This is a genomic window from Sphingobium sp. CFD-1 (genome assembly GCF_024611115.1).
In the GTDB taxonomy this organism is placed as follows: domain Bacteria; phylum Pseudomonadota; class Alphaproteobacteria; order Sphingomonadales; family Sphingomonadaceae; genus Sphingobium; species Sphingobium baderi_A.
The window spans coordinates 54,307-160,984 of record NZ_CP084399.1; the positions used below are offsets into that span (position 1 = coordinate 54,307).

107 protein-coding genes and 9 pseudogenes (1 of these 116 cut by a window edge) are annotated in these 106,678 nt (G+C 63.9%); 51 read left to right on the top strand and 65 right to left on the bottom strand.

Annotation, left to right across the window (positions count from 1 at the left end):
• The 4 genes in view from LDB26_RS19595 to LDB26_RS19610 are tightly spaced (at most 19 nt apart) and all read right to left on the bottom strand, a layout consistent with a single transcriptional unit that may run on beyond the window.
• Nucleotides 1-15: the 5' portion of a bifunctional protein tyrosine phosphatase family protein/NAD(P)/FAD-dependent oxidoreductase gene (locus tag LDB26_RS19595; protein ID WP_257542404.1), read on the bottom strand. Its footprint begins 1,566 nt before the window's first position; the window shows 15 of its 1,581 coding nt (coding positions 1-15); it begins with the start codon at nucleotides 13-15; its stop codon lies beyond the left edge, outside the window.
• A gap of 19 nt (nucleotides 16-34) precedes the next feature.
• Nucleotides 35-448, bottom strand: coding sequence for a DUF6691 family protein (locus tag LDB26_RS19600; protein WP_257542406.1), 414 nt, complete (start codon nucleotides 446-448; stop codon nucleotides 35-37).
• 1 nt (nucleotide 449) lies between these two features.
• The gene (locus LDB26_RS19605) at nucleotides 450-884 is read right to left on the bottom strand and encodes a YeeE/YedE family protein (protein WP_257542408.1); all 435 of its coding nucleotides are present in this window, start codon (nucleotides 882-884) and stop codon (nucleotides 450-452) included.
• Nucleotides 881-1,795, bottom strand: coding sequence for an MBL fold metallo-hydrolase (locus LDB26_RS19610; RefSeq protein ID WP_257542410.1), 915 nt, complete (start codon nucleotides 1,793-1,795; stop codon nucleotides 881-883). The genes LDB26_RS19605 and LDB26_RS19610 overlap by 4 nt, the downstream gene beginning before the upstream one ends.
• An 88-nt stretch (nucleotides 1,796-1,883) precedes the next feature.
• Between LDB26_RS19610 and LDB26_RS19615 the strand changes: the two genes are divergently transcribed.
• Together LDB26_RS19615 and LDB26_RS19620 are read left to right on the top strand one after the other, a co-directional pair.
• A complete protein-coding gene (locus LDB26_RS19615) occupies nucleotides 1,884-2,498 on the top strand; it encodes a peroxiredoxin (protein ID WP_257542412.1) in 615 nt (204 codons plus the stop codon).
• Entirely contained in the window at nucleotides 2,495-2,884 is a 390-nt protein-coding gene (locus LDB26_RS19620; protein WP_257542414.1) for a helix-turn-helix transcriptional regulator, read from the top strand. Before LDB26_RS19615 ends, LDB26_RS19620 begins: the two co-directional genes overlap by 4 nt.
• 37 nt (nucleotides 2,885-2,921) lie before the next feature.
• On the opposite strand, the gene lnt is transcribed toward LDB26_RS19620, so the two are convergent.
• Entirely contained in the window at nucleotides 2,922-4,508 is a 1,587-nt protein-coding gene (gene lnt, locus LDB26_RS19625) for an apolipoprotein N-acyltransferase (RefSeq protein WP_257542417.1), read from the bottom strand.
• A gap of 179 nt (nucleotides 4,509-4,687) precedes the next feature.
• On the opposite strand from lnt, the gene LDB26_RS19630 reads away from it, so the two are divergent.
• On the top strand, nucleotides 4,688-5,323 hold the full coding sequence (locus LDB26_RS19630; protein WP_257542419.1) for a DsbA family protein: 636 nt from the start codon (nucleotides 4,688-4,690) through the stop codon (nucleotides 5,321-5,323).
• Between the two features lie 89 nt (nucleotides 5,324-5,412).
• Nucleotides 5,413-6,447 carry a site-specific integrase gene (locus tag LDB26_RS19635; protein ID WP_257542421.1) on the top strand — a complete coding sequence of 345 codons (1,035 nt, stop codon included), beginning with the start codon at nucleotides 5,413-5,415 and terminating at the stop codon, nucleotides 6,445-6,447.
• A 52-nt stretch (nucleotides 6,448-6,499) separates the two neighbouring features.
• Here the strand turns inward: LDB26_RS19635 and LDB26_RS19640 are convergent, their stop codons facing one another.
• The 5 genes and pseudogenes from LDB26_RS19640 to LDB26_RS19660 all read right to left on the bottom strand — a co-directional run.
• Nucleotides 6,500-6,853 carry a hypothetical protein gene (locus LDB26_RS19640; RefSeq protein WP_257542423.1) on the bottom strand — a complete coding sequence of 118 codons (354 nt, stop codon included), beginning with the start codon at nucleotides 6,851-6,853 and terminating at the stop codon, nucleotides 6,500-6,502.
• A 27-nt stretch (nucleotides 6,854-6,880) separates the two neighbouring features.
• Nucleotides 6,881-8,287: an LPD7 domain-containing protein gene (locus LDB26_RS19645; RefSeq protein WP_257542425.1), complete on the bottom strand. Its 1,407-nt coding sequence runs from the start codon at nucleotides 8,285-8,287 to the stop codon at nucleotides 6,881-6,883.
• A 13-nt stretch (nucleotides 8,288-8,300) separates the two neighbouring features.
• Nucleotides 8,301-9,710, bottom strand: a complete 1,410-nt coding sequence (locus LDB26_RS19650; protein WP_257542427.1) for a type IV secretory system conjugative DNA transfer family protein — start codon at nucleotides 9,708-9,710, stop codon at nucleotides 8,301-8,303.
• Nucleotides 9,711-9,716: 6 nt separating this feature from the next.
• Nucleotides 9,717-10,583 (bottom strand): recombinase family protein, encoded by an 867-nt coding sequence (locus tag LDB26_RS19655; RefSeq protein WP_006961816.1) that lies wholly within the window; start codon nucleotides 10,581-10,583, stop codon nucleotides 9,717-9,719.
• A gap of 142 nt (nucleotides 10,584-10,725) precedes the next feature.
• A pseudogene (locus LDB26_RS19660) lies at nucleotides 10,726-11,235 on the bottom strand (Tn3 family transposase); the annotation flags it as partial.
• 51 nt (nucleotides 11,236-11,286) lie between these two features.
• Between LDB26_RS19660 and LDB26_RS19665 the strand changes: the two are divergent.
• From LDB26_RS19665 to LDB26_RS19680, 4 genes and pseudogenes are all read left to right on the top strand, one after another.
• Nucleotides 11,287-12,051 carry an IS6-like element IS6100 family transposase gene (locus LDB26_RS19665; RefSeq protein ID WP_001389365.1) on the top strand — a complete coding sequence of 255 codons (765 nt, stop codon included), beginning with the start codon at nucleotides 11,287-11,289 and terminating at the stop codon, nucleotides 12,049-12,051.
• A 47-nt stretch (nucleotides 12,052-12,098) separates the two neighbouring features.
• Nucleotides 12,099-13,229, top strand: a pseudogene (locus LDB26_RS19670) (MFS transporter); the annotation flags it as partial.
• 10 nt (nucleotides 13,230-13,239) lie between these two features.
• Entirely contained in the window at nucleotides 13,240-13,806 is a 567-nt protein-coding gene (locus LDB26_RS19675; protein WP_008786762.1) for a TetR/AcrR family transcriptional regulator, read from the top strand.
• A gap of 142 nt (nucleotides 13,807-13,948) precedes the next feature.
• Complete coding sequence (locus LDB26_RS19680; RefSeq protein WP_257542281.1) at nucleotides 13,949-16,402, top strand: Tn3 family transposase; 2,454 nt, start codon at nucleotides 13,949-13,951, stop codon at nucleotides 16,400-16,402.
• 18 nt (nucleotides 16,403-16,420) lie between these two features.
• Here LDB26_RS19680 and LDB26_RS19685 read toward each other — a convergent pair whose 3' ends face one another.
• Nucleotides 16,421-17,185: an IS6-like element IS6100 family transposase gene (locus LDB26_RS19685; protein ID WP_001389365.1), complete on the bottom strand. Its 765-nt coding sequence runs from the start codon at nucleotides 17,183-17,185 to the stop codon at nucleotides 16,421-16,423.
• Between the two features lie 126 nt (nucleotides 17,186-17,311).
• Here LDB26_RS19685 and LDB26_RS19690 point away from each other — a divergent pair, with 126 nt between their 5' ends.
• The 4 genes and pseudogenes from LDB26_RS19690 to LDB26_RS19705 form a co-directional block, all read left to right on the top strand.
• Entirely contained in the window at nucleotides 17,312-17,749 is a 438-nt protein-coding gene (locus LDB26_RS19690; protein ID WP_007683347.1) for a DUF411 domain-containing protein, read from the top strand.
• A gap of 384 nt (nucleotides 17,750-18,133) precedes the next feature.
• Nucleotides 18,134-18,397 (top strand): type II toxin-antitoxin system RelB/DinJ family antitoxin, encoded by a 264-nt coding sequence (locus tag LDB26_RS19695; RefSeq protein WP_004212689.1) that lies wholly within the window; start codon nucleotides 18,134-18,136, stop codon nucleotides 18,395-18,397.
• Entirely contained in the window at nucleotides 18,384-18,665 is a 282-nt protein-coding gene (locus tag LDB26_RS19700) for a type II toxin-antitoxin system YafQ family toxin (RefSeq protein ID WP_004212690.1), read from the top strand. The genes LDB26_RS19695 and LDB26_RS19700 overlap by 14 nt, the downstream gene beginning before the upstream one ends.
• A 401-nt stretch (nucleotides 18,666-19,066) precedes the next feature.
• Nucleotides 19,067-19,381 (top strand): annotated as a pseudogene (locus LDB26_RS19705) (CorA family divalent cation transporter); the annotation flags it as partial.
• 62 nt (nucleotides 19,382-19,443) lie between these two features.
• Here LDB26_RS19705 and LDB26_RS19710 read toward each other — a convergent pair.
• The 9 genes from LDB26_RS19710 to LDB26_RS19750 all read right to left on the bottom strand — a co-directional run bounded on the left by LDB26_RS19710 (nucleotide 19,444) and on the right by LDB26_RS19750 (nucleotide 27,119).
• Nucleotides 19,444-19,851: a response regulator gene (locus tag LDB26_RS19710; protein WP_007683354.1), complete on the bottom strand. Its 408-nt coding sequence runs from the start codon at nucleotides 19,849-19,851 to the stop codon at nucleotides 19,444-19,446.
• 81 nt (nucleotides 19,852-19,932) lie between these two features.
• A complete protein-coding gene (locus LDB26_RS19715) occupies nucleotides 19,933-20,556 on the bottom strand; it encodes a response regulator transcription factor (protein WP_007683357.1) in 624 nt (207 codons plus the stop codon).
• The gene (locus LDB26_RS19720; protein WP_007683359.1) at nucleotides 20,546-22,081 is read right to left on the bottom strand and encodes a nitrogen regulation protein NR(II); all 1,536 of its coding nucleotides are present in this window, start codon (nucleotides 22,079-22,081) and stop codon (nucleotides 20,546-20,548) included. The genes LDB26_RS19715 and LDB26_RS19720 overlap by 11 nt, the downstream gene beginning before the upstream one ends.
• A 58-nt stretch (nucleotides 22,082-22,139) precedes the next feature.
• Nucleotides 22,140-22,613 carry a DUF305 domain-containing protein gene (locus LDB26_RS19725; RefSeq protein WP_007683361.1) on the bottom strand — a complete coding sequence of 158 codons (474 nt, stop codon included), beginning with the start codon at nucleotides 22,611-22,613 and terminating at the stop codon, nucleotides 22,140-22,142.
• Nucleotides 22,614-22,703: 90 nt separating this feature from the next.
• On the bottom strand, nucleotides 22,704-23,852 hold the full coding sequence (locus LDB26_RS19730) for a copper resistance protein B (RefSeq protein ID WP_007683363.1): 1,149 nt from the start codon (nucleotides 23,850-23,852) through the stop codon (nucleotides 22,704-22,706).
• Complete coding sequence (locus LDB26_RS19735; RefSeq protein ID WP_007683365.1) at nucleotides 23,852-25,777, bottom strand: copper resistance system multicopper oxidase; 1,926 nt, start codon at nucleotides 25,775-25,777, stop codon at nucleotides 23,852-23,854. The genes LDB26_RS19730 and LDB26_RS19735 overlap by 1 nt, the downstream gene beginning before the upstream one ends.
• 66 nt (nucleotides 25,778-25,843) lie before the next feature.
• Nucleotides 25,844-26,410 carry an RNA polymerase sigma factor gene (locus LDB26_RS19740; protein WP_007683367.1) on the bottom strand — a complete coding sequence of 189 codons (567 nt, stop codon included), beginning with the start codon at nucleotides 26,408-26,410 and terminating at the stop codon, nucleotides 25,844-25,846.
• A complete protein-coding gene (locus tag LDB26_RS19745) occupies nucleotides 26,407-26,847 on the bottom strand; it encodes a periplasmic heavy metal sensor (protein WP_007683368.1) in 441 nt (146 codons plus the stop codon). The genes LDB26_RS19740 and LDB26_RS19745 overlap by 4 nt, the downstream gene beginning before the upstream one ends.
• A complete protein-coding gene (locus LDB26_RS19750) occupies nucleotides 26,847-27,119 on the bottom strand; it encodes a hypothetical protein (RefSeq protein ID WP_007683370.1) in 273 nt (90 codons plus the stop codon). The genes LDB26_RS19745 and LDB26_RS19750 overlap by 1 nt, the downstream gene beginning before the upstream one ends.
• 133 nt (nucleotides 27,120-27,252) lie before the next feature.
• Here LDB26_RS19750 and copC point away from each other — a divergent pair, with 133 nt between their 5' ends.
• From copC to cueR, 4 genes are all read left to right on the top strand, one after another.
• Complete coding sequence (gene copC / locus LDB26_RS19755; RefSeq protein ID WP_007683372.1) at nucleotides 27,253-27,630, top strand: copper homeostasis periplasmic binding protein CopC; 378 nt, start codon at nucleotides 27,253-27,255, stop codon at nucleotides 27,628-27,630.
• 4 nt (nucleotides 27,631-27,634) lie between these two features.
• On the top strand, nucleotides 27,635-28,579 hold the full coding sequence (copD, locus tag LDB26_RS19760) for a copper homeostasis membrane protein CopD (RefSeq protein ID WP_007683373.1): 945 nt from the start codon (nucleotides 27,635-27,637) through the stop codon (nucleotides 28,577-28,579).
• A 394-nt stretch (nucleotides 28,580-28,973) separates the two neighbouring features.
• Nucleotides 28,974-31,331 carry a heavy metal translocating P-type ATPase gene (locus tag LDB26_RS19765; protein ID WP_007683374.1) on the top strand — a complete coding sequence of 786 codons (2,358 nt, stop codon included), beginning with the start codon at nucleotides 28,974-28,976 and terminating at the stop codon, nucleotides 31,329-31,331.
• The gene (cueR, locus tag LDB26_RS19770; protein ID WP_004212744.1) at nucleotides 31,328-31,726 is read left to right on the top strand and encodes a Cu(I)-responsive transcriptional regulator; all 399 of its coding nucleotides are present in this window, start codon (nucleotides 31,328-31,330) and stop codon (nucleotides 31,724-31,726) included. The genes LDB26_RS19765 and cueR overlap by 4 nt, the downstream gene beginning before the upstream one ends.
• Before the next feature lie 26 nt (nucleotides 31,727-31,752).
• Here cueR and LDB26_RS19775 read toward each other — a convergent pair whose 3' ends face one another.
• From LDB26_RS19775 to LDB26_RS19795, 4 genes are all read right to left on the bottom strand, one after another.
• Nucleotides 31,753-32,388, bottom strand: coding sequence for a response regulator transcription factor (locus LDB26_RS19775; RefSeq protein WP_007683376.1), 636 nt, complete (start codon nucleotides 32,386-32,388; stop codon nucleotides 31,753-31,755).
• A gap of 562 nt (nucleotides 32,389-32,950) precedes the next feature.
• Nucleotides 32,951-33,859 (bottom strand): ribose-phosphate pyrophosphokinase, encoded by a 909-nt coding sequence (locus tag LDB26_RS19785; protein ID WP_009823969.1) that lies wholly within the window; start codon nucleotides 33,857-33,859, stop codon nucleotides 32,951-32,953.
• A complete protein-coding gene (locus LDB26_RS19790) occupies nucleotides 33,856-35,394 on the bottom strand; it encodes a thymidine phosphorylase family protein (protein WP_007683378.1) in 1,539 nt (512 codons plus the stop codon). The genes LDB26_RS19785 and LDB26_RS19790 overlap by 4 nt, the downstream gene beginning before the upstream one ends.
• Complete coding sequence (locus tag LDB26_RS19795; protein WP_013849921.1) at nucleotides 35,391-36,839, bottom strand: MBL fold/beta-CASP domain-containing RNA metallo-hydrolase; 1,449 nt, start codon at nucleotides 36,837-36,839, stop codon at nucleotides 35,391-35,393. The genes LDB26_RS19790 and LDB26_RS19795 overlap by 4 nt, the downstream gene beginning before the upstream one ends.
• A gap of 252 nt (nucleotides 36,840-37,091) precedes the next feature.
• On the opposite strand from LDB26_RS19795, the gene LDB26_RS19800 reads away from it, so the two are divergent.
• Together LDB26_RS19800 and LDB26_RS19805 are read left to right on the top strand one after the other, a co-directional pair.
• Entirely contained in the window at nucleotides 37,092-37,355 is a 264-nt protein-coding gene (locus LDB26_RS19800; RefSeq protein ID WP_007683380.1) for a DUF2933 domain-containing protein, read from the top strand.
• Nucleotides 37,352-38,023 (top strand): annotated as a pseudogene (locus tag LDB26_RS19805) (isoprenylcysteine carboxylmethyltransferase family protein); the annotation flags it as partial. The gene LDB26_RS19800 and the pseudogene LDB26_RS19805, both read left to right, overlap by 4 nt.
• 117 nt (nucleotides 38,024-38,140) lie before the next feature.
• Here LDB26_RS19805 and LDB26_RS19810 read toward each other — a convergent pair.
• A complete protein-coding gene (locus LDB26_RS19810) occupies nucleotides 38,141-38,710 on the bottom strand; it encodes a hypothetical protein (RefSeq protein WP_013039076.1) in 570 nt (189 codons plus the stop codon).
• Between the two features lie 221 nt (nucleotides 38,711-38,931).
• Between LDB26_RS19810 and LDB26_RS19815 the strand changes: the two genes are divergently transcribed.
• From LDB26_RS19815 to LDB26_RS19830, 4 genes and pseudogenes are all read left to right on the top strand, one after another.
• Nucleotides 38,932-39,693 carry a LuxR family transcriptional regulator gene (locus LDB26_RS19815; protein ID WP_007683383.1) on the top strand — a complete coding sequence of 254 codons (762 nt, stop codon included), beginning with the start codon at nucleotides 38,932-38,934 and terminating at the stop codon, nucleotides 39,691-39,693.
• 115 nt (nucleotides 39,694-39,808) lie between these two features.
• Nucleotides 39,809-39,982 (top strand): annotated as a pseudogene (locus LDB26_RS19820) (autoinducer binding domain-containing protein); the annotation flags it as partial.
• A gap of 61 nt (nucleotides 39,983-40,043) precedes the next feature.
• A pseudogene (locus LDB26_RS19825) lies at nucleotides 40,044-40,583 on the top strand (ATP-dependent helicase); the annotation flags it as partial.
• A gap of 124 nt (nucleotides 40,584-40,707) precedes the next feature.
• Nucleotides 40,708-40,866 carry a hypothetical protein gene (locus LDB26_RS19830; protein ID WP_007683426.1) on the top strand — a complete coding sequence of 53 codons (159 nt, stop codon included), beginning with the start codon at nucleotides 40,708-40,710 and terminating at the stop codon, nucleotides 40,864-40,866.
• A gap of 48 nt (nucleotides 40,867-40,914) precedes the next feature.
• Here LDB26_RS19830 and LDB26_RS19835 read toward each other — a convergent pair whose 3' ends face one another.
• The 10 genes from LDB26_RS19835 to LDB26_RS19880 all read right to left on the bottom strand — a co-directional run bounded on the left by LDB26_RS19835 (nucleotide 40,915) and on the right by LDB26_RS19880 (nucleotide 47,565).
• A complete protein-coding gene (locus LDB26_RS19835) occupies nucleotides 40,915-41,118 on the bottom strand; it encodes a hypothetical protein (protein ID WP_007683427.1) in 204 nt (67 codons plus the stop codon).
• A 263-nt stretch (nucleotides 41,119-41,381) separates the two neighbouring features.
• Complete coding sequence (locus tag LDB26_RS19840) at nucleotides 41,382-41,780, bottom strand: nucleotidyl transferase AbiEii/AbiGii toxin family protein (RefSeq protein ID WP_009823951.1); 399 nt, start codon at nucleotides 41,778-41,780, stop codon at nucleotides 41,382-41,384.
• Nucleotides 41,777-42,430 carry a nucleotidyl transferase AbiEii/AbiGii toxin family protein gene (locus LDB26_RS19845; RefSeq protein ID WP_009823950.1) on the bottom strand — a complete coding sequence of 218 codons (654 nt, stop codon included), beginning with the start codon at nucleotides 42,428-42,430 and terminating at the stop codon, nucleotides 41,777-41,779. Before LDB26_RS19845 ends, LDB26_RS19840 begins: the two co-directional genes overlap by 4 nt.
• On the bottom strand, nucleotides 42,423-43,031 hold the full coding sequence (locus LDB26_RS19850; protein ID WP_007688042.1) for a DUF6088 family protein: 609 nt from the start codon (nucleotides 43,029-43,031) through the stop codon (nucleotides 42,423-42,425). The genes LDB26_RS19845 and LDB26_RS19850 overlap by 8 nt, the downstream gene beginning before the upstream one ends.
• A 168-nt stretch (nucleotides 43,032-43,199) precedes the next feature.
• The gene (locus tag LDB26_RS19855) at nucleotides 43,200-44,321 is read right to left on the bottom strand and encodes a relaxase/mobilization nuclease domain-containing protein (RefSeq protein WP_007688043.1); all 1,122 of its coding nucleotides are present in this window, start codon (nucleotides 44,319-44,321) and stop codon (nucleotides 43,200-43,202) included.
• On the bottom strand, nucleotides 44,314-44,850 hold the full coding sequence (gene mobC, locus LDB26_RS19860; protein ID WP_031295761.1) for a plasmid mobilization relaxosome protein MobC: 537 nt from the start codon (nucleotides 44,848-44,850) through the stop codon (nucleotides 44,314-44,316). The genes LDB26_RS19855 and mobC overlap by 8 nt, the downstream gene beginning before the upstream one ends.
• A 230-nt stretch (nucleotides 44,851-45,080) precedes the next feature.
• Nucleotides 45,081-46,028, bottom strand: a complete 948-nt coding sequence (locus tag LDB26_RS19865; protein ID WP_007688045.1) for a ParB/RepB/Spo0J family partition protein — start codon at nucleotides 46,026-46,028, stop codon at nucleotides 45,081-45,083.
• Nucleotides 46,028-46,792, bottom strand: a complete 765-nt coding sequence (locus LDB26_RS19870) for a ParA family protein (RefSeq protein ID WP_007688046.1) — start codon at nucleotides 46,790-46,792, stop codon at nucleotides 46,028-46,030. The genes LDB26_RS19865 and LDB26_RS19870 overlap by 1 nt, the downstream gene beginning before the upstream one ends.
• Nucleotides 46,793-46,804: 12 nt before the next feature.
• Nucleotides 46,805-46,981: a hypothetical protein gene (locus LDB26_RS19875; protein ID WP_013039042.1), complete on the bottom strand. Its 177-nt coding sequence runs from the start codon at nucleotides 46,979-46,981 to the stop codon at nucleotides 46,805-46,807.
• Between the two features lie 191 nt (nucleotides 46,982-47,172).
• The gene (locus tag LDB26_RS19880; protein WP_007688057.1) at nucleotides 47,173-47,565 is read right to left on the bottom strand and encodes a DUF3768 domain-containing protein; all 393 of its coding nucleotides are present in this window, start codon (nucleotides 47,563-47,565) and stop codon (nucleotides 47,173-47,175) included.
• Nucleotides 47,566-47,824: 259 nt separating this feature from the next.
• Here LDB26_RS19880 and LDB26_RS19885 point away from each other — a divergent pair, with 259 nt between their 5' ends.
• Nucleotides 47,825-48,175: a hypothetical protein gene (locus LDB26_RS19885; RefSeq protein ID WP_066564291.1), complete on the top strand. Its 351-nt coding sequence runs from the start codon at nucleotides 47,825-47,827 to the stop codon at nucleotides 48,173-48,175.
• Between the two features lie 138 nt (nucleotides 48,176-48,313).
• On the opposite strand, the gene LDB26_RS19890 is transcribed toward LDB26_RS19885, so the two are convergent.
• Both LDB26_RS19890 and LDB26_RS19895 read right to left on the bottom strand, forming a co-directional pair.
• Nucleotides 48,314-48,835: a hypothetical protein gene (locus LDB26_RS19890; protein WP_031295760.1), complete on the bottom strand. Its 522-nt coding sequence runs from the start codon at nucleotides 48,833-48,835 to the stop codon at nucleotides 48,314-48,316.
• A 107-nt stretch (nucleotides 48,836-48,942) separates the two neighbouring features.
• Nucleotides 48,943-49,107, bottom strand: coding sequence for a hypothetical protein (locus tag LDB26_RS19895; RefSeq protein ID WP_007688065.1), 165 nt, complete (start codon nucleotides 49,105-49,107; stop codon nucleotides 48,943-48,945).
• 305 nt (nucleotides 49,108-49,412) lie between these two features.
• Between LDB26_RS19895 and LDB26_RS19900 the strand changes: the two genes are divergently transcribed.
• Entirely contained in the window at nucleotides 49,413-49,847 is a 435-nt protein-coding gene (locus LDB26_RS19900; protein WP_007688066.1) for a thermonuclease family protein, read from the top strand.
• Between the two features lie 75 nt (nucleotides 49,848-49,922).
• Here LDB26_RS19900 and LDB26_RS19905 read toward each other — a convergent pair whose 3' ends face one another.
• From LDB26_RS19905 to LDB26_RS19985, 17 genes and pseudogenes are all read right to left on the bottom strand, one after another.
• On the bottom strand, nucleotides 49,923-50,330 hold the full coding sequence (locus tag LDB26_RS19905) for a single-stranded DNA-binding protein (protein ID WP_007688067.1): 408 nt from the start codon (nucleotides 50,328-50,330) through the stop codon (nucleotides 49,923-49,925).
• Nucleotides 50,331-50,737: 407 nt separating this feature from the next.
• Nucleotides 50,738-51,406, bottom strand: a complete 669-nt coding sequence (locus LDB26_RS19910) for a hypothetical protein (protein ID WP_007688068.1) — start codon at nucleotides 51,404-51,406, stop codon at nucleotides 50,738-50,740.
• Between the two features lie 112 nt (nucleotides 51,407-51,518).
• Nucleotides 51,519-52,460, bottom strand: coding sequence for a DUF2493 domain-containing protein (locus LDB26_RS19915; RefSeq protein ID WP_007688069.1), 942 nt, complete (start codon nucleotides 52,458-52,460; stop codon nucleotides 51,519-51,521).
• 347 nt (nucleotides 52,461-52,807) lie between these two features.
• On the bottom strand, nucleotides 52,808-53,548 hold the full coding sequence (arsH, locus tag LDB26_RS19920) for an arsenical resistance protein ArsH (RefSeq protein ID WP_007688070.1): 741 nt from the start codon (nucleotides 53,546-53,548) through the stop codon (nucleotides 52,808-52,810).
• A complete protein-coding gene (arsN2, locus tag LDB26_RS19925) occupies nucleotides 53,548-53,979 on the bottom strand; it encodes an arsenic resistance N-acetyltransferase ArsN2 (RefSeq protein WP_007688071.1) in 432 nt (143 codons plus the stop codon). Before arsN2 ends, arsH begins: the two co-directional genes overlap by 1 nt.
• Complete coding sequence (gene arsB, locus LDB26_RS19930; RefSeq protein ID WP_007688072.1) at nucleotides 53,976-55,043, bottom strand: ACR3 family arsenite efflux transporter; 1,068 nt, start codon at nucleotides 55,041-55,043, stop codon at nucleotides 53,976-53,978. Before arsB ends, arsN2 begins: the two co-directional genes overlap by 4 nt.
• Nucleotides 55,040-55,480: an arsenate reductase (glutaredoxin) gene (gene arsC, locus LDB26_RS19935; protein WP_007688073.1), complete on the bottom strand. Its 441-nt coding sequence runs from the start codon at nucleotides 55,478-55,480 to the stop codon at nucleotides 55,040-55,042. The genes arsB and arsC overlap by 4 nt, the downstream gene beginning before the upstream one ends.
• Entirely contained in the window at nucleotides 55,477-56,013 is a 537-nt protein-coding gene (locus LDB26_RS19940) for an arsenate reductase ArsC (RefSeq protein WP_007688074.1), read from the bottom strand. The genes arsC and LDB26_RS19940 overlap by 4 nt, the downstream gene beginning before the upstream one ends.
• A 12-nt stretch (nucleotides 56,014-56,025) precedes the next feature.
• Nucleotides 56,026-56,364, bottom strand: a complete 339-nt coding sequence (locus tag LDB26_RS19945) for a helix-turn-helix transcriptional regulator (protein ID WP_013849891.1) — start codon at nucleotides 56,362-56,364, stop codon at nucleotides 56,026-56,028.
• 52 nt (nucleotides 56,365-56,416) lie between these two features.
• A pseudogene (locus LDB26_RS19950) lies at nucleotides 56,417-56,590 on the bottom strand (zincin-like metallopeptidase domain-containing protein); the annotation flags it as partial.
• A gap of 157 nt (nucleotides 56,591-56,747) precedes the next feature.
• On the bottom strand, nucleotides 56,748-58,724 hold the full coding sequence (locus tag LDB26_RS19955) for a strawberry notch C-terminal domain-containing protein (RefSeq protein WP_009823943.1): 1,977 nt from the start codon (nucleotides 58,722-58,724) through the stop codon (nucleotides 56,748-56,750).
• Nucleotides 58,725-58,907: 183 nt separating this feature from the next.
• Nucleotides 58,908-59,912, bottom strand: coding sequence for a site-specific integrase (locus tag LDB26_RS19960; protein ID WP_009823939.1), 1,005 nt, complete (start codon nucleotides 59,910-59,912; stop codon nucleotides 58,908-58,910).
• Nucleotides 59,909-61,264: a tyrosine-type recombinase/integrase gene (locus LDB26_RS19965; protein ID WP_009823940.1), complete on the bottom strand. Its 1,356-nt coding sequence runs from the start codon at nucleotides 61,262-61,264 to the stop codon at nucleotides 59,909-59,911. Before LDB26_RS19965 ends, LDB26_RS19960 begins: the two co-directional genes overlap by 4 nt.
• Entirely contained in the window at nucleotides 61,261-62,493 is a 1,233-nt protein-coding gene (locus tag LDB26_RS19970; RefSeq protein WP_007015824.1) for a site-specific integrase, read from the bottom strand. Before LDB26_RS19970 ends, LDB26_RS19965 begins: the two co-directional genes overlap by 4 nt.
• A gap of 90 nt (nucleotides 62,494-62,583) precedes the next feature.
• Nucleotides 62,584-64,779: a strawberry notch-like NTP hydrolase domain-containing protein gene (locus tag LDB26_RS19975; protein WP_257542273.1), complete on the bottom strand. Its 2,196-nt coding sequence runs from the start codon at nucleotides 64,777-64,779 to the stop codon at nucleotides 62,584-62,586.
• A gap of 66 nt (nucleotides 64,780-64,845) precedes the next feature.
• Nucleotides 64,846-65,712, bottom strand: a complete 867-nt coding sequence (locus LDB26_RS19980) for a toprim domain-containing protein (protein ID WP_007688081.1) — start codon at nucleotides 65,710-65,712, stop codon at nucleotides 64,846-64,848.
• Nucleotides 65,713-65,773: 61 nt separating this feature from the next.
• Nucleotides 65,774-66,100 (bottom strand): single-stranded DNA-binding protein, encoded by a 327-nt coding sequence (locus tag LDB26_RS19985; RefSeq protein WP_007688082.1) that lies wholly within the window; start codon nucleotides 66,098-66,100, stop codon nucleotides 65,774-65,776.
• 79 nt (nucleotides 66,101-66,179) lie between these two features.
• Here LDB26_RS19985 and LDB26_RS19990 point away from each other — a divergent pair, with 79 nt between their 5' ends.
• The 5 genes from LDB26_RS19990 (at nucleotide 66,180) to LDB26_RS20010 (ending at nucleotide 70,729) form a co-directional block, all read left to right on the top strand.
• The gene (locus tag LDB26_RS19990; protein WP_013041755.1) at nucleotides 66,180-66,380 is read left to right on the top strand and encodes a hypothetical protein; all 201 of its coding nucleotides are present in this window, start codon (nucleotides 66,180-66,182) and stop codon (nucleotides 66,378-66,380) included.
• 386 nt (nucleotides 66,381-66,766) lie between these two features.
• Nucleotides 66,767-67,855, top strand: a complete 1,089-nt coding sequence (locus tag LDB26_RS19995) for a replication initiation protein (RefSeq protein WP_007688083.1) — start codon at nucleotides 66,767-66,769, stop codon at nucleotides 67,853-67,855.
• A gap of 195 nt (nucleotides 67,856-68,050) precedes the next feature.
• Nucleotides 68,051-69,253, top strand: coding sequence for an AAA family ATPase (locus LDB26_RS20000; RefSeq protein WP_007688084.1), 1,203 nt, complete (start codon nucleotides 68,051-68,053; stop codon nucleotides 69,251-69,253).
• Nucleotides 69,254-69,300: 47 nt separating this feature from the next.
• Entirely contained in the window at nucleotides 69,301-70,314 is a 1,014-nt protein-coding gene (locus tag LDB26_RS20005; protein ID WP_013849890.1) for a ParB/RepB/Spo0J family partition protein, read from the top strand.
• A 64-nt stretch (nucleotides 70,315-70,378) separates the two neighbouring features.
• Entirely contained in the window at nucleotides 70,379-70,729 is a 351-nt protein-coding gene (locus LDB26_RS20010; protein ID WP_007688086.1) for a hypothetical protein, read from the top strand.
• Nucleotides 70,730-70,773: 44 nt separating this feature from the next.
• Here LDB26_RS20010 and LDB26_RS20015 read toward each other — a convergent pair whose 3' ends face one another.
• The 3 genes from LDB26_RS20015 to LDB26_RS20025 form a co-directional block, all read right to left on the bottom strand.
• Nucleotides 70,774-71,457 carry an RES family NAD+ phosphorylase gene (locus tag LDB26_RS20015; protein ID WP_013041559.1) on the bottom strand — a complete coding sequence of 228 codons (684 nt, stop codon included), beginning with the start codon at nucleotides 71,455-71,457 and terminating at the stop codon, nucleotides 70,774-70,776.
• Nucleotides 71,457-71,855, bottom strand: a complete 399-nt coding sequence (locus LDB26_RS20020) for an antitoxin Xre-like helix-turn-helix domain-containing protein (RefSeq protein ID WP_007686501.1) — start codon at nucleotides 71,853-71,855, stop codon at nucleotides 71,457-71,459. The genes LDB26_RS20015 and LDB26_RS20020 overlap by 1 nt, the downstream gene beginning before the upstream one ends.
• Before the next feature lie 96 nt (nucleotides 71,856-71,951).
• Nucleotides 71,952-73,118: a hypothetical protein gene (locus tag LDB26_RS20025; RefSeq protein WP_007686500.1), complete on the bottom strand. Its 1,167-nt coding sequence runs from the start codon at nucleotides 73,116-73,118 to the stop codon at nucleotides 71,952-71,954.
• 146 nt (nucleotides 73,119-73,264) lie between these two features.
• Here LDB26_RS20025 and LDB26_RS20030 point away from each other — a divergent pair, with 146 nt between their 5' ends.
• Nucleotides 73,265-74,503 (top strand): site-specific integrase, encoded by a 1,239-nt coding sequence (locus tag LDB26_RS20030; protein ID WP_013039113.1) that lies wholly within the window; start codon nucleotides 73,265-73,267, stop codon nucleotides 74,501-74,503.
• Between the two features lie 314 nt (nucleotides 74,504-74,817).
• Here LDB26_RS20030 and LDB26_RS20035 read toward each other — a convergent pair whose 3' ends face one another.
• Together LDB26_RS20035 and LDB26_RS20040 are read right to left on the bottom strand one after the other, a co-directional pair.
• The gene (locus LDB26_RS20035) at nucleotides 74,818-75,696 is read right to left on the bottom strand and encodes an AAA family ATPase (protein ID WP_009824028.1); all 879 of its coding nucleotides are present in this window, start codon (nucleotides 75,694-75,696) and stop codon (nucleotides 74,818-74,820) included.
• Complete coding sequence (locus tag LDB26_RS20040) at nucleotides 75,623-77,023, bottom strand: Mu transposase C-terminal domain-containing protein (RefSeq protein WP_257542275.1); 1,401 nt, start codon at nucleotides 77,021-77,023, stop codon at nucleotides 75,623-75,625. The genes LDB26_RS20035 and LDB26_RS20040 overlap by 74 nt, the downstream gene beginning before the upstream one ends.
• Before the next feature lie 191 nt (nucleotides 77,024-77,214).
• On the opposite strand from LDB26_RS20040, the gene LDB26_RS20045 reads away from it, so the two are divergent.
• A complete protein-coding gene (locus LDB26_RS20045; RefSeq protein ID WP_009824027.1) occupies nucleotides 77,215-77,787 on the top strand; it encodes a recombinase family protein in 573 nt (190 codons plus the stop codon).
• 289 nt (nucleotides 77,788-78,076) lie between these two features.
• Nucleotides 78,077-79,279 carry an aspartyl protease family protein gene (locus LDB26_RS20050; protein WP_013039112.1) on the top strand — a complete coding sequence of 401 codons (1,203 nt, stop codon included), beginning with the start codon at nucleotides 78,077-78,079 and terminating at the stop codon, nucleotides 79,277-79,279.
• On the opposite strand, the gene LDB26_RS20055 is transcribed toward LDB26_RS20050, so the two are convergent.
• The gene (locus tag LDB26_RS20055; protein WP_007406847.1) at nucleotides 79,273-79,692 is read right to left on the bottom strand and encodes a helix-turn-helix domain-containing protein; all 420 of its coding nucleotides are present in this window, start codon (nucleotides 79,690-79,692) and stop codon (nucleotides 79,273-79,275) included. The two genes, LDB26_RS20050 and LDB26_RS20055, sit on opposite strands and share 7 nt — an antisense overlap.
• Before the next feature lie 75 nt (nucleotides 79,693-79,767).
• Here LDB26_RS20055 and LDB26_RS20060 point away from each other — a divergent pair, with 75 nt between their 5' ends.
• The 13 genes from LDB26_RS20060 to LDB26_RS20120 all read left to right on the top strand — a co-directional run bounded on the left by LDB26_RS20060 (nucleotide 79,768) and on the right by LDB26_RS20120 (nucleotide 94,412).
• Nucleotides 79,768-80,394, top strand: a complete 627-nt coding sequence (locus LDB26_RS20060; protein WP_257542277.1) for a cation transporter — start codon at nucleotides 79,768-79,770, stop codon at nucleotides 80,392-80,394.
• Entirely contained in the window at nucleotides 80,394-82,361 is a 1,968-nt protein-coding gene (locus LDB26_RS20065; protein WP_004212871.1) for a cytochrome c/FTR1 family iron permease, read from the top strand. Before LDB26_RS20060 ends, LDB26_RS20065 begins: the two co-directional genes overlap by 1 nt.
• A gap of 73 nt (nucleotides 82,362-82,434) precedes the next feature.
• On the top strand, nucleotides 82,435-82,731 hold the full coding sequence (locus tag LDB26_RS20070; RefSeq protein WP_007406840.1) for a hypothetical protein: 297 nt from the start codon (nucleotides 82,435-82,437) through the stop codon (nucleotides 82,729-82,731).
• Nucleotides 82,732-82,791: 60 nt separating this feature from the next.
• Nucleotides 82,792-84,069, top strand: a complete 1,278-nt coding sequence (locus tag LDB26_RS20075; RefSeq protein WP_013039111.1) for a TolC family protein — start codon at nucleotides 82,792-82,794, stop codon at nucleotides 84,067-84,069.
• On the top strand, nucleotides 84,069-85,247 hold the full coding sequence (locus tag LDB26_RS20080; protein WP_004212877.1) for an efflux RND transporter periplasmic adaptor subunit: 1,179 nt from the start codon (nucleotides 84,069-84,071) through the stop codon (nucleotides 85,245-85,247). Before LDB26_RS20075 ends, LDB26_RS20080 begins: the two co-directional genes overlap by 1 nt.
• Nucleotides 85,248-85,250: 3 nt before the next feature.
• Nucleotides 85,251-88,496 (top strand): efflux RND transporter permease subunit, encoded by a 3,246-nt coding sequence (locus LDB26_RS20085; protein ID WP_004212878.1) that lies wholly within the window; start codon nucleotides 85,251-85,253, stop codon nucleotides 88,494-88,496.
• A gap of 53 nt (nucleotides 88,497-88,549) precedes the next feature.
• Nucleotides 88,550-89,038, top strand: a complete 489-nt coding sequence (locus LDB26_RS20090; RefSeq protein ID WP_257542279.1) for an SRPBCC domain-containing protein — start codon at nucleotides 88,550-88,552, stop codon at nucleotides 89,036-89,038.
• Nucleotides 89,035-89,412, top strand: coding sequence for a hypothetical protein (locus LDB26_RS20095; RefSeq protein ID WP_009824022.1), 378 nt, complete (start codon nucleotides 89,035-89,037; stop codon nucleotides 89,410-89,412). The genes LDB26_RS20090 and LDB26_RS20095 overlap by 4 nt, the downstream gene beginning before the upstream one ends.
• A 47-nt stretch (nucleotides 89,413-89,459) precedes the next feature.
• A complete protein-coding gene (locus tag LDB26_RS20100) occupies nucleotides 89,460-89,873 on the top strand; it encodes a hypothetical protein (RefSeq protein WP_004212881.1) in 414 nt (137 codons plus the stop codon).
• A gap of 3 nt (nucleotides 89,874-89,876) precedes the next feature.
• On the top strand, nucleotides 89,877-90,563 hold the full coding sequence (locus LDB26_RS20105; RefSeq protein ID WP_004212882.1) for a ZIP family metal transporter: 687 nt from the start codon (nucleotides 89,877-89,879) through the stop codon (nucleotides 90,561-90,563).
• Nucleotides 90,560-91,168, top strand: a complete 609-nt coding sequence (locus LDB26_RS20110; RefSeq protein WP_004212885.1) for a cation transporter — start codon at nucleotides 90,560-90,562, stop codon at nucleotides 91,166-91,168. The genes LDB26_RS20105 and LDB26_RS20110 overlap by 4 nt, the downstream gene beginning before the upstream one ends.
• Nucleotides 91,165-93,666 (top strand): heavy metal translocating P-type ATPase, encoded by a 2,502-nt coding sequence (locus tag LDB26_RS20115; RefSeq protein ID WP_004212886.1) that lies wholly within the window; start codon nucleotides 91,165-91,167, stop codon nucleotides 93,664-93,666. The genes LDB26_RS20110 and LDB26_RS20115 overlap by 4 nt, the downstream gene beginning before the upstream one ends.
• The gene (locus tag LDB26_RS20120) at nucleotides 93,663-94,412 is read left to right on the top strand and encodes an HAD-IIB family hydrolase (protein WP_004212890.1); all 750 of its coding nucleotides are present in this window, start codon (nucleotides 93,663-93,665) and stop codon (nucleotides 94,410-94,412) included. Before LDB26_RS20115 ends, LDB26_RS20120 begins: the two co-directional genes overlap by 4 nt.
• 196 nt (nucleotides 94,413-94,608) lie before the next feature.
• On the opposite strand, the gene LDB26_RS20125 is transcribed toward LDB26_RS20120, so the two are convergent.
• On the bottom strand, nucleotides 94,609-97,500 hold the full coding sequence (locus LDB26_RS20125) for a Tn3 family transposase (protein WP_013849879.1): 2,892 nt from the start codon (nucleotides 97,498-97,500) through the stop codon (nucleotides 94,609-94,611).
• 125 nt (nucleotides 97,501-97,625) lie between these two features.
• Here LDB26_RS20125 and LDB26_RS20130 point away from each other — a divergent pair, with 125 nt between their 5' ends.
• Nucleotides 97,626-98,246 (top strand): recombinase family protein, encoded by a 621-nt coding sequence (locus tag LDB26_RS20130; RefSeq protein WP_008832583.1) that lies wholly within the window; start codon nucleotides 97,626-97,628, stop codon nucleotides 98,244-98,246.
• On the top strand, nucleotides 98,243-98,773 hold the full coding sequence (locus tag LDB26_RS20135; RefSeq protein WP_007686150.1) for a GNAT family N-acetyltransferase: 531 nt from the start codon (nucleotides 98,243-98,245) through the stop codon (nucleotides 98,771-98,773). Before LDB26_RS20130 ends, LDB26_RS20135 begins: the two co-directional genes overlap by 4 nt.
• Before the next feature lie 66 nt (nucleotides 98,774-98,839).
• Here LDB26_RS20135 and LDB26_RS20140 read toward each other — a convergent pair whose 3' ends face one another.
• The 3 genes and pseudogenes from LDB26_RS20140 to LDB26_RS20150 all read right to left on the bottom strand — a co-directional run.
• Nucleotides 98,840-98,995 (bottom strand): hypothetical protein, encoded by a 156-nt coding sequence (locus tag LDB26_RS20140; protein WP_257542436.1) that lies wholly within the window; start codon nucleotides 98,993-98,995, stop codon nucleotides 98,840-98,842.
• 29 nt (nucleotides 98,996-99,024) lie between these two features.
• Nucleotides 99,025-99,891 carry a recombinase family protein gene (locus tag LDB26_RS20145; RefSeq protein ID WP_006961816.1) on the bottom strand — a complete coding sequence of 289 codons (867 nt, stop codon included), beginning with the start codon at nucleotides 99,889-99,891 and terminating at the stop codon, nucleotides 99,025-99,027.
• 142 nt (nucleotides 99,892-100,033) lie between these two features.
• Nucleotides 100,034-100,543 (bottom strand): annotated as a pseudogene (locus LDB26_RS20150) (Tn3 family transposase); the annotation flags it as partial.
• A 51-nt stretch (nucleotides 100,544-100,594) separates the two neighbouring features.
• Between LDB26_RS20150 and LDB26_RS20155 the strand changes: the two are divergent.
• From LDB26_RS20155 to LDB26_RS20170, 4 genes and pseudogenes are all read left to right on the top strand, one after another.
• Nucleotides 100,595-101,359, top strand: coding sequence for an IS6-like element IS6100 family transposase (locus LDB26_RS20155; protein ID WP_001389365.1), 765 nt, complete (start codon nucleotides 100,595-100,597; stop codon nucleotides 101,357-101,359).
• 47 nt (nucleotides 101,360-101,406) lie between these two features.
• A pseudogene (locus LDB26_RS20160) lies at nucleotides 101,407-102,537 on the top strand (MFS transporter); the annotation flags it as partial.
• A 10-nt stretch (nucleotides 102,538-102,547) separates the two neighbouring features.
• Nucleotides 102,548-103,114 carry a TetR/AcrR family transcriptional regulator gene (locus LDB26_RS20165; RefSeq protein ID WP_008786762.1) on the top strand — a complete coding sequence of 189 codons (567 nt, stop codon included), beginning with the start codon at nucleotides 102,548-102,550 and terminating at the stop codon, nucleotides 103,112-103,114.
• Between the two features lie 142 nt (nucleotides 103,115-103,256).
• A complete protein-coding gene (locus LDB26_RS20170) occupies nucleotides 103,257-105,710 on the top strand; it encodes a Tn3 family transposase (RefSeq protein WP_257542281.1) in 2,454 nt (817 codons plus the stop codon).
• 18 nt (nucleotides 105,711-105,728) lie between these two features.
• Here LDB26_RS20170 and LDB26_RS20175 read toward each other — a convergent pair whose 3' ends face one another.
• Nucleotides 105,729-106,493, bottom strand: coding sequence for an IS6-like element IS6100 family transposase (locus LDB26_RS20175; RefSeq protein ID WP_001389365.1), 765 nt, complete (start codon nucleotides 106,491-106,493; stop codon nucleotides 105,729-105,731).
• Nucleotides 106,494-106,678 lie beyond the last annotated feature (185 nt).

Here is a 106,678-nt window from a genome sequence, read left to right on the forward strand (position 1 = left end):
GGTGATCGTTTCCATGAGGATTCCTCCGCTTGTGTCAGCGCTGCGCGGCCCAAAGACGATGAAGCAGCATTCCGGCGAACATCGCGGCCAGGAAGGGCAGAACCGCGAGGGGGGCGAGCGCGAGGTTGGCGATCGCCGGGCCGGGGCAAAGGCCCGCAATTCCCCACCCGACGCCGAACAGCAGCGCACCGACGGCCAGGGGCACATCGATGCGCCGCGTCGAAGGCAGGGCAAAATGGTCGCCGGAGGCGGCGCGGGGAAGGCGAGGTTGCAGGCGCCATGCAATCGCCATCGGCAGCAAGGCTCCTGCCATCACGAACGCCAGCGTCGCATCCCACGTCCCGAACAGGTCGAGGAAGCCGCGCACGCGCGCGGGATCGACCATCCCCGACAGGGCGAGGCCCGCGCCGAAGATCGTTCCGGCCAACAGGGCTATGAACGCGCGCATGTCAAACCCACCCGAAAGCGCGCATCGCCGCCACGGTGGCGAAACCGGCCGCCATGAACAGGCCGGTCGCGACCATGGAGCGCGGCGACAGGCGTGACAGGCCGCAGACGCCATGTCCGCTGGTGCAGCCGCTACCGAGCCGCGTGCCGAACCCGACAAGCAATCCGCCGATTATGAGGACCGGGAGCGAAGAGGGGAAGGTGACGGCGATCGGCCGCGCCGCCGCGATCAAGGCCGCCCCGACCGGCAGGCCGATGATGAAGGCCAATGCAACGGCCCGCGAATCCGAGCCGGTGATGCCGATCGCTTGCGCCGCGAGGCCGCTGACGCCAGCAATCCGGCCGATGCCCAGCAGCATCACGACCCCGGCGAGTCCGATCAGCAGCCCGCCGAGGAAGCCCATGCCGGGCGCCGCATTTGCGAACAGCGCGCTCATAGGGCGTCGAGCGGGATCTTGAGATAGCGTGTCCCGTTATCCTCCGGCTCCGGCATATGGCCGCCGCGCATGTTCACCTGAATCGACGGGAGGATCAGCTTGGGCATGTCGAGCGTCGCATCGCGCGCTTCGCGCATCGCCACGAAGCTATCTTCGTCGACGCCATCATGGACGTGCACGTTTTCGGCCCGTTCCTCTGCCACGGTGGTTTCCCAGCGATAGTTGTCACGGCCCGGCGCCTTGTAGTCGTGGCACAGGAACAGTCGGGTTTCGGCGGGAAGAGTCAGGAGACGGCGGATCGAGCGATAGAGCATCCGCGCGTCGCCTCCGGGAAAATCGGCGCGCGCCGTGCCATAGTCCGGCATGAACAGCGTATCGCCGACGAAAGCCGCATCCTCGATCACATAGGCAAGATCGGCGGGCGTATGACCCGGCACATGCAGCACGGTCGCGCTGAGGTTGCCGATCGAGAACTGGTCCCCGTCCTCGAACAGATGGTCGAACTGCGACCCGTCTCGCGCGAACTCGGTGCCTTCGTTGAACAGCTTCCCGAAAGTCGCTTGCACCGTCAGGATCGCCTTGCCGATGGCAAGTTTCCCGCCCAGCTTCTCTTGCAGATAGGGAGCCGCCGACAAATGATCGGCGTGGGCGTGCGTTTCCAGCAGCCATTCAACCTTCAAATTCTGTTCGCGGACATAGGCGATGATCGCGTCCGCCGATGCAAAAGCGGTGCGGCCAGCAGCAGCATCGTAGTCCAGCACGCTATCGATGATCGCCGCGTGCCGGGTTTCCGGATCGTGGACGACATAGCTGGCGGTGTTGGTGGCTTCGTCGAAGAAGGCCCGGATTTGCGGGACGCCCTTACAGGCTTCGCCGATCTGATGGGCCGCGCGTCGAATCGCTTCGTCCATGGCTCGTTCCTTGGTTTTCATAATTACAGAACTATGTAAGTATGTAATCGCATTGCGTCAAGGCGCATGAGATGCCAAGGATGACACCATGACGACGACGCCCGACGAACCTCTTTCCTCCCTGCGGCTTGGCGATTCTGCGCCCGATTTCGAGGCGAGGACGACCAAGGGGCCGCTGCGCCTGTCCTCGCTGCGCGGGAAATGGGTCGTGTTCTTCTCGCACCCCGCCGATTTCACGCCGGTCTGCACCACCGAATTTGTCGGCCTCGCCAAAGCGCAGGATCGTTTCGAGGAAATGGGCGGTATGCTGCTTGGCCTGTCCGTGGACAGCCTTTATGCTCATCTGGCCTGGCTCAAGGCGATCCGCGATCTATTCGAGGTCGAAATCCGCTTTCCGGTGATCGAAGATCCGTCGATGGCGATCGGGCGTGCTTATGGGATGATCGGGGAGGCGGCGCAGGACAGTTCCGGCGTCCGGGCGACCTATTTCATCGATCCCGATGGCGTGATCCGCGCGATCACCCACTATCCCATGAATGTCGGGCGTTCGGTCGATGAAATGCTGCGGATGCTCGCCGCGCTCCAGGCCGCGCACGCCGGCGACCGGCTCGCGCCCGAAGGGTGGCGCGCCGGTGAACCGCTGTTGCTGCCGCCTTCGGAGGAAACCGATAGCGGTGATTGGTTCTGCCGGAGTGCGCCGTGACCGCTCTCCATGCCGCGCGCGAGCTGGCGGACGCCGCTGCGGAAAAGCTGAAGGCTTACGCGCAACCCCAGCGCCTTATGATCCTCTCGCTTCTGCTGGAGCGTGGCGAGCAGTCCGTTTCGGCGATCGATGAAGCCACCGGCATCGGCCAGCCCGCCCTCAGCCAACAACTTGCCGAACTGCGCCGATCGGGCCTTGTGAGCACGCGCAAGCACGCGCGGCAGGTTTACTACAGCCTTGCCGACAGCGGGACGGAGCTTTGCGTGCGCGGGATCGAGGCCGTATTCGGTGCGGGCGATCTATCCGGTTTGCCGGGCTTGGCCACCGATGAGCGATCCGACCTTGTGCCCGGCGTGGCCCATTTCGCACGCGTTGTCGGCCGCTGAAGCTACCCGCTCAAAGTCCTCGCCGTTGTCGTTACCTTTACGCCCGATGGTTCCTGCGCAACCGCCGTAGCCCTGCTATCGCGATCACGATGATCCCTGCGCCCAAGGGAATAGCGTTTCCCCACAGCGAATATTGTGTCGGATCGGCGGGCGATGGCAAGAATGCATCTAGGCGGCCTGCTTGGTGAGCAGGCAAACGCGCGGCGATGCTCCCGTCTGATCGGATTACAGCCGTCTCGCCCGTCGGCGTCGCTCGGATGATCGGCAGACCTTCTTCGATCGCCCGGAGGCGCGCTTGCGCGAGATGTTGCTGTGGTCCGCCAAATCCGAACCAGGCATCATTGGACGGATTGAACAGAAAGGCCGGGCGATTTTCTGGATCGATCACCGCAGCCGGGAATATGATCTCATAGCAGATCGACACGCCGGCCCTGAGTTTCCGGATGTTCAAGGTCCGCGGGCCAGGCCCGGCAATGAAGTCGGTGTTGCCCGGCACCAGCCGCGACATGCCGAGACGTCCGAGAATGTTTGAAAATGGCAGATATTCGCCGAACGGCACGAGATGGGCCTTGTCATAGCGAACAAGGATGGCGCCGTCCGCATCGAGCACGAAGACACTGTTCGTCAGCCCCTTGTTTTCGGTCGTTCCTATTGCGCCTGTGAAAAGCAGATCTTGGGCACTCAAAGCCGATGTTGCTTGCCGCCTTAGGGCGAGGTCAATGTCCAACGGCTCTGTGATGGCCGCTTCGGGCCAGAAGATCAGTCGAGGTGCGTTGGAAAGCGGAGCCTTGGTCAAGGCCATGTATTTCATAAGCTGAGCGTCGGCTTCGCCGGGCCGCCATTTATCGGACTGGCTGATATTTCCCTGCACGACACTGATCGGGATGGAAGTGTCCGCGACCGTGCCTTTCTGGGGAAAAGCTAACCATGCCGTAATGATGCCGATCGTGGCGATGAGCGGACGCAGGCTGTCGCCGCGCGTGACGGCGGCAATCAGACCGCACAGCAGAATCGTGACGCCTGAGAGACCCAGGCCACCGATCACGGCCGCGCCTTGCGCTACGTGAGGTGCATCAAGCCAGATCGACGCTAGCGGGTTCCAGGGGAATCCGGTCAGCACGATTCCGCGCAGCCATTCTGCAATCATGAAGCCCGCCGACGCATGCACCGCGAAGCTGATCCCCGATGCTTTGCGCGTCACCGCATGGGCAAGGCCAAGCGCAAGCGCCCAATAAAGTGCGGTATAGGCGGAAAGGAGAGCGACCGCGATCCATCCTAGCCAGGGCGGCATCGCATCCTGAAAGGAAAAGGCGTGCGCCAGCCAAAACAGGCTCGCGATGCCGACGCCGACGCCGAACCACCAGCTCGCCGCGAGTGCAAGGCGCATCGTGCAGAAGGCGCTGGTCGTCCGTAGAAGCAGCACAAGGGACGCGACCGTGGCGGGCCAGAAACCAAATGGCGCAAAGCCCGTCGCTGCGACCGCACCGAGAGATATGAGGCCGACGCGCCGGGAAATTAATGCATCAACCCGTCCTATGATGCTCCGAATAAAAGCGGTCCTGGTCGATTGAGCGGATGCTGGCGCCGTTTCTGCCGAAGTCTCGGATTGCAAGCGTCCGCCCATGGACGAATTTGCAACCGGCAAGCTTAAGGCCGCCTTAGGCGCGTGTCTCCTAACGCCAGGATGCTGTATAGGACGACGCGGCAAGGCTTAAGATTGACGTAAGATTATAGGTTGAGGGGCATCGTTGCACGGGCGAGCCAAGAGACAGCGCAGGCGGGCTAGTGAAGCATCGAGTAAAATTGACCCGCCGAGAATTGATCCAGCTATCCGGTGTCGTAACGTTGGGCTTCGGAGTGAGCTTCATCCTCAGAAAGATGGCGCCTCTCGGTCGCGACGTATCGGGCAGCGATGTAGCGCAATCGCTTCTCCGCGATCAGGGCGCGCCGCGTGAAGGGCCACCCGAGGCGGACGTCACCGTCGCGGTCTTTACGGACTATCAGTGTCCTGCGTGCAAGATGGCCGAACCTCAATTTCGAATGGCGTTTGAAGAAGATCGCAATGTGGCGGTTATCTATAAAGACTGGCCGATTTTCGGACCTGTGTCGCAGCGCGCGGCACGAATTGCGCTCGCTGCTGATCGGCAGTCGATCTATCCGCAGGTTCATCATGCCTTGATGAGCGAACGCCGGGTGCTGGAGCCGGCGGTCCTGCGCGAAGTGGTCGAACGCGCGGGTGGCCAATGGGATCGGATCGAGCAGGATTTGAAGGACCATGCTCGCGAGATAGATGCGATGATGGCACAAACTGCGAAGGAGGCATTTGCGCTTGGCATTGCGGGAACGCCTGCATTCCTGATCGGCCCATCGCTGATTGAGGGAGCCTTGGACCGACAGGAATTTCTTCGTGCGTTTCGTGCCGCCCGAAAGTCCGCTTGATACCACTTTGTCGATGGCCATTGTGTCCGATAATTATGATTCTCGGACACAAGCTTGACGGTCGAGGAAGGGCGTTTTACCCTCCCTAAATGGCCTCTGAAGCGCCCGACCCCGACAGCACGCTGCCCGCGACGATCGCGCAACCGGCGCTCCCCGACATCCTGCGCGCCGAGGTCGAGCGCGCGGCCACCTATGCGAAGGCGTCGCGGTCGGCGGCAACGCAGCGCGCCTATGCTGCGGATTGGAAGATCTTCACCGCCTGGTGCGACGTTCGTGGATTAGAAAGCCTGCCCGCGACGCCCGCCGCAGTCGCGACCTTTCTCGCCTCCGAAGCCGATCGCGGTATCAAGGCCAACACGATCGGCCGTCGGCTCGCTGCAATCGGCTACCATCATCGGCAGGCCGGTATCGATCCACCGCAGGAGCGATCGGGTGCCGGCGCCATGTTCGAAGTGCTCGCCGGCATCCGTAATAGTCTGGGCACCCGCAAGGAGCGCAAGGCACCTGCCGATGCTGACGCGCTGAGCATGATGCTGGCGACGATCGAAGGCGACGACCTGCGCGCGCTGCGCGATCGCGCAGTGCTGGCGATCGGCATGGCGGCGGCGCTGCGCCGCTCCGAGCTGGTGGCGCTCTGGATCGACGATGTTGCATTACCGGCCGAGGGCCTGCGCGTGCTGATCGGACGGTCCAAAACGGATCAAACGGGCGAAGGCGCGGTAATTGCCATTCCCGAAGGTCGGCGCATCCGCCCCAAGGCGCTGCTGCTGGCGTGGATCAACGCCGCCATCGAGGCGGCGCGCGAATTGAACAATCCGCTCATCACCTTCGACGAGGGGCCGCTGTTTCGCCGGTTGACGCGCGGGGGTGCTTTGACCGCCGATCCTATGTCAGATCGGGCGGTCGCCCGTCTGGTCCAGCGCTGCGCGGCGGACGCCGGATTCGATCCTGTCGACTATGCCGGGCATTCGCTGCGTTCAGGCTTTCTCACCGAGGCGGCGCGGCAGGGCGCGAGCATCTTCAAGATGCGCGACGTCAGCCGTCATAAGTCCGTGCAGGTTCTTTCCGACTATGTGCGCGACTTCGAGATGTTCCGCGACCATGCCGGTGAGAAATTCTTGTAATGCCAATCGTGGATACCAAGAGCTTCAATGTCGGCATAACTGCTAGGTTGGGCTACCGGCTTTGGTCGATGCGGCGATATTCCGCGGGTGGCGACGGCCGTTTGTCATCGACAACCTTGCTTAGCACCTTCTGGACGAAATAGGCGTCGCTACCGGGAGCACTTTCCTTGCCGGCGCCCCGCTGCATCGCGGCCTCCGATCCAGTCCGCAGCCGAACAGGTTCAAAGGACTTCCCTTCGGCCAGCGCTCCGGCGATGCGCTCGCGGGCATTACGGATTATCTGATCCCTCAGTTCGGGTTTGTCGTGGAGCGCGTTGTTCAACACGGCCTCCATGAAGCGGAAATTGCTGTCGGCGGCTCGTTTGTTGGCTTCGCCACCCGGTTCCGGCTGCTTTTTCCGCGCCATGGCTACTTCTCCTGCCAGCGTCACCACCTAGCGATTGCGTTGCCGTTCTGGCGGTCGATGTTCGCGTTGCGGCGCCGGCGTCGGAGATCGTTGACGAGACGCCGCCGTGCGCCGCGCAGCCGGTTGTTCGGCTTCGCGTTCCGGGCCGCCCCGGACACGGGCGGGTTTGATATCCCGCCCCTGTCCGAGCTGATCGGCAATCTGTTCGCGCGCGATCCGCATGACCCGATCAGCGGTTTCCGGTGAAGTTTCGAGAGCGCGTCGGACTACAATGTCCATTGCGCGAAGCTGGCTCTGGGCGGCGCGCTCATTGCGGCGGGTCCGGTCGGCAACCCCGTTGGCCCTCTCCCGCTCCTCGCTGTTCCAGGGCGGCGTTCCCGGCTTGCGATCCGAATCTGGCGCATGGAGGCGTTTCTGATCGCTCAGATCACGCACCAGACCCGGATCGCGATCGCCGCGCTCGACATACCAGCGACCGACAAGCGCCATGTCATAATAATGATTGTCGGCGATCGCCGAGGCAATTTCCGCATGAGCACGGGATTTACCCGCAAAGCTGTCCATCGCGGTCATCGCTCGATCGACGCTTTGGGCGCCGCGCGTCCGGCTGTTGCTGTCATCCGCATACGTCCATGCCCAATCGGCCGAGGCGTAGGCTCTGTTCGCGGCCCGTGCTTCGGTAGGGTCTAATCCTGCCCGAAGCATGGTCACGCTAATCGCCCGATCGAGCGCTTCGGCCGTTGGCCGCCTATAGCCGTCAACCGGCGTCGGGAGGGATCGTGTCGGCGAGGAAGGGGGTATGTCCTGGGGCCGCGCCCTGTCGCGGGGCTGTGCTTCCCGGCTTGGTGCGGTATCTGTGTCCTGCGTCGGTTCAACGGGTGCTTCCCGCGCTTGTTGCCGCTCAGAAACCGGCGCGATGCTATTACGCGCCTTGTCATTCCTTATGCGGTCCAGCTCCTGTAAATCCCGGTCTGTCGGTTTATACCCCCGCACAGCTATCCCGCGCTCTGCCGCTTCGAACCACACCGCGCGGCGAAAAGTCTCGCTGCCCGCAACCTGAACCCGGTCCCAGCCTCGATGTTCGGCGACGGTGACGAGATCCTTGGCGACCTCACGGCTGTCATTATCGGTGACGAGCCGGTTGCCCCGGTCCTGAAAGGCGGGCTTGTCGGCTGTCGGCGTGCTGAAATAGGCGGGATCGCCCGTCCAGCGCGAAGGCTGGGTATAGTAGCGGCGCTGCACCGCTTCCGGCATATCACCGGCATTGAAGGAAGGATCGCGCGTTCGTTCGGCCCCGCTGCGCAGTTCGAGATTCGTGGCCGCGCGATCCCCTTTTTCCTCCTGCTGGGGTCGCTGACTATCTGGATCGCGGCGAAATACGCGGGTCAAGTCGGCCCAGATGCTATTTCGGCCGCCGTGTTGCTGTTCGCTCATCTTGCCGTCTCCTTCAGGCCGGCTCGCGCTGATCGGTTGCGCGTGCTATCATCTGTTCAACAAAGGCCCTGGCCTCGCCCTCGCTGGCACCTCTCTTCGGCACTTCGATATCGTCAAGCACCAGCGCGTTAGCGGGAATGACGACGTTCCCGCTAATCTCCGCGTCGGTCATCTCTCTATCTGGTATTTGGCCGGTATCCGCCTCGCCCGGCACATCGTTCGGAATTGGCGCAACGACCTTTTCTTTCTCATCCGCCGCGTTCGCCAGCGGCGGACCCGACGGAGCGGGGCGAGGAGCAGCCGGGCGAGCGTGAGCGGGCAACGGGTGCGCCTCGATTTCGGGCGGGCGCATTAGTCGGCGCTTAAGAACGGGCATCCGATAGTAGAACAGCTTTTTTGCCCGGATTGGCGGGATGCCAGCGCGCAGCACCAGCATGTCCTTGCGCGACATCTGCATCAATTCCTGCGGCATCAGTAGGGCGCGGCGCTGATCGCTTTCCGTGGTGCTGCGATTGGCGAGCAGGCCGTGTATCGTCAGGCTCTTTGATTTCGCCTTGAAGCTGTAGAAGCCCAATCGTTCCGATAGCTCCTTTGCCACGTCCAGCTCCTTGGGGGTGAAGGCGACTTCCACCCCGCAATTCGTTACGATCGACCGGGCGACCTGATCGCCATAGAGCGCGCGCAATTGGGACTGGCCCTGGATCACCGGCAGCAGACGGAACCCATAGCCCGCTATGAAGGAGAAACTGTTGGCGATCGTCATCGCGCGCCCGAGCTGCACAAACTCATCCAGCAAAGCGAGAACCTGCACTTTGAGCGTGCTGTCATCTTCGGGCAGCGTGCGGGTGTTGAGGTCGACAAGCTGTTGCAGCAGCAGATTATAAACCGGCGCCACACGCTCCATATTGTCGGGCGACACGCCGAGATAAAGCGACATTCGGCGACGACGCAGATCGCGCATATCGAAATCGCTCATTGAGGTCGCAGCGTCGACATAGGGGTTAAGCCATAGGCTGAGCTTCGAGGTTATGGTCTGCCGGACGCTGGAGAATGTGTTGTCCGACCCCGCCGTGAAATCAGCGATGGCATTGATGCAGGGCGTGGAGAGCCGGACCCCGGCCGTGGCCGCTTCCTCCACCAGCTTCGGCAGCGTCGTTTTCGGATCGCCCTGTGTCATCAGGCGGTAGATTTCGCCGATCGTGAATGGCCGATGCGGCATGGCGGCAATGTAGGCCCCTGTGCCAATGAAGCCGGTGCGGGCCGATTCCGCCCAGAACGGATCGCCTCTTTCCGGGCTGGGGAACAGCATCAGGGCAATCTTCTGCAATTCGTCGATAACTGCGACCTGATCGTCCCGATCTATATAGGCCCAGTCGGCCCGAAGCTGCGATTTTGGCCATGTTGAAGAACAAAGATTGAACATGGCGATCTACCAGGCTCGCTCTTGTCCTCCAATCTCGTAAACATCGGTCTCGATCGAGCACCTGTAGCTCTCTGCGATGTTGAACATCTCTGTCTGGAGAGATGCGATCTCATCATCGAGGCTGACGCCATCGGCACCCTGATCATAGGCGACGGTCAGCGTGTAATCGCAGTTCCCGGTCTTTTGCATCTGGTAATCCCGCTCCAGCATCGCCTCAATGCGCTCGCGAGCGGGCTTTCTGCCACGACCATGCTTGTTGAAGTTCTCGATGGTCAGATGCAGGGCGATGGTGACAGAAGGCGGCTTTTCCGGCAGCCCGATCCTTGAAGGAATGACGTCAAGCGCCCGATAGACGGTCATTCTTGAGATCTTGAGGTCGCGCGCGACGCTGGCCTTGCTCGCGCCGGCGGTGATCCGGCGTCGGATTTCATCGTCATCGATGTTTTTCTTCCGGCCTTTGTAGACGCCTTCGGCGCGCGCCGCCTCGATCCCGGCGCGCTGCCGGTCCTTGATGAACGTCAGTTCCATGTCCGCGACCATGCCCAGAATGGTGATCACCATCCGCCCCATGCTTCCGGCCGTCGTCACCTCCGGCTCAAGCACCCGCAATGAGGCTCCCTTCTGGTCGAGTTCATGAACCAGATTGAGAACATCGCGTGTGGAGCGACCGAGCCGATCGAGACGCAGGACGACGAGTTCGTCATCGGCGCGCAGGAACTGCATGATCGTCTCAAGCTCCGTGCGTCCAGTGCGCGATGCGCCCGAGCCTGTTTCGGAGCGGAGGATTTCACAGCCCGCTGCCTTCAACCGGGCAACCTGGATGTCGAGATCCTGGTCGATGGTGCTGACGCGGGCGTAGCCGACGCGGGTCATGGGCAAATCCGTCACATTAGGGTGGCTTTGCCCTCGTACAGTAACATTGGTGACGGAACCACCCTTTTGTGACATGTCGTATATGTCACTTCCGATCGTCACGTTCGGGTGCACCCAAATGGTGCGAGCGGAAAGGCCCCGGTCAGGCAGCAAGCCGCCCAAAATCGATCCGGCTATTCAGATCGAGGTCGAAGCGGCCATAAGGATTGACGTGGCTGTAAATCAGCGGTGTGAGGCCGCGATAATCATCCGGCGTCATCCGGCCCGTCCATTTCGGTTCCACCAGCACGCTCTGAAGCATTCGGGTGTTCACATAGACAAGCGACGCTTGCAGCAAATGTAGCGCCAGGACCGAGAGCTGCTGCTCATCGATGCGGTTAGTGGCGATCTCGCCGCCCTTGCCGAAGAAAACGAACCCATTGGCACTGTTCCAGTTTTCAACGACATTCAGGCCTTCATGAATTTCGCGGCGGAAGGACTCCTCGCGCAGATACCGGCACAGGAAGATCGTCTTGACCGCGCGGCCCAGCTCACTCAACGCCTTGTAGGTCGGGTGCATCACCTCGGAGCGGCTAAACCGGCGCAGGATCGCCTCCGGGTCGGCGGTTTTTGTCTGCATCGCGGCTGCATATTTGACCATCTGGCTCTGTTGCAAAAATCGTGAAGCTTGAGCATGCTTGGCGGAGATTGGACGGACGGAACGATGACGGATTTCAAGTGGCGCCATTTCCAGGGTGATGTGATCCTGTGGGCGGTGCGCTGGTATTGTCGCTATCCGATCAGCTATCGCGACCTTGAGGAAATGCTGGCGGAACGCGGCATTTCGGTCGACCATACGACGATCTATCGCTGGGTCCAGTGCTACGCCCCGGAGATGGAGAAGCGGCTGCGCTGGTTCTGGCGGCGTGGCTTTGATCCGAGCTGGCGCCTGGATGAAACCTACGTCAAGGTGCGGGGCAAGTGGACCTACCTGTACCGGGCAGTCGACAAGCGGGGCGACACGATCGATTTCTACCTGTCGCCGACCCGCAGCGCCAAGGCAGCGAAGCGGTTCCTGGGCAAGGCCCTGCGAGGCCTGAAGCACTGGGAAAAGCCTGCCACGCTCAATACCGACAAAGCGCCGAGCTATGGTGCAGCGATCACCGAATTGAAGCGCGAAGGAAAGCTGGACCGGGAGACGGCCCACCGGCAGGTGAAGTATCTCAATAACGTGATCGAGGCCGATCACGGAAAGCTCAAGATACTGATCAAGCCGGTGCGCGGTTTCAAATCGATCCCCACGGCCTATGCCACGATCAAGGGATTCGAAGTCATGCGAGCCCTGCGCAAAGGACAGGCTCGCCCCTGGTGCCTGCAGCCCGGCATCAGGGGCGAGGTGCGCCTTGTGGAGAGAGCTTTTGGCATTGGGCCCTCGGCGCTGACGGAGGCCATGGGCATGCTCAACCACCATTTCGCAGCAGCCGCCTGATCGGCGCAGAGCGACAGCCTACCTCTGACTGCCGCCAATCTTTGCAACAGAGCCACCGGGAACGCAACATCGCCATTGCGATCTGGGGGTCGTTGTCGGTCGTCGGCGCTGCGCTCGGACCGATCATCGGCGGTTTTCTGCTCGGCCATTTCTGGTGGGGGTCGGTGTTCCTCATCAATGTGCCGGTAGTGGTCGCTGCCTTCATTTCGGCGCTGATCGTTGCGCCGAAGGTGGCCGGCGATGCGACCAAGCCTTGGGACGTGGTGTCGTCGTTTCAGGCATTGGTGGCGCTGTCGGCTTTTGTGATCGCGATCAAGGAATCTGCCCATGCCGGGCAGTCGTGGGCCGTCCCCGCTATTTCGCTGCTGGTTGCCATCCTCGCCGGAGCGCTGTTCGTCCGCCGGCAACTGCGCCTGCCGTTCCCGCTGCTCGACTTCTCGATCTTCCGCAATGCCGCGTTCACATCGGGCGTTCTAGCGGCCGCGTTCTCCCTGTTCGCCATCGGCGGTGTTCAGCTTGCTACGACGCAACGCTTCCAGCTCGTTGCGGGCTTCACGCCGCTGGAAGCCGGGATGCTGGTTTCGGCGGCGGCGCTCGGATCATTGCCGACTGCGCTGCTCGGTGGTGCATTCCTGCATCGTATTGGCCTACGTATCCTTATAGCTGGCGGGCTTGCGGCGGGATCGCTGGCGGTCCTGCTTGCGACATGGGGCATCACTCATGGCCTTGGCTGGCTGATCGCCGGTCTGGCGCTGACCGGTGCCGGCGTAGGTGCAACAATGTCGGTGGCATCAACGGCTATTGTGGGCAATGTGCCTGTGCATCGCGCCGGCATGGCGTCGTCGGTCGAGGAAGTGTCCTACGAGTTTGGCAGTCTGTTCGCTGTCACAATTCTCGGAAGTCTTTTGGCCTACCTCTATACGGTCAACGTCGTGTTCCCCGCCGGAACCTCGGAAGCGGCCCGCGACAGCATGGCGTCGGCGCTGGTCTTTGCCAACGAGGCGGGGGCCGATGGTGTTGTCGTGCGTCAAGCGGCAGGAATCGCATTCGACCACGCCTATACGGTCGTCATGTACGTGGCGGCGGGTGTTCTGGCCGTGGGTGCCCTGATCACCGGCATCCTGTTGCGGCGCTACGGTCCCGGCTCGCAATCGTCAGCCTATCCCACACAACACTAAGGAAGCCGACATGGCGAGAGCCAGCAAGCGCCTCGAAGTGCTTGAAGCCATTGTGAGCATCATCGAGCGTGACGGCCTCACCGCCGTCACCCTCGACGCCGTAGCGCTCGAAACCGGCATGACACGCGCCGGCCTTCTGTATCATTTCCCGTCGCGCGAAGCCCTGATCCTCGCCACCCATGAGCATCTGACTCGCTCATGGGAACAGGAGCTGGAAGCGAGCGCCGGCAACACCTCGGACAGGGCGACAGACGCCGAACGACACGCCGCCTACATCAACACCTGCGCAAGAGCTGCCCGGCGGGTCGAACTGCTGCTCATGCTGGAAAGCTCCGACAATCGGCAGCTTGGCGATCTGTGGCAACAGGTCATCGACCGCTGGGCACCTCCTGCGCCGATTGGAAACGACGCTGCCGAGTTGGACAGGTTCATTTCGCGCCTTGCCGCCGATGGGCTGTGGATTCACGAGGCGCTGTCGTCGCGCCCGCTCCCCGAGCAACTGCGCAAGCGTATCGCGGCGCGCCTCGTCGCGATGGCCGCCGGACCTGTTGAGGCGGAAGAAAACCTCCCGAAATAACTGGTGTCCCCCCACAACCCGGCCCAGTCGGCCCGAAGCTGCGATTTTGGTCATCTTGGAGAACACGTCGGGAACGGGCTGGTTGTTGTTGACGATCGCCCATGCGAGGAACGACGTTCCGCTCCGATAAGGGAGCGGCGTTATGAGCCTTGGCGTTTCGAGTGGGGATCTGATCGGCTCCTGGAGCCTGAGTTTTTCGGACATCGCGTTCGTGACCGGCAAAGCGGAGACGGCACGACTGGGATTGGCGGTTCAGCTTAGATTTTTCGCCGGGCATGGCTTCTTTGTGCCGGATCATGCGTCGATACCCTCCGACGGTGTCTTGTATCTGGCGGAGCAACTTGGTCTCGATGCCAAATCCGTGAACCACTATGATTTTTCCGGGCGCACCGCCCGCCGGCATTGCGCGGAGATTTTGCGGCATCTCGGGTTCCGCCGTATGACGCAGACGGATCGCAGGGCGTTGTCGAGGTGGATTTCCGACGATCTTTGTGCGGGCGGGCAGCCGATCAATGCCATGCTCGAGCATGTTTTCCTGTGGTGCCGCGACCGCCGTATCTATGGGCCGTCGCGCAAGGAGCTGGAACGCCTCGTCCGTTCGCAACGACACCTCTATCTGGAGGCCCTGTTGGCCCGAGTCCGCGATCGGCTTGCGCCGGATGCGGTCGCCTTGCTGGAAGCCTCGCTCGCCGATCCCGATGGCCCGACCGGCTTCAACACGATGAAGGGGGATGCAGGTCAGGCGACGCTCGAAAACATTCTTGGCGTGACCGCCAAACTCGCCTTTATCCAACGGCTTGCTCTTCCCCGAGATTTCCTATCGGTCACGGGCAAGGCATGGGTCGATCAGATCGTTCGCCGGGTTGCCGGCGAGAAAGCCTCGGAGATGCGCCGGCATGTACCGGCGCGCCAGCTCGGGCTCTATGCCGTTTATCTGATGGCGCGGGAAGCTCAGCTTACGGATGCGATGGTCGACCTGCTGATCGAGACGGTCCATAAGATCGGATCGCGCTCGAAACGCAAGGTGGTGGGCGATATCGCGAAAGACATCGAGCGGGTCTATGGCAAGGAGCGACTCCTGGTCGAGATTGCCAGCGCTTCGATCGACGATCCATCCGGGCGCATCTGCGATGTCATTTTCCCAATCGCCGGCAAGGACAAACTGGCGGCGATCATCAAGGAAAGCCAGGCAAAGGGCGCCTTGGATCGGCGGATCTACAAGGTGATGCGGAGGTCATGGGCCAATCATTATCGCCGTATGCTGCCAAGCCTGCTTTCGGCACTGGAGTTCCGGTCGAACAACGCCGTGTGGCGTCCGGTGCTGGCGGCCCTGGACTGGATCAGAAGCAAAGTGGATGATGGATGCCGCTACGTGCCGCCGCACGCAGTGCCGGTCGACGAGGTCATTCCGGCGAGATGGCGCAGTTCCGTCATTGATGAAGAGGGGCGCGTAAACCGGATCAGTTATGAGCTTTGTGTCCTCGCGCAACTGCGCGATCGCATCCGTTCTAAGGAAATCTGGGTTGTCGGGGCGGACCGATACCGCAATCCCGATGACGATCTTCCCAAGGACTTCGATGCGCGGCGAGAAGCATATTACACAGGATTGAACCTGACGGCGGATGCGCGTGCATTTTCAAGCGCCATCCGGGAAGAGCTTGCTCAGGAACTGTTGCTCCTCAATGCCAATATTCCCCGGAACGACAAGGTTCGGCTGCTGTGGCGCGGCGAGAACCGTATATCTCTCACCCCGTTCAAACCCTTGCCCGAACCCAGGGGTCTCGCCTCGATCAAGACCGAGATCGGCCAACGCTGGCCGATGACCGGGCTGCTCGACGTACTGAAGGAGGCTGCCCTTGATACGGGACTTCTCGAAGCGTTCGAAACATCGGCCTCGCGTGTTGCACTGCCGAAAACCGCGCTGGATCAACGTCTCCTGCTATGCCTCTACGGCCTGGGAACGAATGCCGGGCTCAAGCGGATCGCCGGCGCCACCCCCGATGTCAGCTATGAAGAGCTGCTGCATGTCCATCGCCGCTTCGTTCATGCCGCGGCGCTCAAGGAGGCGTGTGCCAGGGTTGCGAATGCGACCCTGGCAATCCGCAATGCTGCAGTCTGGGGGGACGCCGGCACGGCCTGTGCGTCAGATTCCACAAAGTTCGGAGCCTGGGATCGCAACCTGATGACGGAATGGCATGCGCGTTATGGTGGACGGGGCGTCATGATCTACTGGCATGTCGAACGACGCGCGACATGCGTCTATTCCCAGCTCAAGCGCTGCTCTTCCTCCGAGGTCGCCTCCATGATCGAGGGCGTGCTGCGCCATTGCACCGACATGGAAATCCAGCGACAATATGTTGATAGTCATGGCCAAAGCGCGGTTGGCTTTGCATTTTGCCGGCTTCTCGGATTTGAGCTTGCACCCCGCCTGAAAGCGATCGCTCGCCAGAAGCTGGCTCTTCCCGATGTCGGCATGCGAACGCGGCTTCCCCACTTGCAGCCGATCCTCTCCAGTCCGATCAACTGGGATGAGATCGAGCAGCAATATGACGAGATGGTCGGCTCTGTTGCAAAGATTGGCGGCAGTCAGAGGTAGGCTGTCGCTCTGCGCCGATCAGGCGGCTGCTGCGAAATGGTGGTTGAGCATGCCCATGGCCTCCGTCAGCGCCGAGGGCCCAATGCCAAAAGCTCTCTCCACAAGGCGCACCTCGCCCCTGATGCCGGGCTGCAGGCACCAGGGGCGAGCCTGTCCTTTGCGCAGGGCTCGCATGACTTCGAATCCCTTGATCGTGGCATAGGCCGTGGGGATCGATTTGAAACCGCGCACCGGCTTGATCAGTATCTTGAGCTTTCCGTGATCGGCCTCGATCACGTTATTGAGATACTTCACCTGCCGGTGGGCCGTCTCCCGGTCCAGCTTTCCTTCGCGCTTCAATTCGGTGATCGCTGCACCATAGCTCGGCGCTTTGTCGGTATTGAGCGTGGCAGGCTTTTCCCAGTGCTTCAGGCCTCGCAGGGCCTTGCCCAGGAACCGCTTCGCTGCCTTGGCGCTGCGGGTCGGCGACAGGTAGAAATCGATCGTGTCGCCCCGCTTGTCGACTGCCCGGTACAGGTAGGTCCACTTGCCCCGCACCTTGACGTAGGTTTCATCCAGGCGCCAGCTCGGATCAAAGCCACGCCGCCAGAACCAGCGCAGCCGCTTCTCCATCTCCGGGGCGTAGCACTGGACCCAGCGATAGATCGTCGTATGGTCGACCGAAATGCCGCGTTCCGCCAGCATTTCCTCAAGGTCGCGATAGCTGATCGGATAGCGACAATACCAGCGCACCGCCCACAGGATCACATCACCCTGGAAATGGCGCCACTTGAAATCCGTCATCGTTCCGTCCGTCCAATCTCCGCCAAGCATGCTCAAGCTTCACGATTTTTGCAACAGAGCCCATTGATGCGTATAGAAAAGAAGGGGCCTCTGCCCCATGCTTATCGTTCTTCCGGGAGTCATTTCATGAAGACCCGCCTATTCGTCGCCTTGCTGTTCCTCGCCATGCCCGGCGTAGCGCTTGCGGCCAGTGATATCGTCGTCCACCGGGATCCGGGATGTGGATGTTGCGAGAAGTGGGCGCAGGCCGTGCGCGCGAAGCTGGGACGCAAGGTCGTCATGCGTGACGATGCGTCGCGCAGCGAGCTTCAGCGCAAGGCCGGCATGCCCCGGACGCTGGCATCTTGCCACAGCGCGATCGTCGATGGCTATATGATCGAGGGCCATGTCCCGATATCCGACGTCAAGCGCTTGCTGGCGACCCGTCCTGCGGGCGTCAAAGGCATTGCGGTTGCGGGGATGCCGATCGGTTCGGAGGGCATGGAAGTGGCAGGCGCTGCCCGCCAACCCTATACGGTGGTGGCCTTCGGCAGCGCCGGTCAGCGAATTTTCGCCCGCCATTGATATCGCGCGGTTTGCAGCATCCTGCAGAATTGCCCGGTGGTAGAGGACCCCGCTGTCGAGTGTAGAACCTTGTGTCAAGCGAGCTGATGGCGTCCCTACCCCTACCTACACTGAAAAAGCAACGATTTGTCTTGTAAGTTGTTCGCGGTCGTCTCCCTGATTTGCCTGAATTTGGCCCAAAATGTGGGAACGATTGTGGGACCGTTTGCCCACCGAAAGTGTGAGAACGGCCCCAACATTCCCGATCAGGGCCCCGAACCGATGGCACTCACAGCATTGAAGGTGAAAAACGCGAAGCCCGGTCGCCATGTCGATAGCCGGGGCTTTGCCTGATTGCACTTTGCGTTCGCTTGCATTACATCGTCATGCAGAAAGGAAATCGACATGGCCGCAAACGCTCTTGTGCAGACCCGGATCGACGGAGCGGTGAAGGAGGAAGCCGCGACCGTGCTGGCTGCTATGGGGCTGACCGTCTCCGATGCCGTGCGCCTGATGCTGACCCGCGTTGCCCGCGACAAGGCCTTGCCGTTTGAACCGCTGGTGCCCAATGCCGAGACGATCGAGGCCATGAAGGAAGCGCGCGAGGGAAAGGGCAAGCGGTTCGCCACGGTGGTCGACCTGATGGCCGACCTCAATGCGGACGATTGAACGCTTCGGGCGGTTCAAGCGCGACTACAAGCGGGAGAAGAAGGGGCAGCACGCCAAGACGCTGGACGCTGACCTGATCCCGATCATCGAGGCGCTGGCATCCGACGAGCCGCTTGAACCGCGCCACCGCGACCATGCGCTGACCGGCGACTGGCGCGACCATCGCGATTGCCACATAAAGCCCGACCTCGTGCTGATTTACCGCAAGCCCGATGACGACACCTTGCAGCTTGTGCGCTTGGGATCGCACGCGGAATTGGGTTGGTGACGCCCGCGCATGGCGAGCTTATACGTTTGTCGGGTATGTCAGCCAGAGGCACGATTACGGGTTAGGTGTGATCAGCGAGCATCCGATGCCAACAAGCTTTTGCAGAAGACATCAATCGCAGAGATGCATTCGGCAGGCGCTGCTTGAAACAAAAATGAGGGCCATAAATCACTTTCACCCTCAAATTCTGACAAATTTGCCGTTAGTTCACGACTGGTGAGCGAGAAATGAGCCGATCGCGTTGGGCTTGAAGAGCCGACCGCTCGCTCCACCGTCGTGACCCCTACGTTGATGACCGGCGGATGCTGGCCCGGTAGACGATGCTGCCGAGAGCGACGACGACGCCCATGATGGCAAAAGATTCCATGCTCGAATGGCTCAAAAGCCAGATCGTGAGAAGGAAACCCTATTTCCGTGATTTGCTCGATCACATGCTCAGGGTTGAGAGCGCCATCACCGGCATCCGCGACATCCTGATCTCGGTGTTCGAGGCGAGTCACCTGCTCGAACAGCAGCGCCAGGGTGCGATCACGCGTCAGCTTGCCGCCTGGGCCGCGATCCTCGCGGTGCCTACCGCGATTGCCGGAATCTACGGCATGAATTTCGAGAATATGCCCGAACTGAAGACGCAATGGGGATATTTCGTCATCCTCGGCGTCATCGCTGCGGTCTGCATTGGGCTCTACATCCGGTTCAAACGTAGCCACTGGCTTTGACGGCGCAGATCGGCTTTCCACATCGCGCCGGGCTGAGGCTGCCGGGGGCCGGCCGCCATAACTCAATGCTTTCGCAGAACCTCGGCGCGGTGCCGGTCCAACGCATCGAGCAAAGCCCTGCCGATCAAAGGCTTTGCGAGAACGTGATCGAAGCCCGCCTCGGCGGCCCGCCAGGCCAGCAGCGTGTCGTGAAAGCCTGAGATCATGATGGCGCGTCCCGACCATCCGATCTCGCGAAGGTGACGCAGCATCGCGAATCCGTCGATGTCGGGCATGCGATAGTCGAGGATGACGCAGTCTGCCTCCTTCGCGCGGGGGTCGGCCAACAGCGCGTGGCCGGTCGTATATCCCCACACGGCATAGCCGCGCGATCTCAGCAGCAGCTGGAGGCCACGCCGCACGCCGGGATCGTCGTCGGAGACGAGGATGGTGTATCTGCCATCATGCTGAGTGGAACGGACCGATGGCATTGCGAGAAGCGGACACCCGTGTGACGATTGCACCATCGATCGCATATCGCGCCTCGTCCCGTCGCTACGTAGAGGTCGCAGTCACTTCGGCTTGCGGCCCATGCCCGCGGCAAAGGCGATCCGCAGGGCTTCGGACAAATTGCGGACCTCGAGCTTGGCCATCAGGCTCGCGCGATGGACCTCGACCGTTCGCGATGAACAGCCCAGGTCATAGGCGATCGTCTTATTGGGCAGGCCGTTCGCCAGCCCTTCCAGCACTTCACGCTCCCGGGGCGTCAGTGCAGCGACCCGCACGCCGGCTTCAGAGGTTTCCAGAGTGCGAAAGTCGACATCGTCGAGACGCGCGAACGCGCGGCTGACGGCGCCGAGCAGGGCCGCTTTCTCGAAGGGCTTCTCGAGAAAGTCGACCGCGCCGCCTTTCATGGCCTGCACCGCAACCGACACGTCGCCATGGCCGGTCAGGACGATGACCGGCATGTTGACCCCGCGTGCTGCCATGGCGGCCTGAACCTCGAGACCGTCCATCTCGGGCATGCGCACGTCAAGGATGACGCAGCCGACGGCCGCCGACTTCGCCTCCTTGAGAAACTCCACGCCCGAGGCATAGGTCACGACGTCGTAGCCCGCGGTCTTGAGCGCAAAGCTCGCCGCCTTGCGGATGCTCTCCTCGTCGTCGACCAGATGGATGACGCGTCTATCCCCCATGTTCCTCCTCCGCCCGCGCATGGATCAAGGTAAAATGAAAGCGGGTGCCGCCGCGGTCGGGGCGCTCCATCCAGATACGGCCGCCATGCGCTTCGATGATGGTCCGGCAGATCGAGAGGCCGAGGCCCATGCCGTCGGCCTTTGTCGAGTTGAACGCCGTGAAGAGCTGCTCGCGGATTCCGTCCGCGATGCCGGGACCGGTATCCTCCACGGTCACCTCGATCAGCCCGTCAGGGCGCAACCTGGTCGCCACCTTGAGGTCGCGAACCGGACACTCCGCCATCGCCTCGATGGCATTGCGCATCAGGTTGACCAGCACCTGCTGGATCTGCACCCTGTCGACGAGGACCAGCGTCGCGGCGGGATCGACCGCAAAGAAGCTGCGGATGCCGCGCTCGCGTGCACCGACCAGCGCGAGCTGGCTCGCCTCGGCGATGACCTGCGGCAGCTCGTGGAGGCTCTTGTCGACCTCGCCGCGGGCGACGAAATCGCGCAGGCGCCGGACGATATGGCCGGCCCGCAGCGTTTCCTGTGCCGCATCATCCATCACCGACCGTAGCGACACGAAGGGTTCGTCGTCCCGCTCGTCGAGCATGTCGCGGATCGTCTCGAGATAGAGCGCGACCGCGGCAAGCGGCTGGTTGAGCTCATGCGCGAGCGTCGAGGCCATCGTGCCCATCGCGCTCAGCCGAGAGACATGGACCAGCTCTGCCTGCAGTTCCTTGAGCCTGAGCTCATCCTGCTCCTTGGCGGTGAGATCCCGGATAAAGCCGGTGAACAACCGCTGCCCGTCTTCACCGGCCTCGCCGACCGACAGCTGCATCGGGAAGGTTGAGCCGTCGCGGCGCTGGCCGACCACGACGCGACCGAGGCCGATGATCCGGCGCTCGCCGGTCTGCAGATAATGCGCGAGATATTCGTCGTGACGGTCGCGATCGGGCTGGGGCATAAGGCAGGAGACGTTGCGGCCGACGAGCTCGGCTTCGCTGTAGCCGAACAGGCGTTGTGCCGCTGCGCTGAACGACGTGATGGCGCCGGTCTCGTCGATGATGATCATCGCATCCGGCACCGTCGCCAGAATCGATTGCAGATGCTGCTCGCGGGTCTCGATCGATGCGCGGACCGCCGCCTCGTCGGTGACATCGCGGCTGATGCAGGCGAAGCCGCGATGTGTGTCGCCTTCGAACAGTGCGGTGATCGTCAGGCGCGCCAGATATTCCGCGCCGTTCTCGCAGACCCGCCACGCTTCGCGCTCCAGCGTGCCCTCGTGAAGGGCGGCCGCCAGGTCTGCGCCTGGACGCCCCGCCGCAATCTCGTCGGGCGGGTAGAACAGGTCGTGGGGCTGTCCCAGGACGCGATCGAGCGGCCAGCATTCGGCACGCTCGCCTTCTTCATTATAGCTCAGCACCATCCCGGAAGGATCGAGCAGCGTCAGGACGTGGCCGCCAGCCTGTCGCAGGAACAGCGGCGCAAGCCGCGCCACCTCCCTGGCAATCTCGTCGGGCCCGCGCCTCGTGTAGACCATCGGCCGGCTCACACGCCCGGCCGGGCGCACGTATCCGGGCGTAGCCGGACCGTGCCACTCAGCGCCGCGCGAGTATGGCCTTCATCTCGTCGATTTCCTGCCGCTGCGAGCGCTTGATCGATTCGCAAAGCCGGATGACTTCGGGATCGCTCAGCTTTGCTTCCTGGCACATCAGGATCGCGCCGGAGTGGTGTGGGATCATCGAGCGCAGAAAGGCCGTGTCGCCGATCGTGGTCTGCGTGCGGATGAACGCGAAGCTGCCCAAGAAGGCGACCAGCGACGCGGCGATCAGCGCGATGTTGGCGGCCTTCGACGGGAACATGTGCCGCATGGCGAGGATCATGAGCACCACCATCGGTGAGACCATCATCAGCGTCATGTAGAGCATGTTGAGGTTGTTGTAGAAGCTGTCGAGCCCGTCGATCATGACGAACATCACCAGATACATGATGACGCCGCTGATGACGGTCTGGAAGGCCAGGCTCCAATAGGCGCCCATCTTCCGTGTGCTCATGTGGGACGAATGATCCATGGCGTATCTCCTTCGTTCGGCGCAGGCCGACCTGGGTCTCAGTGTAACGCCCCGCTCTCCTGTTCGCCCCCGCCATCAGCCGTCCCGATGCTAGAACCAGAAGCGGATGCCGGCGACGAAGCTGGTGGCATGGACGTCCTCGCCGGCAAGCCTCGACAGCCGCGCCGTGTCGCCGGCTTTGCGCAGATAAGAGACGCCGATATAGGGTGCGAACTGGCGGCTGAACTCATAGCGCAGGCGCGCGCCAAGCTCTATGTTGACCAGCCCCGAACCGATGTCGTTCTCCGGAATATCCTGCGCGGCGAAATTGACCTCGGCGCGCGGCTGCAAGATCAGGCGCTGGGTAATGCGCTGGTCGTAATAGCCCTCGACCCGGCCCAGAACATCGCCCTTGGTCGAGAGGAACAGCGCGCCTTCGACTTCGAACATGCCGGGAGCCAGGCCCTCGACGCCGACCGTCGCGTAAGTGCGGTCGGGCCCGCGGCCGAAGTCCTGGCGGATACCGCCCTGAAGATTGAAATAGGGGTCGATGGCCCGGCTATAGAGCACCTGCACCTCCGCGCTGTCGATGCCGCGGCCGAACTCGCCTTCGCCCTCGCTCTTGAGCCAGAGCCGGTTGATATCGCCGCCGTAAAAGCCTTCGCCATCCCAGCGATAGCCATCGCGACCGCTATGCGCTTGATACTCGAACAGGTTGAGCAGCACCTGCCCGAAATTGTTGCCGCCGCTGTCCTTCATCATGATGTCGCGTGAGCGCGCCATCTCGGCGCCGGGAAAATCACGATCGGCGAAGTGGTCGCTGGGGGGAGGCGGCGGGGGCGCATTGCCGGCCGGAAGCGCCGTGCCGGTCATTTGCATGCCGGGCATGGCGGTCTGGCCATGCTGCGAATGGTCCATCCCGGGCATGTCCGGCATCGCGCCGTCCTGATGCTGGGAGTGGTCCATGCCCGGCATGTCCGGCATCGCGGGAGACGCGGGTTGCGGCTGACCGGCCGCATCTCCCTGCGGCGCAGGACTGGCCTGGTGCTGCGAATGGTCCATCGCCGAGGTGGCGTCTGGCGCTGGTGTCTGAGCGCGCGGCCTGGCGGCGGCCTTGTCCTTCTTCTTCTCCTGCGCCGGCGGCACCTCGCCCGGCGGCGCCATGCCGGGCATGCCGTGCATTGAATGATCCTGGGCAAAGGCGGGCGCGGCAGCGAAAAGGGCGATCGCGCTCACCAGCGGCGTGAGGATGCGGGTCATTACGCGTCTCCCTTCGGACGGACGCTCACGACCCGCATCATCCCGGCATGCATGTGGTAGAGGAGATGACAGTGGAAGGCCCAGTCGCCGACCGCGTCGGCGGTGAAGTCCCAGGTCACCTTGCCGCCGGGCTGGACGATTACCGTATGCTTGCGTGGCGCATGATCGCCATGCCCCGTCACCAGCTCGAAAAAATGCCCGTGAATATGGATCGGATGCCCCATCATCGTGTCGTTGATGAGATTGACGCGCACCCGCTCGCCTTCGATGAAGGGGATCGGCTCGTGATGGTCCGACATTTTTTCGCCGTCGAACGACCACATGAACCGCTCCATGTTGCCGGTGAGGTGAATGTCGATGCTGCGGCTCGGCGCGCGCACGTCCGGATTGCGATCGAGCGCCATCAGGTCCCTGTAGACAAGCACCTTGTGGCCGACGTCGGCGAGGCCCTGGCCGGGCTCGCCGGTGCGGTCGACGGGCATCGGCGAGATGGTCTGGACGCTCGGGTCGCGCTTCACCTGCGGCGCGTTCGAGAAGTCTCGCATCTTCATCGACCCCATCGCGTGCCCGCCATGGTCCATGCCCGCCATCTGGCCATCGGCGCCCATCGCGCCGTGGTCCATCCCGCTCATCGCGGAATGATCCATCCCCGAATGATCCATGCCTGCCATGGCGCTATTGTCCATGGTCGCCATCGCTGCCGCCGCGCCGGTCGCGAGGCGCGCGGACGCGTTCTTCTCGGCCGTCGGATCGACGCCCCGCATAGCGCCGCCCGACATGTCCATGCCTTCCATGCCCGGCATCGAGGACATGTCCATGCCCATGTCCTTCATGTCGGCGAGCGGCCGTTTGCGTAAGGGGGGAACCTCGCCGGCCATGCCGGCGCGCGGCGCGAGCGTGGCACGCGCCATGCCCGAGCGGTCGATCGCCTCGCCGACAAGGGTGTAGGCCTTGTCATCGCCTGGGCTGACAACGACGTCGTAGGTCTCGGCAACACCAACCTGGAACTCGTCGACGGTGACCGGCACCACATTCTGCCCGTCGGCCTGGACGATGGTCAGCGGCAGGCCGGGGATGCGGACGTTGAAGGTGGTCATCGCCGACGCATTGATGACCCGCAGCCGCACCCGTTCGCCCGGGGTGAAGAGCGCGGTCCAGTTGTCCATCGGACCATGGCCGTTGACGAGATAGGTGTAGGTGGATCCGGTCACATCGGAGATGTCGGCCGGGTCCATCCGCATCTGGCCCCAGTCGAGCCGGTCCTTGAGCGGCTGATCCTTGCCCGACAGGAGCCCGGCCAGGGTCTGGCGCTGGAAATTGAAATGGCCGGGGTTGACCTTGAGGCGCCGGAAGATCGCCTGCGGCGAGAGCGCGCTGTGATCGGCGAGCACGATGACATGCTCGCGGTCATAGGCGACCGGATCGGCACCGGCGGGATCGATGATGATCGGGCCGTAATGGCCTTCCTGTTCCTGCAGGCCTGAATGGCTGTGGTACCAGTAGGTGCCGCTTTGCACGACGGAGAACTGGTAGAGGTAGTTCGAGCCCGGCTTGATGCCCGGAAAAGACACGCCCGGCACACCGTCCATATTGGCCGGCAGGATCAGCCCGTGCCAGTGGATCGAGCTGTCCTCCTCCAGCTGATTGATGACGTTGAGCCGCACGCGCTGGCCCTCGCGCAGCCGGATCAGCGGGGCGGGGACCGTGCCGTTGAGGCCGATTGCCCGGAACTTGCGCCCGTCGATGGTCATCGACTGCCGGGCGATGGTGAGCGTAATGTCTTCGCCCGACACGGTCGGCAGCGTCGGTCGCATCCCCGGCGAGATCGTCTGCGCCCAGGCCGGCAGCCAGGCTGACAATGCTGCGCCGCCGCCGGCGAGGGCCGCGCCGCGGAGGAACTGGCGGCGGTCGAGAGCAGAAATCATTCGGTTGTCTCAGCTTTAAGAAAGAGGGCGTACCTATTGGGAATACGCAGCATGGCCTCATCCCCCTCAAACTTTCTTTAATATTTCCGAAAGGCGTGCCCTAGCTCGATAGAGGCGCGTTTCGACCGCCTTCTGGCTGATCCCGAGAATTTCGGCGGTTTCAGCTTCCGATTTCTCGTCGATCGTACGCAAAATAAGCGTGTCCTTGAGGGAAGACGGCAGGGCAGCAATCGCTTTCATTGCTTGCGCGAGCTGCTGTTCGGCCCCGATCGCCTGATCGGGCAGCGGTGCGTCGTCGGCGACGCCGTCCGCCTCGCCGAGCGGTAGGGCTAGGGCAAAGAAATTTCGAACCGCTCGCCGACGCCGCCAGTCATGGCATTTGTTGATGACAATCCGGGACATCCAGACCTGGAAGGGTCGGGTTACGTCATAGCGGTTGAGTGCGGCAAAGGCCGCGACGAAGCTCGCCTGGGTGACATCCAATGCCTCATCCATAGATCCGACATGGCTGCGCACGAGCCGGTGAACCCAACCTTGATGCCGGCGGACCAGCTCGCCATAGGCCGCTTGCCGGCCTCCAAGCGCCAGAGCCGCGAGCTCCCCGTCCGAGCAGTCGGGGAGGCACGCGGTCATTCGGATTTGGCCGTCAGCGCTTTCACCACGGCGTCGTCGAATTTGTCCGTCTGATCCGGGCGCAGCACGGCCCGCATCGCGAAGATATGCTCAAGTGTTTCTTTCTGCAGCGCGCCCATGGCCTGGTGCGAGCGATCCACCGCAGTTGCGACTTGCGGGCCATAGCCATGCTCCGCTTCGATCGCTTCCGCGAGACGCGCATTGTCGGCGCGCAATTCGGCCTCCAGCGCTTGACGCCGGATCGCGTAGTTCTTCTCGATTGTCTCGAGTCGGCTGTGTTGCGCTGAATTCAGCTTCAGATCGCGATGGAGCAGCTCGTGCAGCTCATTTTCGACCGGGCGCACTGGAACCACATAGACGCGGCCAATGACAACGCCAGCGATCGCCGCGGCGAAGGTCACCAGGACGAGGAGCAGGAGCCGGCGGCGGTCGCGCATCACTGCGAGCTCAGCAGCGTCGAGGGCGCAAGCGCGAGCCGAGCATCGAAGGGCGATAGCGGTTTGGCATCAGCAGACCGTGTCGAAACTGCCGAGCCGGCAATTCCGATGAACAGCGCGGTTGCGGCCGCGATGCCGAACGTCATAGCGCCAAGGCTTGGTATGGCCCGGATGCGCGCTATTTCCGCCATGACCCGGCTTTCCAGGCCGCCGAGCCTGGGATCGAGAGGCGCATCGCGCAACCGCGAGAGCAGGTGGTCAAGTTCATCCATGGTGCTTCTCCGTCTTCATCCATCAATACGCACGATGGTCCAGGAACCCTTGCTGTAGATTGAAAAGAATAATTGCGAGGGGTGGGGGCTCGGGCTGCGTATTGTCTCATGGGATCTACAGGAGAATGTTCCAATGCGTTTCTTTTCGCCTCTCGCAGTTATCGCCGCCGTCGGCCTGAGTGTTTCTGCTCCGGCCTACGCGCATCCCAAGCTTGTGTCCTCGACGCCCGCCGCGAACGCCAGCGTCTCGGCGCCGTCGCGTATAACGCTCACCTTCAGTGAAGGTCTGATGCCGAAGCTGTCGGGCGCCGAGATCGTGATGACCGGCATGCCCGGCATGCCCAACCACCGCATGGCGGTAACCGGCTTCAAGACGTCCGTCGAAGGCGACAAGACGCTCGTGCTGACGCTCGCCAAGCCGCTCATGGCGGGCAGCTATCAGGTCGCCTGGCACGTCGTCTCGACCGACACGCACCGCATCCAGGGCAATCTCGCCTTTACCGTCAAGTGACGCCATGAACGACGTGGCACTCGTCGCCGTCCGCTGGGCGCTCTACGTCGATCTCGGCCTGTTGTTCGGCCTGCCGCTGTTCGCGCTCTATGCGCCCGGCGGCGGCCGGATGGTACAGCGGCATCTGCCGATGGTAGCAATGGTGGCCGGTCTCGCCTGTCTCGCCCTCCTGCTGTCGGCGCTGGGGTTCGCGTTGCAGGCAGCGGCCATGACCGGGCTGCCGCTCACCCAGCCTGATCTTTCCATGGTCGCAGAGCTGTTCAACGGCACGTCCATGGGAACGGCGCTGAAGGCGCGCCTCGTCGCGCTCCTCGTTCTTCTGCTCTCCATCCCCTTCTATCGCCGGCAATCCCGTCCTGCCTTCATCGCCTCCACTCTGGCAGGCGCGGTCGCACTCGCGACCCTCGCCTGGAGCGGGCATGGCGCGGCCGGCGAAGGCGAGGCGGGCTGGCTGCAACTGGGGGCCGATCTCATCCATCTGCTCGCCGCGGGCGCCTGGGTCGGCGCGCTTGCCGCATTCCTTGCGCTGGTTCTTACCAGGCTCGCAACCGATGATCTCGCCACTGAAGACATGGACCGGGTCATGCTCGCCGAGGAAGCGCTGCGGGGCTTCTCCTTCGTCGGCACGATCATCGTCGCCCTGCTGATCCTGACCGGGACGGTGAACGGCTGGTTCCTGGTCGGCCCGGGCAACATCGCGTCTCTCGGGCAGTCGACCTACGGCCTGCTGCTCATCGCCAAGCTGCTGCTCTTCGCCGGCATGCTGGGCCTGGCCGCGCTCAACCGTTATCGCCTGACCCCGGCACTTGCGCAGGCGATCGAGGAAGAGGACGCGCCACGGGCGCAGGCGCTGCTGCGCGCGAGCCTCGTCGTCGAAGGCGGTCTTGCGATCGTCATTCTCGGGCTGGTCGCCTGGCTGGGGACACTGTCGCCACCCATGTCGATGTAGTTTATCGTTTCGAACGCCTCGCGTTGGGAGAAGCCAATGCAATCGTACACCCCGCCGCGCGGGACTGGATCGACGAAAGACTATGATCGCGCGATCCGCCTGTGGGCGCGGGAGAAGCGGTGGCGTGCCGCCATGCTTGCCATGCTGCGCCCGGATTGGCGCCTGGTAATCGCCGATTATGGCCGCCAGCACGGGTCTCATGCGGCTCGCCTTCCGCCTGACCGTGCAGCGGCTCGATGGCATCGACGATACCCAGCCCAATGCCGACGGCGTGCTCCCCGGCCTGATGGCGGCCAAGCGAACGGGCCCGCCGATTTGGCCACTTAGGCGATTACGTATTGACCCTGACACGGTGTCAGACCCTAGATCGTCAGGCGTCGAAAGGAGCGAGGCGATGAACGAGACACATGGAGCGGCGCATGGCGGCGGTTGCTGCGGCGGCCACGGCACCGCTAAAGCGGCGACCGGCGTCAAGGACCCGGTCTGCGGCATGACCGTCGACCCGGCGACCACGGCGCATCACGCCGAGCATAGCGGTGAAAGCTATCATTTCTGCAGCGCGGGCTGCCGGACCAAATTCATCGCCGATCCCGAGCGCTATCTCGGCCCGCCGACGCCGCCGGTCGCGGCGCCCGAAGGCACGATCTGGACCTGCCCGATGCATCCCGAGATCCGCCAGGACCATCCCGGGTCCTGTCCGATCTGCGGCATGGCGCTCGAACCCGCGACCGTGACCGCCGACAGCGGCCCCAGCCACGAGCTAGTCGATTTCACGCGGCGCTTCTGGGTCGGCCTCGTGCTGGCTCTCCCGGTGCTGATCCTCGAGATGGGCGCGCATGTCTTTCCCGCGATCCATCGCCTCGTGCCGATGTCTATCTCGGTATGGATCCAGTTCGTGCTGGCGACACCCGTCGTGCTGTGGGCGGGCTGGCCGTTCTTCGAGCGTGGCTGGGCCTCGCTCAAGACCCGCAACTTCAACATGTTCACCCTGATCGCGATGGGGACCGGGGTCGCCTGGATCTACAGCGTCATCGCGACGCTCGCGCCTCAGCTGTTCCCGCCGGCCTTCCGCGGCGAGGACGGCATGGTTGCCGTCTATTTCGAGGCGGCCGCGGTGATCACCGTCCTCGTGCTGCTCGGCCAGATGCTCGAACTGCGCGCGCGGGAACGCACCTCGGGCGCGATCAAGGCGCTGCTCAACCTTGCACCAAAGACCGCGCGCCGGATCGGTTCTGATGGGAACGAAGAGGAAATCAGCCTTGATCTGGTTGCGGTGGGCGACCGCCTGCGGGTGCGGCCGGGCGAGAAGGTGCCGGTCGACGGCGTAGTCGAGGACGGCCGCTCCTCGCTCGACGAGTCGATGGTCACCGGCGAATCCATGCCCGTCACCAAGGCAAAGGCCGACACAGTGATCGGCGGCACGCTCAACCAGACCGGTGCGCTGGTGATCGTCGCCGACAAGGTCGGCCGCGATACCATGCTCGCACGCATCGTCCAGATGGTCGCTGAGGCGCAGCGCTCGCGCGCGCCGATCCAGCGCATGGCCGATCAGGTGTCGGGCTGGTTTGTGCCCGTGGTCATCGCGGTCGCGGCCGTCGCGTTCATCGCCTGGGGCATCTGGGGTCCCGAGCCGCGCTTCGCCTATGGGCTGGTGGCGGCGGTCGCCGTGCTGATCATCGCCTGTCCCTGCGCACTGGGGCTGGCAACGCCGATGTCGATCATGGTCGGGGTCGGCCGCGGCGCCGGGCTCGGTGTCCTCATCAAAAATGCCGAAGCACTCGAGCATATGGAGAAGGTCGACACTCTCGTCGTCGACAAGACAGGCACGCTGACCGAAGGCCGGCCTGCCGTCACCCAGGTCGTGCCGGCGCCCGGCTTCGACGAAGCCGAGCTGCTGCGTCTTGCCGCCTCGGTCGAGCGGGCGTCCGAGCATCCGCTCGCGTTGGCAATCGTCGAGGCCGCGAAGGATCGCGGCATCGTCACGAGCGACGTCATCGACTTCGACTCGCCGACCGGGCGCGGCGCGCTCGGCACGGTCGAAGGGCGGCGCATCGTCCTCGGCAATGCGCAGTTCCTTGCCGACGAAGGGGTTGCGACCGATGCGCTCGCCAGCCAGGCCGACGCGCTGCGCCGGGATGGCGCCACCGCGATCTTCATCGGGGTCGACGGCACAGTCGGCGGCGCCTTCGCGATCGCCGATCCGGTGAAGGCCACGACACCAGAAGCGCTCGCCGCGCTCAAGGCGGAGGGCATTCGCGTGGTCATGCTGACCGGCGACAACCGCACGACCGCGGAAGCGGTCGCCCGACGCCTGGGCATCGACGAGGTCGAAGCCGAGGTGCTGCCCGATCAGAAGAGCGCCGTGGTCGCCAGGTTCAAGCGCGAGGGGCGGGTCGTCGCCATGGCCGGCGACGGTGTCAACGACGCCCCCGCGTTGGCCGCCGCCGACGTCGGCATCGCCATGGGTTCCGGCACCGACGTCGCGATCGAGAGCGCTGGCGTCACGCTGCTCAAGGGCGACCTGACTGGCATCGTCCGGGCGCGGCGGCTCAGCCAAGCGACCATGTCGAACATCCGCCAGAATCTCGTCTTCGCCTTCATCTACAATGTCGCGGGCGTGCCCGTAGCGGCGGGTGCGCTCTATCCGCTGTTCGGTATTCTGCTCTCGCCCATTATCGCGGCGGCGGCGATGGCGCTCTCTTCGGTGAGCGTGGTCACCAACGCGCTGCGCCTCAACCGGAAAGCACTGTGAACATCGGCGAGACGTCACGGCAGAGCGGCGTCTCTGAGCGGATGATCCGCCATTATGAAAAGATCGGCCTCATCCCGGCGCCGGCGCGTCGGGGTGCTGGCTATCGTGACTATGGCGAGCGCGACCTCCATCGCCTCCGGTTTATCGCCAATGCCCGCGATCTCGGCTTCCCGATCGAGGAGATCCGCACGTTGCTCAGCCTTTGGGCCAATACCGGCCGTGCCAGCGCGGAGGTGAAGCGGCTTGCCCTTGCCCGCGCCGATGAGTTTCAGCGCAAAGCCGAGGCGTTGACGGCGCTGCGCGACACGCTAATCGACCTGGCCGAGCGCTGCCAAGGCGACGAGCGGCCGGATTGTCCGATCATCGCCGAACTGGCCGCGGCCCGATCCGCATAGCATCCGGCATCGCACGGCCGAGAATTTTAGGGGTGCCCGTTTTCGGTCGATTCGTGCAGGTCGACGGCGAAAGCGATCCGCAACAGGTCGGGCAGGCTTTGCGCGTTGAGTTTGATCATCAGACTGGCCCGATGCAGCTCGACCGTGCGCGACGTGACGCCGAGTTCATCTGCGATAAGGCTATTTGGATAGCCTCGCGAAATTCCTCTCAGAACGGCCCGTTCGCGCTGCGTCAGTCTCGCGGCTTTCGAAAGAGCGTCGGCCTGTTCGGAGGCACGACGGGCTATACTCTCAAGCCAGCTGAAGCCGCGGTCGATCGCGCCGAGCAATGCGGCCTTCTCGACCGGTTTGGCGAGAAAGTCGGCAGCGCCCGCCTTCATCGCCTGTACGGCGAGCGTAGGATCGCCATTGCCCGTCAGCACCACGACGGGCATGTCGATACCGCGTCGCGTCAGCTCCGCCTGAACCTGCAGGCCGTCCATGTCGGGCATGTGCATGTCGAGAACCACGCAGCCTTTCTCGGCGTCCTCTGCGCTCAACAGAAACTCCGGCCCCGAAGCGTAGGCTTCTACGGCAAACCCTGCGGTCCGCAACGTGAAACTTAGTGCTTTTCGTATTGTCTCTTCGTCATCGACGATATGCACGACGCGCTTGTTCCCCATAGCCCCCGAGATCGATCAATACGCAGTGCCGCGAGGGCAGCGCTTCAAGGGATACTTCTCTGCACGTTGGACTATGGTCCCAGGTCAAGAGTAAAAATTTGGCGAGGCAAAACGGCGAAGGACAGCGAAACTGTGAGGGTTCGGCTACTCCGCTCACACCAATGCCGCGGTCGCTGCGGCTCATTGCCGGGTCTCTGCTCCGGACGATGCATGCGAGTTGCCCGCGCCGCCCTCGGCGCGATCGAGCCATCGCTACGCTTCCATCACATCGTCGACCGGCAGCGGGTTACTGGCGCCCGGCGGGCGAGGGGGGCGGGTTGGCCCTTGACGGCTGCGCGATCGGACGCCCAGGATAGCAGGGTGGCGCGCTTTACTTCGGGCTCAAGCTTCAGGTGCCCAGCAACGTCGAGGGGATCGATGAACGAGCGTGTGTGCGACACGACATATCCTCCTTCCCTGCCGCGATTTTCTCCGAAAGGGAGATCTCAGGAGATTGGTTCGGACTCGTTTAGGGTCAATGGATGAGGACGCGCACAGCGTTTGCCGGGCGTTCATTTCCGTCTTAGAACTGACGCGCAGCACGCCATTCAATCCGGTGGCGAACGGCCTCCGCGATCGCTGGCATGACGTCTATATCATTCGACGCATGTGCAACCGCGTTCGTGCTGACGATCCTTTCGACAAGCCCACCCAGAACCTGCGCTGCATCGCCGGCAAAAAGCGGATGCACGACCACGCAATCCGGTCGCGCGAACCCCATGCCGACCAGTTGGCGCGCCGCCTCGGTGAGGGTCCGACCGGATGAGGCGATATCGTCGACCAGCACCGGCTGGCGATCGAGAAACGCTGGGGCATTCGGAATCGAGATGGTGACGTGACGGTCGCCGGATCGGATTTTCTCGCACACGAGAAACGGAGCATCGGCATCGGCCGCCACCTGCGAGACCCACTGTTCGCTTTCCAGGTCCGGACCGATGATCAGCGGGCGAGCGACATTGCGCTTGATCCACGAGGCCAAAAACGGCGCGGCATGAACAACCTGGGTTGGGATGCGGTAGATTTCCGACAATTCATGGTAGCGATGGAGATGCGGATCGACCGTCACCAGCCAGTCGAGATGGCGAGACAGGATCGCAGCAAAGGTTCGCGACGTCACCGCCTCGCCGGCATGGAAGCGTATGTCCTGGCGCATGTAAGCGAGGTAAGGGGCGACGAGCCCGATCCTGCGAGCGCCAAGATCGCGCGCGGTGTCGGCTGCGAACAGCAGCGGCAACAGCTTGGCGTCCGGATGATCGAGACTGGACAGCAGGATGACCTCGCGGTCGCTGACGTCGTTTCCGACCCTGAGATAGGTTTCCCCGTCAGGAAACTGACGATGCTCGATCGTGCCGACCTCTGCATCGAGCGCGGCGGATAGCGGCTGTGCCAGGGCCTCGCTGCCAGACAGCGCGAACAGCACGGGACGGTTCATAGCGCTTCAATCCCGAAGATCGGCCCGTCGCTCACCGCATAGGCCGCCGCATAGTCGAGCTCGCCCGGGCTCTCGGCATGAATGCTACACAAGGGAGCCCCGGCATCCACCATCTGGTTCAGCCGACACTGCAGCGCGACGCCGGCGGCCTTGGCCATCGGCGCGCCGGCAAGCTTCGCGACCGTCGCGAGCTTGCGATTGTCGATACTCACCAGGCGGCCGCTATAGGGAGCGATCATATCCTGTTGGAACCGGGCGACCGGTGGAGCCCGCATGCCGCCCTGCGCTTCGCAGATACGTTGGAACTTGGCCCAGGCCCGGCCGCTTTCGAGGCACGCCCGCGCACGCGCATAACCTTCGCGGGCCGGGGCTGCGTCCGCGAGCTCAAGCAGTCCTCCCGCCAGCTCGCAGGCCCGGTGGGCGAGATCCTCGGCGCCCGGCTGCCCCTGGAGCACGGCAAGGATATCCTGCGCCTCGAGCGCCGGACCGATGCCCCGTCCGATCGGCTCGGCGCCGGGGCCGCGCATCACGCGCGTGCGAAGCCCGAAGGCTTGGGCGACAGAGCTCAGCGCCCGCTCGAGCGTGTCGGCGGCATCGGCGCCGCGTACCTTGGCGGTCGGCCCGACCGGGATGTCGATGACCAGATGGGTCGCACCGGCCGCGATTTTCTTGGACAGCACCGAGGCGACCATCTGCCCGACGGCATCGATATCGAGCACCCGTTCCACGCCGATGATCACATCGTCGGCAGGGCTGAGGTTGACGGCGCCGCCCCAGGCGATGCAGCCGCCTTCGCGCTCGACCACCTTGCGGATTGCGGAAACGTCGAGGTCGACAGGTGCCAGCACCTCCATCGTGTCCGCCGTGCCGGCCGGTGAGGTGATCGCCCGCGACGATGTCTTGGGCATGATCAGGCCCTCCGCGGCCATGATCGAGACGATGATCGGCGTGGTGCGATTGCCCGGCAAGCCACCGACGCTATGCTTGTCGACGATGACCGTTCCGGGCCACTGCAATCGCTCGCCGACATCGACCATCGCCCTGGTCAGGCTGATCGTTTCGTCCGTATCGAGCGGGACCGCTGAGCAGGCCGTGACGAACGCCGAGAGATGGACATCGCTATAGCGTCGCTCGGCGATGTCGGTGATGATCGCTGAAAAAGCCCCGTCACTGAGACGATTGCCATAGATGCGCCGACGCACTTCGGCGAGCGAGGCGAGAGGCTGGGCGTGCGCGATCTCGACCGGATCGCCATCGCTGACGCCGAGCCGCTGCCATGCGGATTCGGAGAGGCCGATCTCGCCGGGCGCTGGAGTCTCCGCGGAGCTGTGCAGCAGCGAGACGACGATTTCCCGCCCGCCGGCGCGCAGCGCGACCTGCGCGCGGGACGCAAGACCTTCCGAGCGGCAGACGGGACAGTCGTGGCGCATGACCGCGATCAGATCGCTTCCGGCAGCCGACAGGCCGATGCGGCGTGCCCGCAGCGTCGTCGCGACAGGCTCTGCTTCGGCGTCCTCGATGATCCCGGGCTTCACGCGAGCATGCCCCAGCTACCCAGCGCCGGTACGCTGCATGCCCAACCCAGTTCCTCCGAGACACGCTTCGCCAGGACCTGGGCGCCGGTCGGCTCGCCATGGGTGACATAGACGTGGCGCGGGGCCTCGTGCAGCGACCCGAGCCAGCGCATGAGTTCGTCGCTGTCGGCATGCGCCGAGAGCATCGTCAGGTTGGCGACCTCGGCTTCGACCGGGATATACTCGCCGTGGATCTTGATCGTCCGGGCGCCGCCGATCATGGCGGCGCCGCGGGTGCCCGCCGCCTGGAAGCCCGAGAAGAGGATGAGGTTCTTCCCATCCGGCGCGAAGCGCTTGAGATGGTGGAGCACGCGGCCGCCCGTTGCCATTCCACTGGCCGAGATGATGACCTTGGGGGTGGGGTTGGCGGTGAGTTCCTTGGATTCCTCCACTTCGCGCACATAGTGCGCGACGCTGCACGCCGCTTCGCACTCGGCGCGAGCCAGGCGATGCTCGTCCATGAAATCGCACATCAGCCCGCTCGCGTTGATCGCCATCGGGCTGTCGAGGAAGATCGGGATGTCGCGGAGGCGTCCCTGCGCGCGCAGACGCGAGAAATGATAGAGAAGCGACTGAACCCGTCCCACGGCGAAGGCCGGGATCACCACCGTCCCGCCTCTCTCGACGCATCGCTCGACATGATCTCCAAGCGTCTTTGTCGGATCGACCTGCTCGTGGCGCCGATCGCCATAGGTCGATTCCACCAGGACATAGTCGGCGCGCGCGGGCGGCTCGGGATCCTTCATCACCGCATCGCCGTAACGGCCGATATCGCCTGAGAAGAGGATTGTCCGCCCCTTCCAGTCGATCTCGATCGACGCCGCGCCGAGGATGTGGCCGGCGCGATGGTAGCGCACCCTGATGCCGTCCGTGACTGCATGCCACGCTCCGAACTCGATCGGGCGGAAGAGCTGCAATGCCAGACGCGCGTCGGCCTGGGTGTAGAGGGGCAGCGCCGGCTGGTGCCTGGAGAAGCCGTGCTGGTTGGCGAACTCCGCATCCTTTTCCTGCAGATGGCCGCTGTCGGGAAGAAGGAGCTCGCACAGGGCCGCGGTCGCCCGCGTGGCAAGGACGGTCCCGTCCCAGCCCAGGCGCGCCATGCGCGGTAGTGCGCCCGAGTGATCGAGATGGGCGTGGGTCAGCAGCACCTGGCCGACATCCGCGACTTCGGGTGGGATCGATGCCCAATTAAGGCGGCGCAGATCCCTGGGTCCCTGAAACAGGCCGGAATCGACCACGATCTGAGTTTCACCATCGTCCACCAGATAACGCGACCCTGTGACCGTTCCCGATGCGCCGAGAAAGGCAACGCCGAGACCATCGGCCGGGCGCTTGGCCAGATCGATCCTTGCTTCACGCTCGAAGATGGTCACGCGGGAATGGTGCCGTTTCTTTCTCTTTTGCATGGACGCGGGCCTGCCTCTCACGATTATGTTCGTGAGCGCAGCATTGGTTCGCGGACGCCGCACGCCTATACGCAAAATCCGCAGCACGACTGCTGCTCCCCGACAGCTGCGTCGCCCGAACGCCGATGGCCGATCCCATCGATCGCCTTACCCATGCCTGCGCGATGCCCGGGGGACTTCGGTCTCTACTTATACCTTGCTCCTTGGACTCGAGCCTATGCTGCCCGGACGTTGACCAGAAGAGGACGGCATATGGGCGAACATGACCATCGCATGCGCAAGCGCGGCAAGATCGTTCTGATCGGCTTCCTGCTCGTCGCTAGCTTCTTCCTCCTCACCGAGCATACCGCGCACTTCCTGGGTGTGCTGCCCTATCTCATCCTGCTCGCCTGCCCGCTCATGCACCTGTTCATGCACCGCGGCCATGGTGGGCATCAGCATGGCCATGAGCCCGGTCAGGCACCCGCCGGCTTACCGGCCAATCCCAACGGCCGCATCGAAGGAGAGTCGCGATGACGCACGCCGACTATGGCTATGGTCTGTGGGGGCTCGCGCTGGTTAACGCCGCCGTTTTCATCCTCTTTGCGTTCAGCTTCTTCAAGCCGGCAACTAAACGAGACTGGCGCAGTTTGGGGGCGTTCAGCGCTTTCATCATAGCGCTCTTCGCGGAAATGTATGGCTTCCCGCTCACGATCTTCGTGCTTTCGGGGTGGCTCCAGTCGTATTTCCCCGCTGTCGACTGGTGGAGCCACGATGCTGGACATCTCCTGGAGATGATGTTCGGCTGGCGAGTTAATCCCCATTACGGTCCATTCCACATCGCCAGCTTTGTGCTGATCGGCGTGGGTTACTGGCTGATCTCGGTTGCATGGACGGCCCTTCACTTGAGTCAGCGCAAACACCAATTGGCCCTTACTGGGATTTATGCCCGGATCCGGCACCCGCAATATGTCGGCTTCATTCTCGTCATGCTCGGCTTTTTGCTACAATGGCCGACCCTTTTGACCCTTGCTATGTTTCCGGTGCTCGTCGTGATGTATATTCGGCTGGCTCGGCATGAGGAAAAGGAGGCGCTAGCCAACTTCGGCGAGGTTTACCGCGATTATATGGCTCGCGTGCCCGGCTTCATTCCGAATCTGACAATCCATTCGCGTCGAAGAAGGCCATGGCGATCCTTGACGGGAATGGCTGATGTAATTGCCGGCAAGGTCAATGCTGACGTTCTGACTGGCCTTATTATTCGGACATCGTTACCCGACCTCACAGCACACTACTGCAGCAATCCCGGTTCGACTGCGCAATCATCTTGGGAGGGCAAGTTCGCCTTGCACGGGCAGATTCGGTGTGGAGCTGATGCCCGGCACTAGACGCAGAGCATCGCCGATCAAGGTATAGACGGCGTGGCGCTGGCCGCCACGGTTCCGATGGTCGACGCGATAGCCCTGATAATGTCGGCGGAGCAGGCCTGCATTCACCAGTTCGGAAACGGCGCGACTGAGATTACTCTTGCCGGCTGTGCGAATGCGTGCCCGCATTTCCTCCGCGATCACGCCGCGCCTTTTCTCCGGATCGCCGGGGAGCAGTCCGTTTCTAGCGAGGTCGCTCTCGACCCGCTCGGCCAGCGTAATGCTGCGCGGACCACGCTGGGCCATCGGGGTCAATGCGTCGCATAGCCAATCGCGCAGGGAAACGAGCCCATCGTTCCGCCTGACCCAGGGACCGGCGCTTCCATCTGGCCCCGCCACCTGGGCGATCAGGTTGAGCAGCATGAAGGCATAACGGGGCCGGCTCGATACGGTCGCCAGCGTCTCGAGCACGGCCGCGACATCACAGCCAATGGAGGGTTCAAGAGGCTTGCCTGCATGAAACATAACATGATGGAATCAAGCACAAAGCAGGATCAATGTGAATCCCAAATCGGCGGCCACAGACGGGTTGTCAGCTATGACACTTTGCCGGCGGATAAAGTGTCATAGGCGATCCATTCTAATCGTAGATTGTTGCGAATCGTTCTCAACTCATCCTGATAATCATGGCGCTCGCCGCTTAGGTGTGGACGAGCCGTCTCCTCGCGAACGAGCTTCCGTCGCCTATGGCGAACAGGATAAAAGACTGCGGCCGCCTTGATGATCTCACGCGCTTTGCGACGGACTGTCAGCGTGCTGAAACCCTTGGCGATCTGCATGGCACGATCGATGCCGCCGTGCGCGATCTTGGCTTCCGCTGGTTCACGCTGCTTCACAATATCGACCTTCGGCGCGGCGACGAGCAAAGCCTGTTCCTCACAACCTATCCGTCGGCCTGGCTCGAGGAAGTGCTCGAAGAGCGCCATTATCTCGAAGATCCCATCCATGCGGCCTGCGCACGTACGCCCTCTGGACTGGCCTGGGACCGTGTCGGCGACGTGCTGGAGCTCACGCCGCGCCAGCGAGGCATCCTTGACCGCGCCCGGGATCATGACCTTGCATCGGGCTACAGTTTGCCGATCCGGACCCCGGGCGAGCCCGAGGCGATCTTCACTGCGGCCCGATCACGCGACGAGCCGCTGAGTGCAGAAGAGGTTCTGACCGCCCGTCTGCTCGGCTCGGTCGCTTATGATCGGGCGCGCGAGCTGCTTGGCGAAAGGGCAGGGCCATTGGCCTGCGTCCCTCTCAGTCCTCGCCAGGTCGAATGCATCGCGCTCGTCGCGCAAGGCAAAAGCGACTGGGAGATCGGCCAGATCCTCGGCCTCAGCCGCGATACCGTGCACGAATATGTTGAATCGGCCCGCAGGCGTTATGGCGTGCGACGACGCACGCAGCTGGTGCTGCGCGCGGTTCGCGATGGTCATCTCAACATGGAAGCGCTGCTCTGATCTCGCCGGCCATATGATGATCGGGCTTGGGCAAGTTCAGGATTTCTGCGCTGTCGCTGGCGCGATCAAGGACGCTACGGCCTTGTCTGACCTGATGGCCGAAATCACGAAGGCCATGGGCTTTCGGCACTATGCCCTGGTCCATCATGTCGACCTGAAGCCTGCGGTTCGCTCGGTCCACATCGTCGACTATCCGCAAGACTGGGTGGAGCGCTTCCAGGCGAGACGCCTCTATGCGAGCGACCCGATCCACCGCGCCAGCCATCGCACCAATGTGGGCTTTGCCTGGTCGGCGGTTCAGTCGATCATCTCTCTGACGGCCGCCGATCGCTCGATCCTGGCAGAAGCCTATCCAATTGCGAGCGACCGGCACGATCGGCGCCGTCATCGACCTCATCAAAGGCCAGGCTCACATGCATCTGCCCGAGGCGGTGCTGGACCGCGAGCAACGCTTGGCCGACGCCGGACCCGAACCGGTCGAAGGCGAGTCTCGGAGGATCGCCCAGCTGCGAAGGCTACGGGACGTCGCCTACACCGAGCTGATGGCGGTGGATGCGTTCATCGATGGTCACACGCCCTTCGCCACCAAGCACGGCGTGAAGGGTGCGGAGTTCGAGAACGTGCTCGTCATCGTCGGCCGTGGCTGGAACAAGTATAATTTCGCGCAGATGCTGGAACGGCTCGACCCAGGCCCCCCGGCAGACAAGGTCGAATCCTTCGAGAGCAATCGCAACCTGTTCTACGTCGCGTGCTCCAGACCGAAGCGCCGATTGGCGCTGTTGTTCACCCAGATTCTAAGCGAGCTCGCGATGGCGAAGGTGACAGCTTTGTTCGGCGAGGCCAATGTGATCCCGCTTCCAGCAGATCCCGCGGGCGGGGCCGCGCCATGACCAAGGGAGAGGCACCACCGATGGTGACGATCGCTGCCTAAACGGACCACGATCTTAGCCAGATTTTCTCTTGGCTCGAAGCGGAGCCGCCGCGGGAGACAGCACCTCTCATCCCAACAACAGCATGATCGCGAAGAGACACAATGCCGGCGAGCTCATCGTCCTGAAGGCCGGCAACGACATCGCGGCTTTCGCGCTCGGCGCTTTCGATCTCATCGATATCTTTAAGACCAAGCCGCCGTTCAGACGGATCGGCATCGGCCGGACGCTGGCGCACTATTGAATCAGTCGAACTGCGGATACCGATAAGTAACCCCTTCCTATCCACTCATCACACGGGTGGGGTGATGTCGGCCCAGTAGATGACTTCTTCCAGGATATGCATGCTTTCGGGATTTTCCCAGCCCTCACGGTCGCTATCCCATCGCCCGATCACAGGGAGGTCAACCTCCCAGAGCAGCAAGCGACGGCCGTCTTTCCGGTCTTCCGGCAAAGTGCCGATCGGCTCCCAAGGGATGTGCTTGGCGGTGATCATGCAAGTTCCCTCGCTCGATTCCATTGGTCCCGCATTTAGCCCATCTTTGTGCAGGCACGAAACCCAGCTGGTTGCCAACCTGTCGGGTTTCGGCAGCCCGAGCAGCTTTTCGGTGCGCCTTCGGCTTTTGACGCCAGACTTCGGTGCGTGAGCCGCCACTCGCTTGTGCGATGCTGGCACTGATTTAACATAAGAAATATTATCAGTCTTTTATCGTTCTATTTCAAATACTTAGATTACTTGCTCATTCGCGGTCTCCGGCATCAACGCCCGTTGATCGTCCCCTCGATCGCCGCCAGACCCTTCATCAACGCCTCGAATTTCGGCGGCGCGGCCATGAACATCTCCGACATCGCGCCATAGTCCCGCTCAAGCTTCTCCCAAGTCGCGCCATCGGGCGACAGGCGCAGCGTTCCAACCACGGCGGTGTCATAGGAGGCCGACCTGTCCGCGAACATCAGGCTCTTGTTGTGCACGACCTGCTCGAGCAGATCGATCCGCCCCATCGCCTCGTTCGTGATGCCCGCCTGGTCGAGCATCAGCACGTCATAATAATGGCGCGACATGCCCTCGCGCAGCTTGCCGTTATGATGGAGCGCATGAAGGATCGTGACCTTTTCCCAGAAGGTCCGCGCAACGGCCAGCGTCGGCACCTCGGTCACCGGATCCGGCAGTTCCTCGGGAAAGTCTTCGGCCAGATAGGCAAGATCGGTCGAAGCGCGAACGGTTCCGTGTCGCCGCGGGCGCCAAATTCCAGCTTGATGCGCGGCTTGATGTAACCGCTTTCATCCGCGCCGCCGTAATTCTCGCCATAGGCGAGCCCGTAACCCGAGGTGCGCGGATAGACGAAGAGCAGCGTCTGCTGGTCCTTGTCGTCGGGATCGAGCGCCAGGCTCCAGCCCTCGGCCGTGCCGAGAGCGACTTCGATTTCGCGCGCCAGGATCGGCATGGCGACCGTGGCGACATAAGCCTGTGCCGCCGCCTTGAGCGCCTTGGTCCGGCGCTCGCGCTCCTTGCCGGTAATGTCGCTGTCCATCGGCGAGGCGACTTCGCTGAGCAGCGGCGCCGCGCGGCTGATGGTGAGGTCGATATCTTCGGAGAAGCGCGCGATGATCCCATAGGCTTTCGACAGCGAGGTCCCGCCCTTGAAGGTCATGTGACCGGCGAGGTCGGGACACATGACGAGGCGGCGTAGCGTCCAGCAGACCCAGAAATCCTTCTCGATGATGATCGGCGTCAGATCCCGCCGCGCCGCCGCTTCATCGATAAAGGCGCGCCGATCCTCGGCTGGTCTGCGTGCGAACTCATCCATTGCGGGCGGCGCCGATCTTTAAGACGACGTCGCCCATCCATCCGGGCATCTCGGCCCTGGCCTGGGCGAGCATCCGCATGTCGCGATCATCGAGGCGGGCGGCGAAGTGCCGGATCTTGTCGCTATCGATATTGTCCTTCCCCAGATGCGCGAGCGCCTGCACGACCGCGTTGACCGAGTCCGGCGCATTGTCGAGCACCGGTGCGCGGCTGTGCTTGAGCGTCAGGCTGCGCCCGCCCGCTTGCCTGACCCGGGTGCGGCCGGTCGTGGCATAGCTGGCCCGGGCGGGAACCTGGGTCGATAGCCCGAGCCTGTTCGCCGCCGCCGCGCCCGACGGTGCGAGCTTGTCCCCGCTCTGCGTCGAGAGGGCCTTGGCGACATTGGCGGGATCGGGACTGAGCGCACCGAGCTTGTCATGCTGGCGCGGATAGTCATAAAGACCCCGGCCGATGCGCCGGATGTCGCCGGCGGTCACGAGGCGCGACAGCGCCATGTCGACCGACCCACGCGTCCCGAAGTCGACGAAGCTCTTGGGCGTGAACACCCAGCCGCGGCCCTTGCCGCGCACGCGCTTCATGATCCGATCGGCTACCGCAGACACTGGCTGTGCTCCTATCTGTTAGATAATAACACGCTTTTTTCTAACAAGCTAGAAGCGCGTATCAGCGCCTAAATTCGCTATTTTCCAAGATATTTTGGCATCGCATCCAGATAGGATGCCAAGGCCACACAGGCAAGGTAGGCAAGCCGCCCGCGGGAGCGCCGGCCATCATCGTTCCCGATCCCGGTGAGGCGGTGGCCGCCCCTCGTCCGCACCTGTGGGCGGCGAAACGCCCTCCGGCTCGTTTCGGCGCTCCTGCGGCGGCCGTTCGGATTGCAGTATCTCCCGTGCGCGCGCGAGCCGCCGCGACACCGCCGGCGGCATCGCCGCCAGAAAGCCGGCGATTTCCTGCCCCAAGGCCCGATCTTCCGGTTTTCCGGTGGCGGCGAGCGCGACGGCGGCCTCGGCATAGGCGCCGCGGATCTGCTTCTGGCGCGCCAGCGCCATGACATCTTCCGGCCGGCGCTCCTGGTCGGCCGCACGCACGAAGCTTTGCGCCCGCAGTTCGTTGAGCTGCGCGAGATTGAGCCTGCGCCCCTCGGCCCCAAGCCGGGCATCGAGATGGAGCGCGGCTGACCGCACGCGCTTCTGGACATGACCGCGCGCCCGCCGGGGTGTCGCTTCCGCCGCGACACCGCGCGCGCGCAGCTCATGCGCGAAGGTCTCACGCATATGATGGAGATCCGCCTTGCGCGGATTGAAGCGGGTTCCGTCCGCCCCTTCGGTCGCCACCGTCAGATGGACGTGGGGATGATCGGTGTCGGTATGGAGCGCCAGCATATAGGCATGGTTCCCCTCGAACAGGATTCGCGCGAATGCCTGCGCCGCATCATGGAGCGTCTCGGCGTCGGTCGATCCCCCGGGCATCGACAGCACCAGCGACATCGACGTCGGCCGTTCCCGGCCATGTTCGTTCATGGCCTCGTCGAGCATCGCCCAGTCCTGAGCGATCGCCTTGAGCCGATCCGGCTCGGTGATAATCTCGCCCTCGCTCGATCGGACGGCGAGCTTCCCGTGGCGCGCCACATAGCCGAAATGCTCGGCGACATGATGAGCGCCATATTGCTTGCCGGAGACCTTCACCATCACCTCGGGCGCCTTGCGCACGATCCGCTCGAGCTTGGCGCGCGCCTCGGCCTGGCCCATCGACATCGGCCGGGCGGCCCCGCCCCCGCTTCCGCCCGGTTTGATCCGAACATAGGCGCCGCGCAGGGTCCGCTTGCCGCCTGCCGGCGGCCGCCAGGCCTCCATCAGGCTGGGAAGCGGGAGAACCCCCTCCTCCTCACGCATCGGCCATGTCCCAGTAGCGAAGATCGCCCTTGAGCGCGGCCCCGAGACCGGCGAGCGCATCGACGATCTCGGACCTAAAGCTTGCGACCCTGGCCGCTTCCCGCGCGACGTCGAGGCCGGATTCGACCATCACCGAGGCGTTGAGCGCGCGGGTCGCCTGGTTGAGGTTGATCCCGATCCGATTGAGCTCGCGCCACGCCTGCGCGACGGCCGCCCGCTCCTCGCGCGGCAAGGGCGCGTTTGCGCGCAAGCGCCGCGCCAGCAACGTGGTGATCCAGTCGGTACGCTTCATCCCCAGCACATCCGCCGCGCGGTCGAGCGCGGCGATCTCTTCCGGGATCAGCCGAACCTCGACCCGGCAGGTTGCGCGCTGGCGGGCGCGCGGCGCCTGATGCCCCTCCCCCGCCTCCATGGCCAAGGCGTCACCGATCAAGCGGCGCAGCAGCGCCGAGCGGCCGCCCGATACCGCCGCGAGCGCGGCGAAACGCTGGGCGACATCATCGTCGAGCCGAAAGGTGAGGACGGGCATGTCCCCAACGCTATTGTCATACATCCCCGGCGCCAAGCCTATCCGGCCCTTACCTTTACTCAACTCATCTTATAGTCTGCTTGGGCAGACTATTGTTCTTCGGCCAGCGAACCCCTCTCGAACACCGATCGTCCGCAGCAAGGGGCGGCGCCTTCGGCGCTGCCCCCGCCCATCGACACGAAAAGGGCCGCACCCCGAAGGGTACGGCCCAAACCATCGTGCAAGATAAACTACGAACGCGGAGGAGGCGGGTCAGTTGTTGGCAAGGCCTCGCTTCTCTCGCCGGTCGGACCGATCGACGAGGCAGCGACTTCACGCTCGCGGCCATCCTCGAAAATCACCGTGACCAAAGGCGCCAGCGGGAGCCACGCAGGGAAGCCGTCGACCAAGACCGGTAGTCTAGGAGATCGGATCGGCGCGGAGGGTTTGTCCGTGAGGCCCGATCGAACCGGATCGCGGTCGGTGGGGGCCAATGGCTGTGCCACAGGCGCCCGCGGAGGGACCGGCGCCGGGTGCGTCTGCTTGAGTTCGGCGATGAAGCGCGATCCTGCGGCGAGCGTTGCGCCGGCGTCGCCCCAGCTGGCGACATAGGCCTCGACCTCGGCAGGGTAGTCCCTCGCCGTCCGGTGCAGATCATAGAGAAGGCGAATAGGCGCAAACGGCAGGGCCGCCTTGAGATAGGCCGGCATGTCGCCATAGGCGGCATAGAGCGAGACGAACTGCTTGGATCGGCCGAGTGCCGCCGCGATCTCGACCTGGTTCATCCCGCCCTTCAGCATCCGGGCGATCGCATGGGCGAGCTCGACCGACGACAGATTGGCGCGCTGGTCGTTCTCGACGATCTGGTCGGCCAGCAGTTGCACTCCCTCGCCGACCGGCACGACGATCGCGGGGATCGTGGCAAGGCCCGCCAGCTGCGATGCGCGGAAGCGGCGCTCGCCCAGACGTATCCGGTGCATGCCGTTCGCGTCGGGCGGCGTAACCGTGATCGGCTGCAGCACGCCGCGCGACGCGATCGAGGCGGCCAGCTCGGCGAGCGCGTCATCGTCGAAGCTGCGCCGGGGATTGCCGGGGTCGGGCAGGATGCGCGCAAGTTCGATATCCTCGACCCGGCGCGCCCGTTCATGGTCGCCGACAAGAAGTCCGAACTCCTCGATGCGCTCGTCGAACTTGCCCATCAGGCGGCCGCGACCTCCTGGCTTGTCATGCGCCCCTCGATCTCGGCGAGCACCGCGCGGATCTCCTCGGCCGCCGCCTTGGCGCCGCTGCCGGTCTCCTGCCATACCGGACGATGATTTTCCGCGGCATGCTTGTAGGTCGGCCGCGCCTTGATGAAGGCCGGGAACATGAGCTTCTCGCCGACCGCATGCGCCAGCTTCACCGCATTCTCCATCTCGCGCCGGTCGAACGGATTGACCATCGAGGGGAGGAGCCCGAGGAAAGCGATCTTGCGGCCGGCGCGCGCGGCCTCGGCCTTGCGCAGCGCGGTCAGCAGCATCTTGGCGCATTCGACCGAATCCTCGGCAACCTGCACCGGCGCGATCACGGCATCGGCGACCGCCATCGCGCTCAAGGTGAGCTCGTCCCACTTGGGACCGGTATCGATAACGCAATAGTCGAAATGCGGGCGGAGCGCCGGGAAGCGGCCGATGAAGTCGCGCACATCCTGCGCCGCCTTGACCATCTGGAGACGGGGATCGGCACCGAGCACGGTTAGCCCGGCCTGCCCGTCGGCGCACAGGGCAGCGGCAGGATCGAACAGGTCGGCGGAAAATCCGCCTTGCCGCTCGGCGCCCAGGCGCCGCGTCGAGCTGCCCTGCGGGTCGAGATCGACGAAGGCGACGCGGCGCTCAGGCGGTTCAGCAAGATACCAGGCGAGATGACTGGCGAGGAAGGTCTTGCCGACCCCGCCCTTGAGCAGGCTGACGACGATCGTCTTCATGACCGCGGCACCTCAGCAATAGTCGTCAGGACCATCGCGCAGGTTGCGCTCATAATGATCGCGCGAGGACCAGTCGCCGCCACCCCCAATGCCGGGACCGACATAGCGGAACAGATAGACGGTGAGGGCGAAGCAGCCGAACGCGAAGAGAAACGCGTGATCGGGATGCGCGGCGAAATATGCGGCCATGATAAGTCTCCTTGGAGCCAGTGAACGGGCAAGCGAACGGCGCCACTGGCGCCGGCCACGCGCAATCGCGCGACATCTCGGACCCGCGCCCCCCCCTCCCGCATTTGCGGATGCGGCGTCCGTTGCCCGCATAGTCTGCTCAAGCAGACTATGCGGGCCATCCCCCCGGTCGGGGGGATGGCTGCGCCGGATCAATATTCGTCGGCCAGCAGGATAGTGAGCACGCGCGTCGTGACCTCGGGGTTCGCGGCATCCGGCGAGCCATAGGCGAGCTCGAGATCGTAATAGTCGATCTTCCAGTAGAGGATCGCATCCTCGAACTCGAAGCGGCCGAAATCATGCTCGTCGATCGGATCGTTGTCGGGCGTGAAGCTGTCATAGTCGCGCACGATCCGGAGGATCTCCGCGCGGCGGCGAAAGCCGCGGAACAGGGCGACGTCGCCGATCAGCGCCGCAACGCCCGCAGTCATCACGATCTGGTTGCGGCCCGGGCTATGGATGGACCGGCGAAGCGCGTCATTGAGTTCGGCGACGCGGGCGATCCGCTCGGCCTGGCTCATCGCATTCGGGGAGGATTGGGACATGAGAACGCTCCTGATCTGTCCGGCCCCGCCCGCCGGGGCCTTCCGACAGGCGTGCCAAGGGCCGGCGGCAGAGCGCGGCCGCGCACCGGCAGGGTCGCAACGGCAGTGGAGAAGCCCGCAAAGCGGGCTTGCGCGGGCGCGCGCGCCGGCCAGGCAAGCCGACAGGAGGAAGGTCTTGGCGGGCGGGATCGCGAAGAGATGATCGCGGTGTCCTGATTCTCTGGCTCCGCGGAGAGCCCGGCGCTATCCTCCGCCCATCATGACGAGCAGCGCCACTCTCTTCCGCCTTGCCCCGGCCTGGACCGCGTCACTCCAGGCGATGCGGCTGCGCCAGATCCTCGTCCGATCGCAATGCCGCCGCTGCGGTGCGTTGATGCGCGAGGATGTCGATGCCCTGATCGGGCTCCATGGAGCAGGCGCCAGCCTCATCGACCGGCAGGCCCGATGCCGCATGGTCGGCTGCGACGGCGCGGCCTATTATCTCGCGGCGCGGGGCCATGACCGTCCCTGGCACATATTGCTGCACGATGAGCACCTGCGTGCGGGCCTGGCCAACTGCCCTCCAGCGCGCGGCGCGACCGGCCGGGCCATAGTTTGCGCGCAGGGTTGAGAAGTGCGAGCAGTCACGGCAGGGATCGTCACCCGAATGGGCTGAGACTTGGCACAAGGCTCAGGGCGAAGCCTAGAGCCCGGTCCGGCCGCGCCGGAGCCGCCATTCTCAGCGCATAGATGCAGAGAAATCCGACTTTCAGACGGCAACCGCCCGTCGCAGATTGCCAAGTGCAGAACACAATTTCTGCGATACCTTACGGAGCTGCTGAAGCCTCTCCGCCGCCTCGTTCTCTTCGATCACGAGCGTCGAACGATCAGCCTGCCGTGCCCGGATCGCGATCACACGAAAGATGGCGGCCCATCGACTGGTCCGTTCGACTGTCAGCTTCGCCTGGCCATGGGCGAGCATCGTGCGCAGCCCTTCCTGGTGCCGAAATTCCGCCAGCAGGCTCGCGACACCCTTTCCCTCCACGGAAAAGGGGCCGCCCTCATTGACGAGTGCAGCAAGGTCATCGAGCCGTTGCCCGACCAAATGCCGTAGCTTCACCGACTGTCCTCGTCCCGGCTGAGCGCTCAGATGCAGCAAAGTCTCGGTAACGGCCACCTCCACCGCGGCGAAGCATTGCAGACAGGCACCGCGCCAGGCGTTCACCTCCTGGGTGACGCGCGCCCACAGGGCATCATCGCCGGCATTCGCTATCGCAGCCTCAATCGTCATTATCGCAGCATAGTCGCGGCATCTGAACAATCGGTTCTCGTCTTCGGCGCAAGCCGCGAGCGAAGCGCGGGGAATAACCGGGAGCCGAGCGGCTCCCGGTCGAGCCGTCAGGCAAAGGGATCGAATTCGGTGACGATGGCGACGCTGCCGTCGGCGTCTTCGGCGGTGATAACCCCGTAATGCTGCCCGATCGCGATGACGAAGGTGACCATCATGAGGCTGCGCGAGAGGCTGAAGGCGTGGCGGCGAGCGATTGCGATGTCGGTGAACATGTCGAGGCTCCTTTGCGCGCCGGCGGGTTCGTCCCGCTCGACAGGCGCCCGATGTGTCCGGCCGGTGGCCGCGATCACTTTTTTGGCTGGAGGCCCAAAAAGCCGTAGCGAAGCGACCGGACCCCTTGCGGGTTGATCGCAAAAGGTCACCGGGTGGACCAAGGATCGCGCCGATTGAGAGCGGGCGAACCCGCCGGCCAGGAGGCCAGGTCCCCGCCGATGTCGCGCCCCACCCCTTGCCCTGCCTGCCGCTCCATCCAACGGGTCCGGATGACAGGCCGCCGCTTGTCGGTTAGCCCCGCCGGATGCTGTTCCCGCTCCTGCTTGCCGCCGCCGTGGTCCCCAATGATCAGACCTTCGCCTGCACACCGACGCGCGTCTGGGATGGCGATGGCCCGATCTGGTGCCGCGAGGGCGCCCATGTGCGGCTCGCCGGCATTGCCGCGCGCGAGATCGACAACAGCTGCCGCCCCGGCCAGCCCTGTCCGAGAGCAAGTGGCCCGGCCGCCCGCGATGCGTTGGTGCGCCTGCTTGGCGGACCGCGCGGCCAGACATCCACCGGGCATATTCGCGTGGCTGGCCCCACCATGCGCTGCGTCTCGACCGGCGAAGCCAAGGGCAACCGGACCGGCGCCTGGTGCAACGCGCCCGGCATCGGCGATCTCAGCTGCGCGATGATTGCGACCGGCACCGTGCTGCGCTGGGAGCGCTATGCCAAGGGGCGATGCCGATCCCGCTGATCCGCTTGGGACCATGCCGCGCCTGAACAGGATAAGAGGCCCGGCGGCGATGCCGCCGGGCCGCCCTGTCCGAGCTCAGAAGGGGATTTCATCGTCTTCGGGCTCGTTGCCGCCGCCGCTATTCTCGTTGGACTTGGCGCGGGTGAGGAAGGTCACCTCGTCGGCGATGATCTCGACGCCGTAGCGTTCGATATTCTCGCTGTCGGTCCAGCGGGTGTAGTGGATACGGCCCCGGACCATGACCTTCATACCCTTGTCGACATATTGCTCGACCGTCTTGCCGACGCCGTTGAAGCAGGTGATCCGGTGCCATTCGGTGTCCTCGAGGCGGCGATTGTTGTCGTCGCGCAGGATCTTGCCGTTGCTGTCGCGCTTCGGGCGCGAGGTGGCGAGGCTGAAATGGGTAATGCGGGTGCCGCCCTGGGTGGTGCGGGTTTCCGGCGTGCCACCGACATTGCCGGCGAGGATGACGAGGTTCTGCATGGCCTGAGTTCCTTCGATGTGGGTCCAAGGGACCGTCCCTTCGACTGATCCCCGGCCAAGGCGGACAGGACGGCCCATCCACCGGCAGCGCAGCGCCGGGGAACCCCGAGACAAGGGGTGGTGCGGGCAGCCGTGGCACACGGCAACTCGGCCCGATGGCTTGCGGGTTGGATGGGCCGGACGGCCGGCTTAGGGGTCAGATGAGGAGAAGGACGGTGCGTCGCTTGGGCCATGACCGGAGCCCACCCAGCGAAACCGCCGATATTGCCGGCTTTGCCGAGCACGCCGGTCCGGCATCTCGCGGACCTTACGCCCGTGCCTTATCTGCCCGTCCCTTGAGCCGCAGGACGGGATTGTAGATCCTTCGCATGGCCACTCGCGGGCTCGACACGACGTCCGTTGCACGATCACGCGGAGGGGGAAGAGGAGGTACGCAAGGTGGCGGCGCCTGGCGTGGCTGGCCTCAGGCAGGCCGCCACGGCATCGAGGAGCTGCCCGGTCTCGCAAAGCACGGCGCCGATGTCGCAGGCATAGCCACCTGCCACCAGCGCGTCGATCCGATGCACGGCATAGGCCGGGCCGAGGCTCTTGATGAAATCGGCCAGCGGACGACCGGGCGCCGGCAGGCCTAGCTGCCGCGCCTCGTCGAGGGCGCGGACAAGGTCATGACGGATATCGCGGGCCAGCGCATCGTCCGTCCAGCCATGACCCAAAAGATGCGCCTTCAAACCCAGTTCGCAGGAGATCGCGAGCAAGTGCAGTGCCGGCGCAAGCGCAATAGGCGCGCCAATCTGCGCGCCGCGATGAAATTCGCGCGCTCGATCGAGAAACACGGCTGCAAGCACCGGATCGCCGGGCGCCGCCAATCTTTCGATCGCGCGCCAGCGGCGCGGCGTCAGCTGGCGGAGCCAGGAGGGACCGGCCTGGTTGCGAAGATGCCGTAAGTAAGCGCCATCGGCTTCGTCCACATCGCGGCCTGTCGACCATAAGGACAGCAGCTTCGCCTTCCAGTGGCGGCCATGCGCGGCGCGGAAGGCAAGGAGCGCGCACGCACTGGCGCGATCGGGCATGAACATGATGCGGAACCTCCGAAGGGAACAAGGGACGCATCCGCCCCGCCCCCTCCCCTCCGGCACCGGAATCCGCGAGATTGAGAAAAGCCGGCCGCCGAAGCGGCCGGCACGGCGGTCAGCCGCGAGATAAAGCCGCCGGCGGCGTTCCGAGCGGTCCGCGGCGATCGACGACATGGATGCCGCGCGCCTTGGCCTCGACCACCAGCCTTTCGGTGACGCCGTTGCCCTGGAAGGCAATGACGTAGCGCGGCTTGACCGAGAGCATCTGCTCGTTGCGCCGGAAGCCGGCACGATCGCCAAGCTTGCGATCAAGGCCGAACCGCAGCTGCTGGATGCCGTTCTGCTCGGCCCAGGATGCTGCAAGACGCTCGATGCCCTTCATGTCGCCGCCATGGACGAGATACATGTCGCCCACACGTTCGCGCACGGCCTTGAGGGTCCGCAGCAGATTGTCGGCAAACTGCTTGGCCTCGTCGTCGCTGGCGAAGCGAAGGCGCCCGCCGGCGAAGACCACGGGCGTGCCATGGACCATATTGGCATCGCGCACCCGCTCGCGCCGCGCCTGCAAATAGGCCCGGCCATCGACGATCGCAGCGGTCGTGCCGAGCGAGATGCGGTTGCCGGTCGCGGGCACCCAGGAGCGGCCGGTCTCATGCAGATAGTGGCGCGCCGCGGTGTCGCGCATCCCCTCATAGGCCTGGGCGGACTGCTCGACCTTGCGGGCGAGATCGATCTTGTCCTCGAGATCAGCGGTCGCGATCTCCGATCCGTCCTGCTCGGCGAGCAGGAGCCGGATCTCGTCGGTCAGGCGGTCGATCAGCTGATGCTTCTTGGCGGCCGCGCGGTGGAAGAGATTGACGAAGCCCCAGCCCAGATCCTCGATGTCGCGTTCGAGCGCGGTGAAGGGGAAGAGCGCGAAGAGATCGCTCCAGATGGCGCTGACGGTCTGTTCGAGCGCTTCGGCCGGCGGCGGCGCTTCCATCGAGCGTTGGTCGCCCATCAGGTCGAGATGGCCGAGTTCGAGTGCTTGGAGCACTGCTGAAAGGGAGCTGGTCATGAGGGATTGCCTTTCCGTGTCGCAGGGCCGGCGGCCTTCCCGCCGGATGCGCACCCTCCGGGCCATCGAAAAAGCGGCGGCGGCACCGCCGGGCAACGCCCAAGGGGAACCCGATAAGGTCCGGGTGGTGCGGGCAGGCGCGCCTCGGCGCGCCAACACGGCCGGAGCGTTCGGGTTGCCGCCGCCAGCGCGATGGCCCATGTGCCGCATCCTCTGGCGAAAGGCGCGAAGGCCCTGTCGCGTCAGGCATTCATGACGCAGAGGACCTTAAGAAGGGCACCCGCAACCCGATCTCCCGATACGCACAGGACGGCATGAAAGCGCGTCGCATCGGAAGAGCCCGGCCGTCAGGCCTTCGACCGTGAGGCCAGATCTTGGGCCGCGTCGCGCTTGGCGGCTGCCGCCTTGCGTTCCGAATAGCGGTCCACGAGTTGATCGGCATGGCGACGTGTCAGCACCGTGAAGCGCACCAGCTCCTCCATGACGTCGACGATCCGGTCATAATAGCTTGAGGCACTGAGACGGCCGTCCTCGTCGAACTCCTTGAACGCCATAGCAATGCTCGACTGGTTGGGGATGGTGAACATGCGCATCCACCGCCCGAGCAGCCGCAACGTGTTGACCGCGTTGAACGACTGCGATCCGCCCGAAACCTGCATGACGGCCAGGGTCCGGCCCTGGGTCGGACGCATGCCGCCGAATTCGAGCGGCAAATGGTCGATCTGCGCTTTCATGATGCCGGTGATCTGGCCGTGCCGTTCGGGACTGCACCAGACCATGCCCTCGGACCAAAGCGCATGCTCGCGAAGCTCATGCACCGCCGGGTGATCATCGTCCTTGATCTGGTCGGGGAGCGGGAGATCGGCCGGATCGAAGATCCGCACTTCGGCGCCGAAGAGGATGAGCAGCCGGGCCGCTTCCTCGACCGCGAAGCGACTGAACGACCGCTCGCGCAGCGAGCCGTAGAGGAGGAGGATGCGAGGTTTCGGCTCAAGCGCGCCGAGCCCGGCGGCGAGATCGGGCCGGATCATTGCACGGTCCAGCGCGGGCATGTGATCGGGTTCGGGAAGGATACGAAGACGCGACATCAGGCAATCCATTTGTACAAAAGGGCGGCGCTCGCCGGGCATAGCGATCGGAACTCGGCCGATTGCGCGATGACGGCAGGAACGTCGGTCCGTTCGGCTGTTTCATAGCCGTGACGGCGAAAGAAAGGCTCGGCGGTCGTGGTGAGCAGGTACAGGCTAGTCGCGCCCTCATCAGCTGCAGCGCGTTCGACTGCCGTGAGAATGGCACCGCCCAATCCGCATCCGCGCCGATCGGCCTTCACGACCAGCGAGCGCAGCAGGCGGTCGGAGCCGTCGCCTTCGATCCCGCCATAGCCGACAAGGCCAACATCATCCTCGAACCGAAAGAAGCGGCGTCCCGCCTCGGCGAGATCACTGGCAGGCAGACCCGCCGCGCTCAGCTCCGCCATCAGGTCGGAAAGCGACCTGGAATCCAGGAGTGTAGCGATCATGCAGGAACGCGTTGCTCGTACCAGGGCCGCGTCTTCTTGACGATGCTGACGACAGACAGCATTACCGGCACCTCGACCAGCACGCCCACCACGGTCGCGAGCGCGGCCCCGGAATTGAGGCCGAACAGGCTGATCGCGGCTGCAACCGCGAGCTCGAAGAAATTGGACGCGCCGATCAGCGCGGCCGGAGCGGCGACGCACCAGGCCACGCCGAAGCGCCGGCTGAGCCAATAGGCCAGGCCCGCATTGAAGTAGACCTGGATGAGGATGGGAATGGCAATCAGTGCGATGACCAGCGGATGAGCCAGGATCGCCGGGCCCTGGAAGCCGAACAGGAGGACGAGCGTCGTCAGCAGCGCAACCAGCGACACCGGCCCAAGCGTTGCCAGCAGCCGATCGAGCGCCGGCTGCCCGCCTGACGATAGCAACGCCCGACGAATGATCTGCGCGACGATGACGGGCACGACGATATAGAGCAGGACCGAGATGAGCAGCGTGTCCCAGGGCACTGTGATCGAGGCGACCCCGAGCAGCAGTCCGACCAGCGGTGCGAAGGCGAAGACCATGATCACGTCGTTGAGCGCCACCTGGCTCAGCGTATAGGTCGGCTCGCCGTCGCACAGGTTCGACCAGACGAACACCATCGCCGTGCAGGGGGCGGCGGCGAGCAGGATGAGCCCGGCGATATAGGCGTTGATCTCGCCCTGCGGCAGCAGCGGCCGGAAGAGCCATCCCAGGAACAGCGTGCCGAGCAGCGCCATTGAAAAGGGCTTCACCGCCCAGTTGATGAAGAGGGTGACGCCGACGCCCTTCCAGTGTTGGCGAACCGACCCCAACGCGCCGAGGTCGATCTTGAGCAGCATGGGGACGATCATCAGCCAGATCAGCACAGCCACGACCAGGTTCACGCGCGCGATCTCAGCCGATGCGATGGCTGCGAACAGATTCGGCAGCGAATAGCCGAGCGCGATGCCGACAGCGATGCAGAGCGCCACCCAGACGCTCAAATAGCGTTCGAAGCTGTTGATCGCCGGCTTGGGTCGTGCCGCAACGGTCGCGTTCACGCCCCGATCCTCTTGCCGGCGGCGTCGATGACCTGCTCGCCATCTTCCTTGGTGAAAGCCCCGCGCTGGGCGGACGGGAGAAGATCGAGCACCTCTTCCGATGGACGGCAGAGTTTCACGCCGAGCGGCGACACAACGATTGGCCGGTTGATGAGGATCGGATGTTCGATCATCGCATCAATGAGCTGGTCATCGCTGAGCGTCGGATCGGCAAGACCCAGCTCGGCGAAGGGCGTGCCCTTCTCGCGGAGCAACTGGCGTGCGCTGATGCCCATGCGGGCGATGAGCGAAACCAGGCGCGGGCGGTTGGGCGGCGTCTTGAGATATTCGATCACATGCGGCTCGATCCCGGCGTTGCGGATCATCGCCAGCGTGTTGCGCGACGTCCCACACTCGGGATTGTGATAGATGACGATATCGATTGCGGCATTGCTCATGCGCTGGGTGCCTTTTCGCTTGGGAGGTCGGCGCGGCCCTGTTCCTTGCCGATCCGGTTCAGCCGGTTCTGTAGACTCATCTTGTCGAGGCCTTCGAACGGCAGGTTGGTGAACAGCGAGATGCGATTGAACAGCATCCTGTAAGTATCGAAGAAGGCCGCGTGCTGCACCGTTTCGCTGTCCTCGATAGCGGCCGGATCGGGCACCCCCCAATTGGCGGTCAGCGGCTGCCCCGGCCAAACCGGGCAAAGCTCATTGGCGGCATTGTCGCAAACGGTGAACACGAAATCCAAGGACGGCGCATCGGGGCCGGAAAACTCTTCCCAGCTCTTCGAGCGGAACCGGCTTGCGTCGTAGTTCAGCTTCTCCAAGAGATGAATGGTGAACGGATGGACCTCGCCCTTGGGCTGGCTGCCGGCGCTGAACGATTTGAAACGGCCTAGCCCCTCACGGCTGAGGATCGCCTCGGCCATGATGGAACGGGCGGAATTGCCCGTGCAAAGAAACAGTACGTTCAACAGGCGATCCGTCATGTTGATGTCCTTTCAGGCAGCACGACAGGCAAGCAGTTCATCCGCAAGTGGATGGCAGAGCTCGGCCCGGCCACCACAGCAGTCCTTGACGAGGAACAGCATCACGGAGCGTAGCGCATCGAGATCGGCGCGGTAGTTGATGATCCGGCTGCGCCGCTCGGATGTGACCAGGCCGGCACGCGCCAGGGTCGCCAAATGCACCGACATCGTGTTCTGCGGGACATCCAGCGCCTTGGCGACCTCGCCGGCGGGAAGGCCTTCGGGTTCGTGACGCACCAGAAGGCGGAAGGCGTCGAGGCGCGTGGCTTGGGCAAGCGCGCCCAACGCGACGATGACAGATTCGTTATCCATATATCCACGATAGCGGATATATGGATATAGTGCAATCGGCGACATGGCGAGATCAAGCAGCCGCCTGCTCGTCCAGATCATCCTCGCAAGCGAGATCGGTTGCCCGCAGCAGAAACCCGGCGGCTTCCTCGGCTCGCGCAGCCGCCGTCAGCAATGCGCGATTATCCTTGCGCAAAATGGCGAGCCAGGATCCGATATAAGCCGCGTGGTCGTCGAGATGGGTGGTTGTCCTTCGAGAGCGAGAGGTTCTTGACCTTCACGGACTGGATCATCGGTTGTCTCCTTCGAGGGTTGCGCCGACCTCGTCGGCCGGCTTGAGCCACTCAGGCCCACCCGGCCGAAGGCCCCCTCCCCTCTCTTCGGTCGCTTGGCGCGGCCGCGGGTCAGTCCGTGATCCTGGCGAGGATCTCGAGGGCGCGGCTCGGGGGAACGAACAGCCGCGTGCGGTGCTGGATGATCTCGGTGAAGCAGCCCGCCGCCTTGAGATGCGGCAGCGCCTCGGGCTTCCAGTCCAGCAATTCGAGGCGTTGATCGCCGGCGACCAAGGCGCGCTTCAGCCGCAGCGCTCCGATCGGCATGATCTCGCCCGAGGTGCGGACGTGCTCGACCCGCGCGCCGAGGTCGATCTCGACATGGGCCGCGATGCCGAATGCGCTGGCAATCCGCTCAACCAGCGGCGCCGGAATAAGACGCCCGAGAAGCGACTGGCCGTCATCGCTCGTCAGCCGCCAGACCTGGACATGATCGTCGGGCAGCTTGCCCCACACCGGAAGCAGCAGGCCAGTGACCAGATAGATGATCTGCGTGCGCGTCTGCGCCGCCATTGCGTCGCATTCGGCCTGCCAGGCTTCGTCGAAGCTCGCCCGGTCCACGTCGGTCCAATGGGTTTCGGCGAAGAGGTCCTGCCGGTGCCGTTCGGTGCGCGTCGGCCGCACCAGCTCATAGCGGCGCACGGTCCGCCCCTCTTCGTCCGTCAGCGAGAAGGTCGGCCGGCAAATGGCGGCCTTGCCGGAACGCGGGTTGATCAACCCGCGCGCTTCCGGGTCGGCCAGAAGCCAATGCGCTCGCTCCAGGGTCAGCGGCCGATATCGCTCCTCGGTTTCGATACGCAGGATCTCGGTTTCGGCGCCGCTCACGGGATCGCGCCGGATCACCGTCCGGTCGAGGATCGAAATACGGTCGGCCGCGATCGTTTCGACGCCAAGATCGAGGGTGCCGGCCTCGCGTGCCTTTTCCACCCGTGCTTCGATCAAGCCGAGATATTCGTCGAAGATCGCGTTCTGCAGGTCGATGCGCAGCGCCAGGATGCGGTTCAACCACCGCTGGATCGTGGGCAAGGTCTCGGTGAGCCCCCCGCCCTCCCCGGCCAGGTTCAAACCGGTGAGCGCCTGGAACTGATCGAAGTGGACCGATTGGAGTTTTGCCTGGAACAGCAGGCGAAACCACTGGTCGAGCGATTCCCGCGCGAAGTCGGACTCCAGATTGTCGCGGGGGTCGAAAAGTCCCTGCCCGCCGGTCTGGCGTTGGCCACGGGTCAGCGCGCCCAGGCTGTCGAGGCGCCGGGCGATGGTCGAGATGAACCGCCGTTCGCCACGGCAATCGGTGGAAACGGGCCGAAACAAGGGCGGGCAGGCTTGGTGGGTGCGGTGCGTGCGGCCCAGCCCCTGGATCGCCGCGTCCGCGCGCCAACCGGGCTCGAGGAGATAGTGAATGCGGCGGCTCTGATTGGGCGCGTCGAGGCTGGCGTGGTAACTCCGCCCCGTGCCGCCGGCGTCGGAGAAGATCAGGATGCGCTTTTCGCCGCGCATGAAGATGTCGGTCTCCGCGAGGTTCGTGCGCGCGCTGCGCCGTTCGATCCGCTGACGGCCGTCGGCATCGACGACGATCCGCCGGCTGCGGCCCGTCACCTCGGCCACAGCCTCCGTCCCGAAATGCCCGATTATGTGATCGAGCGCCGAGCCGACGACCGGCAGCGCACAGAGTTGCTCGAGGAGCTGGTCGCGCATGGCCATCGCTTCCCGGCACAGCACGGGCTGCCCGGCCTCGTCGATCATCGGTTCCGAGCGCACCGTGCCGCTATCGTCGGTATAGGTGCGCATCTGGCGCACGGGAAAGGCCGCGGTCAGATAATCGACCAGGAATTCGCGCGGGGACAGCTCGATATCGAGCCAGGCGCGCTCCTCGGGGGACAGGTCGGCAAGGGCACGATCGAGCATCGCTTCCGAGGTCGACACGAGCTGGACGACGGCGCAGTCGCCGCGCGCGAGATCGGCGGCGATCGCCGGGATCAGCGAGGGCAGCTTCATCGACAGCAGGATCTGGCCGAAGAAGCGTTGCTTGGTCGATTCGAAGATCGACAATGCCGCGGCCTTCGCGCCGCTATTATAGGTGGCACCGCTGAAGTCGTCGGTGACGCGCGTGGCGGCGAGCGCGGCCTGCAGATTGTTGTGAATGATCGCTTATCGCGAGGAAGCGGTAATGCGGAGGAACGCGGCGTAGTCCTGCAAAGCTGCGGAACATTTCGCCACGTCCTTCACATTATTCTATAGGGTGTCGAGCCATCCCATCAGATTGGCATCTCGCTTCCACGAAGGTGGCACGTTGCTCGCCGCCGGGGCGCCAACCTGTTCCAGCGCCTTTCGTTTGGTCTCCAGATTGGCCTGAGCATAGTGATTGGTCGTATCGAGACTGACGTGCCCGAGCCAACTGCGGATGACGGTGATATCGACTCCGGCGGCAACGAGGTGGACGGCGGTCGCGTGCCGGAAGCTGTGAGGCGTAACGTGTTTTGACTGGAGGGTCAGCGTCGATTTCGCGGCTTGTTCCACGTAGGCGTTGAGCTTGAACCGCACCCCTGACGCCCCTAGCGGTTCACCGTATCGATTGACGAAGATCCGCTCATCGGGCGCACGCGGCTGTCGCTCCAGTAGCTTCCTGAGCAATGCCACGGTTTCTGGCCAGAGCGGGCAGATGCGTTCCTTGCGCCCCTTGCCGTAAAGACGCACGAAGTTCGGTGCATCGAACCGGATTGCTTCGGGACAGAGGTCAAGCGCCTCTTGGATTCGCGCGCCACTGTTATAGAGGAACGAGAGCAGTACATGGTCGCGCAGCCCTTCGAGTGTCGATCGGTTGGGCTGGGCGAGGATGGCCTCGACCTCCTCGGGCTCGAGGTAGCACGGCGCGGAGGTGGGCTCCCGCTTCAACGGAACAGCCAGGACCTCTGAGCACTGCGCGATGTATTCCGGATTCTTGTCCGCCACGAAGCTGAAGAAGCTGCGGATGGCGGCCAGTCGGCAGTTCCGCGTGCCGATCGTGGTCTTGCGGCCATGCTCGGTATGATGAAGGAACGCGCGCACCTCGCCGGCCGAGACGTCGGTGAGCGTCAGCCGCGCGACCCCGCAGCCTTTTCGCTCCGCGACGAACCGAAGCAGCAGCCGCCAGGTGTCGCGATAAGAGCGGATCGTGTGGATTGACGCGCTGCGCTGCTCGGCCAGCCACTCCTGGAAGAACGCCCGCAACAACGCGGGCAATGGATTGCCTTTCCTCATGGCCGCGCCTCCGTGACAAGGCACGGGGCGCCGAGCGCGCGGAACCGTTCACTGGCTTCCTGCAACAGATCCTGCGTGACGGTGATGTAGACCAGCGTGGAGTGGAGATCCCGGTGCCCCATGTAGGTCGAGAGGAAGTGCAGTTTTTCCTGAGGGTTAATGCCGGACCGGTACCACTGGAGGATGCGGTTCACCACCATCGAGTGACGAAGGTCATGGACCCGCGGCCCGGTCCGGCCCGAAGCGGGCTTGAGCCCAGCACGGCGCATGACGTTGGTAATCATTGTCGTAACCGCCTCGGGCCTGTAGCGGTCATTTAAGTGGGCATGCCAGAACAGCCCTGATTTCGGGTTCTGTGGGCCGCCAGCGCGCCGCCTCGCATCGATGTACGCGCGCAGTTCGACCGCGACACTGTCGGATAGAGGCAAGATCCTGGTCTTGTAGAACTTCGTTTCCCGGATCGTGATCGTGCTTGATTGCAGGTCCACGTCACCAAGATCGAGCCATGCCAGCTCGCTTCGCCGTAGCCCGGCACAATAGGCCAGCATGATCATGGTGTAGAGGGTCAACGGCCGCAGCGGAGCGTCCGGCGACGGATAAGTCCGTGCGGTATCGAGCATACGCCGAACGTCAGCCGGGCTGAAGATATGCGGTTGCCGATGCTCCCGCGCTACTTCCCGCTCTGGCCGGGGATTGAAGCGCTTTGGCGGGATAGTCGGATCGAGGCGGAACCGCGCCTTGGTCAGGATGCGCGCCAGCTTCTGGCATTCAGCCGCGTGGTTGCGGGTCGGCTTGGCAGCCGCCCAGCTCGCAATCATTGCCTCAAGTGGTTGCTCCGCGAGGTCGGGACGGGCCTGAAGGAACCGATCGAACCGCAGCAGCCAGTGAGCCTGCGCTTCATATTGATATCCCCGGCTGCGCATCAGCATGACATGGTCTTGCATGAAGTCACCCAGCACGCTGCCGAAGGGCGCAGGCCGTCGTAACGCGGCCAAGGATTCGTCGGGATTCGGGGAAGCCAAGGCCCGCCAGATCGGCTTGCTTTGCTTGACGTTGTACCGACGGCGAAGTGCAGCAACAGGGTTGTCGGCGATCAGCCCGATTTCGACGAGGTGGTCGAGGAAGCGGTCGACAATGCAGACCTGATTGAGCAGCGTCGACAATCGCCAACGTTTTTGCATCTCCTTCAGCCAGGCGTCGAGCATCTGCCGGTCCACCGCCGGATGCCGGCGGGCAACATCTTCGAAGGTGCAAAGGAACCAGCGATATGTCGGTACGCTTCCCGGCCGGAACTGCGATTTTACCAGGAAGGCGTCGACGACGGTGCGATCGGGATCGTGCCAGGCGCTCATGACAGCACCTCCATTCCAGGCACCTCGAGTGCCACGGCTCGGAGATCATCTGTTGCCAGTTTGAGATAAGTATTGGTGGATTCGGTGGATCGATGCCCGAGCACGTCGCCGATGATCTTTTGCGGGACCGATGCCCGCAGCATTTCGACCGCACGTGCGTGGCGGAAGACATGCGGCCCCCGCTTTCCTGCTGGCACTACGCCTGCGGCGGCCAACCGACCGCGGATCATGCCGTACAGGTTCGTCATTGCGATATAGGGTGCGCAGGATCGGACGAAGATTTCCCGCACTTCAACCTGGGGCCGCCCAAGGCGCAGATAATCCAGCAGCGCTTCACCAACAGTCACCATTAGCGGCATGTACGAGTACGCGTTGGTCTTGGTGTGGCAGATCCGGAGGGATTCTGCGCGCCAGTCCACGTCATCGAGCCGAAGGCGGCATATCTCACCTTCGCGCAGCCCATACGTGGCAAGCAGCTGAAGTATCGCATAATCGCGTAGTCCGCGTGGCGATCTGTCCTCCTGCGTTGTCGCCAGAACCGCGGCGATTTGGCTCCTTTCCAGCGTCGACGGCACATCTTCGTAGGCATAGAGCATGGGGCCGATGATGTGTGGCGTCAGATCGGTCGGGATGCGACCCGTCCGATGCAGATGGCGAACCACCGAACGGAGACGCTCAGCGACATCGGCCAATGATTTGCGCCGTAAACCAGGCGCGCGCATGTCCATGTAGAGATCGATGTCCACGATGCTCAACGTTTCGAGGCTGGCGGCACCGGCCCGGTCGAACTGCCATCGCAGGAAGTTTCGCGCCTCCCACATCAGCGCCGCAATGGACGCGCTTGCCAAACCGCGCTCCTCGCGCAGCCATGCCTCGTATTCGCGGCAAATTTCATGTCGATGCTCGTCATCGGGACCGATCATTTCTGCGTCCGGGGGCCAATTGCCTTGAGCAAGCCGGAGGAGCTTGGCGATCGCGGTGCGGGGCAACATGTGCCAACGCGCACTGGGAGGCCGACCGTACTGGATCTCAAAATCCTGAACCGCATAGCCAAAATACTGATCGACCTGCTGCGGCGTCACAGTCTCGACCTGTATATCGCACTCGGCCAGATAATCGAGAAACGCGCGGGCGTAGAGACGGTGGTTCGCCACGACCACGGGATTGTAATTCTGTGTGGTGAGCGAATTCGAGAGTTCGGTGATCAACTCGTCATGCAACTTCAACATGATTGCCTCCTCAGCTGGTCCAGGGACCGCCGAGGTTCGCAACCAATATAATGCGCAGCAACTGCGCACACTATCATGGGAATTCGCCGGTTACGCCGCGCTCCTCCGCATTACCGCTTCCTCGCGATAAGCCGTCTTATGCGCAGCTCGCCATAAGATCGCCCAGGCATCGGCATAGGCATTGTAGACGGCGATCTGTTCTTCGCTGAGCCGATGCTCGAGGATGTCATATTCGACGCCGGCGAAGCTGAGCGCCCGCGCGGCATAGAGGCCCTGCGCTTTGAGGTCGCGGGCGATCAACTCCATCGCCGCGATGCCGCCTCGGCGCAGGGATTCCACGAAGGCCCGCCGGTCGGCGAAGGCCGTCTGCGGTCCCCACAATCCGAGGCGTGTCGCATAGGCAAGATTGTTGACATCCGAGGCGCCCGTCGCCGAGGCGTAGAGAATCCGGGCGCGCGGAGCGAGATTTTGCAGGCGGACGCCGGCAATGCCCTGCTCGGACCCTTTCGTGGCGCCGAACCGGCCCTCGCCGCCGGCCACCCCGGCCATTTCATGCGCCTCGTCGAAAACGATGACGCCGCTGAAATCCTCACCCATCCATTCGATCAGCTGGCGCAGCCGCGTGCCCCTGTCGCCGCGGTTGGAGCGCAGGGTGGCATAGGTCAGGAAGAGGATCCCATCGCCCAGCGCGATCGGGGTGCCGAGCTTCCACTGGTTGAGATGCTGGATGTCGAGCGGCAAGCCGCCAAGCGCCGACCAGTCCCGGCGAGCGTCTTCGACCAGCGTCTCGCTCTTGGATATCCAGAGGTGGCGGCGGTTGCCACGCAACCACTGGTCGAGGATGACGCCTGCCACCTGCCGCCCCTTGCCGGCGCCCGTGCCATCGCCAAGGAAAAAGCCGGTCCGATAGGCGTTACCGGCCTCTGCCGGCGACAGCGAAAGACCCTCCTCGCTGGATATGAACCGCCCGGGAAGATCGCGCTCGAACGCCGCGCCAGCGTAGATCAGCGTTTCGAGCTGCGCGTCCGAGAGCAGGCCGTCGTCCAGGATCCTGGCCGGCAGCACGGGTTCATAAGCGACCGGGGGTGCGGCAATCGATCCCATTGCCTGCGATTCGACCAGCGCGCTTGGGTGCTCACGAGCATCGGCAATCAGCAGACGGCTCGGCCGATAGGGCAGGTAAATCCCTTGCGGTTCGCCCGCGGGTGCGGGCGCGTCGAGACGGTGATAGGCGACCGCGCGGGTCGTGGGCAGGGTCACCGCCGCACGCGAGCAGACGGGGCGGGTCCGCCGCGTGAGGCCCCGGAACAATCCGCTGGGGCGGGAGATCGGCTGCGGCTGCGGCGCGCATGGGGTCGCCATCGCATCGATGGCCGCAAGCGCAGCGCCGAGCGTCGTGCAGGTCTGGCGCGGGACCGAGCCCCCTGCCCCGTCCTTTTCGAGGAGTATGAGCTGGACTGCCTGGCCGGTGCCGTGCTTGGCATAGGCATCGGGCGGCAGGTCGAGATGCAGCCGGGCATGCGCGCCCGCAGTGGCGTGCAGCCAATCCGCGTCCTCCGTCTCGATGCGGTCGGGGAGAATAACGGCGCAGCGCCCGCCTGGAGCAAGCCGCAACAGCGCGGAGCGCAAATGGCGAAGCGCGGCATGGCGATCGCGCGCGCGCCCCTGGCTTCGCGAGAAGGGCGGATTGAGGAGCACGACGCTCGGCACCAGTTGCGGATCGAGCATATCGTCGATCAGTTCGCCATCATGCGTGCTCAGCCTGCCTTCGGGAAAGGCGTGACGCAGCAAACGCGTGCGCCAGGCATCGATATCATTGAGAAGGAGGCGCGCGCCGGCGAGATGGGCGTGTACGGCCAGGAGGCCGGTCCCGGCCGAGGGCTCGAGCACGATATCGTGTGCCGTGATCGCGGCTGCCTTGGCGGCAAGGAAGCCGATCGGCGCCGGTGTCGAGAATTGCTGGAACGCGATCTGCGTTTCGCTACGCACGCTTTGCGTGGGAAGCGCCGCCGTCATAGCGATCAGCTGGGCGAGCCGCGCATTCGCATCTGCCGGGAGCGTCGCGTTCTTCAGATGGAGGACCTGCGCGAGTTCGAGCACATCGTAGGCGTCGCGCAATGACCACAGGCCATCGGCGCTCGAGCCACCGAAAGCGGAGGTCATTTCGGCAAGGAGGTCGTTACGTGCAACCGGACATCCTTCGGACAGCCGGTCGGCTATGCCTTGAGCAGCGGTACGGGCGGGATCATCGAGCGGCAGCGTGAGCGCGAGGGGGTGTGTGGCCATGGGGCATCTCCAGGTCTGACACCTGGCATCAGCGCCAGGTCATCAGCCGGAAGGCTCCCTCCCCTTTCAGGCCGCCTCGGCGGCCCGGCGGACACGCCAAGCATCATTCCAGTCCGCGTGCCGTTCCGGCAGCCGGAGCACCAGTTCGCGTCCATTGGCTGTGAGATGGGGGCGGGCTTTTTTGAGCATGGCGGCAGCGGCGGCACCGCGATCGCCATAGACGATGATACGCTTGACCCGTTCGGGGATGGCGACAAGCCCAAGGCGTTCGACCCCGCCCAGCGCCCAGGTGGGCGTTCCGAACCAGGCCATTGCTGAAAGGGCGTCCTCGATGCCTTCGGCAAGGCCAAGCTCCTCGCCGGCCGGCGCCAGACGAATGGCCGCGTCGCCGAGAAGGCCAAGGGCAATCTTCGGCTTTGGCATGGGTTTGTGCAGGATGTCGGCGAGATCGAGGCAGGTCCGCTGGACGGCGACAACCCCCAGATCATTCTCGACCGCGGCGATCATCGCCGGAAAGAACCGGCGGCGCTCACCGGCCCCGACGATGGTGCGCGGGTTGTAGCGCAGGCAACGCGGATAGGGAGGCGGCAGACCGCGCGCCGCCAGATAATCGGCCGCTGGAGATCCGGCGATGGGCTGGCTCGCCTTCCATAGGCGAAGTGCAAGAGCGCGATGGTCCGCGGCCGCCTTCGGGCGCGGCATTGTGAGCGGCTCCGCATCGTGAAGTTTGCGCCGGCGCAAAGCAGCCAGAACATCGCGCGTGTCGCAGCCGGCAAAGCAGTGGAACAGGATCGCCCGCTCGCCCAGGCGTACCGACAGGCTGGGACCATGATCGTTATGTGCCGGGCACCGGCATTCGCCGCGCGTACCGCGCCAGATCCCACCCAGGGCTTCGACAATGGCTTTGGCGCGATGGGGAGCAGCTATGGGCATCGACTAATCCTCGGAAGTGGTGGAGCGCCGCTGCTGATTGCGCCCTCCCCTCCCCGATATTTCACCCCGGCATGCCTTTGGGTGCCAGGATCCCGAATTCCTCGACGATGCGATCGGTTGTGTAGTGCGTCGCGCCGTCGCGTTCATAGGAGTTGTCCTTGAGCCGTCCGGCTATGCGCACGAGATCCCCGACTTGAGCCCGGTCGGCGATATGTTTTCGCTGGCCTTCGCTGAAGACGCTCACGCGGTTCCAGTGGCTGTCTTCCTGCCATTCGTTATCGTCACCCTTGCGGCGATAATTCGCGCAGACCGACAGCAGGGTGACTTTCGGCCGCGCGTCGATTTCCCCGATCCGGCCGATGATCTCGAACTTGGCGAAGTTGATCATGCACCCTCCATGCGCAAGGTCATTTGGCCGGCAGCCTATCGTAGGCGGCTAACTTCGCGTATCCCTCCAGGCGGGGGGATTGAACGATTGCATCAGGCGCGACGCCGATCTCTTTCTCAAAATAAAAAGAATCAAAACGCCGCTGCTCGCAGCGGAAGCTTTTCCGATTCAAAAGGATTCAGATTCAGGAGGCCGAAAGCACAGCATTTCTGCGGGTTTGAGCAAGCTTATCCTGACCGGACGGGGGATTTTGCCTGCCCTTCCGGGGGCGCTTCCCTGACCGATCGGGGGATGCAACCTGACCTGCTGGGGCCTTCCTGACCGTATGGGGGACAGCTTCCTGCTGGAGTGATTCGCTCGCCATAGCGTTCGTCAGGGACTTTCTTCGGCGTCCGCGCTGCCGTTTGCGCGGGTCCGGGCGCTTGGAAACGCGACTCGCCGCACTTCCTCATGGTTTGCTGCTTCGGAGCGAAGTTCCATCCTGACCTCTTGGGGGCCGAATCCGGTGTCTATCCTGCCCTGACTTGACGCGTAAGGACAGGTCAGGCAGATTTTCTCCCACGCTGGACGAATCGGCGCAGACTTCATGGCATGGATGACGAGCAAGCCCTAGATCACGCTGTAACGCCCTCCCCCACCGGCGATGACGCTTCTCCGGGACGGGCGATGCGGGTGGCTGCCGCCCTGCAGGCAAAGGGCGGTGACGAGTTCGCCAAGCCCGGCAGCATCGTCGAGGTCAAGTTCGTCAAAGGCCAGTCGCTTAGCCTGACTGCTTCGCGTTTGCTTGCGCTGATGATTTTGACCGCGGGCGGTGATGCCTGGGAGGACCGCCCGCACAAGATGCGAAAGGCGGACATTCGCCGCGGCCACAAGGGCAATGAGCGCATCTCGGATATGCTTGAGGAATTGCACCGCACGCTTTTCGCGGTCGACGACAAGTCCTGGCGCGGCAAGAAGGCGACGCTGCGCTTTTCGCTTATCTCGTCGTCGCGCGAAGAAGCGGAAGACGAAGAGGGCGCGGACGCTGGGTGGATCGAGTGGGAGTTCACGCCCGAAGCCCGAAAGCTGATCCAGGAATCGGAGACCTATGCGGTCCTGAACCGCCAGGCGGTGCTCGGCTTCCGATCAACCTATGCGCTCAAGCTGTACGAGATCGGGGCGCTGAGGCTGCATAGGCGCCAGTCGCTCTGGAAGGGCGACATGACGGCGCTGCGTGCGCTGCTCGGCATCGCGCCGGACGTCTACAAGGATTTCGCGCAGCTGCGCCGCAAAGTTCTCGAAAAGGCGAAGGCCGAAATCGACCAGCTCGCCCATTTTCGCGTGGAGTGGCGGGAGATCCGCCAGGGCAGAACTGTCACCGAAATCGAATTCCGCTTTGAGCCCAAGGATGCTCCGGCCCAAATCGCGACCGTGGATGAGATCGGTCGGCACTCTGCGGGCAGAAAGGCGCGGCGCGAGGACGAGGTGGAGACCGTTGCCGTCGAGGCTGTCACACAGGCGGCGGTGGCGGCCTTGGTGTCAAAGGATAAGGCTGGGGCAGGGGAGGTCACCTTCCCGAACGGCACGATCCGCTTTGGCTCGGACACGCTCGCGGCCATCGGCCGTTCGGCTGGCGGCGGTTGGGACATCGATCTCATTGCCGATGCCTATCGCGCGCAGATGGGCGAAAGGCTGGCGAAGCTCAAGGGCGCCAAGCTGATCGCATCCTGGACCGGCTTCTGCGAGAGTTTCCTGGCACGACGCGGGCGCCCCTGAGCCGAAATTGCACCGGTGCAATTTCGGGGTGAACTGCCCCCAAGGGGTCAGGTTGCGAGGGGGCGCAAAAGGTCTGCGGCGCAGATTGGGCAAGTTTCGCCCTTCGGGCTGGGCCGACTTGCGAAAATCAGCCTTCGATTGACCTAAAAGTGCAAATTGAGCTATGCCCCCTCTAGTTTCGCAAGGGGGCCTCTCTTGGCTGCATCACTCGACATTGAGGGCACGCAGGACCTGCTGTCCGTCTCGACGCTCGCACAACGGACCAGCTCTGTCCTCGAGCGGCTCCGCGACTCCGCGCGGAGTGCCCGGGCGGACGAGCGGCGCGAGCCGACGTTCCCGATTGGCAAGGCCGCGGAACTGGTCGGCCGAACCGCGGCGGCCATTCGCGAGGCCGAGAAGGACGGCCGCTTGCCGCCGCCTCCGCGAACCGAGAATAATCGGCGTGTCGGCTATACCCTGGCGCAGCTCAACGACATGCGCGGACTGTTCGGCACCCGGCCCTGGCGGGCCGCAACCGATCCCTGCTGCGTTATCGCGGTGCAGAACTTCAAGGGCGGGGTGGGGAAATCGACTCTTTCGGTGCACCTGGCCCAATATCTCGCGATCAAGGGCTACCGGGTGGCTCTCATCGATTGCGACAGCCAAGCGTCGGCAACCACGCTATTCGGCTATGTGCCCGACCTCGACCTGACCGAGGAGGACACGCTCTATCCATTCCTGCGGCACGACGACATGGAGTCGCTCGACTATGCCCTGCGCAAGACCCACTTCGACGGCCTCGAGCTTGTTCCGGCCAATCTGCGGCTGTTCCAGTCGGAATATGAAATCGCAGCGCGCATGGCGCGGGGGCAGGGGAACCTGATCGACCGCATGGCGCAAGGCATCGCGAGCATTGCCGATCGGTTCGATGTGGTGGTTCTCGATCCGCCTCCGGCGCTCGGCGCGATCTCGCTTTCGGTGCTGCGCGCGGCCAATGCGCTGGTGGTGCCGGTTCCGCCGACGGTGATGGACTTCTCGTCGACGGCGGCCTTCCTCGCCATGCTCGATGAGACCATAGAGACGCTGGCCGATCGCGGCTTGGCGCCGTCGCTGCAGTTCCTGCGCTTTGTGGCGTCCAAGGTCGATGAGAATAAGTCGATGCAGAAGGAACTGCTGAACCTGATGCGGACCCTTTTCGGTCACGCGATCGTCCGTACGCCGCTCAAGGATTCGGCCGAAATCGACAATGCAACGGCGCGGCTGATGACCGTCTACGAGCTGGACGGCCCGGTCACCAGTTCGACGGTGCGCAACCGCTGCCTTGCCTATCTTGATGGCGTGAACAGTGAAATTGAGGTCGACATTCGGTCGATGTGGCCGAGCCATTTGACGCGGCTTCGCAAGGAGGGACTCGCCTGATGCGAGCAAAATTGCACCGGTGCAATTCCGGGTAGAAGGGGTGGATGATGAGCAAGAAGAACGCCAACTTCGCGGCTGATCTGGTCGCCGGAATCGACCCGGGGGCGCAAGCCCCAGCGGCGCGGCGCCCTGGCATCGGTGCGAGCGTGCTGGCGGGCCGGGAAAGCCGGCTTGCCGAATTGGCGACGGGCAGCGTCGTCTCGCGCACCCATGAGCTTGTCGATCCCGCGCGCTGCCGAATGTGGGCGGGGCATAACCGCGAATATGCGCTCCTCAATGAGGAGCGGTGCGCCGACCTCATCGAGAGCATCAAGGCGCAGGGCAAGCAAGAAATGCCCGCCATCGTTCGCCGCGTGAAGGACGATCCTGCCTTCGATTTCGAGGTGATTTGCGGCGCGCGCCGGCATTGGACGATCAGTTGGCTGCGCGCCCACAACTATCCGGATTTCCGCTTTCTCGTCGATATCCGTAGCCTTACCGACGAGGAGGCCTTCCGTCTCGCTGACCTCGAGAATCGGGCGCGCGACGATCTCACCGATCTGGAGCGCGCGCGCGACTATCTGCGCGCGCTCGACGCCTATTATGAGGGGCGCCAGAAGGTGATGGCCGAGCGGATCAATGTCACGGAAAGCTGGCTCAGCCGCTATCTCGACCTTGCCCGGCTGCCGGCGGAACTGATGGCGGCCTTCGCCCTTCCGCAGGATCTCAGGATCAAGCATGTCACCGCGATCAAGCCTCTCTTGAAACCGGAGGATCGGCGGCAGCGTGTGTTCGCCGAGGCGGGACGTCTCGCTCAGGTGCAGTCCGATCGCGCAGCACCGATGCCGGTCCCCGATATCATACGCGCGCTCGCTCTGGCCGCCGATCCCCCCAAGAGGTCAGGATCCCCCAAGAAGTCAGGAAAGCCGGAAACGATCGTGTCCGAAGGGGGGAAACCATTGCTGAAAGTGGAGGCGGTGGATCGTAAGGGTCTCAAACTTACCTTGCTCCCGCATGCCGGTGGTACGCGGGCTGAAGCGGAGGCCGCGTTGAAAGCGCTGCTCGATCAGCATTGGAGCTAGGACAATCTTCAGCGGTTCTGAGACGTGAGAGTTTTGTCTTCACATGTTGAATATGGACTGCCCTATGACTGCAGCCTTCCAGGATGACATTCGCGAGAATGAGATCATCTCGCCCCGTCGTCTGGCGGAGCGCCTGCGCTTCTCCATGGCGCATTTGGCTCGCGTTGCTCGCCTGGATCCTAAGGCCATGACTCTGTATCCCTCCGCCCCGACCGTGCAGATTAAACTGGAGGAAATAGCCCGAGTTATAACGCGAGCGGCAGAACTTGCAGGCGAAGAAGGCAAGGCGGTTATCTGGTTCAAGCATCAACCCATTTCTGGAGTTGGGAAAACGGCCGCGGAATTGGTTGCGAATGGCGATATCGATATCGTCATGGAAGATCTCGATCGTATGGCTGCCGGGGTCTATTCCTGACAGGCGTCACTCAAGGCCGAAAGGTTAGCTTGTCCGCAGGACCTTTAGGCGAATGTCTTCTTCTCGTAGACGGTGACAATCGCCCGGCCATCCCAAACGTAGCACAGGTGCCGCTCCTGTCGGCTGTTGGCGAGTAGGCGAGGGCGGAACACCGCGGCGCACTCGCCGTCGGCGTCGCGCACGCTTTGGTACACGATGCCATCCGAACCTTGCTCACGCAGGTGCCGGCCAAGCGCCTGGCCGGCGGCATAGCTGTCCGGGGCGTAGAGGGCAGGGCGTTCATCGCGCAGGCCGCGAATATCGTGGAGCATGGCGTCCAGGTCGACCGCGTAGACGCGCATGTCGAGTTCCTGCGCCGGTTCGTGGGTGTACGCCATGAAGCGGGTTCGGTGATGGCGCGTCTCGGCAACCGCAGTCTCGATGGTGCTGGCAGCGTAGAACAGCCCGAAACTGCCGTCACAGAACCGGCTGCCATCGGGATTTAGGTGGGTGAACGCTGCCATGATCGCCGATGTTCCGGGTCCCGATACGCGGTCCTCCGGTGGGACGAGGGCGAGGTCCCCGACCTCGTCGCGAAGCCGGTCGTTGGTCATCGCCTCGATCGCATAGACCGCTTCCAGGTCGGCCGGATCCGCGACATCCTCAAACAGCGATATGGGCGGGAACCGGCTTGCGACGATCCGGTAGCACGGTTGCCACCGCACTTGCGTCGTCGCAATGGCATCCATCAGCCGCGCTGCGCGTCGATATATTGACGCACCACGTAGAGATCGGCGACATTGCCCGAGGCCATCCGCTCGATCGCCGGGCGTCCGGCGAACAGCGGCGCCTCATTGGGTTTGCGTACCCATTCGTTGGCGGTACGGGGCAGGAGCATCTTCAGCCCCTTGTAGATCCCCATGACATAGGAGATGCGCTCCAGCGCATCCTTGGGAATCGCCGCGACCGCGCCGCGCTTCCAGGTCTGGAAGGTCGAGCGGCTGTCGAGCCCGAGAAGCTTCATCTGCTCGGCTTCCTTGAGGTCCCAGGCGTCGGCAATGCGGAAAAAGGTGCGCAGCGCCGGACCGCTCAGATCCTTGCGGCTGGGCGCTTTGGCGGGGACGCCGGAATGGGCAGTTGTGGCCATTGGCCATCTCCTTCTTTCTCTGTCTATGTATGATATCTGTACATAACGTCAAGAAGAGATCAGTTTTCATACACGCCGAATGCGCGCGATGCCGCGTCAGGGATGGCCAGAACTGCCGGCGAGCAGCCGGTCGATCTCACCCATCGCCGCGTCGAACTCGGCAAGAGCCGCATGGGGGAGGGCGGTAGCCTGGTCCAAAGACGCCGGCTGCCCATCCCTTCCCGGTTCTTCGACGACCAGCAGGGCCTTCCCCTTGACCGTCTCCCGCCGTGCCATGCGCGCCGCCACAAGGGCGTCGCCGATCGCATAGGTGCCGCGCCGACTGATCCCGAACGCCCAGGTGATCTGATCGAGCCCGAGTGGCGCAAAACCAGCGAGCAGGATCCACACCTGCGGTGCCCGCGCGCTCGAGCGCAGGTGCCCCAACTGCTCGCGCATCAGCACCGCGCGCCGCCGCGCTTGCGCGACCAGCTCGGCAAGCCGGGTCACGCTGCGCTGGAGGCTGCGGGCCGCCAGCATGGCGCGTTCGCCCGGCCAGAGCTGCGGCTGCAGCGTTTGCGCCGTCACCGCGCCGGGGCAGGGGAGGGCGCGGGCCCACGCGCCGGACGCGGTCAGCAGCCGCCCCAGCGCGGCATCGACCGCCCAGAGCGGGGTGCGCGTGGCGGCCTGCTCGATCGCCACCGCGCGGTTCCCAAACGAACGGATTTGCACCGCGCGCTCCAGCGGCGCGAACCGCGGATCGGCGCGCAGCAGCGCGTGCAGGCGGGCCAGACCCGCGAAGGGCAGGGGGGTCTCGTCATCCGCGCCGGCCTGTTTCATTAGCGTGATCGCCCTGCCGATCGCTTCCTCCGCCAGCGCGTCTTCGGCTTGCATCGGGCGGTCGGCCCCGAAGCGAGCGGCCAGAGCGATGGTCTGCGCGGCATCGGCGAGCGGTTCCCACGGATGACGGCTGAGTTCGCCGAGCAGGGCGCGGACCACGGCATAGGCGGAGCAGCCGGTGAGGGGTGTCTCTTGGGGGCCGCGGTCGAGCCCGGCGAACCAGGCGTTGAACCGGTGTTCGGCGTCCGCAAATCCCGCTTGCGCCAGGGATGAAAGCAACACCTCCCGCAGCAGCCCTACGCAGAACAGCCGTTTTTCGATATCGGTGAGGCTGGCGAGGAGCCCGTCGAGCCGGCCGAGCGCCAGCGCGCATTCGCCTTGCGCGAGGGCGAGCTCCTCGGGTGGGACGTCGGTGTCGGCGGCGAGGGGATGGAAGCGCTCCATGCCGGATGTGTAGTGAATGCCAAAACACTGCACAACTACTCAGGTGGTTGGTGAACGAACATGTGATAATTGCACTTATCACATAAGCAGATTTGACCGTTCTTTATAAGGTGGGCTACAAGCGCGGCTGAGGAGCGAGGCGCGTCGTGAGCACCGAAACCGCCCGGGAAGGGCCAGAAATCCCCGTAGCGCCGCCTGAGGCTGTCCTGCCGGCCGTCAGGGCGCCGGCCGACCTTGCGTGGACGATCGTGCAGATGCGCGCCGGCGAGCGCATCACCGTCAACGAGGGCCTGATCGCCGCCTATCAGGCCGCTTCATCGCCCCATAGCATCCGTGCGCTCAAGTCCGACGTCGAGGCGTTCGATGCGTGGTGTAGGCGCAACAACCGGATCGCGCTGCCGGCCACGCCCGAGACCGTGGCCGATTATCTCGACGCGCGGGCCGGGAAGGGGAGCCGGCCGGCCTCGCTATCCCGCTACAAGGCGTCGATCGCCAAGATCCACCAGCTGCTCGAGCTCAAGGATCCGACGCCGGCGCCGCTGGTGAAGCTGCGGCTCCAGACGGTGCGCCGCGAGAAGGGGGCTGCGCAGAAGCAGGCGCGGCCGCTGCGGTTCAAGGGCCCGGTGCGCGACGTCGAGCGCGACAAGGCGCGGGGGCTCAACATCCGCGCGCTGCTCGAGAGTTGTGGCGAGGATCTGCCGGGGCTGCGTGATCGGGCGCTGCTATCGGCCGCTTATGACACCGGGCTGCGCGCCTCCGAACTGGTGGCGGTCGCCATTGAGCATATTGAGGAGGCGATCGATCCCGAAGCGCGGCTGCTGCAGATTCTGCGTCATAAGGGCGATCAAGACGGGGAGGGGGCGACCGCCTACCTCAGCCCGCGCACCGTCGCGGCGATCGCGGCGTGGACCGAAGCGGCGGGGATCACGACAGGGCCGCTGTTCCGGCGGGTGCAGGTGCGGCGCTACAAGGCGCGGGCAGCCGTGCGCGGTCGGCCGATCGACAGCATCTCGGGCCGGGAGACGTGGGATCTGCGCAAGACGCTGTCCAAGCCGGCGGTGAAGGCGCGCGTCGAATATGACATCGGCACCGTGGCGCTGCACCCGGGCTCGATCGGACCAATCTTTCGGTCGATCATCGGCCGCGCGTTCGACCGTGGCGCGCTGCCCGATTTGACGGCGGACGATCTGGCGCGGTTGCTGAAGGGGATCAGTGCGCACTCGACGCGGATCGGGCTCAATCAGGACCTGTTCGCCAGCGGGGAGGATTTGGCCGGCATCATGGACGCGCTGCGGTGGAAGTCGCCGCGGATGCCGCTCGCTTATAATCGCAATCTCGCGGCAGAGCAGGGGGCGGCGGGGCGCCTTATGGCGAAGATTGGCTAGTCATGACGGCCTAAATAGGTCTTTGGATGATGCCGTGCGACCACACGACGGCGGCAGGTAGATCGAGGGATTTGCGCAGCGGCAAGAACCGGAGAAGGGAGGCTGAGCCCCCGGGGTCTTGAGCTACAACGTTAAGCCTAAGAAACGGGCAGGGGCCTGGTAGCGCGTAGTGTATGAGCGAAGCCACCATCGCTCAAACTCATCAGCACAGTCCAATTTCGAAGAGGAAACAAGAAAGTGGTTCCGGAAACGGTATGGATCTTATCCTGTGTAAACGCTCGCGCTAAATGGCGGCGTTCTGATCGCGCTATTTGTCAGTTGCCGGGTCCGATGACGAGGCAATCGCGCGCGGCCTGAACGATGTCAGCGGTGACCTCCTCGACGCGGTTGAGGGTCATGATCCGCCGCATCTGCGCGAACAGGCGCTCCATGAGCCGGAAGTTGCCGCGCGTGATGCGGATCACGGCTGCCTGCGCTTCGATCGCGTCGAGTTGGGCCGGGTCGAAGCTGATCCCGAAATCGCCGGCGTGGGTCGCGAGCAGCAGCCGCATTTCGGTCTCGGTAAGCGGTTTGAACTCGTGGACGAAGCCGATCCGCGAGTAGAGCTGGGCATAGCGGGCGAGGCGCTTCTCCAAGCCCGGCATACCCATCAGGATCAGCCCGAAGCCGTGGCGATCGGCCATGTCGCGGAGATGTTCGAGCGACTTTATGGTCAGGCGGTCGGCCTCGTCGACGATGACGAGGGGGCAGGCGATGCGGGCGGCGTCATGGGTGATTTCGTCCTGCGAGCCGCCCGCGACCGTCAGCCGGGCATAGCCCAGCTTAATGAGGTTGAGGCCCAACACCGCGTCGATCGTCTTGGGCGTGTTGCTGACCGACACGGTGTAGAAGACGGCGCGGCAGCGAGCGACCTTTTCGCCAAGGAGCGCGGCAATGGGACGGAGCGCGGCATATTCCCCCAGGTCGGGGAAGCTGGAAAACTCGCGCGCCGATCGCGTCTTTCCGACGCCCGGCCGGCCATGACACACGCCGATATAGCGGTAGTGCGCGCAGGCTTCGGCAAACTCGACGAACCGGGCATGTTCGCGGGTCGCCAGGAACGGCTGCTCGACCAGGAACTCAATCGTCAGCGGCGTAGAGCCGGAGCCCTCGGTAGGTGGTGGGCCGGGAAGCCGTATCCTCTTGGTCGCCATCGAAGGTCTCCGTGGGGGCAGGCACCTGCTTGTCGCGCTCCTTCGCGCCGCGCCGGGCGCGCTGGATCGCGCGCAACGACGGGTGCCCAGCGTGCTCGGAGCTGAGCGCACGGCAGACGAACCGGCCCTGGTGGTAGACGTGGATCTCGGTCAGGTCGCGGGGGTCATAGACCGCCTCGACCTGCTCGCCGACGAAGGCCGCGAGCGTGGGTTCGACATAGCGCCTGCCCATCAGACGGATGCCGTCGCGCAGCACTTTACGGGGCTTGGGCACGTGCACGAGCAGCATGTCGAGCTGTTCAAGGCTGTCGGGCATTGCGGGCAGGAACCCGCCCTTCTGCCAGCGCGTGATCGGCGGTTCGCCGGTGTTGCCATGCGGGCGACGATGATAGACGCCGCACACGAACGCCTCGAAGCGGGCGCGCAGCTCGTCGAGCGTGAGCACTGGCGCCGACAGCGGCTTGCCCGCGATCAGGTGGCCGGGCAGGTCGGGCAGGAACATGTCGTTGATGGTGCGGAACAGCCGCTCGATCTTGCCGCGCCCGCGAGGACGCCCCGGCAGCGAATGGATGAGGCGGATTTTGAGGGCGATGCACGCCTGCTCGATATGCTCGGAGATGAAATCCGAGCCGTTGTCGACGTAAAGCTGTTCGGGAATGCCGCTGACGATCCATTCGGGATTGGGCTTGCGCCAGATCGCCTGCCGCAAGGCGAGCGCCGTGTTGAGGGCACTGGGGGCATCGAGGCTGAGGAAGTAACCGGCGATGGCTCGGCTGTGATCGTCAACGATGACGGTCAGCCAAGGACGCACCGGGGTTCCGGCATCATCGAGCACGAGAATGTCGAGAACGGTATGATCGGCCTGCCACATCTCGTTCGAGGTCGCGGCTTCGCGCCGATGCACTAGCTCGTGCTGGTCGCGGTAGACGGCCGGATCGGAGGCTGCGGCGATCTGGCTTGCCGGTATCGCCCTGACGACACGCGCGACGGCCGCATAGCTGGGGGTTCGGTGTCCATGCGCGATGGCGAGTTCCTGCACCTTTCGGTGAATGGCGGCGACCGGGGGTCGCGGGCGCTTGGTGGCGAGAGTGCGGGTCAGTTCGACCAGATGTTCCGGCAGGTGCAGCCTGCCCCGATCGTTGCGCGGCAGACGCGCGAGACCGGCAAGTCCTTCGGCACGGTAGCGCCCGAGCCAGCGCTGCAACGTCCGCTCGCTCAGCGTGCCGGTGCGGGCGAGGTCCGCGAGCGGGATGCCATCGGCGAGGTGCGGTTCAAGGACGCGGTAGCGCTCGATCGCCAGCGGCGGGACAAGCGCCGGATGCGTCACCGCCGACGGTCCGTGTCGCAGGTAAGGAAAACGGAGATTTGCCTGCCCATCGCCATGCGAGTCCGCTCGCGTTGCCAAACCGGCCTGTTCGACGTAAATCTACCCGGTAAAGAAAACTAGGGCAACATAGACCTGCCGATGACGACTTTCTTCCCAAACCGCGCCCGATCGGGGCGCCACCGGCCCTACGCATGAAAATCGGTTACGCCCGCGTATCGACCGCCGAGCAGAACCTGGACCTCCAGCGTGATGCGCTGAAGGCTGCCGGCTGCGAGAAGGTCATCACCGACAAGGCCTCCGGGGCGACTGCCGCTCGCCCTGGATTGGAAAAGGTGAAGGAGCTGCTTCGCGCCGGCGACACACTGGTGGTCTGGCGCCTCGACAGGCTCGGCCGCTCGCTCCGTGATCTGATCGGATGGATGACCTACCTCGACGAGGAAAAGGTCGGGCTGCTGAGCCTGCACGAGGCGATCGACACGACCACCACGTCGGGCAAGCTTACCTTCCACCTGTTCGGGGCATTGGCGGAGTTCGAGCGCAACCTGATCCGCGAGCGGACCCAGGCCGGTCTCACCGCAGCCCGCGCTCGCGGCAAGAAGGGTGGCCGGCCGGCCGCACTCGGCAAGGACAAGCGCGACCTGCCCGTCAGGCTCTACCACGAGAACACGATGCCGATCGCCAAGATTTGCTCGATGCTCGGCATCTCCAAGCCAAAACTCTACGCCTATGTGCGATCGGCCGAGACCAAGCCGGTAGCCGCGTAGCGACGCTCGCCGACAAATAGCGCGATCAGAATGCCGCCACTTAGCGCGAGCGTTTACACCGTTCGCGGTCCCGATCGGCCCAGCGTCCCCCGGAACCGTTCGTTATCGGGAAGGCATCTAAGCGGTCTGCACCATCCTTCATCTAAAGTTCTCCAAGCGCTTCTGAGGATTTTCGGGCGCACCAAAAGCACTTGCTCCTCCAGTGGCTGGAGCATGTAACCGCAATTTGCTCTCCTGCGGACGGGGGGCTGGAGGTGGCTTTTTGACGGCCCGTGTTGAAGCAATCGGTATGTCTCGACGCTCATTAGTGGCGCGGCTGGTGGCCTGTGGAACCGGCTTGGTGCTCGGTTCTCCAACGCTCGCGCGACAGACTTCCCGGTCTGCGGGCTCGTGGAACTTCGGTGCGGCTCACCTCGAATGGGAGCCGCTGGAAGTCGGCACGGGTGATACCCTCCTTGTTTCGGCACAAGTGCGCGGAGTGCCGGTGCGGGCGGTGCTCGACAGTGGCAGCGGCGCGTCGATCATGAGCACGGCGCTCGCGGCGAAGCTCGGCTTGAACGATGGTGAGCGGCGCATGATTAGCGGGCTGAGCGCCAAGGCCCCGGTGCTGCTGGTCCGCGACATCGACGTACAGCTCGCCCGCGAAACCCGTCGCTTACCCTTTGCCGTCGTTGGTGATCTGAGTTCAGTGTCGGCGGCCTTCGGACGACCGATCGATATCCTCCTCGGTGCCGATATGTTCACGGGTAGCTGCATCGCGCTCGATTTCGCGAAAAGGCGTATGGCGGTCGTCAAGTCAGGCACGTTTCTCGCCGGTCCCGACTGGCGCGCTGTCGCGCTCGGGCGCGGTGCCAAGCAGGAGCTGTTCATTCGAGCTTCCGTCTCGGGTTTGCCTCCCGTGCCCTTGATGATCGATCTTGGCAGCTCGGCCGCGCTGATGCTCTCGTCGGCCTATGCCCGCGATCAAGGGCTGTTGAACGGGAAGCTCGTCTCGACCGCGGCGATCGGCGGCGTCGATGGTGTGCGTATCAACGATGCTTTCACGATCCAGAACATCAACATCGAAGGGCTTGGCGTCTCGAACGTCCCCACACTCGGGATGAGAGCTTGGCTCTCCACCAGCACGGTTGGCAATGTCGGCCTACCGCTGATCGCTCAATTCGACGTGGTGTTCGACGTGACCGCCGGATTCGTGTGGCTCCGGCCACTCGGTCCTCGTCGTCGCCTGCCGATGCTGAAGGACCGTAGCGGCCTTGGCCTCGCAGCCTCACCAACGGCGCTCACCGTTGTTCATGTGGCGGCGAACAGTCCCGCGGAAAAGGCTGGCTGGGCGGTCGGCGACCGGATCGTGGCGGTGAACGGCCATTCGATCGATGCGAACTATACGCGTGGGGAGCTCTGGCAAGTGCGCTCCCGGCCTGCTGGCACCCTCGTAAAGCTGACGATGGCCTCGGGTGATGTGCGCGAGCTCAGGCTGGCCGATTATTATTGATCGGCTTGAGGGTGGCCTTTGCCGATCGCCTTCATGATCCGACAATCGGCCATGCGCGCCTTGGTGCAGCTCTGGCTGAGCATTGCCAACTCATCCCGCAACACCGCGAGTTGCGCCAGTCTCTCCTCCACATCCTTGAGGTGCTGAGCAGCGATAGCTGAGGCGGCACCACAATCCTGGTCCGGGTTCTGCGCCAGCCCCATCAACGAACGGATCTCGTCGACGGAGAAGCCAAGCCGGCGACCGTTGCGGATGAAGTGCAAACGCTCAATGTCACTGGCATCGTAGGTTCTGCGACCCGACGCCGTGCGAGGGGCGGATCGGAGCAACCCGATCGACTCATAAAAGCGGATCGTCGTCACCTTCGTCGAGGTCTCGCTGGCGAGCTGCCCAATCATCACCGGCTTCATCATGCCATCCTTGCTTATGCGAACGTGTCGCACATTTCGCTTGCTTCTACAGCGACTGGAGGTGGTAAGGAAGGCCGCATGAATGCTTCTACCGAAAGCTGCGGGTGCCACGGGGAGCCCGCGCGCGCGCAAACCGATCCGGCCTATCGCCGTGCGCTGCTGACCGTCGTGGTGCTCAACCTCGGCTTCGGAGTCGCCGAGCTGTTCGGCGGGTTCATCGCCGATAGCCAAGCGCTGAAAGCGGATTCCCTCGATTTTCTCGGGGACGGGTCGATCAGCCTTATCGGTCTTCTCGCGCTTGCCTGGTCCGCACGGGCGAGGGCAAAGGTCGCGCTGACGCAGGGGTTGTTTCTCGGTGCGCTTGGCGTGGGCGTAATCGGTTTCGCGATTTGGCGCGCCCTGAACGCAACCGCGCCCGATGCCGAACTGATGGGCACAATCGGCGTTGTCGCGCTCGCGATCAATGTCGTGTCCGCCTTGGTGCTTGCGCGTTTCCGGGAAGGGGACGCCAATGTTCGCGCGATCTGGCTGTTCAGCCGCAACGACGCGCTCGCCAACGTGGCGGTGATCGCCGCGGCCGGTCTGGTGGCGTGGACAGGAAGCGCCTGGTCGGACCTCGCCGTCGCCGGCCTCATCGCCCTCCTGTTCCTCCACTCCGCTTATGAAATCGTCACTGGCGCTCGGCGCGAATTGGGAGAGCGGTAGTGCGTCTGCTCGCGTTGATCCGGGCAATGCTCTCGTTGCGGCTGCTCTCCGCGCTCGCGGCGCTGCTGATCCCTGCTGCGGCAATCGCCGAACCCGGCGACGTGCAAACCGCATGGCGGCTGCTCGACTATATGGCCGTCGATTATGGCGGCGCGGTCGCCAACGGTCGGATCAAGAGCACGTCGGAATATGCCGAGATGACGGAGTTCGCCGCGTCGGTCTCGACACGGCTTCAGGGCCTGCCGGCGAAGCCGGAGCGTCAAGCCCTCATCCAGCGGGCTGCCAACCTCCAGGCGGTGATCGCGGAAAAGGGACCGACTGAACAGGTGGCAACATTGGCGCACGGGCTCGCGGCCGATCTGTTGCGCGCCTACCCGGTGCCGCTCGCGCCCGATAAGGCTCCGAACCTCGTCTCCAGCGATGCACTGTTCCGACAATCCTGCGCGTCCTGCCACGGGATGACGGGCAACGGCCGTGGCCCTGACGCCGCCAAGCTCGCTACGCCCCCGATTGCTTTCACCGATGCCGAGCGCGCGCGCCAGCGCAGCGTGTTCGCGCTCTATCAGGTGGTGACGCAAGGCATCGACGGGACCGCGATGCAGAGCTTCGCCGATCTGCCCAACGATCAGCGCTGGGCGTTAGCATTCCGAGCCGGGAGCTTCGCCTTCACGGATGCGCAGGCGCGCGAAGGCGAGCGGCTTTGGAAATCCGACCCGACCCTTCGCCGGCGCATTCCGGACCTGAAAACCCTGGTCGCGCTCACCCCGGCCGCGCTCGGCGCGGCGATCGGCGACGCCAAGGCTGACCCAGTGCTCGCGTTCCTGCGTCGTCATCCCGAACAGGTGATACAACAGGCTCCCGGCTCGCTCGCGGTCGCCCGCGCCAAACTCGCCGAAAGCGTGGCGGCTGCGCGGCGCGGCGATGCGCGCATGGCGAAAGAGCTGGCGCTGTCGGCCTATCTCGATGGGTTCGAGCCGATCGAGCCAACACTCACCGCGCGCGACGCGACGCTGATGGGTCGAATCGAGGGCGCGATGGGGGAGTTCCGCGCCTCGATCGACCGGGGCGCGTCGCCCGATGATCTCGCGGAGAAGGTCGCAGTACTGGGCGGCCTTTTCGACGATGCGGAAGCGGCGCTCGCGCCTGATGCCGCCACCGAAGCGTCCACGTTCCTGGGCGCGTTCACGATCCTGCTGCGTGAAGGGCTCGAAGCCCTGCTCATCGTTGTCGCCATGATCGCGTTCCTGCGTAAAGCCGAGCGCGGCGAGGCGCTGCGGTACGTGCATGGCGGCTGGGTCAGCGCGATCATCGCGGGCGGGATCACCTGGGCGGTCGCCACCTATGCGATCGGGATCAGCGGTGCGAGCCGGGAGCTGACGGAAGGGTTTGGCTCGCTGTTCGCCGCGGTCGTGCTGCTCTCGGTCGGGATTTGGATGCACGGCAAGGCGCAGGCCGATCAGTGGCAGCGCTATATTCGCGAGAAGATGTCGCGGGCGCTCTCGGGCGGGTCGGGCTGGTTCCTGTTCGGGCTGGCGTTCGTCGTAGTTTATCGCGAGGTCTTCGAGACGATCCTGTTCTATGCCGCGCTTTCGGCGCAAGGTGACAACGGGATGCTTCTCGCGGGGGCCGGGTCGGCGATTGGACTGCTCAGCCTGATCGCTTGGGCCATGCTTCGCTACAGTCGCAAGCTGCCGATCGCGCAGTTCTTCCGCTATAGCTCCTGGCTCATGGCGGTCCTGACCGTCGTGCTGGCGGGTAAAGGCGTCGCCGCGCTCCAGGAAGCCGGCCTTATCAACATCGCACCGCTCGCGGACGTGCCACGGCTGTCGATGCTCGGCGTGTTTCCCACTTGGCAATCGGTGCTGGCGCAACTCCTGATGGCGGTCGCCATTGCGGTCGGGTTCGCCTGGAACGGGCGCGACCGATCCCGCTCGGGTTCCGGCTCAGTGACCCTTGGTTCGAATTAGTGCAATGACATGAAAACCCTTCCGTGATAGAGGCAAGCTAGTGCGAGCCTTTTTGCCTTTCCTGACATGCCTGATGCTGGTCCTGACCAGCTTCTCCGGCATGGCCCATGCCGCCGATCTGGCGGGGGGAAGCATCGCGGGCGTTGAGTTCACGGTCCATACCGCCGGTGACATCGATCAGGTGCCATCGGACTCGGACAAGAATGTCCCGCATCATCACAATTATTGTCACGGACACGACGTCGGCGCGCCTGCGCGCACGACGATGGAATATACCCCCGTCCTCACAGTGCCCAAGCCGACAATCTCCGCCTCTGCGTCGCTCGACGGCCGCACCGGCATGGTCCATTTGAGGCCCCCCCAAGCCTGACGTCCGATTTGGGCGTGCGTTGGCGCGCCCCTGTCGATCATCGTCAGGAGTCCTATTTTCATGAATCGTATCCTCGCGGCCATGCTGGCCGCAGCGTCTTGCGCCACGATGGCGCAGGCGCAGGTCGGACCGTCCGCGCCTGTTGCGCAGGATGCGCCGGTCTACACGCTTGACCAAGCGGTCAGTGCAGCGGGCGGTTCGGCCCCTGCTGCGGAAGCGGCGACAGCTGGAATCGACGCGGCCCGTGCAGGTCGCACAGTCGCCGGCTTGCGGCCCAATCCGGTGGTTCAAGGCCAAGTCGAGAATGTCATCGGCTCCGGGCCGTATCGGGGGGTCCGCAGCGCGGAAACCACGGTCGGCTTTGCGATCCCGATCGAGCTAGGCGGCAAGCGCGGCGCCCGCGTCGCGGTCGCCAATGCGCAATTGTCCCGGGCCGAGATCCAGGCCGCGATCATCGCGGCGGATGTCCGGCTTCAGGTAACGCAGCTCTATGTCGAAGCGGTCGCGGCCGATCGCCGGGTAATGACAGCCCGCGATCAGGCCCGGATCGCCAGCGATGCGCTGCGGGCCGCGAGCGTTCGCGTGCAGGCAGGGCGGGCATCGCCACTCGAGCAACAGCGCGCGGATGTCGCGCGTATCAATGCCGACGCCAATGTGGAGCGGCAGCTTCGCTTGGCCGAGGCGGCCCGCGCCAATCTGGCGCGTCGGATCGGACGGCCGATCGACGGCCTGCTCGATGACACGCTGCTCGATCGCCTTCCCGATGTGAACGTCTATGGGCCGTTGGCACCGGTCAACACGACCGGCACACTCGCGCTGGCGGCAGCCAACGCGGATTTCTCCATTGCCGAAGCCGGCGTGCGGCTCGCGCGCGCCAATCGCGTGCCTGACCTGAACGTCGGGCCGTCGATCCGCCGCCTGGAAGCGACCAACGACATGGCGGCGGTGTTCAGCGTGTCGATCCCGATCCCGGTGTTCAACAATGGTCGCGCCGCGATTGCGCAGGCGACCGCGCAGCGGACCCAGGCGGATGCGCAGCGCCGCGTGACCGCGCTCGACATCGAACAGGCGATCACGGACGCGCAGGCGCAGGCGGCCAATGCCGCAACGACGGCTCGTGCGGCGTCGGGGCCGGCGCTGGCGGCTGCACAGGAGGCCGCCCGCATCGCGCGGATCGGCTATCGCGAGGGCAAGTTCGGCCAGCTCGAATTGCTCGATGCTGAACGCACGCTCGCCGAAACGCGGGTCGCCGCGATCGACGCGCTTGCCAATTACCAGAATGCCCGCGCGCAAGTGGAGCGACTGACCGCTCGTGCGCCCAATGGGGGGAATCAGTGATGAAGAGCTTTTATCTCGCGGGCGCGGCGTCGCTCGCCCTGCTCTTGGCTGCCTGCGGCGGCAAGGATGGCGGAAACGAGGCAACTGCCGAAGGCGCAGCTGCCAATGAGACGGCAGCGGGCACGGAAAAGGGCGGTGCTGAAGGCGGTCATGCCGGTGAAGGCGTCGTCACATTGGGTGCCGACCAGATCGCCACAGCGGGCGTCCAGGTCGGACGGCCGATCATCGGCGGGGCCGGGACGATCGAGCTGCCCGCGATCATCGAGGGCGACCCACAGGGAACGCAGGTCGTCTCGGCCGCAATTGCGGGACGCGTGGTCGCGCTCACCCGTAACCTCGGCCAATCGGTCGGACGCGGCCAGACCATTGCGGTCATCGAAAGCCGCGAGGCGGCGCAGATCAAGGGCGAGGTCGAGGCGGCGCGGGCGCGGCTTCAGCTCGCTAATTCGAACCTCGCGCGCGAACAGCGGCTGTTCGCGCAGAGAGTCTCCCCTGAACAGGATCTGATCGCCGCCCGCACAGCGGCGACGGAGGCGCGGATCGCCCTGACGCAGGCGCAGAGCATGGTTTCGGCGGCGGGTGTCGGCGGCGGCGGGCTCAACCGGCTCGGCATTGCCGCGCCGATCTCGGGCCAGATCATTGCGCGCCCCGTGACGCTGGGACAAACGGTCGCGGCGGATGCCGAACTCTATCGCATCGCCAACCTGAGCCAGGTGTCGATCGCGCTTAATCTCAAGCCCGAGGATGCGGGCCGGGTGCGTCCCGGCAATACGGTGCTGGTGAAGGCGGCAGGCCGTCAGGCGACCGCCCGCGTGACCTTCGTGTCGCCGGCGCTTGATCCGCAGACGCGGCTCGTGCCTGCGCTCGCCACCCTCGACAATCGCGGTGGCGAATGGCGGGTCGGCGAGCCTGTGACGGCAGCCGTGCAGCTCACGGGCAGCGGCGGGAGCGGGGCGGTCCGCGTGCCGACGACGGCGGTCCAGAGTTTCGAGGGCAAGTCGGTCGTGTTCGTGCGCACGCCCACCGGCTTCAAGGCGACCCCGGTCCAGCTCGGCGATGCGTCGGGCGACACGGTGATCGTCCGGTCGGGCCTGACCGGCAACGAACAGATCGCCACCACCGGAAGTTTCACGCTCAAGGCCGAGATCGGCAAGGGCGAAGCGAGCCACGAGGATTAAGCCATGATCGCCCGTATCGTAACCTGGGCGGTCGAGAAGCGCTGGCTAGTCCTGCTCCTCACCGTCATCGTCGCCGCCATCGGCGCCTTTTCCCTCTACCGGCTACCGATCGACGCGGTGCCGGACATCACCAACAATCAGGTCCAGATCAACGTCCGCGCGCCTGCCCTCTCGCCCGAGCTGGTCGAGAAGCAGGTGTCGTTTCCAATCGAAACCGCGCTCGCCGGCACCCCCGGCCTGGAATATACGCGCTCGTTGAGCCGCAACGGCTTCGCGCAGATCACGGCGGTCTTTTCGGACGCGACGGACATCTATTTCGCCCGCCAGCAGGTGGGCGAGCGTCTGCGGGGCGTGCAAGAGAATCTGCCCGACGGCGTGAACCCTGAAATGGGTCCGATCGCGACAGGCCTGGGCGAGGTGTACATGTACACCGTTCGTCTCGATCATCGCGAGGACGACAAGCACAAGCCCGGTGAACCGGGCCAACAGCCCGATGGCAGCTACATCACGCCAGAGGGCGAGCGACTGACGACCGAAGAGGACAAGGCGACCTACCTGCGCACCGCGCAGGACTGGATCGTGACGCCGCTTCTGAAGACCACACCGGGCCTCGCCGGTGTCGACTCGATTGGCGGTTACGCCAAGCAGTTCCTCGTCGTGCCCGACGTGCAGAAGCTGGCCTCGCTCGGCATCACGCTGACGGACCTGGGAAATGCGCTGGAGCGCAATAACACCAGCGTCGGCGGTGGCTTCGTCAATCGCAATGGCGAAGGTCTGGCTGTTCGCTCGGATGCGCTCGTTCGCAATGCCAGCGAGTTGGCCAGGACCGTGATCGCGACACGTAACGGCGTGCCGATCACGGTCGAACAAGTTGCGACTGTGAAGACGGGTCAGGCGATCCGCATGGGTTCGGCATCGGAGAACGGTACCGAAGTCGTCGTCGGCACGGCGATCATGCGGATCGGCGAGAACAGCCGCATCGTGTCGACCGCGGTCGCTGAGAAACTGAAGACGATCAACGCTTCGCTGCCTCCTGACGTCGTAATTCAGCCGGTGCTGAACCGCACCGAGCTGGTCAATTCGACGATCAAGACGGTCGCGAAAAACCTGTCCGAAGGCGCGGTGCTGGTCATCGTCGTGCTCTTCCTGCTGCTCGGCAACTTCCGTGCGGCCCTGATCGCGGCGTTGGTCATCCCGATCACCATGATGCTGACAGGCTTTGGTATGCTGCGCGCTGGGGTCTCGGCCAATCTGATGAGCCTTGGGGCTTTGGACTTCGGTCTGATCGTCGACGGCGCCGTCATCATTGTCGAAAACGCGCTGCGCCGGCTTGCCGAGCAACAGCATCATGAAGGCCGATTGCTCAGCGTCAAGGAACGGCTCGCGACCGTGGCAGCCGCTGCGCGTGAGATGATCCGTCCCTCTGTGTACGGGCAGGCAATCATCATCCTCGTCTACGTACCGCTGCTCACGCTGACCGGCGTGGAGGGTAAAACGTTCGGACCGATGGCGCTGACCGTCATCATCGCGCTCGCCTTCGCCTTCATCCTCTCTCTCACCTTCGTGCCGGCGATGATTGCGATCTGGCTGTCGAAGAAGGTCGAGGAGAAGGACGGCCGCATCATCACGTGGCTGAAGAAGCGCTACGAACCCGGTCTCGACCGGGCCATGAAGCGCCCGACGCTGACGATCGGTGCGGGTGTGGGAAGCCTTGTGGTGGCGGCGCTTGCTTTCACTACGCTCGGCTCGGTGTTCCTGCCGCAGCTCGACGAAGGCGATTTGCTGATCCAGTCGCTCCGCATTCCGGCAACGTCGGTCCAGCAGAGCCAGGCGATGCAGGTGCCGATCGAGCGGATGATGTCGAAGCAGCCGGAGGTGCAATTCGTCTATTCCAAGACGGGCACCGCCGAGCTGGCGGCCGACCCGATGCCGCCGAACGCGACCGACATGTTCGTCATCCTGAAGCCGCGCAAGGATTGGCCGGATCCTGAGCTTCCCAAGGAGGAGCTGGTCAGCCGGATCGAGGGTAATCTCGCGAAGATTCCGGGAAATGCCTACGAGATCACCCAGCCCATCCAGATGCGCTTCAACGAGCTGATCGCCGGCGTGCGCGGCGACATCGCGGTGAAGGTGTTCGGGGACGACTTCAACCAGATGAACCGGACGGCCGAGCAAATCGCGGCGGTGCTGCGCAGAACGCAAGGCGCAGCGGACGTGAAGGTGGAGCAGACGACCGGTCTTCCCATGCTCGACATTCGCGTCAACCGCGACGCGATGGCGCGGTTGGGCGTTACGGCTCAGGATGTGCAGGACACCGTGACTGCGACGATCGGCGGGCGAACATCGGGCCAGATCTTCGAGGGCGACCGTCGCTTCCCCGTGGTGATCCGCCTGTCGGAGGCGCAGCGTGCCGACATCGGCCTGCTCCAACAGGTGCAGGTGCCGGTGGCAGGCGGCGGCTATGTACCGCTGTCCAGCGTCGCCGAGATCAAGGTGGTCGATGGTCCGAACCAGATCAGCCGCGAGAACGGCAAGCGGCGCGTGGTGGTGCAAGCCAACGTGCGTGGCCGCGACGTCGGATCCGTCGTGGCGGATGCGCAGGCGGCGATCGGCAGCCAACTCCGGCTGCCTGCCGGCACCTATCTCGAATGGGGCGGCCAGTTCGAGAACCTCCAATCGGCAAGCGAACGGCTGAAGCTGGTCATTCCGGCTTGCTTCATTTTGATCCTGCTGCTCCTCTACGGGGCGTTGGGATCGGTCCGCGACGCCGCGATCGTGTTCACCGGCGTGCCTTTCGCGCTGGTGGGCGGCGTCCTGTTGCTGTTCCTGCGGGGCATGGACTTCTCGATCTCGGCGGCAGTGGGCTTCATCGCCCTCTCGGGCATCGCGGTCCTCAACGGCCTCGTCATGGTCAGCTCGATCCAAGATCTGATCCGATCAGGGATGAGCCGCGAGGAAGCCGCGCATGTTGGCGCGATGCAGCGTCTGCGACCCGTCATCATGACCGCGCTAGTCGCCAGCCTCGGCTTCGTGCCGATGGCGCTGGGCGAAGGCGCCGGCGCAGAGGTTCAAAAGCCTTTGGCGACGGTCGTCATCGGCGGTCTGATCTCGGCGACGCTTCTTACGCTGTTCGTGCTGCCGACACTCTATGCCCGGTTCGGGCAGAAAGTGATCGAGAAACCCGAGCACTACAATGAGGAGCATGAAGGGGACGACCACGGTCAGACCTTCGTGAACAACTTGGCCTGATGGATGGGCGGGGCGATCCGCGATCGCCCCGCCCATCTCTGGGAGATGGGGATATGCCTCGCACCATAACCAGCTCGATGCTTCACGGCGGGCCACTGCGCATCTGGTCGGCACTCACCGATCCGGATCATCGCCGGGCGTGGAGTCCGCTCGTATTTCTCGATGATCCGTCCCGGCTCGGCGACACAGAATGCACCTTTGCGATCCAGGGCATCACCCGGCCAATTCGGACGCCAGCACGGATTGATCGATTCGATAAACCGCACGCCTTCGCTTGGTCCTGCGGCATCCCCTATCTGTTCACGCTCGACGAGCGGTACGAGCTGGCGGGGGACGATGGCGGCACCAGGCTAACGCATAGCTGCACGCTGCGCGGGGCGCTCTCCCTGCCGTTCGCGGCGATGATGTTGCGCCGCCTGCGATCCCTGATGGTCGAATCTGACGATCGCCTCGCAACCTATCTCCGCTGGCGGGTAGGTCAGCCTGCCCGGGCTATCAATCGTCAGCGCGTCCCCTTCCGCTGCAGGAGGAAGGCGCGATGATGATGCACTGTAAGCGGGTGCTGCCCGCCGTCATCCTCGTTGTCGGGCTCGCGGCGTGCTCGGAAAGAAAGCCGCCAGCCCCGCCAACGGAGCAGCAGATCCATTCGTCCGACAGCGCCGTGGCGACCGGGGAAATGGGGCGGCATAGATATCGCTGTTCCGACGGGGAACCGCTGTTCGTCGATTACAAGGACAACGGCCTGCAGATCGATTTGCGGCGCTCCAACGGGGGACCGCCGATGATGCTGACCGCGCCAGCGCAGGGCCTGCAATATGTCGGCGAAACAGCCACCGCGACCTTCAAGGGGTCGCAGCTCACCATCGTGGAAGGCGATGGCCGTACCCGGATCTGCGAGCAGGAAGGCACGCGATGAACTGCCCTGCCTTCGAACGCCACAGGGCGCTTCGTCGGAAGAGACCGATGTCTGACACGTCGATTTCAAATGTGACAACCTTGTGCGGCCTGAATCGGGCCGGTCTGGCGATCGCGCGCCTCGGCGTCGTTCTCGTCTCCGGGGCGGTTATAGGGGCGTGTAATCCAGCGCCGACCCAGCCTACCGAGCCGGCGCATGAAAAGCATCTGACGTCGAAACTAATCGCGCAGCGCATCATGTACTGCGACGACGGCACACGCGCCGATGTCGACTTCATCGATGACGGCTTGAAAATGGCCGTCACCTGGCTGCCGAAGGGCAGGACCGAGATCCTGCGCGCGCAGCGAACCGGTGACGAGTTTCGCGGCGACCATTCGCGGGCTGTCGTGGCGGGCGGATCGATCGCGTTCACGCGACGCGGGAAGATCCGCGTCTGCCACCGAACCCCGGAGGAGTCCTAGGAAATGCAGGCACTGCTCTATACGCTTGCGCCTGTGCTGGCGGTCGTGCTCGGCGCGATTGTCGCGAGCCGCACCAAGTTGAAACCTGGCCTCGTGGCGGGCCTACAGCATCTCGCTGCCGGCGTCGTGTTCGCGGCGGCAGCGACCGAAATCCTGCCGCAGGTCAAGCATGAGGCATCGCCCAGCGCGACGTTGATCGGCGGGGCGGCGGGCGTCGCGACCATGCTGGGGCTCAAGGCTCTTGAGGCCCGCTTCAAGGGGCCGATGGCGCTACTCGCCGCGATCGGCATCGACATTCTGGTCGACGGCCTGGTGCTCGGCCTCGCTTTCGTGGCGGGCGAGAAGGCAGGTCTCCTGCTGACGATCGCGCTCACTCTGGAAGTGTTATTTCTGGGACTGACGCTGACCGACGAGCTGGCGGAAACCTATCGCTCGCGCTTGCGCATCATCGTGATCGTCTCGGCATTGGCCCTGCTGCTGCCGATCGGCGCGCTCGCTGCCGTGCCGGTCGCCGCGCTGTCGCCGGTGATGATCGCCGGCTTCCTCAGCTTCGGGCTGATGGCGCTGCTCTACCTCGTCACGGAGGAGTTGCTGGTCGAGGCGCACGAGAAACCCGACACCCCGCTCATCAGCTCGATGTTTTTCGTCGGCTTCCTGGCCCTGCTGACACTTGAGGAGATGATGGGATGATCCCGGGCAACGACAACAATGGCGGGCAGGAGCGCCGCACACTGTGGATCGTCCTGCTGCTGAACGCGGCGATCGCTGCGGGCTTCTTCGTTTCCGGCTTCTTCGCGGACTCGAGCGCGCTGATCGCCAACGGCGTCGACAACCTGTCCGATACGGCTGTGTATGCGCTGAGCCTTGTGGCGCTCACCCGGGGCCAGACATGGAAGACACGCGCCGCGGTCGCTTCGGGCGTCATGCTGCTGATCTTCGCGGGCGGCATCTTGATCGATGTCGGACGGCGCTACGTGCAGGGCAGCGAGCCCATCGGACCTACCATGATGGTCATGTCCGCGATCGCCGGCGTCGTGAATTACCTCTGCCTGCGGCTGCTCCAGCGCCTCAAGGATCCGGACGTCAATCTCCGGGCCGCAACCACCTTCAGCTTCAACGACTTCATTTCCAACGGCGGCATCCTGATCGCCGGCGTGCTGGTGCTGTGGTTGGGTACCAATTGGCCGGACCTGCTGGTCGGCTTCGCCACCGCCATCATCGCCATCAAGGGCGGTGTCGAAATCCTGCGCGACGCGCGCGCCGAAACCAAGAAAAGCGAAAGGAGGTCGTCATGAACGACAAGCTCGAACTCGACATTCCAGTGTTGTTGCCGGACCTTCCTGACGCGGCCGATGCCTGCCTGGACCGTCTCGTATCAACCCTGTCAAAGCGCGAAGGTGTCGAGCGGGCGCATGTGATCTGTCTCGACGGCAACACGCCAGCGGCGCTGTGCATCCATTTCGATGCCGCCAAGCTGCCGCTGCCACGGTTGCGCGAAATGGTGCGCGCCGCAGGTGCCGAAATCACCGAGCGCTACGGCCATGCGATCTGGCAGGTGACGGGGATCAACCACGAACGTCGGGCGCGCACGGTCAGCGATGCGCTGTGCGCCTTGCCCGGCGTGGTCCAGGCAAGCGCCAGCACCAGCGGGTCTGTCCGGGTCGAATATGATCGCCGCGAAACCACCGAAGAGGAGGTGCGCGCTGCGCTTCGCAAGCTGAAGGTGAGGGTGGGCAAGCGGGTCGCTGCCGATGAACATGCCGGCCACGACCACGGCCCCGGGGGCCACGGCGCGGGCGAAGAGAAGCACGGCCCCGGCGATGGCCACGACCATAGCCACGCCGAATTTCTCGGCCCCAATACCGAGCTGATCTTCGCGCTCGCCTGTGGCGCGCTGCTGGGGATCGGCTACGCGATCGAGAGGCTGGTCGCTGGCGCGCCCGAATGGCTGCCGACCGCCTGCTATATCGCAGCCTATTTCTTCGGCGGATTCTTCACGCTGCGCGAGGCGATCGACAACCTCCGGATGAAGAAGTTCGAGATCGACACGCTGATGTTGGTCGCTGCGGCCGGCGCCGCTGCGCTGGGCGCATGGGCCGAAGGTGCGCTGCTGCTGTTCCTGTTCAGCCTCGGCCATGCGCTTGAGCATTATGCAATGGGCCGCGCCAAGAAGGCGATCGAGGCGCTGGCGAAGCTCGCGCCCGAAACCGCGACCGTGCGACGCGGCGGGCAGACCAGCGAAATCCCGGTCGAGCAGATGGTCGTCGGGGACATTGCCATCGTCCGCCCGAACGAGCGCCTGCCTGCCGACGGCTTCGTCATCAAGGGCACCAGCGCGATCAACCAGGCCCCGGTCACGGGTGAAAGCATCCCGGTCGACAAGGTGCCGGTCGCAGATGCCGCAGCGGCACGCGCCAAGCCCGATGCAGTCGACGCGGAAAGCCGGGTTTTTGCTGGTACGATCAACGGCGGCGGCGCGATCGAGATCGAGGTGACACGCCGTTCCAATGAAAGCGCGCTTGCCAAGGTCGTGAAGATGGTGAGCGAAGCGGAGACGCAGAAGTCGCCGACGCAGCGCTTCACCGACCGGTTCGAACGGATCTTCGTGCCCGCCGTCCTGGTCCTGTCAGTGCTCCTGCTGTTCGCATGGGTGGTCGTCGACGAGCCGTTCCGCGACAGCTTCTATCGCGCGATGGCGGTGCTGGTGGCGGCAAGCCCGTGCGCGCTCGCGATCGCAACGCCGAGCGCGGTCCTGTCGGGCGTTGCCCGTGCAGCGCGGGGCGGCGTGCTCGTGAAGGGCGGTGCACCGCTCGAAAACCTCGGGTCGCTCAAAGCGATCGCTTTCGACAAGACGGGCACGCTGACCGAAGGTCGTCCGCGCATCACTGATGTCGTGCCCGTCGATGGCGCCGATGAAGGCGAGTTGCTGGCGCTGGCTGTCGCCGTCGAAGCGTTGAGCGACCATCCCCTGGCCCAAGCGATCGTCAAGGACGGCCGCGAACGTCTGAACGATCGTGCCGTGCCGACTGCCGGCGACCTCAAGAGCCTGACCGGTCGGGGCGTCACCGCGAGCGTGGATGGCGAGACGGTGTGGATCGGCAAGGCCGAGATGTTCGGAAGTGAGGGCATTCCGGCGCTGGGGCAGGGCGCGCAGGACGCAATCGCGAAGCTGCGCGAGAACGGCCGCACGACAATGGTGGTCCGCAAGGGGGACCGCGACCTGGGCGCGATCGGCCTGATGGACACGCCTCGCGAAGCTGCCAAGACCGCGTTGCGTCGGCTGCACGAGATGGGCGTGTCGCGGATGATAATGATCTCCGGCGATCACCAGAAAGTCGCCGAAGCGATCGCCGACGAAGTCGGGATCGACGAAGCGTGGGGCGACCTCATGCCCGAAGACAAGGTTGCCGCGATCAAGAAGCTCGCCGGCGAAGACAAGGTCGCGATGGTGGGCGACGGCGTGAACGATGCGCCGGCGATGGCAAGCGCCACGGTCGGCATCGCGATGGGCGCGGCGGGGTCGGACGTTGCGCTGGAGACAGCCGACGTGGCGCTGATGGCCGACGATCTGGCGCACCTGCCATTCGCAGTCGGTCTTAGCCGCCATACCCGTGGAATCATCCGGCAGAACGTCTTCGTCAGCCTGGGTGTCGTCGCCTTCCTGGTGCCTGCTACCATCCTCGGCCTCGGCATTGGGCCAGCGGTGGCGGTTCATGAGGGATCGACGCTGCTCGTCGTCATCAATGCGCTCAGGCTGCTCGCCTACCGCGATCCGGCAGGGAAGGCGGCATGAAGTGGCTGATCGCCTTCGACCTCGACGGCACGCTTGCCGAGAGCAAGCGGCCGTTATCGGAGGATATGGCCGCAATCCTCGCCCGATTGCTCGCCATCACGGATGTGGCGGTGATCTCGGGCGGGGACTGGCCGCAGTTCGAAAAGCAGATCGCCTCGCGCCTTCCTGCCGGCGTCGCGCTCGACCGTCTCTGGTTGATGCCGACCACAGGCACGAAACTCTATCGGTTCATCAATGGCGCTTGGCGCGCGGTCTATGCCGAACTGTTCGACGACGCGGAGAAGGCGAAGATCCGCACGGCCTTCGATCAGGCGCTGACCGATGCCGGTCTCGCCGACGAACGTATCTGGGGCGAACGGATCGAGGACCGGGGCAGCCAGATCACCTTTTCGGGCCTGGGGCAGGCAGCGCCGCTGAAGGAAAAGGAAGCGTGGGATCCTGACCGAAAGAAGAGGACCGCGTTGCAGGCCACGTTGCGCGCGAAGCTGCCGGAGCTCTCGATCAATCTCGGTGGCACGACATCGATCGACGTGACCAGAGCAGGGATCGACAAGGGCTATGGCCTGAAGCGCCTGAGTGCCGAGAGCGGTGTCCCGCTCGACGGGATGCTGTTCATTGGGGATGCGATATTCCCCGGTGGGAATGACTATCCCGCTGCTGAAATCGGCCTCGACACAGTGAGGGTGCGCGACGTCGCGGAAACCACCGCCGTCGTGACCGCCATCATCGCGTGTCTGCACCGATAGGATCAAGATACATGGTCGGCTCCATCGCGGAATGCCGCATTGTCAAAGCTCTGGCTTCTGTCGCTTAGGGCAGCGCTTCCTAAAACGAAAAGAAGGCAATGTGCGCGTCTCCGCGAACAAAGCCTCCAGCGATCAATCTAAGAGATTCCGCCGCGCTTCTCAATCGTAGGGGGCGTTTGCGGGAGGGGGCGGAATCCTACGCTAAGGATTTGGGCCAGCGATATTCCCCGGTTAGATTGATGTGTTCCCATCCCAACGGCGAGACGTGGGCGAGTAGATCAGGCGCGATATGGGTACCGCTGGCGGCCCGGGTATTGACGACCTCGCCGAGCTTCATGGTGTTCCAGAATATGATGATGGCGGCGAGCAGGTTCATTCCGGCGATGCGATAGTGCTGGCCTTCGCCGGATCGATCCCGGATTTCACCTCGGCGGTGGAAGCTGATGGCGCGCTTTAGGGCGTGGTGGGCCTCACCCTTGTTGAGGCCGATCTGAGCCTGGCGCTGGAGGCCGGCATCAAGAATCCAGTCGATCATGAACAGGGTTCGCTCGATGCGGCCCACCTCTCGCAATGCGAGGGCCAGCTCATTCTGGCGCGGGTAAGAGGCGAGCTTGCGAAGAATCTGGCTGGGGGCGACGATCCCCGCTGCGATCGTCGCCATGATGCGCAGGATGTCGGGCCAGTTGCGCTCGATGAGCGGTTCATTGATCTTACCTCCGACCAGCGCTCGCACATTGGCCGGCGTCGCGTTGGGCGTGAAGGCATAGAGTCTTTTCTGAGGGAGATCGCGGATACGGGGGGCGAACCGGTAGCCGAGCAAGGCGCAGGCGGCGAACACATGATCGGTGAAGCCGCCCGTGTCGGCAAAATGCTGGCGAACGCGGCGGCCCGCGTCATTCATGAGCAGCCCGTCCAGGATATAGGGAGCCTCGCTGACCGTTGCCGGGATCACCTGGGTTGCGAACGGCGCATATTGATCGGACACATGGCTGTATCCCTTGAGGCCCGGGACGTTGCCATATTTCGCGTTGATCAGATTCATCGCCTCGCCCTGCTCGGTAGCAAGGAAGAACTGCCCGTCGCTGGATGCCGATTGCCCTTGTCCCCAGAAGGCGGCCATGGGCAGGGCGGCGTGGGCCTCCACGATCATGGCGAGCGCCCGATCATAGGCGCTGCCTTCGACATGCCAGCGCGCGATCCGCAGCAATTCCCAGAAGCTGTGCGTGTTGGTCGCCGCCGCCATCTTGCGCAAACCGAGATTGACGCCTTCCGCCAGCAACACGTTCATCAGGCCGATCCGGTCGCTGCAGGGCGCGCCGGTGCGCAGATGCGTGAACGCCTCGGAAAATCCGGTTCGCTCATCGACTTCCAGCAACAGATCGGTGATCCTCGCGGGCGGGAGCTGTTGATAGAGATCGAGCACGAGATCCTCGGCCCCTTCGGGCGTGTCGGCCCTCAGCTTGTCGATGTGCAGCTTGCCGTTCTCGATGATGCCGCCTGGGATCGTGCCGGTTCGCGCCGCGCGGCCAAACTCCTTCAGCCGTGTATCCAGTCGAGCCCTGCGCTCGGCCAGCCATTCGCCGGGTCGCAGCGGCACGGCGAGCCGCGCGGTCTGCTCTATCGCCTGTGGCGGGACCAGAAGCTGCTTGAGGTCGCCATAGCGGCGCGATCCCGCCAACCATATGTCACCGGACCGGAAGGCGTCGCGGATGTGGAACAGCACCGCGATTTCCCAAAGCCGGTGGTCGCCGCTGGGCTCAGCGCAAAGATGACGATGCCATTTCGAGTTGGGACGTAGAAAATCCACCGGCGGATCGACCTTGATCCCGTTACGCAGCATCGCAACGGCCGCCAGAAGAGGCGTGGCGATCGGCGCCGCCTGCATGTCGAGCAGGCGCAGCATCCTGGGCGCGTAGAGGCGGAAACGGTGATAGCCGTCCAGCACACGGCTGAGCGGGTCGGCCGCGAGCACGTTGGTCAGCGCGGAGGCCGTGGCGACAAGGGTTCTGAACCGTTCCCAGCCAGGCCCGGTGGCGATTATCCCGTCCAGGGCCGTGCCATCGTCCTGCGCTCCAAGCAAAGCACCACCGATTTCGGCAAAGGACTTCAGCGTGTCCCGAACGGCCGCCTTTTCGTCGGCGATCCTGGTGTTGCAAAGGCGTTCGGAGGCCCGATAGAGACGGCCTACGATGCGATCGTGGGTCTCCACGATGACATCGGCCAGCGATGACCGCCATTCCAGGGTGCAGACAGCGAGGATCGCAAGCCGCCTGTCTTCGGGCAGATCACGCATGCCGTCGGCGTAATAGCGCTCGCCCTGCCGGCGAAGCCGGGTCACACGATGCGCCGGCACGCCGTCCAGCAAATCCGCCGGAAGATCGAACCTTTGAAGATATTCCAGTCGATCCATCAGCCGGTTAGCGGCTGCTGAATTTGCGCCAACCTCGAACTGTCGCAGCCATACGAAGCGCGTGACGCGACCATCCACCGTATCCTCCAACAGGTGAGCCAAATTCTCGCTCAGGGTTGGCGTGATGCGATGGGCGATAAGATCCTCGATCCGGCGCTCGGCCTCAACCAGCGCATCGGCGCAAAGGCGCTCGATCGTCGAGGAGCCGGGAAGGATCGTGCGGGTGCGGCGACACTCCGCAACGAAGCGACGGGCAAGATCCTCATTCGATGTCGCCGCCTCGGCTTCCCGAGCGATCCATTCGCGCAAATCCCGTGCGCCCCGCCCCGAAAAGGAGCGATAGCCGTAGATTCGGCGAAGGTCCGCCAGATGCTCGTGCCGGGTCTCCTCGCGCGCGGCATAGAGGAGTAGATCGTCGCTGGTCAGGCCGAGCTGGGCCGCGATGAAATCCGATACCTGCGCCGGGATCAACTCGCCAGGAGCGAGCACCCGGCCCGGGTAGCGCAGGACGCACAGTTGCAGCGCGAAGCCAAAACGATTGTGGGCGCGCCGGCGCTGGCGGATATGCCCGAGATCCTCATCGCTGAGGGTATAGTGCCGCAGCAGCTCACCTTGATCGACCGGCAAGTGAAGCAGCGCCTCGCGCTGTCGATCGGTCAGGGTCACGCGACGCGGCATACATGCTCCTTATTCTTTCCGAGCTACGGTTTGAGATAGCTTGATTGAGATGCTGGTTAAGATACACAATAGCCCAATCTTATGTGCTCATGTTCGTCACCGCCTCAAACCTTCGTTTGTGATCCATGCTGATCGGCTACGCCCGCGTGTCCAAAGCCGACGGCTCGCAGTCGCTCGACCTGCAGCACGATGCCCTTCGCGCTGCCGGTGTCGAGCCAGGCAATATCTATGATGATCGTGCATCCGGTAGCCGTGATGATCGCCCCGGTCTTGCCGCCTGCCTGAAATCGTTGCGCGACGGCGATGTCCTCATCGTTTGGAAGCTCGACCGGCTCGGCCGAACGCTCACCCACCTGGTCAGCACGGTGCAGAATCTGTCGGATCGCGGTATCGGTCTGCGGGTGCTCACCGGCAAGGGCGCGCAGATCGACACCACGACGCCATCGGGCCGGATGGTGTTCGGCATTTTTGCCACACTGGCGGAGTTTGAGCGGGATATGATCCGCGAGCGCACCATGGCTGGCCTGGCCGCTGCCCGCGCGCGGGGACGCAAGGGTGGCCGCAAGTTCGCCCTCTCCAAGGCCCAGGTGCGGCTCGCTCAGGCTGCTATGGCCCAACGCGACACGTCCGTTTCCGACCTCTGCAAGGAACTCGGGATCGAGCGCGTCACTCTCTACCGCTATGTCGGTCCCAACGGGGAACTCCGGGATTACGGTCAGCGCGTGCTTGCTGCCAAAACGCGATGATGATGACGGGAGCCCCGATCAAACTTACCCAAGCGGACGCCGCAGACGTTGCAGACCTGTACAACCGTTGCAGCGACTATTTCCTGTTGCAGGACGGGGCCGCGCCCACGCTGGACGATGCTCGCGAGCTTTTCTCCGATGTGCCGCCCGAAAAGAGCGCCCACAATCAAGCTGTCCTGGGATGGAAGGGGCCTGGCGGCCTATATGCAATCGCGGCCATCCTCCGCGATTATCCGCGTGATGGCACATGGTATCTCGGCTTCATGATCGTAGATGCCGCACAGCGTGGTCGTGGCGTCGGACGCTCAATTTACTCGACGGTCGAAAGCTGGGCCGCTGCGAGAGGTGCCACAGAGATTCGGTTGGCCGTGCTGGAAGCGAATGAAGCGGCAGAGCGATTTTGGCGTTCTCTCGGCTTCATTGAGTATCGGCGCGTTGGGCCAGACACCTTCAAAATGCGTAGCCATCGCCGGATAGAACTGAGCCGTCGCCTTTCTGGCGCGACCGTAGAAGGCAGCAACAAGTAAGATCTCGCGCCGGCTATCTGGGCGAGCTTGGCGTAGGATTCCGCCCCCTCCCGCAAACGCCCCCTTTCAGGGAAGGGGGCTTGAGATCGCCTTGATGGCCTTCAATCCCGTTCCAAAACGAGCGATCGCGTCCCTGTTTCTCTCCAGCTCGCCATAGGGCAGATAGGCGAAGTCGAGATCGGCAATACGGCCCAGTCGGCCCGAAGCTGCGATTTTGGCCATGTTGAAGAACAAAGATTGAACATGGCGATCTACCAGGCTCGCTCTTGTCCTCCAATCTCGTAAACATCGGTCTCGATCGAGCACCTGTAGCTCTCTGCGATGTTGAACATCTCTGTCTGGAGAGATGCGATCTCATCATCGAGGCTGACGCCATCGGCACCCTGATCATAGGCGACGGTCAGCGTGTAATCGCAGTTCCCGGTCTTTTGCATCTGGTAATCCCGCTCCAGCATCGCCTCAATGCGCTCGCGAGCGGGCTTTCTGCCACGACCATGCTTGTTGAAGTTCTCGATGGTCAGATGCAGGGCGATGGTGACAGAAGGCGGCTTTTCCGGCAGCCCGATCCTTGAAGGAATGACGTCAAGCGCCCGATAGACGGTCATTCTTGAGATCTTGAGGTCGCGCGCGACGCTGGCCTTGCTCGCGCCGGCGGTGATCCGGCGTCGGATTTCATCGTCATCGATGTTTTTCTTCCGGCCTTTGTAGACGCCTTCGGCGCGCGCCGCCTCGATCCCGGCGCGCTGCCGGTCCTTGATGAACGTCAGTTCCATGTCCGCGACCATGCCCAGAATGGTGATCACCATCCGCCCCATGCTTCCGGCCGTCGTCACCTCCGGCTCAAGCACCCGCAATGAGGCTCCCTTCTGGTCGAGTTCATGAACCAGATTGAGAACATCGCGTGTGGAGCGACCGAGCCGATCGAGACGCAGGACGACGAGTTCGTCATCGGCGCGCAGGAACTGCATGATCGTCTCAAGCTCCGTGCGTCCAGTGCGCGATGCGCCCGAGCCTGTTTCGGAGCGGAGGATTTCACAGCCCGCTGCCTTCAACCGGGCAACCTGGATGTCGAGATCCTGGTCGATGGTGCTGACGCGGGCGTAGCCGACGCGGGTCATGGGCAAATCCGTCACATTAGGGTGGCTTTGCCCTCGTACAGTAACATTGGTGACGGAACCACCCTTTTGTGACATGTCGTATATGTCACTTCCGATCGTCACGTTCGGGTGCACCCAAATGGTGCGAGCGGAAAGGCCCCGGTCAGGCAGCAAGCCGCCCAAAATCGATCCGGCTATTCAGATCGAGGTCGAAGCGGCCATAAGGATTGACGTGGCTGTAAATCAGCGGTGTGAGGCCGCGATAATCATCCGGCGTCATCCGGCCCGTCCATTTCGGTTCCACCAGCACGCTCTGAAGCATTCGGGTGTTCACATAGACAAGCGACGCTTGCAGCAAATGTAGCGCCAGGACCGAGAGCTGCTGCTCATCGATGCGGTTAGTGGCGATCTCGCCGCCCTTGCCGAAGAAAACGAACCCATTGGCACTGTTCCAGTTTTCAACGACATTCAGGCCTTCATGAATTTCGCGGCGGAAGGACTCCTCGCGCAGATACCGGCACAGGAAGATCGTCTTGACCGCGCGGCCCAGCTCACTCAACGCCTTGTAGGTCGGGTGCATCACCTCGGAGCGGCTAAACCGGCGCAGGATCGCCTCCGGGTCGGCGGTTTTTGTCTGCATCGCGGCTGCATATTTGACCATCTGGCTCTGTTGCAAAAATCGTGAAGCTTGAGCATGCTTGGCGGAGATTGGACGGACGGAACGATGACGGATTTCAAGTGGCGCCATTTCCAGGGTGATGTGATCCTGTGGGCGGTGCGCTGGTATTGTCGCTATCCGATCAGCTATCGCGACCTTGAGGAAATGCTGGCGGAACGCGGCATTTCGGTCGACCATACGACGATCTATCGCTGGGTCCAGTGCTACGCCCCGGAGATGGAGAAGCGGCTGCGCTGGTTCTGGCGGCGTGGCTTTGATCCGAGCTGGCGCCTGGATGAAACCTACGTCAAGGTGCGGGGCAAGTGGACCTACCTGTACCGGGCAGTCGACAAGCGGGGCGACACGATCGATTTCTACCTGTCGCCGACCCGCAGCGCCAAGGCAGCGAAGCGGTTCCTGGGCAAGGCCCTGCGAGGCCTGAAGCACTGGGAAAAGCCTGCCACGCTCAATACCGACAAAGCGCCGAGCTATGGTGCAGCGATCACCGAATTGAAGCGCGAAGGAAAGCTGGACCGGGAGACGGCCCACCGGCAGGTGAAGTATCTCAATAACGTGATCGAGGCCGATCACGGAAAGCTCAAGATACTGATCAAGCCGGTGCGCGGTTTCAAATCGATCCCCACGGCCTATGCCACGATCAAGGGATTCGAAGTCATGCGAGCCCTGCGCAAAGGACAGGCTCGCCCCTGGTGCCTGCAGCCCGGCATCAGGGGCGAGGTGCGCCTTGTGGAGAGAGCTTTTGGCATTGGGCCCTCGGCGCTGACGGAGGCCATGGGCATGCTCAACCACCATTTCGCAGCAGCCGCCTGATCGGCGCAGAGCGACAGCCTACCTCTGACTGCCGCCAATCTTTGCAACAGAGCCACCGGGAACGCAACATCGCCATTGCGATCTGGGGGTCGTTGTCGGTCGTCGGCGCTGCGCTCGGACCGATCATCGGCGGTTTTCTGCTCGGCCATTTCTGGTGGGGGTCGGTGTTCCTCATCAATGTGCCGGTAGTGGTCGCTGCCTTCATTTCGGCGCTGATCGTTGCGCCGAAGGTGGCCGGCGATGCGACCAAGCCTTGGGACGTGGTGTCGTCGTTTCAGGCATTGGTGGCGCTGTCGGCTTTTGTGATCGCGATCAAGGAATCTGCCCATGCCGGGCAGTCGTGGGCCGTCCCCGCTATTTCGCTGCTGGTTGCCATCCTCGCCGGAGCGCTGTTCGTCCGCCGGCAACTGCGCCTGCCGTTCCCGCTGCTCGACTTCTCGATCTTCCGCAATGCCGCGTTCACATCGGGCGTTCTAGCGGCCGCGTTCTCCCTGTTCGCCATCGGCGGTGTTCAGCTTGCTACGACGCAACGCTTCCAGCTCGTTGCGGGCTTCACGCCGCTGGAAGCCGGGATGCTGGTTTCGGCGGCGGCGCTCGGATCATTGCCGACTGCGCTGCTCGGTGGTGCATTCCTGCATCGTATTGGCCTACGTATCCTTATAGCTGGCGGGCTTGCGGCGGGATCGCTGGCGGTCCTGCTTGCGACATGGGGCATCACTCATGGCCTTGGCTGGCTGATCGCCGGTCTGGCGCTGACCGGTGCCGGCGTAGGTGCAACAATGTCGGTGGCATCAACGGCTATTGTGGGCAATGTGCCTGTGCATCGCGCCGGCATGGCGTCGTCGGTCGAGGAAGTGTCCTACGAGTTTGGCAGTCTGTTCGCTGTCACAATTCTCGGAAGTCTTTTGGCCTACCTCTATACGGTCAACGTCGTGTTCCCCGCCGGAACCTCGGAAGCGGCCCGCGACAGCATGGCGTCGGCGCTGGTCTTTGCCAACGAGGCGGGGGCCGATGGTGTTGTCGTGCGTCAAGCGGCAGGAATCGCATTCGACCACGCCTATACGGTCGTCATGTACGTGGCGGCGGGTGTTCTGGCCGTGGGTGCCCTGATCACCGGCATCCTGTTGCGGCGCTACGGTCCCGGCTCGCAATCGTCAGCCTATCCCACACAACACTAAGGAAGCCGACATGGCGAGAGCCAGCAAGCGCCTCGAAGTGCTTGAAGCCATTGTGAGCATCATCGAGCGTGACGGCCTCACCGCCGTCACCCTCGACGCCGTAGCGCTCGAAACCGGCATGACACGCGCCGGCCTTCTGTATCATTTCCCGTCGCGCGAAGCCCTGATCCTCGCCACCCATGAGCATCTGACTCGCTCATGGGAACAGGAGCTGGAAGCGAGCGCCGGCAACACCTCGGACAGGGCGACAGACGCCGAACGACACGCCGCCTACATCAACACCTGCGCAAGAGCTGCCCGGCGGGTCGAACTGCTGCTCATGCTGGAAAGCTCCGACAATCGGCAGCTTGGCGATCTGTGGCAACAGGTCATCGACCGCTGGGCACCTCCTGCGCCGATTGGAAACGACGCTGCCGAGTTGGACAGGTTCATTTCGCGCCTTGCCGCCGATGGGCTGTGGATTCACGAGGCGCTGTCGTCGCGCCCGCTCCCCGAGCAACTGCGCAAGCGTATCGCGGCGCGCCTCGTCGCGATGGCCGCCGGACCTGTTGAGGCGGAAGAAAACCTCCCGAAATAACTGGTGTCCCCCCACAACCCGGCCCAGTCGGCCCGAAGCTGCGATTTTGGTCATCTTGGAGAACACGTCGGGAACGGGCTGGTTGTTGTTGACGATCGCCCATGCGAGGAACGACGTTCCGCTCCGATAAGGGAGCGGCGTTATGAGCCTTGGCGTTTCGAGTGGGGATCTGATCGGCTCCTGGAGCCTGAGTTTTTCGGACATCGCGTTCGTGACCGGCAAAGCGGAGACGGCACGACTGGGATTGGCGGTTCAGCTTAGATTTTTCGCCGGGCATGGCTTCTTTGTGCCGGATCATGCGTCGATACCCTCCGACGGTGTCTTGTATCTGGCGGAGCAACTTGGTCTCGATGCCAAATCCGTGAACCACTATGATTTTTCCGGGCGCACCGCCCGCCGGCATTGCGCGGAGATTTTGCGGCATCTCGGGTTCCGCCGTATGACGCAGACGGATCGCAGGGCGTTGTCGAGGTGGATTTCCGACGATCTTTGTGCGGGCGGGCAGCCGATCAATGCCATGCTCGAGCATGTTTTCCTGTGGTGCCGCGACCGCCGTATCTATGGGCCGTCGCGCAAGGAGCTGGAACGCCTCGTCCGTTCGCAACGACACCTCTATCTGGAGGCCCTGTTGGCCCGAGTCCGCGATCGGCTTGCGCCGGATGCGGTCGCCTTGCTGGAAGCCTCGCTCGCCGATCCCGATGGCCCGACCGGCTTCAACACGATGAAGGGGGATGCAGGTCAGGCGACGCTCGAAAACATTCTTGGCGTGACCGCCAAACTCGCCTTTATCCAACGGCTTGCTCTTCCCCGAGATTTCCTATCGGTCACGGGCAAGGCATGGGTCGATCAGATCGTTCGCCGGGTTGCCGGCGAGAAAGCCTCGGAGATGCGCCGGCATGTACCGGCGCGCCAGCTCGGGCTCTATGCCGTTTATCTGATGGCGCGGGAAGCTCAGCTTACGGATGCGATGGTCGACCTGCTGATCGAGACGGTCCATAAGATCGGATCGCGCTCGAAACGCAAGGTGGTGGGCGATATCGCGAAAGACATCGAGCGGGTCTATGGCAAGGAGCGACTCCTGGTCGAGATTGCCAGCGCTTCGATCGACGATCCATCCGGGCGCATCTGCGATGTCATTTTCCCAATCGCCGGCAAGGACAAACTGGCGGCGATCATCAAGGAAAGCCAGGCAAAGGGCGCCTTGGATCGGCGGATCTACAAGGTGATGCGGAGGTCATGGGCCAATCATTATCGCCGTATGCTGCCAAGCCTGCTTTCGGCACTGGAGTTCCGGTCGAACAACGCCGTGTGGCGTCCGGTGCTGGCGGCCCTGGACTGGATCAGAAGCAAAGTGGATGATGGATGCCGCTACGTGCCGCCGCACGCAGTGCCGGTCGACGAGGTCATTCCGGCGAGATGGCGCAGTTCCGTCATTGATGAAGAGGGGCGCGTAAACCGGATCAGTTATGAGCTTTGTGTCCTCGCGCAACTGCGCGATCGCATCCGTTCTAAGGAAATCTGGGTTGTCGGGGCGGACCGATACCGCAATCCCGATGACGATCTTCCCAAGGACTTCGATGCGCGGCGAGAAGCATATTACACAGGATTGAACCTGACGGCGGATGCGCGTGCATTTTCAAGCGCCATCCGGGAAGAGCTTGCTCAGGAACTGTTGCTCCTCAATGCCAATATTCCCCGGAACGACAAGGTTCGGCTGCTGTGGCGCGGCGAGAACCGTATATCTCTCACCCCGTTCAAACCCTTGCCCGAACCCAGGGGTCTCGCCTCGATCAAGACCGAGATCGGCCAACGCTGGCCGATGACCGGGCTGCTCGACGTACTGAAGGAGGCTGCCCTTGATACGGGACTTCTCGAAGCGTTCGAAACATCGGCCTCGCGTGTTGCACTGCCGAAAACCGCGCTGGATCAACGTCTCCTGCTATGCCTCTACGGCCTGGGAACGAATGCCGGGCTCAAGCGGATCGCCGGCGCCACCCCCGATGTCAGCTATGAAGAGCTGCTGCATGTCCATCGCCGCTTCGTTCATGCCGCGGCGCTCAAGGAGGCGTGTGCCAGGGTTGCGAATGCGACCCTGGCAATCCGCAATGCTGCAGTCTGGGGGGACGCCGGCACGGCCTGTGCGTCAGATTCCACAAAGTTCGGAGCCTGGGATCGCAACCTGATGACGGAATGGCATGCGCGTTATGGTGGACGGGGCGTCATGATCTACTGGCATGTCGAACGACGCGCGACATGCGTCTATTCCCAGCTCAAGCGCTGCTCTTCCTCCGAGGTCGCCTCCATGATCGAGGGCGTGCTGCGCCATTGCACCGACATGGAAATCCAGCGACAATATGTTGATAGTCATGGCCAAAGCGCGGTTGGCTTTGCATTTTGCCGGCTTCTCGGATTTGAGCTTGCACCCCGCCTGAAAGCGATCGCTCGCCAGAAGCTGGCTCTTCCCGATGTCGGCATGCGAACGCGGCTTCCCCACTTGCAGCCGATCCTCTCCAGTCCGATCAACTGGGATGAGATCGAGCAGCAATATGACGAGATGGTCGGCTCTGTTGCAAAGATTGGCGGCAGTCAGAGGTAGGCTGTCGCTCTGCGCCGATCAGGCGGCTGCTGCGAAATGGTGGTTGAGCATGCCCATGGCCTCCGTCAGCGCCGAGGGCCCAATGCCAAAAGCTCTCTCCACAAGGCGCACCTCGCCCCTGATGCCGGGCTGCAGGCACCAGGGGCGAGCCTGTCCTTTGCGCAGGGCTCGCATGACTTCGAATCCCTTGATCGTGGCATAGGCCGTGGGGATCGATTTGAAACCGCGCACCGGCTTGATCAGTATCTTGAGCTTTCCGTGATCGGCCTCGATCACGTTATTGAGATACTTCACCTGCCGGTGGGCCGTCTCCCGGTCCAGCTTTCCTTCGCGCTTCAATTCGGTGATCGCTGCACCATAGCTCGGCGCTTTGTCGGTATTGAGCGTGGCAGGCTTTTCCCAGTGCTTCAGGCCTCGCAGGGCCTTGCCCAGGAACCGCTTCGCTGCCTTGGCGCTGCGGGTCGGCGACAGGTAGAAATCGATCGTGTCGCCCCGCTTGTCGACTGCCCGGTACAGGTAGGTCCACTTGCCCCGCACCTTGACGTAGGTTTCATCCAGGCGCCAGCTCGGATCAAAGCCACGCCGCCAGAACCAGCGCAGCCGCTTCTCCATCTCCGGGGCGTAGCACTGGACCCAGCGATAGATCGTCGTATGGTCGACCGAAATGCCGCGTTCCGCCAGCATTTCCTCAAGGTCGCGATAGCTGATCGGATAGCGACAATACCAGCGCACCGCCCACAGGATCACATCACCCTGGAAATGGCGCCACTTGAAATCCGTCATCGTTCCGTCCGTCCAATCTCCGCCAAGCATGCTCAAGCTTCACGATTTTTGCAACAGAGCCGTCTCGCGGCACTTGCCCGACCAGCGATGGCGCCGACGCGCCAGCGCCCCCGCCTTCGCGGCGGCGCTCCCCACCGCCCAAGGCGGTGCGGCGGGCGCGCCCCTGGGGCCGCGCGGGCGCTGAG

Excerpts from the sequence above, each read along its gene's own strand:
- LDB26_RS19600 (WP_257542406.1), bottom strand. The coding sequence starts at position 448 with ATGCGCGCGTTCATAGCCCTGTTGGCCGGAACGATCTTCGGCGCGGGC.
- LDB26_RS19605 (WP_257542408.1), bottom strand. The coding sequence starts at position 884 with ATGAGCGCGCTGTTCGCAAATGCGGCGCCCGGCATGGGCTTCCTCGGC.
- LDB26_RS19610 (WP_257542410.1), bottom strand. The coding sequence starts at position 1,795 with ATGGACGAAGCGATTCGACGCGCGGCCCATCAGATCGGCGAAGCCTGT.
- LDB26_RS19615 (WP_257542412.1), top strand. The coding sequence starts at position 1,884 with ATGACGACGACGCCCGACGAACCTCTTTCCTCCCTGCGGCTTGGCGAT.
- lnt (WP_257542417.1), bottom strand. The coding sequence starts at position 4,508 with ATGGGCGGACGCTTGCAATCCGAGACTTCGGCAGAAACGGCGCCAGCA.
- LDB26_RS19635 (WP_257542421.1), top strand. The coding sequence starts at position 5,413 with ATGGCCTCTGAAGCGCCCGACCCCGACAGCACGCTGCCCGCGACGATC.
- LDB26_RS19640 (WP_257542423.1), bottom strand. The coding sequence starts at position 6,853 with ATGGCGCGGAAAAAGCAGCCGGAACCGGGTGGCGAAGCCAACAAACGA.
- LDB26_RS19645 (WP_257542425.1), bottom strand. The coding sequence starts at position 8,287 with ATGAGCGAACAGCAACACGGCGGCCGAAATAGCATCTGGGCCGACTTG.
- LDB26_RS19650 (WP_257542427.1), bottom strand. The coding sequence starts at position 9,710 with ATGTTCAATCTTTGTTCTTCAACATGGCCAAAATCGCAGCTTCGGGCC.
- LDB26_RS19655 (WP_006961816.1), bottom strand. The coding sequence starts at position 10,583 with ATGACCCGCGTCGGCTACGCCCGCGTCAGCACCATCGACCAGGATCTC.
- LDB26_RS19665 (WP_001389365.1), top strand. The coding sequence starts at position 11,287 with ATGACGGATTTCAAGTGGCGCCATTTCCAGGGTGATGTGATCCTGTGG.
- LDB26_RS19675 (WP_008786762.1), top strand. The coding sequence starts at position 13,240 with ATGGCGAGAGCCAGCAAGCGCCTCGAAGTGCTTGAAGCCATTGTGAGC.
- LDB26_RS19680 (WP_257542281.1), top strand. The coding sequence starts at position 13,949 with ATGAGCCTTGGCGTTTCGAGTGGGGATCTGATCGGCTCCTGGAGCCTG.
- LDB26_RS19685 (WP_001389365.1), bottom strand. The coding sequence starts at position 17,185 with ATGACGGATTTCAAGTGGCGCCATTTCCAGGGTGATGTGATCCTGTGG.
- LDB26_RS19690 (WP_007683347.1), top strand. The coding sequence starts at position 17,312 with ATGAAGACCCGCCTATTCGTCGCCTTGCTGTTCCTCGCCATGCCCGGC.
- LDB26_RS19695 (WP_004212689.1), top strand. The coding sequence starts at position 18,134 with ATGGCCGCAAACGCTCTTGTGCAGACCCGGATCGACGGAGCGGTGAAG.
- LDB26_RS19700 (WP_004212690.1), top strand. The coding sequence starts at position 18,384 with ATGCGGACGATTGAACGCTTCGGGCGGTTCAAGCGCGACTACAAGCGG.
- LDB26_RS19710 (WP_007683354.1), bottom strand. The coding sequence starts at position 19,851 with ATGCCATCGGTCCGTTCCACTCAGCATGATGGCAGATACACCATCCTC.
- LDB26_RS19715 (WP_007683357.1), bottom strand. The coding sequence starts at position 20,556 with ATGGGGGATAGACGCGTCATCCATCTGGTCGACGACGAGGAGAGCATC.
- LDB26_RS19720 (WP_007683359.1), bottom strand. The coding sequence starts at position 22,081 with ATGGTCTACACGAGGCGCGGGCCCGACGAGATTGCCAGGGAGGTGGCG.
- LDB26_RS19725 (WP_007683361.1), bottom strand. The coding sequence starts at position 22,613 with ATGGATCATTCGTCCCACATGAGCACACGGAAGATGGGCGCCTATTGG.
- LDB26_RS19730 (WP_007683363.1), bottom strand. The coding sequence starts at position 23,852 with ATGACCCGCATCCTCACGCCGCTGGTGAGCGCGATCGCCCTTTTCGCT.
- LDB26_RS19735 (WP_007683365.1), bottom strand. The coding sequence starts at position 25,777 with ATGATTTCTGCTCTCGACCGCCGCCAGTTCCTCCGCGGCGCGGCCCTC.
- LDB26_RS19740 (WP_007683367.1), bottom strand. The coding sequence starts at position 26,410 with ATGACCGCGTGCCTCCCCGACTGCTCGGACGGGGAGCTCGCGGCTCTG.
- LDB26_RS19745 (WP_007683368.1), bottom strand. The coding sequence starts at position 26,847 with ATGCGCGACCGCCGCCGGCTCCTGCTCCTCGTCCTGGTGACCTTCGCC.
- LDB26_RS19750 (WP_007683370.1), bottom strand. The coding sequence starts at position 27,119 with ATGGATGAACTTGACCACCTGCTCTCGCGGTTGCGCGATGCGCCTCTC.
- copC (WP_007683372.1), top strand. The coding sequence starts at position 27,253 with ATGCGTTTCTTTTCGCCTCTCGCAGTTATCGCCGCCGTCGGCCTGAGT.
- copD (WP_007683373.1), top strand. The coding sequence starts at position 27,635 with ATGAACGACGTGGCACTCGTCGCCGTCCGCTGGGCGCTCTACGTCGAT.
- LDB26_RS19765 (WP_007683374.1), top strand. The coding sequence starts at position 28,974 with ATGAACGAGACACATGGAGCGGCGCATGGCGGCGGTTGCTGCGGCGGC.
- LDB26_RS19775 (WP_007683376.1), bottom strand. The coding sequence starts at position 32,388 with ATGGGGAACAAGCGCGTCGTGCATATCGTCGATGACGAAGAGACAATA.
- LDB26_RS19785 (WP_009823969.1), bottom strand. The coding sequence starts at position 33,859 with ATGAACCGTCCCGTGCTGTTCGCGCTGTCTGGCAGCGAGGCCCTGGCA.
- LDB26_RS19795 (WP_013849921.1), bottom strand. The coding sequence starts at position 36,839 with ATGCAAAAGAGAAAGAAACGGCACCATTCCCGCGTGACCATCTTCGAG.
- LDB26_RS19800 (WP_007683380.1), top strand. The coding sequence starts at position 37,092 with ATGGGCGAACATGACCATCGCATGCGCAAGCGCGGCAAGATCGTTCTG.
- LDB26_RS19810 (WP_013039076.1), bottom strand. The coding sequence starts at position 38,710 with ATGTTTCATGCAGGCAAGCCTCTTGAACCCTCCATTGGCTGTGATGTC.
- LDB26_RS19815 (WP_007683383.1), top strand. The coding sequence starts at position 38,932 with ATGGCGAACAGGATAAAAGACTGCGGCCGCCTTGATGATCTCACGCGC.
- LDB26_RS19830 (WP_007683426.1), top strand. The coding sequence starts at position 40,708 with ATGATCGCGAAGAGACACAATGCCGGCGAGCTCATCGTCCTGAAGGCC.
- LDB26_RS19835 (WP_007683427.1), bottom strand. The coding sequence starts at position 41,118 with ATGATCACCGCCAAGCACATCCCTTGGGAGCCGATCGGCACTTTGCCG.
- LDB26_RS19845 (WP_009823950.1), bottom strand. The coding sequence starts at position 42,430 with ATGGATGAGTTCGCACGCAGACCAGCCGAGGATCGGCGCGCCTTTATC.
- LDB26_RS19855 (WP_007688043.1), bottom strand. The coding sequence starts at position 44,321 with ATGCGTGAGGAGGAGGGGGTTCTCCCGCTTCCCAGCCTGATGGAGGCC.
- mobC (WP_031295761.1), bottom strand. The coding sequence starts at position 44,850 with ATGCCCGTCCTCACCTTTCGGCTCGACGATGATGTCGCCCAGCGTTTC.
- LDB26_RS19865 (WP_007688045.1), bottom strand. The coding sequence starts at position 46,028 with ATGGGCAAGTTCGACGAGCGCATCGAGGAGTTCGGACTTCTTGTCGGC.
- LDB26_RS19870 (WP_007688046.1), bottom strand. The coding sequence starts at position 46,792 with ATGAAGACGATCGTCGTCAGCCTGCTCAAGGGCGGGGTCGGCAAGACC.
- LDB26_RS19875 (WP_013039042.1), bottom strand. The coding sequence starts at position 46,981 with ATGGCCGCATATTTCGCCGCGCATCCCGATCACGCGTTTCTCTTCGCG.
- LDB26_RS19880 (WP_007688057.1), bottom strand. The coding sequence starts at position 47,565 with ATGTCCCAATCCTCCCCGAATGCGATGAGCCAGGCCGAGCGGATCGCC.
- LDB26_RS19885 (WP_066564291.1), top strand. The coding sequence starts at position 47,825 with ATGACGAGCAGCGCCACTCTCTTCCGCCTTGCCCCGGCCTGGACCGCG.
- LDB26_RS19890 (WP_031295760.1), bottom strand. The coding sequence starts at position 48,835 with ATGACGATTGAGGCTGCGATAGCGAATGCCGGCGATGATGCCCTGTGG.
- LDB26_RS19895 (WP_007688065.1), bottom strand. The coding sequence starts at position 49,107 with ATGTTCACCGACATCGCAATCGCTCGCCGCCACGCCTTCAGCCTCTCG.
- LDB26_RS19900 (WP_007688066.1), top strand. The coding sequence starts at position 49,413 with ATGCTGTTCCCGCTCCTGCTTGCCGCCGCCGTGGTCCCCAATGATCAG.
- LDB26_RS19905 (WP_007688067.1), bottom strand. The coding sequence starts at position 50,330 with ATGCAGAACCTCGTCATCCTCGCCGGCAATGTCGGTGGCACGCCGGAA.
- LDB26_RS19910 (WP_007688068.1), bottom strand. The coding sequence starts at position 51,406 with ATGTTCATGCCCGATCGCGCCAGTGCGTGCGCGCTCCTTGCCTTCCGC.
- LDB26_RS19915 (WP_007688069.1), bottom strand. The coding sequence starts at position 52,460 with ATGACCAGCTCCCTTTCAGCAGTGCTCCAAGCACTCGAACTCGGCCAT.
- arsH (WP_007688070.1), bottom strand. The coding sequence starts at position 53,548 with ATGTCGCGTCTTCGTATCCTTCCCGAACCCGATCACATGCCCGCGCTG.
- arsN2 (WP_007688071.1), bottom strand. The coding sequence starts at position 53,979 with ATGATCGCTACACTCCTGGATTCCAGGTCGCTTTCCGACCTGATGGCG.
- arsC (WP_007688073.1), bottom strand. The coding sequence starts at position 55,480 with ATGAGCAATGCCGCAATCGATATCGTCATCTATCACAATCCCGAGTGT.
- LDB26_RS19940 (WP_007688074.1), bottom strand. The coding sequence starts at position 56,013 with ATGACGGATCGCCTGTTGAACGTACTGTTTCTTTGCACGGGCAATTCC.
- LDB26_RS19945 (WP_013849891.1), bottom strand. The coding sequence starts at position 56,364 with ATGGATAACGAATCTGTCATCGTCGCGTTGGGCGCGCTTGCCCAAGCC.
- LDB26_RS19960 (WP_009823939.1), bottom strand. The coding sequence starts at position 59,912 with ATGAGGAAAGGCAATCCATTGCCCGCGTTGTTGCGGGCGTTCTTCCAG.
- LDB26_RS19965 (WP_009823940.1), bottom strand. The coding sequence starts at position 61,264 with ATGAGCGCCTGGCACGATCCCGATCGCACCGTCGTCGACGCCTTCCTG.
- LDB26_RS19970 (WP_007015824.1), bottom strand. The coding sequence starts at position 62,493 with ATGTTGAAGTTGCATGACGAGTTGATCACCGAACTCTCGAATTCGCTC.
- LDB26_RS19975 (WP_257542273.1), bottom strand. The coding sequence starts at position 64,779 with ATGGCCACACACCCCCTCGCGCTCACGCTGCCGCTCGATGATCCCGCC.
- LDB26_RS19980 (WP_007688081.1), bottom strand. The coding sequence starts at position 65,712 with ATGCCCATAGCTGCTCCCCATCGCGCCAAAGCCATTGTCGAAGCCCTG.
- LDB26_RS19985 (WP_007688082.1), bottom strand. The coding sequence starts at position 66,100 with ATGATCAACTTCGCCAAGTTCGAGATCATCGGCCGGATCGGGGAAATC.
- LDB26_RS19995 (WP_007688083.1), top strand. The coding sequence starts at position 66,767 with ATGCGGGTGGCTGCCGCCCTGCAGGCAAAGGGCGGTGACGAGTTCGCC.
- LDB26_RS20005 (WP_013849890.1), top strand. The coding sequence starts at position 69,301 with ATGAGCAAGAAGAACGCCAACTTCGCGGCTGATCTGGTCGCCGGAATC.
- LDB26_RS20010 (WP_007688086.1), top strand. The coding sequence starts at position 70,379 with ATGACTGCAGCCTTCCAGGATGACATTCGCGAGAATGAGATCATCTCG.
- LDB26_RS20015 (WP_013041559.1), bottom strand. The coding sequence starts at position 71,457 with ATGGATGCCATTGCGACGACGCAAGTGCGGTGGCAACCGTGCTACCGG.
- LDB26_RS20020 (WP_007686501.1), bottom strand. The coding sequence starts at position 71,855 with ATGGCCACAACTGCCCATTCCGGCGTCCCCGCCAAAGCGCCCAGCCGC.
- LDB26_RS20025 (WP_007686500.1), bottom strand. The coding sequence starts at position 73,118 with ATGGAGCGCTTCCATCCCCTCGCCGCCGACACCGACGTCCCACCCGAG.
- LDB26_RS20035 (WP_009824028.1), bottom strand. The coding sequence starts at position 75,696 with ATGGCGACCAAGAGGATACGGCTTCCCGGCCCACCACCTACCGAGGGC.
- LDB26_RS20045 (WP_009824027.1), top strand. The coding sequence starts at position 77,215 with ATGAAAATCGGTTACGCCCGCGTATCGACCGCCGAGCAGAACCTGGAC.
- LDB26_RS20050 (WP_013039112.1), top strand. The coding sequence starts at position 78,077 with ATGTCTCGACGCTCATTAGTGGCGCGGCTGGTGGCCTGTGGAACCGGC.
- LDB26_RS20055 (WP_007406847.1), bottom strand. The coding sequence starts at position 79,692 with ATGATGAAGCCGGTGATGATTGGGCAGCTCGCCAGCGAGACCTCGACG.
- LDB26_RS20060 (WP_257542277.1), top strand. The coding sequence starts at position 79,768 with ATGAATGCTTCTACCGAAAGCTGCGGGTGCCACGGGGAGCCCGCGCGC.
- LDB26_RS20070 (WP_007406840.1), top strand. The coding sequence starts at position 82,435 with ATGCTGGTCCTGACCAGCTTCTCCGGCATGGCCCATGCCGCCGATCTG.
- LDB26_RS20075 (WP_013039111.1), top strand. The coding sequence starts at position 82,792 with ATGAATCGTATCCTCGCGGCCATGCTGGCCGCAGCGTCTTGCGCCACG.
- LDB26_RS20080 (WP_004212877.1), top strand. The coding sequence starts at position 84,069 with ATGAAGAGCTTTTATCTCGCGGGCGCGGCGTCGCTCGCCCTGCTCTTG.
- LDB26_RS20085 (WP_004212878.1), top strand. The coding sequence starts at position 85,251 with ATGATCGCCCGTATCGTAACCTGGGCGGTCGAGAAGCGCTGGCTAGTC.
- LDB26_RS20090 (WP_257542279.1), top strand. The coding sequence starts at position 88,550 with ATGCCTCGCACCATAACCAGCTCGATGCTTCACGGCGGGCCACTGCGC.
- LDB26_RS20095 (WP_009824022.1), top strand. The coding sequence starts at position 89,035 with ATGATGATGCACTGTAAGCGGGTGCTGCCCGCCGTCATCCTCGTTGTC.
- LDB26_RS20100 (WP_004212881.1), top strand. The coding sequence starts at position 89,460 with ATGTCTGACACGTCGATTTCAAATGTGACAACCTTGTGCGGCCTGAAT.
- LDB26_RS20105 (WP_004212882.1), top strand. The coding sequence starts at position 89,877 with ATGCAGGCACTGCTCTATACGCTTGCGCCTGTGCTGGCGGTCGTGCTC.
- LDB26_RS20110 (WP_004212885.1), top strand. The coding sequence starts at position 90,560 with ATGATCCCGGGCAACGACAACAATGGCGGGCAGGAGCGCCGCACACTG.
- LDB26_RS20115 (WP_004212886.1), top strand. The coding sequence starts at position 91,165 with ATGAACGACAAGCTCGAACTCGACATTCCAGTGTTGTTGCCGGACCTT.
- LDB26_RS20120 (WP_004212890.1), top strand. The coding sequence starts at position 93,663 with ATGAAGTGGCTGATCGCCTTCGACCTCGACGGCACGCTTGCCGAGAGC.
- LDB26_RS20125 (WP_013849879.1), bottom strand. The coding sequence starts at position 97,500 with ATGCCGCGTCGCGTGACCCTGACCGATCGACAGCGCGAGGCGCTGCTT.
- LDB26_RS20130 (WP_008832583.1), top strand. The coding sequence starts at position 97,626 with ATGCTGATCGGCTACGCCCGCGTGTCCAAAGCCGACGGCTCGCAGTCG.
- LDB26_RS20135 (WP_007686150.1), top strand. The coding sequence starts at position 98,243 with ATGATGATGACGGGAGCCCCGATCAAACTTACCCAAGCGGACGCCGCA.
- LDB26_RS20140 (WP_257542436.1), bottom strand. The coding sequence starts at position 98,995 with ATGGCCAAAATCGCAGCTTCGGGCCGACTGGGCCGTATTGCCGATCTC.
- LDB26_RS20145 (WP_006961816.1), bottom strand. The coding sequence starts at position 99,891 with ATGACCCGCGTCGGCTACGCCCGCGTCAGCACCATCGACCAGGATCTC.
- LDB26_RS20155 (WP_001389365.1), top strand. The coding sequence starts at position 100,595 with ATGACGGATTTCAAGTGGCGCCATTTCCAGGGTGATGTGATCCTGTGG.
- LDB26_RS20165 (WP_008786762.1), top strand. The coding sequence starts at position 102,548 with ATGGCGAGAGCCAGCAAGCGCCTCGAAGTGCTTGAAGCCATTGTGAGC.
- LDB26_RS20170 (WP_257542281.1), top strand. The coding sequence starts at position 103,257 with ATGAGCCTTGGCGTTTCGAGTGGGGATCTGATCGGCTCCTGGAGCCTG.
- LDB26_RS20175 (WP_001389365.1), bottom strand. The coding sequence starts at position 106,493 with ATGACGGATTTCAAGTGGCGCCATTTCCAGGGTGATGTGATCCTGTGG.